General features: G+C 45.9%; 69 protein-coding genes and 1 pseudogene (1 of these 70 running past the window's edge). 26 read left to right on the top strand and 44 right to left on the bottom strand.

The window, feature by feature from the left end:
- The 7 genes and pseudogenes from ACE1CM_RS18595 to ACE1CM_RS18565 all read left to right on the top strand — a co-directional run.
- On the top strand, nucleotides 1-547 hold the 3' portion of the coding sequence (locus tag ACE1CM_RS18595) for a sulfate/molybdate ABC transporter ATP-binding protein (RefSeq protein ID WP_374879173.1). 470 nt of this gene lie to the left of the window's left edge; 547 of the gene's 1,017 nt are visible here — the last part of the coding sequence; its start codon lies beyond the left edge, outside the window; its stop codon occupies nucleotides 545-547.
- A gap of 216 nt (nucleotides 548-763) precedes the next feature.
- Nucleotides 764-913, top strand: a pseudogene (locus tag ACE1CM_RS18590) (serine acetyltransferase); the annotation flags it as partial.
- A 212-nt stretch (nucleotides 914-1,125) separates the two neighbouring features.
- Nucleotides 1,126-2,415: a Glu/Leu/Phe/Val dehydrogenase gene (locus tag ACE1CM_RS18585; RefSeq protein WP_374879171.1), complete on the top strand. Its 1,290-nt coding sequence runs from the start codon at nucleotides 1,126-1,128 to the stop codon at nucleotides 2,413-2,415.
- Nucleotides 2,416-2,990: 575 nt separating this feature from the next.
- Nucleotides 2,991-4,301 (top strand): ABC transporter substrate-binding protein, encoded by a 1,311-nt coding sequence (locus ACE1CM_RS18580; RefSeq protein ID WP_374879170.1) that lies wholly within the window; start codon nucleotides 2,991-2,993, stop codon nucleotides 4,299-4,301.
- Between the two features lie 123 nt (nucleotides 4,302-4,424).
- A complete protein-coding gene (locus ACE1CM_RS18575) occupies nucleotides 4,425-5,324 on the top strand; it encodes a carbohydrate ABC transporter permease (protein WP_374879168.1) in 900 nt (299 codons plus the stop codon).
- Between the two features lie 44 nt (nucleotides 5,325-5,368).
- Nucleotides 5,369-6,235 (top strand): carbohydrate ABC transporter permease, encoded by an 867-nt coding sequence (locus ACE1CM_RS18570; protein WP_374879167.1) that lies wholly within the window; start codon nucleotides 5,369-5,371, stop codon nucleotides 6,233-6,235.
- Between the two features lie 156 nt (nucleotides 6,236-6,391).
- Nucleotides 6,392-7,492, top strand: a complete 1,101-nt coding sequence (locus tag ACE1CM_RS18565) for an ABC transporter ATP-binding protein (RefSeq protein ID WP_374879165.1) — start codon at nucleotides 6,392-6,394, stop codon at nucleotides 7,490-7,492.
- A gap of 514 nt (nucleotides 7,493-8,006) precedes the next feature.
- Here the strand turns inward: ACE1CM_RS18565 and ACE1CM_RS18560 are convergent.
- From ACE1CM_RS18560 to ACE1CM_RS18545, 4 genes are all read right to left on the bottom strand, one after another.
- On the bottom strand, nucleotides 8,007-9,374 hold the full coding sequence (locus tag ACE1CM_RS18560; protein ID WP_374879163.1) for a response regulator: 1,368 nt from the start codon (nucleotides 9,372-9,374) through the stop codon (nucleotides 8,007-8,009).
- A gap of 64 nt (nucleotides 9,375-9,438) precedes the next feature.
- The gene (locus ACE1CM_RS18555; RefSeq protein WP_374879285.1) at nucleotides 9,439-11,991 is read right to left on the bottom strand and encodes an ATP-binding protein; all 2,553 of its coding nucleotides are present in this window, start codon (nucleotides 11,989-11,991) and stop codon (nucleotides 9,439-9,441) included.
- Between the two features lie 140 nt (nucleotides 11,992-12,131).
- Nucleotides 12,132-13,109 carry a BMP family protein gene (locus ACE1CM_RS18550; RefSeq protein WP_374879161.1) on the bottom strand — a complete coding sequence of 326 codons (978 nt, stop codon included), beginning with the start codon at nucleotides 13,107-13,109 and terminating at the stop codon, nucleotides 12,132-12,134.
- A gap of 167 nt (nucleotides 13,110-13,276) precedes the next feature.
- Nucleotides 13,277-14,095 carry a hypothetical protein gene (locus ACE1CM_RS18545; RefSeq protein WP_374879160.1) on the bottom strand — a complete coding sequence of 273 codons (819 nt, stop codon included), beginning with the start codon at nucleotides 14,093-14,095 and terminating at the stop codon, nucleotides 13,277-13,279.
- 240 nt (nucleotides 14,096-14,335) lie between these two features.
- On the opposite strand from ACE1CM_RS18545, the gene rpsD reads away from it, so the two are divergent.
- On the top strand, nucleotides 14,336-14,944 hold the full coding sequence (rpsD, locus tag ACE1CM_RS18540) for a 30S ribosomal protein S4 (RefSeq protein WP_374879158.1): 609 nt from the start codon (nucleotides 14,336-14,338) through the stop codon (nucleotides 14,942-14,944).
- A 164-nt stretch (nucleotides 14,945-15,108) separates the two neighbouring features.
- Here rpsD and moaA read toward each other — a convergent pair whose 3' ends face one another.
- The 5 genes from moaA to ACE1CM_RS18515 form a co-directional block, all read right to left on the bottom strand.
- Nucleotides 15,109-16,098 (bottom strand): GTP 3',8-cyclase MoaA, encoded by a 990-nt coding sequence (gene moaA, locus ACE1CM_RS18535; RefSeq protein ID WP_374879156.1) that lies wholly within the window; start codon nucleotides 16,096-16,098, stop codon nucleotides 15,109-15,111.
- 115 nt (nucleotides 16,099-16,213) lie between these two features.
- Nucleotides 16,214-16,735: an MFS transporter gene (locus tag ACE1CM_RS18530; RefSeq protein WP_374879155.1), complete on the bottom strand. Its 522-nt coding sequence runs from the start codon at nucleotides 16,733-16,735 to the stop codon at nucleotides 16,214-16,216.
- A complete protein-coding gene (locus tag ACE1CM_RS18525; RefSeq protein WP_374879153.1) occupies nucleotides 16,719-16,967 on the bottom strand; it encodes a hypothetical protein in 249 nt (82 codons plus the stop codon). Before ACE1CM_RS18525 ends, ACE1CM_RS18530 begins: the two co-directional genes overlap by 17 nt.
- Before the next feature lie 99 nt (nucleotides 16,968-17,066).
- A complete protein-coding gene (locus tag ACE1CM_RS18520; RefSeq protein ID WP_374879151.1) occupies nucleotides 17,067-18,245 on the bottom strand; it encodes an RNA-guided endonuclease InsQ/TnpB family protein in 1,179 nt (392 codons plus the stop codon).
- Nucleotides 18,246-18,414: 169 nt separating this feature from the next.
- Nucleotides 18,415-19,101 carry an MFS transporter gene (locus ACE1CM_RS18515; protein WP_374879150.1) on the bottom strand — a complete coding sequence of 229 codons (687 nt, stop codon included), beginning with the start codon at nucleotides 19,099-19,101 and terminating at the stop codon, nucleotides 18,415-18,417.
- Between the two features lie 249 nt (nucleotides 19,102-19,350).
- On the opposite strand from ACE1CM_RS18515, the gene ACE1CM_RS18510 reads away from it, so the two are divergent.
- The 3 genes from ACE1CM_RS18510 (at nucleotide 19,351) to ACE1CM_RS18500 (ending at nucleotide 24,636) form a co-directional block, all read left to right on the top strand.
- Nucleotides 19,351-20,907, top strand: coding sequence for a YcjF family protein (locus tag ACE1CM_RS18510; RefSeq protein ID WP_374879148.1), 1,557 nt, complete (start codon nucleotides 19,351-19,353; stop codon nucleotides 20,905-20,907).
- A gap of 780 nt (nucleotides 20,908-21,687) precedes the next feature.
- On the top strand, nucleotides 21,688-23,988 hold the full coding sequence (locus ACE1CM_RS18505; RefSeq protein ID WP_374879146.1) for a putative bifunctional diguanylate cyclase/phosphodiesterase: 2,301 nt from the start codon (nucleotides 21,688-21,690) through the stop codon (nucleotides 23,986-23,988).
- Nucleotides 23,989-24,063: 75 nt separating this feature from the next.
- A complete protein-coding gene (locus tag ACE1CM_RS18500) occupies nucleotides 24,064-24,636 on the top strand; it encodes a YHS domain-containing (seleno)protein (protein WP_374879144.1) in 573 nt (190 codons plus the stop codon).
- A 232-nt stretch (nucleotides 24,637-24,868) separates the two neighbouring features.
- Here ACE1CM_RS18500 and ACE1CM_RS18495 read toward each other — a convergent pair whose 3' ends face one another.
- Entirely contained in the window at nucleotides 24,869-25,687 is an 819-nt protein-coding gene (locus ACE1CM_RS18495; protein WP_374879142.1) for a carbonic anhydrase, read from the bottom strand.
- Nucleotides 25,688-26,093: 406 nt separating this feature from the next.
- On the opposite strand from ACE1CM_RS18495, the gene ACE1CM_RS18490 reads away from it, so the two are divergent.
- Nucleotides 26,094-26,246: a hypothetical protein gene (locus ACE1CM_RS18490; RefSeq protein WP_374879141.1), complete on the top strand. Its 153-nt coding sequence runs from the start codon at nucleotides 26,094-26,096 to the stop codon at nucleotides 26,244-26,246.
- A gap of 491 nt (nucleotides 26,247-26,737) precedes the next feature.
- On the opposite strand, the gene ACE1CM_RS18485 is transcribed toward ACE1CM_RS18490, so the two are convergent.
- Complete coding sequence (locus ACE1CM_RS18485) at nucleotides 26,738-27,073, bottom strand: hypothetical protein (protein ID WP_374879139.1); 336 nt, start codon at nucleotides 27,071-27,073, stop codon at nucleotides 26,738-26,740.
- 487 nt (nucleotides 27,074-27,560) lie between these two features.
- Nucleotides 27,561-30,833, bottom strand: coding sequence for a DUF4347 domain-containing protein (locus ACE1CM_RS18480; RefSeq protein WP_374879137.1), 3,273 nt, complete (start codon nucleotides 30,831-30,833; stop codon nucleotides 27,561-27,563).
- A gap of 1,454 nt (nucleotides 30,834-32,287) precedes the next feature.
- Here ACE1CM_RS18480 and ACE1CM_RS18475 point away from each other — a divergent pair.
- The 8 genes from ACE1CM_RS18475 (at nucleotide 32,288) to ACE1CM_RS18440 (ending at nucleotide 40,490) form a co-directional block, all read left to right on the top strand.
- Complete coding sequence (locus ACE1CM_RS18475) at nucleotides 32,288-34,639, top strand: response regulator (protein WP_374879135.1); 2,352 nt, start codon at nucleotides 32,288-32,290, stop codon at nucleotides 34,637-34,639.
- Nucleotides 34,640-34,724: 85 nt separating this feature from the next.
- Nucleotides 34,725-37,139 carry a PAS domain S-box protein gene (locus ACE1CM_RS18470; protein WP_374879134.1) on the top strand — a complete coding sequence of 805 codons (2,415 nt, stop codon included), beginning with the start codon at nucleotides 34,725-34,727 and terminating at the stop codon, nucleotides 37,137-37,139.
- 220 nt (nucleotides 37,140-37,359) lie between these two features.
- Entirely contained in the window at nucleotides 37,360-37,740 is a 381-nt protein-coding gene (locus tag ACE1CM_RS18465) for a response regulator (RefSeq protein ID WP_374879132.1), read from the top strand.
- Nucleotides 37,741-38,037: 297 nt separating this feature from the next.
- Nucleotides 38,038-38,274, top strand: coding sequence for a hypothetical protein (locus ACE1CM_RS18460; protein WP_374879130.1), 237 nt, complete (start codon nucleotides 38,038-38,040; stop codon nucleotides 38,272-38,274).
- A gap of 131 nt (nucleotides 38,275-38,405) precedes the next feature.
- Nucleotides 38,406-38,591 (top strand): hypothetical protein, encoded by a 186-nt coding sequence (locus ACE1CM_RS18455; RefSeq protein WP_374879128.1) that lies wholly within the window; start codon nucleotides 38,406-38,408, stop codon nucleotides 38,589-38,591.
- Nucleotides 38,592-38,688: 97 nt separating this feature from the next.
- Complete coding sequence (locus ACE1CM_RS18450) at nucleotides 38,689-39,093, top strand: beta-lactamase hydrolase domain-containing protein (protein WP_374879126.1); 405 nt, start codon at nucleotides 38,689-38,691, stop codon at nucleotides 39,091-39,093.
- Between the two features lie 175 nt (nucleotides 39,094-39,268).
- Nucleotides 39,269-39,622: a hypothetical protein gene (locus ACE1CM_RS18445; RefSeq protein WP_374879124.1), complete on the top strand. Its 354-nt coding sequence runs from the start codon at nucleotides 39,269-39,271 to the stop codon at nucleotides 39,620-39,622.
- A 22-nt stretch (nucleotides 39,623-39,644) separates the two neighbouring features.
- Entirely contained in the window at nucleotides 39,645-40,490 is an 846-nt protein-coding gene (locus ACE1CM_RS18440) for a radical SAM protein (protein ID WP_374879122.1), read from the top strand.
- Between the two features lie 348 nt (nucleotides 40,491-40,838).
- Here the strand turns inward: ACE1CM_RS18440 and ACE1CM_RS18435 are convergent, their stop codons facing one another.
- From ACE1CM_RS18435 to ACE1CM_RS18380, 12 genes are all read right to left on the bottom strand, one after another.
- Entirely contained in the window at nucleotides 40,839-42,860 is a 2,022-nt protein-coding gene (locus tag ACE1CM_RS18435; RefSeq protein ID WP_374879120.1) for an adenylate/guanylate cyclase domain-containing protein, read from the bottom strand.
- A gap of 48 nt (nucleotides 42,861-42,908) precedes the next feature.
- Nucleotides 42,909-44,495 (bottom strand): diguanylate cyclase domain-containing protein, encoded by a 1,587-nt coding sequence (locus ACE1CM_RS18430; protein ID WP_374879118.1) that lies wholly within the window; start codon nucleotides 44,493-44,495, stop codon nucleotides 42,909-42,911.
- A complete protein-coding gene (locus ACE1CM_RS18425) occupies nucleotides 44,479-51,489 on the bottom strand; it encodes a PAS domain S-box protein (protein ID WP_374879117.1) in 7,011 nt (2,336 codons plus the stop codon). Before ACE1CM_RS18425 ends, ACE1CM_RS18430 begins: the two co-directional genes overlap by 17 nt.
- A gap of 40 nt (nucleotides 51,490-51,529) precedes the next feature.
- Nucleotides 51,530-53,506: a response regulator gene (locus ACE1CM_RS18420; RefSeq protein ID WP_374879115.1), complete on the bottom strand. Its 1,977-nt coding sequence runs from the start codon at nucleotides 53,504-53,506 to the stop codon at nucleotides 51,530-51,532.
- 42 nt (nucleotides 53,507-53,548) lie between these two features.
- A complete protein-coding gene (locus tag ACE1CM_RS18415) occupies nucleotides 53,549-56,692 on the bottom strand; it encodes a PAS domain S-box protein (RefSeq protein ID WP_374879114.1) in 3,144 nt (1,047 codons plus the stop codon).
- 2 nt (nucleotides 56,693-56,694) lie between these two features.
- Nucleotides 56,695-57,084 carry a response regulator gene (locus ACE1CM_RS18410; protein WP_374879112.1) on the bottom strand — a complete coding sequence of 130 codons (390 nt, stop codon included), beginning with the start codon at nucleotides 57,082-57,084 and terminating at the stop codon, nucleotides 56,695-56,697.
- A 14-nt stretch (nucleotides 57,085-57,098) separates the two neighbouring features.
- On the bottom strand, nucleotides 57,099-59,621 hold the full coding sequence (locus ACE1CM_RS18405; RefSeq protein WP_374879110.1) for a CBS domain-containing protein: 2,523 nt from the start codon (nucleotides 59,619-59,621) through the stop codon (nucleotides 57,099-57,101).
- A gap of 233 nt (nucleotides 59,622-59,854) precedes the next feature.
- Nucleotides 59,855-61,855, bottom strand: coding sequence for a CBS domain-containing protein (locus ACE1CM_RS18400; RefSeq protein WP_374879108.1), 2,001 nt, complete (start codon nucleotides 61,853-61,855; stop codon nucleotides 59,855-59,857).
- 708 nt (nucleotides 61,856-62,563) lie between these two features.
- Nucleotides 62,564-68,584, bottom strand: a complete 6,021-nt coding sequence (locus tag ACE1CM_RS18395; RefSeq protein ID WP_374879106.1) for an AAA family ATPase — start codon at nucleotides 68,582-68,584, stop codon at nucleotides 62,564-62,566.
- 405 nt (nucleotides 68,585-68,989) lie between these two features.
- On the bottom strand, nucleotides 68,990-71,011 hold the full coding sequence (locus tag ACE1CM_RS18390; protein WP_374879104.1) for a pentapeptide repeat-containing protein: 2,022 nt from the start codon (nucleotides 71,009-71,011) through the stop codon (nucleotides 68,990-68,992).
- A 179-nt stretch (nucleotides 71,012-71,190) separates the two neighbouring features.
- A complete protein-coding gene (locus tag ACE1CM_RS18385) occupies nucleotides 71,191-72,417 on the bottom strand; it encodes an RNA-guided endonuclease InsQ/TnpB family protein (protein WP_374879102.1) in 1,227 nt (408 codons plus the stop codon).
- 344 nt (nucleotides 72,418-72,761) lie between these two features.
- Nucleotides 72,762-72,944, bottom strand: a complete 183-nt coding sequence (locus ACE1CM_RS18380; protein ID WP_374879100.1) for a hypothetical protein — start codon at nucleotides 72,942-72,944, stop codon at nucleotides 72,762-72,764.
- Nucleotides 72,945-73,260: 316 nt separating this feature from the next.
- Between ACE1CM_RS18380 and ACE1CM_RS18375 the strand changes: the two genes are divergently transcribed.
- From ACE1CM_RS18375 to ACE1CM_RS18365, 3 genes are all read left to right on the top strand, one after another.
- Nucleotides 73,261-76,971, top strand: coding sequence for a PAS domain S-box protein (locus ACE1CM_RS18375; RefSeq protein ID WP_374879099.1), 3,711 nt, complete (start codon nucleotides 73,261-73,263; stop codon nucleotides 76,969-76,971).
- A 316-nt stretch (nucleotides 76,972-77,287) separates the two neighbouring features.
- On the top strand, nucleotides 77,288-77,713 hold the full coding sequence (locus ACE1CM_RS18370) for a response regulator (RefSeq protein ID WP_226584554.1): 426 nt from the start codon (nucleotides 77,288-77,290) through the stop codon (nucleotides 77,711-77,713).
- Nucleotides 77,714-77,760: 47 nt separating this feature from the next.
- Complete coding sequence (locus ACE1CM_RS18365) at nucleotides 77,761-80,586, top strand: response regulator (protein ID WP_374879097.1); 2,826 nt, start codon at nucleotides 77,761-77,763, stop codon at nucleotides 80,584-80,586.
- A gap of 312 nt (nucleotides 80,587-80,898) precedes the next feature.
- On the opposite strand, the gene ACE1CM_RS18360 is transcribed toward ACE1CM_RS18365, so the two are convergent.
- The 18 genes from ACE1CM_RS18360 to ACE1CM_RS18275 form a co-directional block, all read right to left on the bottom strand.
- On the bottom strand, nucleotides 80,899-84,258 hold the full coding sequence (locus ACE1CM_RS18360) for a PAS domain S-box protein (RefSeq protein ID WP_374879095.1): 3,360 nt from the start codon (nucleotides 84,256-84,258) through the stop codon (nucleotides 80,899-80,901).
- A gap of 298 nt (nucleotides 84,259-84,556) precedes the next feature.
- Nucleotides 84,557-84,898, bottom strand: coding sequence for a hypothetical protein (locus ACE1CM_RS18355; protein WP_374879093.1), 342 nt, complete (start codon nucleotides 84,896-84,898; stop codon nucleotides 84,557-84,559).
- An 82-nt stretch (nucleotides 84,899-84,980) separates the two neighbouring features.
- The gene (locus tag ACE1CM_RS18350) at nucleotides 84,981-85,394 is read right to left on the bottom strand and encodes a transposase (RefSeq protein ID WP_374879091.1); all 414 of its coding nucleotides are present in this window, start codon (nucleotides 85,392-85,394) and stop codon (nucleotides 84,981-84,983) included.
- 447 nt (nucleotides 85,395-85,841) lie between these two features.
- The gene (locus ACE1CM_RS18345; protein ID WP_374879090.1) at nucleotides 85,842-86,924 is read right to left on the bottom strand and encodes an ATP-dependent 6-phosphofructokinase; all 1,083 of its coding nucleotides are present in this window, start codon (nucleotides 86,922-86,924) and stop codon (nucleotides 85,842-85,844) included.
- Between the two features lie 219 nt (nucleotides 86,925-87,143).
- Nucleotides 87,144-88,160: a dihydroorotate dehydrogenase-like protein gene (locus ACE1CM_RS18340; RefSeq protein WP_374879089.1), complete on the bottom strand. Its 1,017-nt coding sequence runs from the start codon at nucleotides 88,158-88,160 to the stop codon at nucleotides 87,144-87,146.
- A 163-nt stretch (nucleotides 88,161-88,323) separates the two neighbouring features.
- Nucleotides 88,324-88,968 carry a methyltransferase family protein gene (locus ACE1CM_RS18335; protein ID WP_374879088.1) on the bottom strand — a complete coding sequence of 215 codons (645 nt, stop codon included), beginning with the start codon at nucleotides 88,966-88,968 and terminating at the stop codon, nucleotides 88,324-88,326.
- A 198-nt stretch (nucleotides 88,969-89,166) separates the two neighbouring features.
- On the bottom strand, nucleotides 89,167-89,766 hold the full coding sequence (locus ACE1CM_RS18330) for a flavodoxin family protein (protein ID WP_374879087.1): 600 nt from the start codon (nucleotides 89,764-89,766) through the stop codon (nucleotides 89,167-89,169).
- 135 nt (nucleotides 89,767-89,901) lie between these two features.
- Nucleotides 89,902-90,522 carry a 4Fe-4S single cluster domain-containing protein gene (locus ACE1CM_RS18325; RefSeq protein ID WP_374879085.1) on the bottom strand — a complete coding sequence of 207 codons (621 nt, stop codon included), beginning with the start codon at nucleotides 90,520-90,522 and terminating at the stop codon, nucleotides 89,902-89,904.
- A gap of 92 nt (nucleotides 90,523-90,614) precedes the next feature.
- Nucleotides 90,615-94,259, bottom strand: a complete 3,645-nt coding sequence (nifJ, locus tag ACE1CM_RS18320) for a pyruvate:ferredoxin (flavodoxin) oxidoreductase (protein WP_374879083.1) — start codon at nucleotides 94,257-94,259, stop codon at nucleotides 90,615-90,617.
- 346 nt (nucleotides 94,260-94,605) lie between these two features.
- Complete coding sequence (locus ACE1CM_RS18315; RefSeq protein WP_374879082.1) at nucleotides 94,606-94,734, bottom strand: hypothetical protein; 129 nt, start codon at nucleotides 94,732-94,734, stop codon at nucleotides 94,606-94,608.
- A 126-nt stretch (nucleotides 94,735-94,860) separates the two neighbouring features.
- Entirely contained in the window at nucleotides 94,861-96,369 is a 1,509-nt protein-coding gene (locus tag ACE1CM_RS18310; protein WP_374879080.1) for a diguanylate cyclase domain-containing protein, read from the bottom strand.
- A 12-nt stretch (nucleotides 96,370-96,381) separates the two neighbouring features.
- Entirely contained in the window at nucleotides 96,382-98,406 is a 2,025-nt protein-coding gene (locus ACE1CM_RS18305; protein WP_374879078.1) for an adenylate/guanylate cyclase domain-containing protein, read from the bottom strand.
- Between the two features lie 112 nt (nucleotides 98,407-98,518).
- On the bottom strand, nucleotides 98,519-102,607 hold the full coding sequence (locus ACE1CM_RS18300) for a PAS domain S-box protein (protein WP_374879076.1): 4,089 nt from the start codon (nucleotides 102,605-102,607) through the stop codon (nucleotides 98,519-98,521).
- Nucleotides 102,608-103,058: 451 nt separating this feature from the next.
- Nucleotides 103,059-106,583, bottom strand: a complete 3,525-nt coding sequence (locus ACE1CM_RS18295) for an endonuclease/exonuclease/phosphatase family protein (RefSeq protein WP_374879074.1) — start codon at nucleotides 106,581-106,583, stop codon at nucleotides 103,059-103,061.
- A 633-nt stretch (nucleotides 106,584-107,216) separates the two neighbouring features.
- Nucleotides 107,217-108,431 (bottom strand): phosphodiester glycosidase family protein, encoded by a 1,215-nt coding sequence (locus ACE1CM_RS18290; RefSeq protein WP_374879072.1) that lies wholly within the window; start codon nucleotides 108,429-108,431, stop codon nucleotides 107,217-107,219.
- 486 nt (nucleotides 108,432-108,917) lie between these two features.
- Nucleotides 108,918-109,376 (bottom strand): hypothetical protein, encoded by a 459-nt coding sequence (locus ACE1CM_RS18285; protein WP_374879070.1) that lies wholly within the window; start codon nucleotides 109,374-109,376, stop codon nucleotides 108,918-108,920.
- Between the two features lie 11 nt (nucleotides 109,377-109,387).
- Nucleotides 109,388-109,696, bottom strand: a complete 309-nt coding sequence (locus ACE1CM_RS18280; protein WP_374879068.1) for a hypothetical protein — start codon at nucleotides 109,694-109,696, stop codon at nucleotides 109,388-109,390.
- Nucleotides 109,697-109,942: 246 nt separating this feature from the next.
- Nucleotides 109,943-110,143: a hypothetical protein gene (locus ACE1CM_RS18275; protein WP_374879066.1), complete on the bottom strand. Its 201-nt coding sequence runs from the start codon at nucleotides 110,141-110,143 to the stop codon at nucleotides 109,943-109,945.
- Nucleotides 110,144-110,294: 151 nt separating this feature from the next.
- On the opposite strand from ACE1CM_RS18275, the gene ACE1CM_RS18270 reads away from it, so the two are divergent.
- Nucleotides 110,295-110,498 (top strand): plasmid partition protein ParG, encoded by a 204-nt coding sequence (locus ACE1CM_RS18270; RefSeq protein WP_374879064.1) that lies wholly within the window; start codon nucleotides 110,295-110,297, stop codon nucleotides 110,496-110,498.
- A 14-nt stretch (nucleotides 110,499-110,512) separates the two neighbouring features.
- On the top strand, nucleotides 110,513-110,695 hold the full coding sequence (locus tag ACE1CM_RS18265) for a hypothetical protein (protein WP_374879062.1): 183 nt from the start codon (nucleotides 110,513-110,515) through the stop codon (nucleotides 110,693-110,695).
- A 342-nt stretch (nucleotides 110,696-111,037) separates the two neighbouring features.
- On the opposite strand, the gene ACE1CM_RS18260 is transcribed toward ACE1CM_RS18265, so the two are convergent.
- Nucleotides 111,038-113,029, bottom strand: a complete 1,992-nt coding sequence (locus ACE1CM_RS18260; RefSeq protein WP_374879060.1) for a S8 family serine peptidase — start codon at nucleotides 113,027-113,029, stop codon at nucleotides 111,038-111,040.
- A 202-nt stretch (nucleotides 113,030-113,231) separates the two neighbouring features.
- Between ACE1CM_RS18260 and ACE1CM_RS18255 the strand changes: the two genes are divergently transcribed.
- The gene (locus ACE1CM_RS18255; RefSeq protein WP_374879058.1) at nucleotides 113,232-113,816 is read left to right on the top strand and encodes a hypothetical protein; all 585 of its coding nucleotides are present in this window, start codon (nucleotides 113,232-113,234) and stop codon (nucleotides 113,814-113,816) included.
- A 54-nt stretch (nucleotides 113,817-113,870) separates the two neighbouring features.
- On the opposite strand, the gene lon is transcribed toward ACE1CM_RS18255, so the two are convergent.
- The coding region (lon, locus tag ACE1CM_RS18250; RefSeq protein WP_374879056.1) for an endopeptidase La at nucleotides 113,871-115,343 on the bottom strand (1,473 nt) is incomplete at its 5' end.

Below are 115,343 nucleotides of genomic sequence, written 5' to 3'. Positions count from 1 at the left end.
TGAACCTTTCGGTGCATTAGATGCCAAAGTCCGCAAAGAATTGCGGCTTTGGTTGCGACAATTGCACCATGAAGTACAGGTAACAACCGTATTTGTTACCCACGATCAAGAAGAAGCAATGGAAGTTGCGGATGAGATTGTGGTGATGAACAACGGTAGAGTCGAACAAGTCGGCACTCCAAAAGAGATTTACGACAATCCGGCAACGCCTTTTGTGATGAGTTTTATTGGACCAGTAAATGTTCTACCCACTAACGCTGGTATTCTCACCAGCAATCGCCCAGTCAAGCCGACGGATCGAGTTTTCTTGCGTCCCCACGATGTTCTAATTCAGCCCAATGCGATCGCGGGTACCGTACCTGCTAAAATTGAGCGAATTATTTACTTGGGTTGGGAAATTAGGGTTGAGTTGGTATTAGAGTCGGGGCAGCAAGTAAATGCATACCTGAGTCGCGAAGCCTTCCAGAAACTCCAGCTAAATCCGGAGCGGCGCGTCTACCTTCAACCCAAGAATGTCAAAATTTTTCCAGCTTATTCCCTGACTTGATATCACAAGCAGAAGCGAGAGGGTGCATCTATTTTTTAAATTCCAGCACCATCGATAAATTCCTGAATCGCGCGATCGCTATTAATCTTGCCATTGTCTTGTCCGTTGATCTGGGTACCCGATCCTTGTAACTGTTCGACCTGCTGTTCTAAAGCCTTCACCCGTTCAAACAAAGCGCGAATCGCTTCTGCTTCTACGTCGGGCAGGTTATTATGCGCCAAAGTATTAGGAAATATCCAAATCGGCGATAATGTCCGGATCGGCGCAGCGTCGGTCGTGTTGCGCGATATACCGAGCAACAGCACGGTAGTAGGCGTTCCGGGGCGCATTATTCGTCGCGACGAGTTGAAGGATAATACTATCCAGGATTTATGCCAGCTGAGGGACGAGCGCAGACAGCAGAATCCGATGTATTATATTTAGCCGCTGGCTTCCAGCAGAGCGGCTAGTCGCCATACCACAACTAAATACAAAAAAATGTAACGAAATTTACCAAATTCCGAATTTCTTCGGGATCGCGGGTTAGGCTACGGATATACATCTAGTTAGTCAAAAGAACGCGATCGCGAGGAGTATCTATGGTTTTATCATCATTGCCATCCCTGGAAACCCCTTCACCTGCCCACATTTGCCCATTCGACCAAGCTTGCAGCTACCTGGAAGCGGCGGCGAAAGAATTACACCTCAGCCAAGGAATAATAGAAATTCTCAGCCACCCGCGCAAAGCTATCACGGTTTCGATTCCGGTGAAACTCGATAACGGCGAAATCCAAGTTTTAGTAGGACACCGAGTACAGCACAGCGACATACTTGGTCCCTACAAAGGTGGAACTCGTTACCATCCATCTGTAACCCTGCGGGAAGTTTCGGCGCTGGCAATGTTAATGACCTGGAAATGTGCATTGCTGGGCATTCCCTACGGCGGTGGCAAAGGCGGCATTGCGATCGATCCGACTCGCTACAGCGTCGGCGAATTAGAGCGAATTACCCGTCGTTACACCAGCGAATTAATTAAAGACATCGGTCCTGAGGTAGATATTCCCGCCCCAGACGTAGGCACATCCGCCCGCGAAATGGCGTGGATGATGGATACTTACTCGATGAACGTCGGTCATGCCGTACCCGGAGTCGTAACGGGTAAACCGCTTTCCATCGGGGGTTCCAGGGGAAGGGAAATGGCAACCGGACGCGGCGTGATGATTATTGTACGCGAGGCGCTGGCAACGCAAGGCAAGTCTGTTAAAGGCGCACAAATCGTTATTCAAGGTTTCGGAAATGTCGGCGGTGCGGCGGCGCTATTGTTACAAGAAGCTGGCGCTAAAATTTTAGCGGTTTCTGATGGACGCGGCGGCATCTTTTCTCCCACAGGTTTGGACATTCCAGCATTAAAAGCCTATTATGCCCAGAATCGCAGGAGCCTTGCTGGTTTTCCTGGCAGCTTACCCGTGACGAATGCCCAATTATTGGCGCTTCCCTGCGATGTTTTGATTCCCGCTGCGTTAGAGAATCAGATTACCGACGAAAATTGCGATCGCGTGCAAGCAGAAATGGTCGTAGAAGCTGCAAATGGTCCGGTAACTTTAGCAGCAGACCTGTCACTAGAGGCGCGAGGCGTTACACTTCTGCCAGATATCTTGGCAAATGCTGGCGGCGTTGTCGTCAGTTATCTCGAATGGGTGCAGGGTCTATCCTATCTATTTTGGGATGAAGAGCGCGTCAACCGCGAAATGGAACAATTGATGGTCAACGCCTATCAAAAAGTTGTCCAGCAATCGAAACAGCGGCAAATATCCCTACGGCTAGCAGCTTACACCATCGGCGTCGGTCGCGTCGCCCAAGCACTCACTGACCGAGGTCTTTATCCTTAATTGGTAATTGCTAATTGCTAATTGCTAATTGCTAATTGGTAATTGCTCGTATATTTCTGTAGGGGCGGGTTTTACCGATCGCCTTTGAGAACAACAAATAACTTAAATAAACCCGCCCCGTCAGATGCTCTAACTAACGCAAGTTGCTAGTTATAAACAAGGGCGTTGCTAATTGCTAATTGCTAATTGCTAATCTAGTATTTTTACTGACATTAGCCATTAGCTATTAGCTATTAGCCGCTCCTAGAGAGATAACTAGCAACTTGCGTTGATTGGTATTTAAAAAAGTTAAAAATTCAGGGTATTTTAACACGGTCTGACTCTAAACCCTACGTCTTAAAGGAGTATTCTTGCAAAGATATGACTATATCTTTGGAGAGTTGCGACGCTAACTATCAGACTACTAGCTTACAGATACCCAGGAATTTTTCCAGAGCCAAATCAGTTCCACTTCTAGAAGAACCAACCCCCAAGTTTGAGTTCCTCTAGGAGAGGGTATGATAGCATTTTCTTTTACTTCAATCCAGGGAGCAACCTGAAACCCCCTTGATTAAGATAATTGAATTTTTTTGACAATGTTGTATCGTCAGCCACAAAACCTACAGAAAATCTTAAAACGATGGAGATTTCCCCGCCTGCTGGGCTTTCTTCTGGCTGTTTTCTTAGGCATTATAGTTTTCGCTGGGAAAGTATACGCCCAGCAGGTAGTCACCCTGAACCTGTTGATGACCGCACCCGATGCCCAACCTTGGAAACAACGTATAGTCAGAGACTTCGAGGCTGAAAATCCAGGCATTCGCATCAATATTATCGAAGGACCAAATGCCACAAATTTGCTCGAAGACCTCTATACCTCGGCTTTTATCTTGGGTGAATCTCCTTATGACCTGATCAATATGGATGTCATCTGGACGCCCAAATTTGCTGCTGCTGGGTGGTTATTAGACCTCACCGACCGAATTTCCCCAGAAGAATTAGCAGCATTTTCGGCTAAAGATGTAGAAGGGGGACGTTACGAAGGCAGACTCTACAGAATTCCCATGCGTTCCGATGTCGGAATGCTCTACTACCGGGAAGACTTGCTCAGACAAGCAAGATTAAATCCTCCAGAAACGTTTGAGGATTTGATGCAAATTTCCCAAGCCTTAAAACAGGCAGGAAAAGCGAATTGGGGCTATGTCTGGCAGGGTCGCCAATATGAAGGATTGGTGGCAATGTTTATCGAAGTTCTTCAAGGTTTTGGTGGCTTTTGGGTCAATCCCAATACCCTGGAAGTGGGATTAGATAGACCAGAAACCTTAAAAGCAATTGAGTTTCTCCGCGACACCGTTGAAGAGGGTGTTTCCCCACCAGGGGTGACAACTTACCAAGAAGAAGAAACCAGACGTTTCTTCCAAAGCGGTCAAGCAGTCTTTTTGCGGAGTTGGCCTTATGTTTGGCCTTTAGCCAATCAAGAATCTTCACCAATTAATGGGAGAATTGCGATTCAACCAATGGTTCACGCACCCGGTCAAAGTGGTGCAGCTTGCTTGGGAGGCTGGGGTTTAGGAATTGCTAAATCTTCTCGCCATCCAGAAGCAGCTTGGAAAGCAATTCAATATTTTACTGGTCGCGAAGCACAGCGTCGATTTATTTTAACCGCTGGTTATGTTCCCAGCAGACGGGAATTATTTACAGACCCGGAAGTTGTTGCCAAATACCCCCACTATCCGCAGCTATTAGAGGTAGTGGATAAAGCAGTTTTACGTCCGCCTATTGCTCAATATGCTCAAACATCCGATATTTTGCAACGCTATCTTAGTGCTGCACTAACAGGCAGAATCAGTCCTGAAAGTGCAATGCAATCTGCTGCAAATGAAACCCGGCGACTTTTAAGGGCTAGCTAGTAGGGTGCTCTCTTCGGTAGCGTAACGCACCACCACACCAACAACGGTGCGTTACGCTGTCGAAGAGAGCACCCTACAATCTACTACAATCTACCATCCAAAATCTAAAATCCAAAATTCAAAATGGTTAACATACATACAATTCGAGGTCGGGAACAACGGACAGCCTGGATATTATTAATACCCGCATTGTTGCTGCTGTTGTTTGTCTTCGCTTATCCAATTGGACGAGCTTTTTGGTTGAGTTTATTTACTCAAAATTTGGGAACGAAGTTACAACCTGTCTTTTCTGGTTTTGATAATTACGCGCGGATGGCGGGGGACGGTCGTTTCTGGCAAACTTTTTGGCAGACAACAATATTCACGTCGGCATCGGTTGTGTTGGAACTATTGTTAGGACTGGGAATTGCCTTAGTCTTAAATCAGAAGTTTTTTGGACGCGGCTTTGTCCGCACGACGGCTATTATACCTTGGGCTTTGCCCACTGCTTTAATTGGTCTAGCTTGGGCTTGGATTTTTAACGACCAATTTGGAGTAGTGAATGATATTTTACTGAGGTTGGGTTTAATTCGCACGGGAATTAACTGGTTAGGCGACCCAACTTTGGCAATGTTGGCTGTAATTTTTGCTGATGTTTGGAAGACTACGCCGTTTATTAGTATTCTGCTGCTAGCTGGGTTGCAATCAATTTCTCCCGACCTCTACGAAGCCCATTCAATTGATGGCGCAACTCCTTGGCAAAACTTTACTCGAATTACCCTGCCATTGCTGATGCCGCAAATATTAATTGCCTTGCTGTTTCGGTTTGCTCAAGCTTTCGGAATTTTCGATTTGATTGCTGTAATGACGGGGGGTGGCCCTGGAGGCGCGACGGAAGTAGTGTCGCTGTATATTTATTCTACAGTGATGCGCTACTTAGATTTTGGCTATGGTGCAGCCCTCGTTGTGGTGACATTTATGTTGCTGGTTGCAGCAGTTGCGTTCGCCAGCTTTTTGCTAAACAAATCTCGCATCAGTTATTAGTCATTTGCTACTAGCTAATTTCCCCCGAATCAACCAAAACAATTATGACTGTAATCCCACAAAAACGCCCAACAAGAGAGTCCAAAATCAACAGGAAAAAAATCTTGAGGTTGTTAGGAATTGCCGTTGTCCTATTCTGTCTAGCGCCGGTTTTATGGCAATTGCTAACTTCATTCAAGGTAAATGAAGATATTGCCGCCGTTCCTACTGTCTATGTTCCGACTCGATACACTTTCAATCATTACATTGAATTATTCACCCGTCGTCCGTTTTGGCGCTATATTTTAAATAGTGCCTTTGTATCGATTACTTCCACTGCCGTTGCTTTAGCAATTGGAGCGCCTGCTGCTTACGCTCTGGCAAGGTTACGCCCTTGGGGTGGAAAAGTTATCCTCGCAGGTGTCCTGATTGTTACTTTATTTCCAGGTATTTTGTTGTTCTTGGGACTGTTGGAAATTATCCAAGCGCTGAGATTGGGCAACAACTATTTGGCGCTGATTATTCCCTACACCGCCATCAATTTACCTCTGACAATTTTGGTGCTGCGGAGCTTTTTCCAGCAATTGCCAAAAGATTTGGAAGATTCGGCTAGAGTAGATGGCTATAATACGTTTCAAATGCTCTGGGAAATCTTACTGCCGATGACAATTCCGGCTTTAGTAACCACCGGGATTCTTACGTTTATTTTTGCCTGGAATGAGTTTATCTTTGCCCTCACGTTTATGACTCGTGAAGAACTGAAAACAATTCCTGTAGGTGCTGCTCAGTTAGGTGGTGCATCAGTATTTGAAATTCCTTATGGTCCGCTCGCCGCTGCGACTGTCTTGGGAACCTTGCCTTTGGTTTTACTGGTTTTGTTCTTCCAACGCAAGATTGTCCAAGGTTTGACCGCTGGCGCTGTCAAAGGATAGAGTTTTGCACTAATGGAGGTGGAACCTCCCAGATTCGTTCCCTGCTTTGACCTGGGAACGAGAAACGAGAAATTCAACCTCCCATGATTCATTCCCTGCTTTGACCTGGGAACGAGAAATCCAAAATCTTTCCATCCAAAATCCTTGCATAGAACAATGGCTAGACTCGAACTCAAAAACTTAAATAAGACTTATACTCCCAAAGTTATTCCGGTTAAAGATGTTAGTTTAACCGTGGATAATGATGAGTTTCTCAGCTTGCTTGGGCCTTCTGGTTGTGGTAAATCTACTATCTTGCGTTTGATTGCAGGTTTGGAGGAACCAACTCGCGGTCGAATCTCGATTGGGGGTGAGGATGTTACTTATAAAAGACCGGGCGATCGCAATATCGCAATGGTATTTCAAAGTTACGCCCTGTATCCTCACATGAGCGTATACGATAACCTCGCCTCTGGACTCAAATTGCAAAAAACTCCACCAGCAGAAATTCAAAGGCGCGTCGCAGATGTGGCACAGGTTCTGGGATTAGAAGAGTTAATGAACCGCAAACCCGGTCAAATGTCTGGGGGACAAAGACAGCGGGTTGCTGTGGGTCGTGCTTTGGTGCGTCGTCCCCAGGTATTCTTGTTGGATGAACCGCTCTCGAACTTGGATGCGTTGCTGCGGGAACGAGTACGCGCCGATCTCAAGGAACTGTTCGCCGCCCAACATGTCCCGGTAGTCTATGTTACCCACGACCAAACCGAAGCAATGACGCTCTCTACCAAAGTGGCGGTGCTGAACAACGGCTTAATTCAACAACTAGATTCACCTGAGCGCATTTACAACCATCCGGCGAATCAATTTGTGGCTGGATTTGTGGGCAGTCCTCAGATGAATTTACTGATGCTGCATTGTCAAGGAAGTTACGCGATGCTAGGTGATTCCCGCATTCCTGTCCCGGATTTATCCACAATTTTGCCGCAAATTGTCTTAGGAATTCGTCCGGAACATGTCCGCATTGCACAACCAGAAGATACCAACACAATTCGCGGTCGAGTGTATCTGGTGGAAAATTTGGGGATGCACTATTTGGTCAGCGTGCGAGTTCCAAATTCACAAGCAGAACCAATTTCAGTGCGTGCTTTATTACCAACAGATCGGAATTGGAGTGACGAGAATATAACTTTGGCATTACGACAAGAGCATATCCACTGGTTTGATGTTCAGACTGGTGATGCTGTTGCTAGAAGGCAAGTGGGGATGGCTAATTGCTAATTGCTAATTGCTAATTGCGGGTTTTACACAGTAGGGACACGGCATAATTAACGTTATCTGTTTTTTTCAGACATCTATAATGCCTTGTCCCTACATATGCGACAGACGTTATCCCTGGGACACGGCATAATTAACGTTATATTTTTTTACCAATCCAGAACACAATGCTGACAATAGCTTGATTTATGTCGGCACGATCCGAACCAGTTTTGCCTTCTAAGCTATGCTTGTAATAACAAATCCTGATTAATTACCCCCAATATTGTATAGACCGCGTAGGCGGTCTTTGAATGCAATAGTCCCACGCTTCAGCGTGAGGGATATTGGGGGTCATCTGATTCTAAGTAGAGCGTTACAGGATTGACACATCAGCTTCATATTAAAGTCATAAAGGCTTGTCATGATTAAATTAATCTCTCTCCTACCCATCCTATAAGGCAAGAGGCTGGGTGTCGCAATTTCCTTTCCTCAAACAGGTTAACATTTATAGCCCGGTTACTCCGGGCTTATTTTTTTAGCTGAAAAGCGGCAGCGAAATCACCAATTCTGTCCCAATTCCTGGAGTAGAAATACAACTCAATTCACCCCCGTGTTTGTCCACAACTATCTGACGACTGATAGATAAACCCAATCCCGTGCCTTTCCCCAATCCTTTCGTTGTAAATAACGGCTCAAACATGCGTTGTTTGACTTCTTCCGACATTCCCAAACCATTATCTTCGATCCTGACGATCGCTCGCCGCGCCGCTGCTGAATATTCGGTGCGGATAGTAATAGTATTGGGATTAGCTGCTATTTCCTCGTAACAATGACTTTCGCTATACTCATCAAACGCATCAATCGCATTGGAAATAATATTCATAAACACTTGGTTGAGTGGTCCGGGATAGCACTCTACCAAGGGCAAATCTCCATATTCTTTGAGCGCTTTAATCTCAGGGCGATTGTCGTTTGCTTTCAGTCGATGCTTTAAAATTAACAGGGTACTATCGATGCCTTCGTGAATGTTAACTGCTACTTTAGCACCAGTATCGGAACGGGAAAAGTTTCTTAAAGAAATACTGATTTGATTAATGCGATCGCTTGCCACTTTCATCGATGAAATTAGACTGGGCAGGTCCTCCAACAAAAATTCTATATCTATCTCTGACCCATGTTCTTCAATTTTATCCCCTGGATTGGGAAACTGCTCCTGATAAAGTTTCAAATGTTCAATTAAGTATTGAATGTATTTTTTAGCGTGGCTAATATTACCAGTGATACAGCCGATAGGATTGTTAATTTCGTGAGCCACACCTGCCACTAACTGACCCAGTGCAGACATTTTTTGTTTTTGAATTAAATTAAATTGGGCTTGTTGCAATTCTTTCGTTCGTTCTTCTACGCGCTTTTCTAACTCTTGATTAAGCTGCTGCAATGCCACTTCTGCATGATGGCGCTCTTTAATTTCTTGTTTAAGCAGCAAGTTTTGTGCGGCGAGTGTTTTAGTTAATTTTTGCAGTTTCAGATGCAGCTTTACCCTAGCTAAAACTTCTTCATTTTGAAACGGTTTTGTGATATAATCCACTGCCCCTAAATTCAAACCTTTAACTTTATCTATCGTTTCAGAAAGCGCGGTCATAAAAATAACGGGAATCTCTTTAGTTAAGGGATTTGACTTGAGGCAGCGGCAAGTTTCAAATCCGTCAATACCGGGCATCATCACATCTAATAAAATTATATCCGGTAGGGCATATTCCACTTTTCGGATTGCACTTTCCCCGTCTCGCGCCACCCAAACTTCAAAACCAGCGTCATCTAGTAGATCGGAGAGCAATCCTAAATTTGCTGGATTATCATCAACAATTAAAATGATATTTCCATCAGCTAATTCACCGTTCATAGACGATTGTACTCCTGACGTTACATAAACCTGGCGTTCGCTTACCATATTTTTGATTAACCCCCTAAACTTTCTCGTCTTTAATATATTGACTAATCAACTCCAATAGTTCTTTTTCCTGAAATTCTTTTGCCAATTGACGCAACTGTTCAGTAAACGGTACAAACCGCTCATCCAACTGTTCCCATTTTGCCGCTTCTCGGATAATTGCTTTCATATTGCCTTTCATCGCCAACTCAAGTAGATGCTTCATTTCTGCTAGCGGCGGAGTGATTAATTGGTGAGTTGGGATTTGGGATTTGGCAGAAACGGTAGTTTGATTTTCCCTTAACTCGGTTATTCCTGGCATCAGGGATTCCTCGTAAATCCATTGCAAGTTTAAATACTTCTGTAGTTTTTGCAGTAAAGCTTCTGCTTGCACTGGTTTAGGAAGAAAATCGTTGCAACCCGCCTCCAAACTCTTATATTGGTCGGTTTCAAACACGCTAGCTGATGAAGCAATAACCACCACTTGTTTAAATTCCGGTATTTGACGCAGGCGTTGCACCATTTCAAAGCCATTTAGCACAGGCATTACCAAGTCGGTAATAATTAGGTCTGGTTTGAAGTTTATAGCTGTTTCCAACCCTGACTCACCGTTTGTTGCTTCTGCCATTTCAAAACCTATTGGTTCTAGCATATTGACTAAAACCGAGCAATTTTCCCACCGATCATCCACTACCAAAATTTTCCGCTTTCTGCCATTAAAGCCGATAATTTTTCCTAGTTCAACAACTGTGGCAGTTTGTCTCCATTCTGCTGCTTCAGGTAAATCCAAATCTATCCAAAAAACGCTACCAACACCGAGTTGGCTGTTTACTTGGATAGTACTGCCCATTAATTGAACAATTTTTTGGCTAATTGGCAATCCCAGTCCGGTTCCTTCTGTCTGTCGCTTGCTATCTCCTACTTGATCGAAGGGTAAAAATATCTTTTCTAATTGCTCTGAACCTATACCGACGCCAGTATCTTCGATTTGGCAGCGAATTTTATTAATTGGTAATTGGTAATTGGTAATGGGTAATTGGCAATAGGTAATTGGTGAATTGTTATGATTATCGATTACCTCTACTTTAAAATTAACGCTACCTTTTTCGGTAAATTTGATGGCATTGCCGAGTAAATTAATTAATACTTGTCGCAGCCTTTTCTCGTCAGCATGTATACCTGTGGGCAGTTTTGAACTGGTTTCGTAAATAAAAGCGATGCCTTTTTGTTCGGCTTTGATGCGGCATATTTCGGCAACACCTTGGAGAAAGGCAGGGAAATGAAAATCTGTCGGATAGAGTTCTAATTTCCTGGCTTCGATTTTAGAAAGGTCTAAGATATCGTTAATTAAGGTGAGCAGGTGCGAACCGCATTGATAAATAATGCCGATGCCGTTGAGTTCTTTTTCGCCTAGAGTTTTTGAGCGTTGTAAGATTTGGGCGTAACCCAAAATGCCGTTGAGCGGTGTTCTTAATTCGTGACTCATGTTGGCTAAAAATTCGCTTTTAGCCTGGTTGGCAGAATCAGCCGCTTCTTTGGCTTCTTTTAGTTCTGCTGTGCGTTGTTCGACGCGAATTTCTAACTCTTCGTTTGTTTTTTCCAGTTGACTGAAAGATTCGCGCAACTGGTGTGCCATTTGGTTAAAAGCTTGAGCTAATACGCCTAGTTCGTTACGGAATTGAATAGTTACCTGGACGTCTAAATTCCCATCGCTAATTTGAGCAGCAGCATCGGTGAGATTTTTTAAGGGTGAAATAATCCGTCGAGAAAATAAGAATCCCAATCCTACTGCTCCCAGCGTTGCTAAAGAAAGCGCGCCTACCATTACTAGGATTTGGTTGCGGATGGGAGCGTAAGCTTCGGCGGTGGGCAATTCTACAACTACGCTCCAGTTTACACTTCTGACTCGAGCGATTGCCCCCAATACTTCCACACCCTTTAGCCCCCGATAAACTAGGAGAGATTTTGTTTCTCTATCCGCGAAATTCCCAATAAACGGACGAGCTGAAATGTCTTCTAGCTTAAAGTCTTCCTCGTGATTATTTTTTTGGGCGATGACAACATTACGACGATCGATAACGTAAGTATATCCCGTTTTTCCTACAGAGGTTTGCGACACAACAAAATCGAGAAATTTTAGATTAATTTTAGCGATTAAAACTCCATCAACTTCATCTTTTTGATTGCGGATTGGCACGGCAATTGTCGTGACTAACTGGTTAATTCTGCGGTCAATTTCTGCGGGAGCGACGTAATCTTCTTTTTGTGTAAAGGAGCGCAAAAACGCGGGAGAATTTGCCAGATTACCCGGTTCATCCAGACCGTAAGGCGAAACAACAGCGACCGGATTGCCCTGACGATTAATAATTGCTACCATTTCGTAGGCGTCATTGTGGCGGGTTAAGCCTTCTAGCAGATTATGCTTGATCTCGTGAGGCAGGTCGGTGAGTCCGCGAATTCTAGCTAAGTAACCAAGTTTCCTGTGTAAATCGTCGATGTAAGCATTGATTGTTTCAGCCGCCGTTTGCGAGCGCGCAATTTGTAGCAATTTTGACTGATTTAATTGCGTTTGCCAGCTCTTGTAAATCAAAATTCCCCCAGCAGTCAACAAGCTGGATACTACCAGAGAGACTAAGCCAAAGCGTACTTGGTTAGCAATTGAAGCCGTTAGGCCCCAACTGGATATACCCTTGCGGCTTAATTCCTCTTGATGCAACTTGCCTCCGGGGTTCAATTTACCCTTGAAACGTCTAGTTTGCCACTCAAAATATCAGCTTGAATCTGATTCACCCTTGCTGCTTGTGCGGGACTTAACAATCCCCGAAAAGGCGCTAACTCATGAACTTTTTCTCCCATCCCAAATCTGTATAGCTTACCCTCCCAACGTCCTTGTTTCACCAGGGTAACACCGTTGAAGATGAGCAACGGTATTCGCTGAATCACGCTGGTTAAAATTTTACCAGGAGCTAGGGCATACTGGTCTTCAACCCATCCAATCCCATACACTCCCGCTGTTTGATCTACGACTTTTATAGCACCATTCCCTGCCTTATCGGCATCAATTGCCAGCACATCTGCGCCAGAAGCAATTTGATTTAGCGCCACTGTTTTTGCTTTGTCCTCGTCTAACCAACTGCCCACCCAATTAATTAATACTTTAACTTTTGGATTAATTGCTTTAGCACCCCGTTCAAAGGCGAGCGCTTCTTCTTCGGTGCTGGTATACTTCTCACCTCCCATGTAAGCAATGCGATTGGTTTTAGTTTTTAGCGCCGCTACAACCCCTGTCAGGTATCCCATTTCGCTGTAACGGAAGGCAATCCCGCCCAAATTTTTATTGTTACCTGCGTAAGGTTCTATAACTGCAAATTTAATCCGGGGAAATTCACTTGCCACTGTTTTGGATGCACTTGTATAACCGCCACTATGGGCGATAATCAGGTTGAAATCGGCTTGAGCAAAGTAGCGCAAGTATTTTTCCGCTTCTGTGCCCTGGCTGTTTTCAACATAAGCAATTTTTGCTCCAAACTCTTTTTCAACTAACGTTAATCCTTCATAGCCTGCCTGACTCCAGCTTTTGTCGTTAATCAAGCCAGGTAAAACCATTGCCACGCTGAAGTCGATCTTGGGTTCTAAATCTTCAGAAGTTGGCGATTTTTCTGTATTTGCGCCTCCACAACTGATGAGAATAAAAGTGAGAAAACTCACGATTACATATTTTGTCAAAGATTTTTTTCGGCGCATTTCGCTGGTTTAATAAAAACCTATAGTTTAATTTAATCCTTGATCGATCGCGAGGATGGCGTTCCTTGCGCGTGCCTTTGGCATATCGCACTCGCCATCCATCAAGCGCACCATCAATGGTAGCCTAGCAACTACTGGCGCAACTGAGGCACGGGGATGTTCACCGGGTCCGACTGACGATTTTGGGGCACTGGAACGGGGGGATAAAATTGGCGCGGGCGATCGCTACCATCAATACAGTAAGCCATTGCTTGATTAGCAGAAAAATCGATACCGCGATTTAATCCCACCACGCACTCAGCATAGCGAACCGGCAACAAGCTGCGGCGACAGCTCTCCAAAACAACTTCACTTGCCGTACCTTGAGTCCGAGTAGTAATATTAACCACGCAGATCGCGAGATCGCGAGGGCGTCGCACAGCAGTACACCAGGGGAGCGCATTATCGGCGGCGATATTCGTTTCCTGGTTAATTCTATAGACGCAGGCGGCTAAATCTTTAGGATACAGTACACCGGAACAAGCATCTGCAGCCGCATCCGGCGAAACGCGAGCCCGCACCAATTCGGAGGTACAAAGTCTAAAGTCATTCTTGGGAGTCGCCGCCATAGAACTGCTGGAAATCCCAACATTCAACAACAGCGTCCCCAAGGGAGCAGAGCAAAAGGCAATTAAACGAAACAGGTTACTGCGCCAGAGCGCTTGAAGAGGACGGGGGGACAAGGGAGAGCGGTGACGGGTCGAGTTTTTGTTGTATTCCCCGCGTCCCCCTATCCCCGTCTCCCCCCGTCCTCTTCTCTTCTCCACGAATAAATGAGAGAGTCTCAGACCAAGTGCTTCGATTTTGAGAAGGGTGCAAGAGAGCGTCTCCCCAACTCCTTGTCTCCCCATCTTCTTGACCAGAGCTTCTTCTTGGTCACTTCGCAACTGAGAGCCAATTGGCATTCCCATGGTAGTTTAATTTCAAAATACGCTCCGAATCATATCATCTCGGTCATTGTTGACAACTCCCCTGCCGTCGATGGCAAGGGATGCTTGGTTCATCAGGATAACTCATGTTACTTGCCCTCCCCCATTACCCATTCCCAATTACCCATTCCCAATTACTCATTACCCATACCGCCAGCTAAGTAAAAGTGCTATAATCGAAATTCTGGCTAATATTTTTAAGAGGATCAGAGAGGAAGCGACATGTCGCGATATAGAGGCCCCCGCCTTAGAGTAGTTCGTCGCCTGGGGGATCTACCCGGTTTAACTCGCAAGTCACCCAGACGGAGTTACCCACCAGGTCAGCACGGTCAGAACCGCAAGAAGCGGTCTGAGTATGCGATTCGTTTAGAAGAAAAGCAAAAGCTGCGCTTTAATTACGGTCTGACAGAAAAGCAGCTATTGCGCTACGTGCGTAAAGCTCGCCGCGTCACCGGCTCCACCGGACAAGTGCTGCTGCAACTGTTGGAAATGCGCCTGGATAACACAGTTTTCCGCATGGGGATGGCTCCCACTATCCCGGCGGCGCGTCAGCTAGTCAATCACGGTCACGTGACGGTGAACGGTCGCCTGGTTAACATTCCCAGCTATCAGTGCAGAGCGGGAGAAGTTATCGCCGTTAGAAACAGGGAAAATTCCCGCAAGTTGGTAGAACAAAATCTGCAATACCCCGGATTGGCAAATCTACCCAGCCATTTAGAGTTTGACAAAAACAAGCTCGTTGGCAAGGTCAACGGCATCATTGAACGCGAATGGGTCGCGTTACAGATTAACGAACTGCTGGTCGTTGAGTACTACTCGCGTCAAGCCTAAGGCAATTGCTAATGGCTAATAGCTAATGGCTAATGGTGAGAAAAAACCAATTAGCCGCCAATTTGCCAGGAGTATTCCTCGCTTCAAGCCTAACAGCATTGCTAATGGCTAATAGCTAATGGCGAATGGTCAGAAAAAAGCAATTAGCAATTAGCAATTAGCAATTAGCCCCCAATTTGCGACATCGTGCGGGTATAAACACCCTTCGTTGTGCCGGAAAATCGCTGTTTGAAGTTAATTTCTGATTTGATGGCTAAAAGCTGACTGACTCTTTCCCGTAATTCGGCTGGGTCAACGCCAGCGCGTAGAGCATTTTTGAGGTCAATTTGACCCGTTTCGTTTAACAGGCAGGGACGCAGCCAGCCATCGGCAGAAAGCCTCATGCGATTGCAGCGATCGCAAAAACACTCGGACATCTGACTGATAAATCCCAATGTCCCTTTGGCTCCCGGAATCTGAAATACATCCGCTGGGCCAGTACCACGAACTTGTGATTCTGTCAAGCCAAAAACATCGCGGATTTGTTGGCGTAACTCTGCCGAGGCCACCCAACCTTTATCGCCGAATAGTTGGTTATTGCCAATCGGCATAAATTCAATAAATCTGACGTGCCAATTGCGGTCAATCGTCAACGCGGCTAAATCCAGCACTTCGCGATCGTTGACCTCTGGAATTACTACCACATTGAGTTTGAGCGGGTCAAAACCGACGCGGTGAGCGGCTAGAATGCCCTCCCAGACTTGCTGCCAGCGCGAACGCCCCCGGTTGCCGATAATTTTGTCAAAAGTTTCTGGGTCGAGGGAATCGAGGCTGATATTAATGCGGCGCAAACCCGCATCGTACAAACCTTGCGCCATTGCAGCGAGGAGAAAGCCATTCGTGGTCATCGAGAGGTCTTGAGTTTGGGGGAGAGATGCGATCGCTCTCACCAACTCCACCACGCGGGGGCGCAATAGCGGTTCCCCTCCCGTCAGGCGAAACCGAGTAAACCCTACCGGAATGAAAACCTCTCGCATTAGGGTCAGCAGTTCCTCATCGGTCAGCAAATTCTGTCGCCAAATATACTCCAGATCCGACCCTTCCGGCATACAGTATTGACATTGAAAATTGCAGCGGTCAATTAAGCTAATTCGGAGATAGTCAACCTGATTCATAGGAAATGGGTAATGGGTAATGGGTAATGGGTAATTTGAGATTGCAGATTGGGCTTTTCCATCTGCAATCTCAAATCTGAAATTTGAAATTAGCTTCCCCAATCACCAATTGCCTTTATTTTGACCGATTTCTCAGATCTGCTGTGGGAACGGGAACGGGTTGCCAGCGGGGAGCGAACAAAGAACGCATTTTTTGATGTAAAAGCTGCATGAGGTGACTAAAAGGCTGACTGCACCGTTCGCGGATAAAAATTAGCGGGATCAAAGCTACCAGTCGCAGCACCCCCGAAAGGACAAATAATCCCGGCAAACCGCCGTAGTCGGCGAATTGAGCCAAAAAGCCAGGGGCGGTAGTCGCGATCGCACCCGCAACACCCGCAACTGCGGCGGCGATCGCAAAATAGCTGGCTTGATGGCGCGCCGGTACCACATCCATCTGGATATTATTGCTGCACAAATCGATCGCCGCCCAAGTACCACCGCCCAGCAAGTGTAACAACGGCAACCATACCCACAGCGAAATGCGATCGCTTGAAGCCAACAACCAGAATACAGGCGTCACCGCCACAACCATACCCACCAATAGCAAAATCAAACGATTGCCAATCCGGTCTGCCAGCTTACCCCACCACAGCAAAAGGAGAGAGCAAGGTATCAGGGGTTAAGCTGTTATAAATGGTTACCCAGCTAACATCGATTCCTAGATTATCCAGCATGTAAAGGTTGAAAAACGGATTGCTGACGTTAACGGCAAAAGTCCACAAGCTAAAATAAAGCAGAAACCAGCAAAAATTACTGGTAATCCGGAATTCTCCGTTCTTTTCCTGCTCCTGCTTGTTTTTGGTTCCCAGTTTCAATTGGGGGTTCACATCAGCCTTAAAAAACTGACAGCCAAGACTCAAGATGCCGAATATTACTCGTGAACTACCACACACTCACCCTATCGGGTAGAGTGTGGGCTTCCCAATTCAAGGGCAACAGCCAAGGACAGCAGTGGACTTGCGCCCATACTGTTTTGGTCTTACATTGCCTCCTTGGGCAGTAACGCTGGTTCCCAACGCCAATATCCGTAAGCCTTCATTTTTGATGTTAATTGCCGCGTTAATGTCCCGGTGGTGTCTCTTGCCACAATGATGGCAGTCAAATTCACCCACAGACAGATCCATTTTTGGCAGTGGCAGTAATGTTTCAGAACACAGGTGGGATGATGGGAAAAATCGACCTACTTCTAGATAGACTTTACCTTCTGCTTCTGCTTTGTACTTGAGCATTGTACAGAACATTCCCCAGCCAGCGTCACTGATGGATTTAGCCAGATTGTGATTCTTTACCATGTTCTTTACTGCCAGATTCTCGACTACAATCACGCTTGTTTCGTTAACTATCTTACGGGATAGTTTGTGTCGGAAATCTTCACGTACTCTAGCTATTTTTCCATGGACGGCTACAGCTAGCTTAGCCTTGCGTCGTTTATTGGTAGTTTTATCTTTCTTCCTAGATAGCTGACGCTGTTTGCGCTTCAGGTTGATATCGTGTTTTTTGAGATGCCGAGGGTTTTGGTATTTTGACCCATCAGAGGTAACAGCAAAATCGAGTAACCCAAGGTCAATACCGATGGCTTTTCCTTCGCTGCTAGTCGTCAGAGATTCAGCAGCATCATCCATCAATAGCGAGGCGTAGTAACGACCATCAGGCATTCTAGATACCGTCACAGTCTTTAACTTACCAACAAGAGCGCGATGAATTTTAGCCTTAACTATTCCAAGATTGCCGGGGAATTTAATCTCACAGTCCCTCAGAATTTTAACGTTCTGAGGGTACTGCATCGATTGTCTGCCCTGCCGCTTTTTGAAGGTTGGATACGCAGCCCGACCATCAAAAAAGTTGATAAAAGCTTGAGACAGATTGAGTATGGACGACTGGAGGCATTGTGAATAGCATTCTTTCAGCCATTCATGCTCGGTCTTCCACACTGGAATCTGTTTCTTCATTGTCAAAGCCGATACGCCCTTCCCAGTCTCTTGGTAAATCTGGGACATGGTAGCCAGAGACTGATTCCACACCCAACGAACACAGCCAAAGGCTTGCGCCAAATGACTCTGCTGCTCGATGCTTGGATAAATTCTGACTTTGACCGCCTTCAGCACAAGAATTTTTATCGCAGTTACTTAACCATGATAACACAAGGTCAGCCAATGGTCGAGCCAAGGAATTTGTTCGCCTTCTCATCCACCCGCCCATCTCCCGCTAGCGGGAGCAAAGCGTCTCGTGGGCGGATGGAATCGGCGGCTCACTCGCATTCATCCCACGCTGACCCTACAGGTACAGACGTGGGGCTTCTGCTGTCTCAGCTAACAACAAGATGCCAGCGTAAGCTGGAATTGGCCCATGACGCCAAGCCGATACAACCAAACCTAGTAGAGGTATAGATAACAAATTCGTTAAACTGGCGGCACTGTTGCGAAAGCCAAAATACCTGCCACGCAAACGACGGGGAACCAAAACCGCCATCCAGGAAACCCAGGCGGGAGATCCTAACGCTCCCATCACGTGGGTAACTAAAACGATCGCTAACGTCGAGTAGATCAGTTGGTGTGATGATAGGTATCCGTTGGTGTTAGCCCAAATTCCCCAGACTAAAATCAACCACAACAGACGAGACGGACTAAAGATCCACAACAGATATCGCAGACGACTGGTAGTTCTGTCCCCCAGATAGGCACCCAGGGGTTGCAGCAAATTCACCAACATGGGAAAAGAAGACAACATGCCAATTTCTACACTGGTAGCACCTAATTCGAGTAAAAAGTTACTCAGCAAGACGCCGGTGGTAATGCTGCCAAAAATTGTCGAAAATACGCCATCAATCGTTGAAGCTTTTAAACTAGAGCGAATCGCCTCTTTGGATAATTTGAAACTAGATGCAGGCATTTCCTGCATCTGGGGAGCGGGGGGAGGGGAAGTTTCTACTGGAGCCAAAGTCATTACTAGGTTAGATGTCATATGGGGTTGCGTTCGCTATATCCTCACACGCAATAAAACCTTCGACCCAAGACATCGAAGGTAAAATTAACAGGACTTACACTTGGGCGACCTATCACCTTAGTTTCTTTGCGTAAGTCCTGATTAAATGTTTATGCAGGATAACTTGAGAAGTCTATGCCTAACAGCTAGCTGGGGGAAGATATAGCAGCAAGTTGTACCCTAGTGATATAACCCTCTAAAAAATAGCAGTTTTGCCTTGCTTCTGCCATGCCCCTATCGCGCATTCTGATATTAATTGTTGGCCTCATCTTAGTTTTGGGGCTACTGCTGTGGCTAGTTGATTCCCTGTATCGGCTTTATTCTTCCTTAGTTTGGACATCGCCTTTTTTGGGTCACCTGCTGCTGCTGTTGCTGATTCTGCTTATAGGTATAGTAATTGCCGCATTCGTTTACTATGTCTTCCTGTTTTGGAAATCGAACCAGAAAACCCGTCGTCGTCAGTTAAAACCTAAAGTCCCGCCAGCAAAAACCGACGCCGCCGCACAAAACCTCCGCGCCGTCAAAAAACAGGTCGCCCAAATACAAGATGAAGTCGCGCGACAAGAATTACTCAGTCGTTCGCGAGAAATTGAAGCCAGCTTGAAGCGCGGCGATTTAAGGGTTGTAGTATTTGGCACTGGTTCCGCTGGTAAGACATCTCTGGTAAATGCGGTAATGGGGCGCGTGGTGGGACAAGTAAGCGCGCCAATGGGAACAACGGAAGTAGGGGAAACCTACGTACTCAAACTGAAAGGAATTGAACGGGAAATTTTGATTACCGATACGCCTGGTATTTTAGAAGCGGGGGTAGCGGGAACCGAAAGGGAACAATTGGCGCGACAATTGGCAACGGAAGCAGATTTATTGTTATTTGTGGTGGATAATGACTTGCGAAGGTCGGAATACGAACCGCTCTTGGGTTTGGCAGAAATAGGCAAGCGATCGCTCCTCATCCTCAACAAAACCGATCTTTACAGCGAACAAGACAAAGAAACGATTCTGGCGCGACTGCGCGAGCGAGTGCGCGGGTTTATCGCCCCGACGGATATTATCGCGATCGCCGCTAACCCCCAACCCGCCCAACTAGACAACGGCGAAATTATCCAACCCGATCCCGATGTCATGCCTTTAATTAAGCGTCTCGCCGTCGTTTTGCGGGCAGAAGGCGACGATTTAATGGCGGATAATATCTTACTGCAATCCCAGCGCTTGGGAGAGGAAGCCCGCAAGCTGATCGATGCCCAGCGACGCCGACAAGCTGATAAATTAGTAGAGCGCTTTCAGTGGATCGGTGCGGGTGTAATAGCCGTAACACCCCTACCTGTAGTGGACTTGCTGGCAACCGCAGCAGTCAATGCACAAATGGTAGTAGAACTTGGCAAAATTTACGGCTGCGAATTGAATCCGGAACGGGGGCGCGAATTAGCACTTTCCTTAGCTAAAACTTTAGCAAGTTTAGGAATTGTTAAAGGCGCGATTGATTTAATTTCCACCGCACTGCGACTCAATCTGGCTACCTATGTAGTTGGTAAGGCAATTCAGGGGGTGACGGCGGCGTATCTTACCCGCATTGCCGGGAAGAGTTTTATCGAATATTTCCGTCAAGATCAAGATTGGGGGGATGGGGGTATTGCCGAAGTCGTACAGCGACAGTTTCAATTAAACCGACGGGATGAGTTTGTCAAGGCATTTATTGCCGAAGCGATCGCCAAAATCGTCAAACCCCTCACCGATAACCAACCAGCGCCACCACCCGTCGAGGAGTTGGATGAACCAAGACGTTAGCGAACCTAGAAACCGGGTTTCTAGCGATTTTTCATAGAAACCCGGTTTCTTTGCCTAAGTCCGATGAAAGCTTGGTAACAAAACCTGTGTTTCATTCGTCACCAAGTTATTACCTGTACCCGATGCCTGTAGTTGGGGTCAATTTTTATACTGGCACAGAGAAGCTTGACTTCAGGGTATTTGTGCTTATGATTCTGGCAGAAACGCCCTTTTCGCTCAAAATTTGATACCTCGCCGCAGGTGCTGACTTTTGACGGTTCGGCTCAAAACTCAGTAGATGAGGGAGATAAAGGTATGGTATGGAAATCGAGCAGAATTATTGCCAACATTTAAAGAGGCTGTGAAAAATCAGATGCTGGTGACCCCTGCTATAGAAAAATCATTTAAAACAGATTAAAATCGAAATAACCCATATAAATCCAGTATCTGTTACTTGGCTGCTGGCAAAAAAAACACCTTAAGTCAATTCGGGAAACTGCGGAACATGAAGCATAAATTAAAAGTAAAAAATTTAATAAAACAGTTTTATAAGATTAAAAAGCCTAAGTAAAAACTCGGAGAAGTGGCAAATATTACGATGGGCTGACCCAAGTATTAAAATAGGTTGAGAAACTGATTAAAAATAATATTGCTTGCAGATGGTGAAAACCTCGATGTAATAAATTAAGCTCGTGTTTTCCCCTAGATGTGTCAGTCAATCGGGAGAAAAAAGTTGAATAGTAAAAATATAACAACTTGCGATCGCCGCATCACTCCACCGTCCACTCAGACAAAACAGTGATGACTAAGTTACCCCTGCACCCCCAAGAAAGCACTAAAATCGATACTCCAAACCAACAGCCCCAGGCAAGCTCGAAAGCTGTTCAACAGGAATTCGACGATATTACCCGCTTGGCAGCATATATCTGTCAGGCGCCCTTCGCCATGATTTACCTGACCGATGGTACCTGGCAATGGTACGTATCGGAAAGGCGGAAAGGAACGGGAAAATGGGGCATCGGGAATTTTCCCCATCCCCAAACCTTAATACCCAATCTGCATTTGGAGTCGGATCTACTGATCGTTCGGGATACTTGGCAAGAAGTCAGTTTAATCGGGACGGCAATCGGGACTTTTGCCCCATCGGTCCGGTTTTATGCGTGTATGCCCTTAATCTCAACAAAAGGCGACTCAATTGGTTGGTTGTGCGTGATGGATAACCTGCCACGGGAGTTAAGCGATGAGCAGATATCATCATTGCGGATTTTGGCAAATCGGGCGAGCGCTCAAATCGAGTCAAAGCAAAATGCCGCTCGCGCCTTGCAGGAAAGCGAAGCTCGCTATGAAATGTTAATTGGGAGCGTCAAAGACTATGCCATCTGCACCCTCGACCCCAACGGGTACGTGATTAGCTGGAACGAAGGTGCAGAAAAAATTAACGGGTATCAAACCGATGAAATTATCGGTCATCATTTCTCCCGCTTCTATGCAGCTGAAGATATCCAGCGCGGCAAGCCGAATCGCGTTTTAAAATTAGCAGCAGCAGCTGGTCGGTTTGAAGACGAAGCATGGCGAGTGCGTAAAGATGGGTCGCGGTTTTGGGCGAATTCGGTGGTCACTGCACTCAGAGACGAAACCGGACAGCTCAAAGGCTTCGTCAAGGTGACGCAAGACATTACCGCAGCTAAGCAAACCGAAGAACAACTGATCCACAATGCGTGGCACGATACCCTAACGGGATTGCCCAATCGAGCGTTATTTATGGAACGCTTGGGGCGCGAAGTCAGGCACGCAGGACGCCGCCAGGATCATATGTTCGCCGTACTGTTTCTCGACATCGACCGTTTCCAGGTGGTGAACGAAAGTCTGGGACACAAGGTAGGCGATCAACTGCTCAAGAGCATGGCGCGTCGCGTTGCAGGCTGTCTAGATTGTACCGATACCCTAGCCCGGTTTGGCGGCGATGAATTCACGATCCTGCTAGAAGATATCAAAGACATTAGCGACGCCACCCGCCTCGCGAGTAGGATTATCAAGGCAGTCACCGGGCCGTTTCAACTCAGCGGCTACGAAGTATTTACCAGTCTCAGCATCGGAATTGCCTTGAATTCTACCGGGTGTCCCAAACCGGAAGACTTGCTGCGGGACGCAGAAATTGCCATGTTTCGCGCCAAGACCCAGGGCAAAGCGCGTTATCAAGTGTTCGACACTACGATGCACACCCGCGCCGTGACGCGCTTGCAGTTGGAAAACGATTTGCGACGCGCCATCGAACACCAAGAGTTTCGGCTTTACTACCAGCCAATTGTATCCCTATCAACGGGCAAGATTACGGGATTTGAGGCTTTGGTACGCTGGCAACATCCCCATCGGGGATTGGTTTCCCCAGCAGAATTCATCCCTCTGGCAGAAGAAACCGGCTTGATTTTGCCGATAGACTGGTGGGTATTGCGGGAAGCATGTCGGCAATTGCGCGATTGGCAGGTGCAGTGGGAAAGTGCGATCGCCAATAGAACGCCGGGAATTGGGGAACACTGGGGTAACGGCAGCAGGGCCCAATACTCATTCCCCACCTGCTGGCCCAAATTACCCTTGACAATGAGCGTCAATCTTTCTGGGCAACAGTTTTCCCAGCCAGATCTGCTCGATCAGCTCGACATGGTGCTTCAGGAAACAGGTTTAGATGGTCGCTATTTAAAGCTGGAAATCACCGAGGGAGTCCTCATCAGTAACCCTGAAGCAGCCACCGCCATGCTGGAGCAACTGCGAGAACGACACATAAAATTATGCATGGATGACTTCGGTACGGGCTATTGCGGTTTGAGTTATCTGCACCGCTTTCCCCTCGACGTACTCAAAATCGACCGCTCTTTCATCGTTCGCCTCGGCGCCGAAAAGGCACAATCAGCGATCGTGCAAGCAATTGTATCGATGGCGCACAATCTGGGAATGGAAGCCCTCGCCGAAGGCATCGAGACACCCGATCAGCACGCCCAACTGCAAGCCCTAGATTGCGAATACGGACAGGGATATTTGTTTTCCAAACCCGTCGATCGCAATACGGCACGCGCTTTGATCTGGAATGGGGGCAATTGCACTTGAGAGCGGGTGTGCAGGTGTGGAGGTGTGGAGGTGATATCTTGTATCCCAAAAGGTGCTGTAGGGATATGAGGGGTTATGAAAGACAAACGGGTCACAATTGCTTCTGTTTTGCTGTTGATCGGACTGGCAATGGGTTGTTCGAGTCAACCCAAGACTGAAGTAGTCAGTCTGGAAACTCCCGCGACAAAGTCCACCACTACGCCTGCTGCGAGTAAACCTGAAGCGAAAACTGCTGAATCGGTCAGTCAAGTTAAATCGCCTACAGTTAGTTTTTATACAGATAATGGGGTGGCAATTAAAGGTGCAGATCCGGTGGCTTATTTCCAGGAAGGAAAGCCAGTTAAGGGTAACAGCCAATTCGCTTACCAGTGGATGAACGCTACCTGGTATTTTTCTAGTGCCCAAAATCGCGATTTGTTTGTCAAAAATCCGCAGAAATACGCACCTCAATACGGCGGTTTTTGTGCTTGGGCTGTGAGTCGGGGCTATACGGCGCAGATTGACCCGGATGCCTGGAAAATTGTGGATGGCAAACTTTATTTGAACTACAACCGAGGCGTTCAGCGAAGTTGGGAGCGAGATATCCCTGGCAATATTTCTAGGGGCGATCGCAACTGGCCTTCCCTGAACGATCGCCTCAAAAAGTAACGACTCATATCATGTCCGCGAGAGATCGGTAGTGTATCGATGGCTAATTGTTAATTGCTAATTGGTAATATAGTATTTTTCCTGATTGAGCCATTAGCGATTAGCTATTAGCAGTTACACAAACGTTGCCCAGGGACATGATATCATCTATCACCAAAGTTTCTTGCTGCGATCTCTGGTTCCTTGCTCTAGGATGTGGCACAGAAACTTTGGTGTTTGCCTAAGTCCTGCCCTACTTGGTATGGGTCCCACCCCGGTAGATTCGTTGTGCTTGTTCCGGTGAAACCCACGATACTGCCGGTATTTTTTCGGGCAAACCATTTCCTGCCTCCGTACCATTACTGTGACGCTGGGGTAGGTCGCAAGCCACTGGCGGCGCAGTTGTATTAGTATATATACCTGGAACTAACCCTTCTTCCGACTCGTTTAGCTGACTTTGAGGAGGTGCGTAGGTATGGGTGTTGGCGTCGTAAGCTAGCACTTCACCCGTCTCGATATGATAAACCCATCCGTAGATTTTCAGTTTTCCTTGATACAATCTAGAGTGGACAACTGGGTAAGTTTTGAGATTTTCGATCTGCGTCAGTACATTTTCCGCGATCGCTATCTCCAACAGTTCCTCGCCCTGGTATGCGCCGTAGTTCTCTTTTACCAGTCTGCGCGTTGCTTCGGCGTGTCTCAGCCACTCGTATACCAAGGGCATTTCTTCTCTGAGTTTTTCCAGTTTCAGCAACCCCTTCATTGCACCGCAGTGAGAATGACCGCAAACAACGATCTGCTGAATGTCCAAGGCGTGTATGGCGTATTCCAACGATGCCCCTTCACCCCCATTGGCGGCTCCGTAGGGCGGAATAATGTTACCTGCATTACGGATAACAAACAATTCCCCTACTTCTGTCTGGGTAATCAAATTCGGGTCGATGCGCGAGTCGGAGCAGGTTATAAAAAGCACTCTGGGCTTCTGACCGTGGGCAAGTTGCTCAAACAATTCCTGGTGGGTCGAAAAATAACTGGCCTTAAATTCCCGCAAGCCTGTAATTAATTTCCTCATAGAGCGAACCTTATCCCATCGGCGATGATTTTCAATCTATCTTGATTTTCTCAGATCGGGGGCTGTTTATTCATCTGATTTTTTACGGGAAGTCCGCCCGATCGCACGAGGGGTAAGCGCCACAGAAGAGGAAGACCAAAAGCACATATCATAGTTCCTCCCTCTCCTTGTCGGTTTTGACGAAAGGTAGGACAAGCGTGCAGTTATGAAGCCAAATACGTATAAAATTTTTTTATTTTTTAATATATTTTTTTTTTAAAAGTGATAGTAAAATAATAAAAATTTGGTTATACTTACGTATGTAAGTTTTTGATTGAGAAGGGTGAGCAAGTCACCGTTACTCTGTCAGGGAAAAAAACTTCATAGATTATGCAAAAATCAAGGGTGCTAAATCGGAGATAGTTTTATGAAACGAGAGGACTTTTTGCTGCTTTTTTTACTTCTGTATTTTTTAAAGTCGGGGTTAGGATATAACCTGATGGGGAAATATCATCTGGAGGATATTATATTTAAGCCAGACGAGATGATTGTGGATGCGGTTAGGGAGTTTTTCTATTAGCTAATGAAGCAGGCAGGCGACTCCCTAAGCTTTGGGCGATCGCTTACTCCCGCTAGTAATCCCTAGGTTTCCACAAGCAAGAACTACCTGTTGTGTTACTCAGCAAGGAGTATGGACTGTTGCCAAATAAATTTATACAGCACTTACGCTCATATTCCCGGTTTCTAAGAAAAATCTTTGGTTTGGAAACGAGAGATAAAGGTCGAAACAGGGTTTCTGGCAACGCGCTTGCGTCAGTCCTGTTTATAACCATTTTGGCTAAATCAATGCTCCTGAATGTTAGGATTTACGGACGCGGCTATTGAGTGACAACGCTCTCGGTTATACCAATTGTTATAGGTGCAGTTAACAAGATGGGGCTACCTAATTTTTGCATAGACTCTAAAAGCGTGGATCGGCTCAAAAGAAAACCAACCTAAATTCGGTAACAAGTTGGCTTGGCAACTTGGTTTAGGTTGAGAGAAGGATGAGAGAAAAATGTTTCCTTCTTGCTAAAGTTTAGATTGATTGTTGTAGAAATATCTGGCAGAAAATTTTGGCGACGCGAGTGCCTCTCCTTTGGAGAATCGCCAATATTTCCTCACTAGACCAATCCCATACCAAACAGGGATCGGGGATACTCCTAAAGTGGGATAAAAATTAAAAGGAACCGCAGCGCTTGCGGTTGGTGCGTTGAAGTTGCTGATGGTTAATCGTCCGGAGTCAGAGTTATTATCAAGGGTAAAAACCCGATAGCCAATTAGGTCATCCTGATTCACAAAAATACTTCTGGAACCAGAAAGGATTGGACTATTATTTTGAGCTAGCTGGTTGTAGATGCCGTTCAATAAGTATCCGCCGCTGTCAGCATTACCAAAGTTGTCAAATCAATCGTATTCCCAATCAAAACTCCAAGTTCCAGATGCCTCTACTCGGATGGTAAAATCAGTGCTGCCAGGACTGTCGCTTTGGTTTGCACCCCCTTCAATCTGAATAAAATCGGGAGCTTAGTTATTAACTAACTAATGACTATGGAATAAAGGACTTACGCAAGGGCGTTCGTATCACCTTTGTTTCTGCGTAGATCTCTCGTTGTCCAACCTACGATTTTTCACAGAAACCCGGAATATGAGTGTAAGTCCTGTATGGAATACAGGACTTACACTTGGGCGGCAAATCACCAAAGTTTCTTGCTTTTTGAGAGAAACTTTGGTGATTTGCGTAAGTCCTGGCATAGAAACTAACAAGAACAAGAGAAAAAGAGAAACCTGAGGCAGAACCTCTTGGTTTCGTTCCCAGGCGGGATCCTGGGAACGATTGGAGATCTAGGGATCTTTAGCTGAAGACAAAATTGTTGGGGTTATTCAGGTCGGCGACGCTCACATTTATGAAGGTAATGTAAGAGCTAGCAAGTGCAGATCCATCTGTACCATCTGGGTCAAGTAACAGTATGGTGTTACTGCCTTGGCTAGAAAAGCTAACGATTCCGTCAGCAATTGGATTTGAACCGCTGTAGTTAAAACTTGCCAACAGGTTTGTCATTACAATCTTGTCGATGCCGACTTGAAAATCGGTGATGGTGTCAAACCGATCTTGAATGCGGTTGTAGACAAATTCGTCAGCGCCTCCTCCACCAGTAAGCGTATCGTTACTCTGTTCTCCAATCAAGCGATCGCTAAGAGCGGTCCCCGTTAAATTATCGCGTCGGTTCGTGCCAGCGATGATTTTAAAAGCGGGGATTTCGATCGCTTTATTTGCACTCAAAGAACCAGGGGTTCCCGGTGTAGGTAATGTGAGAACGGCATTATTACCATCAGCATCTTCAATGGCGCCGTTATTGAGCTTTAAAGCACCCCGAGAAAGATAGTCTAAGTCGGGGGTGGTATCCTTAACTCCAACTTTGTAGTTAAACGTCAAAGTGTTAGTACCGCTACCACTGCTCAAGTTAACAACGGCATCCAATACACCAGTTTCTAGAACCAATTGGGGAGTGCCATTGACGAAGACATTCTCGCTGAAGGTCACGTTAATGGGAATTACTTGACCGACGGTGTATTTGCCATTTGGTGCTGTTGAGGTGACGTTAGTAATGGTGGGTATTAAGTTTGCAACTGGGTTGACAGTACCTGCGATCGCAAAGTCAAATGGGTTTTCATCGCTGTCGTTATTGCCAAAGGAAATCGTTCCCAAGGGATTACCCGTCGCCGTGGCATTGAGTTGCAGTTGGAAATCGGCAGTACTGCCAGGAGCAATTGAGCTGGGGAAAATGCCTAAAACCGTGAAACCAGTTGGTAAAGTTGGGGTACTTAAAGATAGGGAGGAAGTGCCGGTATTGTTGATGGTGAAGGTTTTTGTTACCGCACTGCCAACGGTTGTAGAACCAAAGTCAATTGCTGTGGTAGTACCATCCAGGATAGAAGTTGTACCATTTTTGACTTCGATTTCTGGTGCTAGGGTAGCAACATTACCATTAAACTCGTAAGATCCACTATCAACAATTGCGCTGCCATTGCCATCGCCATCAATAGGACGAGTCACGCCACGTTGATCTGTATTGGGTGCGCCTGCGCCAGTGCCAAAGTCAATTGCTGGACTTCCTGGCAGTAGGGGTAGGACTAGCTTGCCATTAATTTCTTGCAACGTGCCGAGTTTAGGATCGGCGATGGTGATGCTTGCCGTCGCATTGTTATCGCCTGCGGGACGTGATTGAATATTACCCCCCAAATCAGTTAATTCCCGGCTAGTTTCTTGCTTAATTTGGAAAGGATTCGCTGCTGTGTTGTCGGCGAAAATGGTATTTTTGACGGTGACTGCTTGGTTGGTAGAAGCCAACACAGCTCCAGCAACCCATCCAGCATAATTGTTCGCGATCGTTGTGTTGACAATGTCTGCGGGGGAGTAAAACGCGATCGCTCCACCGTTGCCAGTAGTGGTATCAGGAGGAACGCTCGATTCTGCTCGGTTACCAAAGAAGGTGCTGTTGGTAATCGTAGCAGGCCGATTAAAAATCCACGCACCACCCCCCTGAGACATCGCTGTATTGTTGGCGAAGGTGGTGTTGCGAATGGTCAGTCCCCCGTTTTGCGAATCGCTGAGTTGATAGAGTGCGCCTCCATTTCCACCTTCTCCGCCAGGGAGTGCGAAAGCTTTGTTGTTGGTGTAGGTGGTGTCTTCAATAATTACCTGGTCTGCGGGGGCGGTGAACAGATAGGTGGCTCCCCCTCCAGCCTTAGACCTGTTCTTGTCAAATACACTACCAGTAATGCGTATTGTACCGCCAATACCACGGCTTTCTTCGCCAGTAGAGCTGGCGCGATCGGTATAAATTGCTCCACCGTAGCCCCTTAAGAAAGGATCGATGGGGTCGTTGTTGTCGAAAAATGCTGATTCGGTGTCGTTGTTGATGAAGCGCGAGTTTTCGACAGTTAACTTACCGTTGAGGCTGTTAATTGCACCGCCGACAATGCCGCGATTGTTGGTAAAATCGCTGTTGCGGACGGTAAAATTGCCGGGACTGAGGAAAGCGATCGCACCTGCACCGCGTTCGTCGTTTCCAGCGATCGCTTTATTGGCGTTGAATTTACTATTGTTAACCGATAGGTTGCTGTTCCACGCCATGTAGATGGCACCGCCACCTAGATCGGCAACGTTGTTATTGAATTCAACGTTTTCGACGGTTAGGGTTGCTTCGTCCGCCCCGGCGATCGCTCCGCCGCGTCCCTTCGTGCTATCATTCATCGGAGCAGCCCCAGCATTGGGATTAACGTAGCCATTGACCAATTTAAGATTCTTGATCGTTGCATTCGTGCTGGTAGCCACATTCGCATCAATCAAGAAGATGCGAGAGGCATTATTTCCACTAATGGTCAAATTGGCAGCGTTAGCACCATCAATTGTGATGTTTTTGCCAGGGTTAATCCGAATCTCACCTTGTGTCAAGGTAATTGTTTGACCCGCTAAGCTGCTGTCAAAAACAATCGTATCGCCACTATTTGCCGCTGCGATCGCATTCCTTAACGAACCGGGATTATTATCATCTGCGGCACTCGTTACCGTGCGGATTGCTAAAACCCCTTCGTAACTTGCCATCACTTCAGGTTTCAACACAGCAGTTGCTTTAATTTCACCCATTTTGACTTCTAACTCCCAGTTACCGCCTTTAGCGCTATTGCCTGTCAAATCAACCGAAGCAGCTACATTCGCCCCAGTTAATTCGCTCAATTGCTGCACAAAATCTACCCCGTCACCAGAGGCGACATTGCACCCGTAAATCAGTAAATCTGCATCATCGCTGAGTAAAGATTGCCACTGCTGCAAACAGTTTTTGTATTGTTCTAAAGTCTGGGAATTCAGGATACTAGAACCAAGTTGCACCTCTCCCGGACTTCCATGAGAAAAGATGTGAACCGCATCAATTGCGCCAGAAAAAGCCGCAAATTTTTGCAATTCTGTGGTAACTGCAAGGATGCCATTTTGTTCTGGATCGAGAATCCTTACTTCTACTTGGTCTAAAACTCCCGATGCTAGATATTGGTAACCTTCCAGGTTCGCGTCGATAAAAACGAGAGTTTTAGCGGAAAAATTGGTCGCATTGTCAGAAAAAGACATGTAAGATTCTCCAGGTGAATATTGACTGGTAGATTCACCCCAGGAGTGAGGTTAACAGATGAGTTTGCTTCAGGGGAAGCAGACCCAAACCCCTCTTTTGGTAAACATACAATCCTTGACATTCTTGGGTAAGGTACTTTCCCAAGTTGCTTGTGCAATGTCAAAAATCAAGTCTGTTGTTTCATAGTTGCTGCACTTGCTACGGTTGCAAGTGGGTTTTTGCCACTATCTGGCGGGTTTTACCCACCCAACTCACCGGATTTGTGGAAACAGACGAATTGCTAGAACGACTCATTGACATGTAACAAATCCAGTTTGGAGTATAAGTGCCGTTTGGTGGGAACTAGATCGGGTAGGCAAAACGCTTAGGCTAAATTGCTTACCTGCGCTGTTAACGAGAAGGATAGTACCGGACATGATGTTATGACCTGTAACCCGGTTAACTACACAACTTTGATTACTATAGCTCAAACTTTGCCAAAGTATCACTAAGTATAAGTAAAGCCAAACTCAATGCCAGTCGCACTTGACTTCGCTAAGAAAGGACTCCAAAGCGCTTTTTCTCTGGGTGATGAGTCGGATTTGATCGTTTTTTTTTCCCCATCGCTGCATTTGCGATCCAAATGTTTTAAAAAATATATCCTCCTTCAGACAGATGATTATTTTTAAGCTATTAAAATTTTAAGTTTTATGAACTCACAGCACCAGGGTGAGAAACCGGGTTTCTGGCAACCTGAGGCAAAAAAACAAAGGTGATAGGAAAAATCGTGGGTTTAGACTCGCGACATGGACGCAGTGGGTTTTTGGCCCCGCGTGGGTAAGTCCTGCCGGTTTCTCAAGTCTGATTGAGAAAGGTGCAAGATGTGAGATGAAGAGAGTTTTGCACATTTGGGCAGGGAGAGGGAGAGGAGGCGGTGTAAACTTATGGATAGCTTGGCGATATACCTCGAAGGAATAAAATATTAAAATAAGCGATTAAACAAATTTTTATCAGTTTGGCTTGCATGATTTAATTGGCAATTTGAGAATCGTTAAAAAAACTGAATAAATATCAAGAGGCTGCTGAATCATCACTAGCGATCGCTTATAATTATTTAAAGATTAAGCGCGGGATAATTAATAGATGAACGCCGATTTAAACCAGCCAATAAAACTGAAATAAATGCTGAAAATATGAGATAAGTTGAACAAATAAAGTGGCTAGTTACATCGCTTAGTAAATAAAAATATTGCTCAAAAAAATAGTAAGTTTTACAGGAATAAATTTAGGAATAAACCTGTTTGATGACAGGGAAAATAGGTAATTTAAAAGATTAGACTGAGCCCTGAAAAAATTAGCAATTAGCAATTAGCAATTAGCAAGCTCGCCAGCTCGCAAAGACTAACTAGGAACTTGCGTTAATATATAAATATAAATCGTTCAATTGCAAGAGAAGTGGGCGGGCGTGTATAGCATGAGAATTCTAGTAGTAGAAGATGACAAAATGGTTTCTGAAGCACTCACCAACGTACTGGGAGACCAAAACTATGCCGTAGAAGTGGCGAAGGATGGGGAAGCGGGATGGGAGCTAGTAGAAGCGTTTGCTTATGACTTAATATTGTTGGATGTAATATTACCCAAGTTGGATGGGATTAGCCTTTGTCAGCGGCTGCGATCGCAAGGTTATAACATGCCAGTCTTGCTGTTGACGGGGAAAGACAGCAGTCACGATAAGGCGACGGGGTTAAATGCAGGCGCGGATGATTACCTTGTTAAACCTTTCGATCCGGAAGAGTTAGTGGCGCGGGTACGCGCATTACTGCGTCGAGGCAATTCGATCTCCCTGCCGATTCTAGAATGGGGTAGTCTCAAACTCGATCCGACAACCCACGAGGCGACTTACGATGTGCATCCGCTGCATTTAACGCCGAAAGAATACGCAATGCTCGAACTTTTTTTGCGGAACAGTCGCCGGGTATTTAGTTGCGGTGGAATCTTAGAACATATTTGGTCTTATGAGGAAACACCGGGAGAAGAAGCGGTTAGAACTCACATCAAAGGTTTGCGACAAAAATTAAAAGCCGCAGGCGCTCCTACCGATTTAATTGAAACAGTTTACGGGATTGGTTATCGCCTGAAACCACTCGATGCCCTCGGGGTGCCAAATTCCCCTTTGGAGACGAACGAACAACCAACAAAAGCACAAACGACTGCTGCGATCGCCGGAGTGTGGAACCGATTTAAAGACCGGATCGGCGAGCAGGTGGAAGTTTTAGCACAAACAGCCGCCGCACTATCAGAAGGAAAAATAACACCAGAACTGCACGCACAAGCAGAGCGAGAAGCTCACACTTTAGCAGGTTCTTTAGGCACTTTTGGCTTTAGCGAAGGTTCTCAGGTAGCGCGGAAAATAGAACGCCTGCTGCAAGCAACAAATTTGGGGCGCAAAGATGCCGTGCGGCTGGGTAAATTGGTAAAATCCTTACGCACAGAAATCAATCGACCCTTGCAAGAAACCGCAAAAGAACCAGCAATAGAAAAAGACGAACGCCCCTTATTATTAATTGTCGCGCCGGACAGCAAAGCTGCCAAGCCATTAGTCACCGAGGCGGCTAATTGGGAAATTCGAGCCGAAATTGCGACAAATTTACCAACGGCTAGAGAGAAAATAGAGCGGGAACATCCCAATGCGGTGTTGCTGGAACTCGATCTAGAGCAAGTCAACTCTGGCAGTTTAAGCTTGTTAGCAGAGTTAAGCCAGCGAACCCCACCTGTCCCGGTGTTAGTTTTAACCGAGCAAAATGGTTTAGAAAGGCGAGCTGGCTCTACACTACAAGAGCGCCTGGAAGTCGCTCGCTTGGGGGGACGTGCCTTTTTGCAAAAGCCAGTCTCTCCCTCACAGGTGATAGAAGCAGTTACCCAGGTACTGCAACGCGCCGATGCGGGTGCGGCGCGGATTGTAGTCGTAGATGACGATGCTCAAATTTTAGCTACCTTGCGGAACTTGCTCGAACCTTGGGGAATGAAAGTACGCACCTTGGAAGATCCGCGCCGATTTTGGGAAACTTTAGAAGCAACTATGCCAGATCTGCTAATTTTGGACATCAAAATGCCCCACATCAACGGCATTGAATTGTGTCAGGTGGTGCGTAACGATGCGCGGTGGAGTGGATTGCCAATCTTATTTTTGACCGCCTACACTGATGCGAATACGGTCAATCAAGTATTTGCAGCTGGAGCCGATGATTTTGTTAGCAAACCGATTGTAGGGCCAGAACTGGTGACGCGGATCGTTAACCGTCTAGAGCGAATTAAACTGTTGCGAAGTTTGGCGGAAACCGATCCGCTGACTAGAGTATGCAATCGCTATAAATCAACAACCGACTTGAATCGCTTCTTGAGCTTAGCCAAGCGCTACAATCAACCTTTATCTCTGGCTATTGTAGATTTAGACCGCTTTAAGCAAGTCAACGATCGCTACGGACACGATGTGGGAGATTCTGTATTGCGCCAAATCGGACAAATTCTGCTGCGCTCGTTTCGCTCTGAAGATGTAGTCGCTCGCTGGGGTGGCGAAGAATTTATTGTGGGAATGTACGGGATGACCAAAAGCGATGGAGTCCAAAGGCTGAGAGAACTGCTAGAAATTGTCCGACAGCAAAAGTTTGCTGCCCATGGCGGGATCGAGTTTCAGGTAACGATGAGTGGGGGTATCGCTGAGTATCCAAAAGATGGCACCGATTTGCAATCTTTGTATCGGTCTGCGGATGCAGCACTTTATCAAGCTAAGTTAGCCGGACGCGATCGCATCATGGGAAATGAGTAATTTTAGATTTTAGATTTTAGATTTTGTAGCAATCTGAAATCACCAATTACCCATTACCAATTAGCAATTAGCAATTAGCAATTTTATGAATCCTCCTATCCCTGAAAATGAAGCCGCGCGACTAGCGGCACTTTATGAGTATCAAATTCTAGATACCGACCCCGAACCTGCGTTTGACGATCTGGCGAATTTAGCTGCTTATATTTGCTCGACGCCAATGGCATCGATCAGCTTAGTTGATGCGGATCGCCAATGGTTTAAAGCCAAAGTAGGTTTGGAAATAACAGAAACGCCGCGCCAAATTGCTTTCTGCGCCCATACTATCCTCGAACCCGAAGTGTTGATCGTTCCCGATGCCAAACTCGACTCCCGGTTTGCTAACAACCCCCTCGTCACTTCTGACCCTGGGATGCGATTTTATGCCGGGATTCCCTTGACAACATCAAATGGATATGCTATAGGAGCGGTCTGCGTGATGGATCGGCAACCGCGCCAAATGACAACGCAACAGGTGGAGGCATTAAAGGCATTAGGACGCCAAGCAATCGCCCAGTTAGACCTGCGACAGCAAAACGCGCTGCTGGCTAAAAGTGCCGCAGAGCGCCAACAGACACAAGCAGCACTGCGAAAAGCGAAAGATGAATTGGAGTTAAGGGTAGCAGAACGCACCGCCGAATTAGTCAGCGTCAACGAACAGCTGTCTGTAGAACTACTCGAACGCAAGCATGTAGAGGAAGCGCTGCGAGTATCCCAAGCACGCTTTGCTGGCATTTTAGAAATTGCCGACGATGCGATTATTTCGGTGGATGCCAATCAACGAATTATTTTATTTAACCAAGGGGCGGAAAAGATTTTTGGCTATAGCGCGGCGGAAGTCCTCAACGAACCCCTGGGAAAGCTGTTACCCCAGCAGTTTGAGGAAATACATCGCCAGCACGTGGATAAATTTAGCAAATCTGCCGGGAAAGCGCGGAAAATGGGAGAACGCAGCGAAATTTATGGTCGCCGCTCCGATGGGAGCGAATTTCCCGCGGAAGCGTCTATTTCCAAGCTGGAAGTGGGAGGCGAAACGATTTTTACGACGATATTGCGGGATATAAGCGATCGCAAACGCAACCAAGCAGCGCTCGAACGACTCAGTCATCAAAACGAACTGATATTGAATTCGGTCGGTGAAGGACTCTGCGGCTTGGATTTACAAGGAAAAATCACTTTTGTCAACCCAGCAGCCGCAAAATTGCTCGGCTACAAAATAGAAGAACTGATCGGTCAATCGATCAATACCATCTTGCAGCAAGACGTGGAGACAGGGAGAAGGGGAGACGCAAAGACGCGGAGACGGGGAGACGCGGAGAGTGACGCTGACCAAGATCTCTGCACCTGGTCTGAGTCTGGCGAATTTATTCGTGGAGAAGAAGAAGAGGAGGCGGGGAGGCGGGGACAAGGGAGAGCGGGGAGTTCTTTAACAACACTCGACCCTCTCCCTTGTCTCCCCTTCGACCCGTCCTCTTCAAAGCTGGAATCCCCTGGCTCCTACCATGGGGTGTCGCCGCGTCACCCTGTCCCCGCGTCACCGCATCCTATTCAAGAATCCCTCAGAGATGGAACCGTTCATCAAGTGAGAAAGGCGATATTTTGGCGTCGAGATGGTTGCAACTTCCCGGTGGAGTACGTATCAACGCCAATTCTGCGTTCGCCAACCGCAGTGGCATTTTCCGGCAGCAAATCGCCAACTCAAACCGAAATTCTGGGTGCAGTTATTGCCTTTAGGGATATCACCGAACGCCAAATAGTGGAACGAATGAAAGATGAATTTATTTCGGTAGTTAGCCACGAACTCCGCACCCCTTTAACTTCAATTCACGGTTCATTAGGGATCCTAGCCAGCGGTTTGCTCAGCACCCAACCGGAAAAAAGCCAGCGTCTGCTAGAAATTGCCGTAGACAGCACCGAGCGTTTGGTAAGACTGATCAACGACATCCTCGACGTTGAGCGCATCGAGTCGGGAAAAGTCACGATGGCGAAACTTTCTTGCAACGCTGCCGATTTGATGGCGCAAGCAGCAGATACAATGCAGGCGATGGCGGATAAAGCTGGAGTTACCCTGTCAGTTTCCACCGTATCGGCGCAATTGTGGGCAGATCCAGATCGAATTATCCAAACTTTAACCAACTTACTCAGCAATGGGATTAAATTCTCGTCCCGTGGGGATACTGTATGGCTGAGTGCGGAACTCTCCCCGTCTTCCCAATCCCCTACTATATTGTTCAAAGTTCAAGATCGAGGCCGGGGGATTCCCGCTGATAAACTGGAAACCATCTTTGAACGCTTTCAACAGGTGGATGTTTCCGACTCGCGCAATAGCGAAGGTACTGGCTTGGGTCTGGCGATTTGTCGTAGTATTGTCCAACAGCACGGCGGTAGAATCTGGGTCGAGAGTACCCTGGGTGAAGGTAGTACTTTCTACTTCACCCTACCGCTTGAGGGGGAAAAACAGTAGTAGGGGCAAGGCGACATCAAGCGATCGCGCCGTTCGTAGTAGGCGCAAGAGCGCCTAGGTTCCTAGTTCGTAGTAGGCGCAAGAGCGCCTAGGTTCATAGTAGTAGCTCAAGCGGCGTCTGGCGCGGGAGACAACCTCTTTCATGCCGTGCCCCTACTTTGATTGGACAATGGTATCAGTAACCAATCACCCATGACCAATTACCAATTACCAATGACCAATGACTAACAAGCGAATTCTGGTAATCGATAACGAGGAATATATTCGGGAAGTCGCCCAGATTTGCTTAGAAACGGTGGCTTCTTGGACGGTGCTAACGGCGGGTTCGGGTAGCGAAGGCTTATTATTAGCCGAGACAGAGCAACCCGACGCCATCCTGCTAGACGTAATGATGCCCGATATGGACGGAATTACCACATTTGAAAAGTTAAAGGCGAATCCAGTCACACAGAACATTCCGGTGATTTTGCTCACGGCTAAGGTACAAGCTTCTGACCGTCGCCGGTATGCTGAAATGGGGTTGAAGGCGGCGATTGCTAAACCATTCAATCCGCTACAGTTAGCTTCCCAGGTCGCCGAAGCTCTAGGCTGGGACCTGTGACCCTAACATGGCGAATCTCAAGGGAAAACTACAGTAAACCTTCATTTTCACAGCGGGGATCGCATATCTGCTCTGGGGCTTAGGTAAAAATATCTAACTTTGAACAGGTATAAAATTGTTGTAGCATTCTCCTTTATAGGCACTACACGTAAGTTCCTGCCGCGAAAGTGCCGGTTAAAAATTTTTGGAAGTCCTCACAATTTCCTCAACTTTTTTTCCTAACCTCAAAGTAGAGCCGATCCAGTTATCGACTTAACTGTAGTTAGACTCGGTTCCAGTTGATTGTAGAGGTTCGGAATGAGTACTGAAAAAGAAGCTCGCTCTGCAATGAACCAGCAGCGTCAGCAAGAAAAACACCTTCTTGAGTCTATGCTAAGCCGCGCCGAGGCTCTTGTAGAAACACCTACCTCAGACGGCATCGAGGCAGAAGCTAGGGAGTTAATGGCACAGCAACGTCAGCAGGAAGAGTCCTTGCAGCAGTCGATGCTCAAGCGTGCAGAAAGCGAGGTTGGTTTGCCGGAGGATGCAAAGTAGCAAACCGCAGCATCTTTAACCGGCAGCGTGGCGCGCAACGACGCCGGTGTCAAAAGTCAAAAGTCAAAAGTTCTTTGCCATTTAACGAGCGCGAATAATAACCAGGTGATAAATAAAAGGAGAACAAAACTATGTCTATTTTGAACAAAATCGGTTCAGCAATTCAATCGGTTTTAACTGGGATCAAAAACCTGATTAAATTCGTTTCGGGAGCGATCGCGCGGATTTTTGGCCCAACTGACGATGAATATCCGCCAACAGGAGTTCAGCCTTTTGAAGGAGAATTACCTGATAAAAAGAACAAACAAGCTTGGTAAGCTGCCCAAAAGGCTAACGGCTAATCGCTAATCGCTCGTAAAAGCAGCTGGCAATTAGCAATTAGCCATTAGCAATTAGCAATTCAAGGAAAAGTCGATGAAAATTATCAGGAAGATCAACGACGAATTGGCGATCGCAGGACAGATTAACCGTGAACAGTTACAACAGATTGCTCAAGAGGGATTTAAGTCGGTACTCAACCTGCGCGCGCCTGACGAAGAAGGCTTCCTGAGCAGCGAACAGGAACAAGCTGAAGCCTTGGGACTTTACTACGCGAACATTCCCATTAAAGTTGAGGCAATTAACGATGAAATAGCCACGCGGGTATTCCGCGTCATTAACGAATCCTTACCCAAACCAATTCTCATACATTGCAGCAGTGCCAAGCGAGCTGCTGCTTTGGTACTGATGTATATCGCAATGCGCCAAGGAGCGACTTTTAAGCAAGCTTTTAACCAAGCTGAACAACTTGGCTTATTTGCCATACTTACCTACTCCTGAATCATCCGATCAGTAGATGCCGGTCATCAGTCTTAGGTCATAGGCTAGTAGGGACTGGGTAGGGGAAAATTATTCCAGCCGGAATACTCATAGATAGTTTCCCATTACCAATTACCAATTACCAATTCCCAATTCCCAATTACCTCTAGGTTTAAACAAAAGCGAGGTGATAAATATGACCAAAACAATTGTCAATTTAACAAGGGAAGCGCTGGTTCAAGCGATTGAAAGTGTTTTGGAGACTTATCCCCATCATCCTTATCAAAAAGCTTTTTCCCTCGATGACTTGCGTCAAGAGTTAATTGCTTACGTCCTGAGTCGCATCCCTAATTTCTACGTAGTTGAAGAGTATCCCGACCAATCGGTACACTCGACGGGTTTTTATCACTCTCCAGAAGAAAGGTGGCATCTGGAAGCTGCGATCCACCAGGGTATTGAATACGTACTCTGTAAAAATACAGAACAGGTTTGTCACCACATTCCGGAAGAAGTTGACCCCGGTTTATGTGCGTCCAATTGGTTTGGCTAAATAAGAGAGAGGAGTAAGGGAGATGACTCAGACAAAGGAGACAAGGGAGATCGAGAATAATTGGGCCCCACCTTTGCCATGCCCGATGCCCTATACTTCTGTCTACGGCCCGGTAATATCTTGGCGGTACGGGCGATCGCTCGGTATCGACCCCATCGGCGCCGTGTCTACCTGTTCGTTTAACTGCGTCTACTGCCAGCTGGGGGAAATTCAGCACCACACCACCGCTCGTCAAATTTTTATACCCAAAGAAAAAATAATACGGGATTTACAAGCGGTTAATCTAGCGGATGTGGATGTCATCACCCTCAGCGGCAGTGGAGAACCCACCCAAGCGTTGAATTTAGGAGAAATTTTAACTGCCGCCAAGCAAATGGCGGGACTACCGATGGTAGTCTTGACCAACAGTACCTTTCTCGGCGAGCCAGAGGTACGCAACGCCTTAAAATTGGCAGATATCGTCGCGGCGAAACTCGATGCGGTGTCGCCGGATCAACTGCGGCGGGTTAACCGTCCCGCAAGCGGAATAGAGTGGATAGAGATTATAGCAGTAATAAAGCAATTTCGTCAAGAGTATGCAGGTAATTTGGCGATCCAGACGATGATTTTATCGCGTTGGTCTGATGAGGCGCAAGGCGAGTATATCCGCGTGATGCAGGAGTTGAAGCCGGATGAAATTCAACTCAACACGCCGACGCGGGGGCGATCGCTCACCCGCCAACTGGAAACGCGAGGCAATCACCCCCAAGTCCCTGGCGATTCCATCCAGGTTCTCAAACCAGTGAGTGTGGATTTCCTGCAAGCATTTGCGGCAAAAATTCACAGCAGTACGGGTATTGCGGTGCGGCATAGAGATTTTAGATTGTAGATTGTAGATTTTAGATTTATAGCAACTGCCAAGGCATTTAGGACGTTCTTAATTGGTTAGGACTTAGGCAAATAATATCATGTCCGCGAGAGATCGGTAGTGTATGAATGGCTAATTGCTAATTGCTCGCTTGTCAATTGCCAGAAAGCAGCCATTAGGGATTAGCTATTAGCAGTTACACAACCGTTGCCTAAGGACATGATATAAACCGGGTTTCTATCTACATAGAAACCCGGTTTCTCGGATCGTCGTGCGTAAGTCCTGTTGGTGAAACCATTGATACAACGCCCTTCTTCCCCTAGCTGCTAGGTATAAATCTGCAAGTCTGTTATCTAAAATCTAAAATACCTACTTTCTCCCCGTGAGTAAATAAGTTGTCATGTCTCCTTTACCTTTGATGGAAATACAACCCCGCTCCACAAATTGATATCGATCTTGTAATAGCTCATAGGTAGCGGGACTGACCTGAATTGCACCGGGGACGCCGTTTGTTTCCATGCGACTGGCAATATTAACCGTATCGCCCCACAAGTCGTAGCTAAACTTTTTAATGCCAATCACGCCAGCAACAACGGGTCCCGTATTCATGCCAATTCTGACATTAAAACTTTTACCAGTTCTTTGATTAAATTCCTCAATTCCTGCCAGCATATCCAGGGACATTTCTGCGGCAAGGCAAGCATGATCGGGGTGGGGAAACGGCAATCCTGCTACTGCCATATAGGCATCGCCAATGGTTTTAATTTTCTCCAAACCGTGGCGTTGTGCCAAGCGGTCAAACTCGGAAAACACCACGTTGAGAATATGCACCAATTCCCCTGGTGATGTGTAAGTGGAAAATTGAGTAAAGCCAACCAAGTCCGCAAACAGAACCGTTACTTCTTCAAAATGGTCGGCGATCGCGCTGGGGTCTTGTTTTAACCGCTGGGCGACGGGTTCTGGGATGATATTCAGCAATAATTGCTCGGTTTTTTGCTGCTGTTCGCGCAAAGCTTCTTGAGCGAATTTACGCGCCGTGATATCGGAAATCGTGCCTTCATAGTACAGCAACTTTCCCGTAGAGTCGCGAACGGCACGGGCATTTTCGCTGACCCAAATTTTGCTGCCATCTTTACGACGTACCAGGGATTCAAAATCGTGTACCGCATTATTTTGTTCGATGGCAGCGATGAATTCCTGGCGCCTCTGGGGGTCAATATAAACTTCTTTAGCGATATCGCAAACGCTCGATATTAGTTCTTCGGGCGACTCGAAACCGTATATTCTTGCTAAAGCCGCATTGGCACTTACATAACGTCCAGCGGGGGTGGTTTGAAAAATTCCCTCGACGGCGTTATCTACGATGCTGTGATACCTTTCTTCCGAAAGACGCAACGCTTCTTCAGCTTGCTTGCGCTGGATCAGGGAACCTAATTGAGTGGCAACGGCATTAACGAGTTGTACCAAATGAGGCTGTTCTGGGATACTTTCTTTTTTGAAGAAAACCAAAACTGCTAACACTTGATCGTTGGCGAGAATGGGAATGGCAAAACCAGCTTTTAATCCCACTTTAGCGGCGAGTTGGGCACGCAGAAAAGATTGGGTTTGCTCAAGGGAAACATCTTCTATCCATTCGGGTTCCTTGTTTGCCCAAACTCGTCCCGGTAGTCCGATATGGGGAGCAAAGGTAAATTTCAAGCTTTTCTGTTTGAATTCTTCTAAATTTAGGTCGCTGATATACCAACCCTGAGCGTATTCTAAAACGGTGGCATCATCGGCGGGAACCCAAGCTTCGCCAAAATCCCAACCGATAGTTTCACAGACTAAACTAATGGTGACTTTGAGAGCTGAGTGAAAATCTGCGGCGCGACTAATCGCTTGGGTAGTGACTAGTAAGAGGCGTATTTCTACTTCGGCTTTTTCGCGATCGCGTATTTCTTGTTCTAGCTGTTTATTTTTTATTTTCAGTTCCTCGTTCAGCCTTGTTTGCGCGAGTTGATTTTCTATTCTGGCTAAAAATTCTGGCACTTGGAATGGTTTTGTGATATAATCCACTCCCCCTACTTCAAAAGCTTTAACTTTATCTAATGCTTCGTCCAGGGCGCTAATAAAAATGATGGGGATTTTGCTGGTTTCCGGTAGAGATTTTAACTTTTGACACACCTCATAGCCGTTCATTTCCGGCATATTGATATCGAGCAAGATTAGGTCTGGTGGTGACATCTGCGCTCCTTTTAAGGCAATTTTTCCGTTAATTGCCTTTCTGACTTGATACCCTTGCTGAGCTAGCATGGCGGATAACAGCCGTAAGTTATTCGGCGTGTCGTCAACAATCAGAATATCGCCTTTTAATCCTGGTTCTTGCTCTTGACTCATCAAAATTTCTTCCATTTCTTTTATCCTTTTACTGTATTTTATACCAAGTTTGTTGCTATGGTTTCATTGTATAGAGTGTACTGGGGACTCTGGCAGGGATATATCCGGATGGCATTTTCTCTGAAAACTAACCAAGTCTTCAACTACGATGCAGTTTCGTCCTTGGTGTTTGGCGGCATAAAGTGCTTTATCAGCAATGGTAATTAAGGTATCGGGGCACGTCTCTGCATTGGGAATAATACTGGCAACTCCTAAACTTAGGGTGACATATTTACTCACTTCAGATTTAGCATGAACCAGTTTAATCCTTTGAACTTGCTTTCGGATTGTTTCAGCTACGTAGAAAGCTCCCTTCGCAGTTGTATTGGGGAGAATGACTGCAAATTCTTCCCCGCCGTAACGAGCAACTAAATCTGAATGACGCTTGACACTCTGACGAATTGCTGCGGCTACATGCTGCAAGCAAAAGTCTCCGGCGAGGTGTCCGTATGTATCATTATAAAGTTTAAAAAAATCCACATCGCATAAAATTAAAGACATCGGTAATTTTTCTCTAAAAAGTCGCAGCCATTCAAAGTAAAAATATTCATCAAACCGCCGCCGATTGGCAATTCCGGTCAACCCATCTAATGTGGCGAGTCTTTCTAGCTCCTGATTGGCTTTTACCAAAGCGGCTTCTATTTTCTTCTGGTGAATGAAACAAGCTAATTGAGTGGCAACAGCTTTAACTAATTCAATTATTCTGGGAGCTGGTTTGAGTTGATTTTTATTCAAGAAAACTAGAATTGCTAAAACTTGGTCATTCACAATAATAGGAATGCTTAAAGCCGTTTTAATTCCTACTTCTTTGGCAATTTCGCTGCGGATGAAGCAGGCTTCTTGAGCCAAGGATATATCTTCGATCCACTCTAATTGCTTGGAGAGCCAAACCTGACCAGCTATTCCAATATTAGGAGGCAATATTAAATTTTTACTTTTTTCGATAATTTTTTCAAATTTTGGTTCGCTCACATACCAACCGCGACTATATTCGAGGGTGGCGGTTTCGTTGTTGGGAATCCAAGCTTCTCCTAAATCCCAACCAATTGTTTGACCTACTTGACGGAGAGTGATTTCCAAAGCATCGTGAAAATCTAGGGATGCATTAATCAGTTTAGTAGTAGTTAATAAAAACCGGACTTCTTCTTCGGATCGTTGGCGTTCAATTATCTCTAGTTGCATTCTGGCATTTTGTTCGCACAGTTGTTTCTGCATCTGATGAATGGTTAATTGATTTTCCACCCTAGCCAATACTTCTTCTATTTGAAACGGTTTAGCGATATAATCGACGCCGCCTACTTTAAAGGCTTTGACTTTATCTATTGTTTCGCTATAAGCGCTCAAGAAAATCACTGGAATATTGCGGGTTATGTCTATTTTTTTTAATTCTTGACAAACTTCATAGCCGTTCATTTCCGGCATATTAATATCGAGCAAGATGAGATCTGGTTTGACTATCTGTGCCCCTTGCAACGCTAATTTTCCATTGATGGCTTGCCGGACTTGGTACCCTCGCGAAGTCAGCATGTTGGTTAAGAGTCGCAGGTGTTCCGGTGCATCATCTACGATGAGAATATTGGCTTTGAATGGCGGTTTAGTTAGGTGGATCATCGCTGTAAGGTTGAGTTAATTCGATGATTATATCCATACGAAAGTTATCGACTAAATAGGTTAAAGCTTTAGTAATATTTGACAGGGTGGCGGGAATCTGCTGGAGCAACTCTATAATTTGCTGGTCGTCGATTTCCAAGGCGGCTTGGTGCAGTGCGACGATCCAGTTTCTGGGCATACAGCTCAAGTCTTCGCTGGTGAGTGATTGAGACTGTGCTGAAAAACGACCGTTTGAGGCCAAGGAACGATTTTCTTGGTAGACATATAACACTCCTAAATGTTGAGCCATTTTTTCAAACAGAATTTCTTCTTGAAAAGGTTTGCAGATAAAGTCATCGCAGCCTGCATTTAAGATAGCCAATCGCTGCTCTTCAAAGGCGCTGGCGGTGAGGGCGATGATTTTAGTATTTTTTGCTTTGGGATGGCGTTTAATTTCCCCCGTTGCCGTATACCCGTCCATCACGGGCATTTCCATATCCATCAAGATGAGATTGGGTTGCCAATTTTCCCAGACTGCGAGTCCTTGTTGTCCATTTTCGGCTTCTCTGACTTCAAATCCCAAGGGGGCGAGCAGTTCCAGAAGCAGTTGGCGATTTGCTAAGACATCTTCGACGACGAGGATGCGATATTTTGGCTGATTTGGTTCTAACCCAATTACCCGTCGCGGGTCAGAGAGGGTGCTTTCCGGTGCTTCGGATAGCACAGTTGCTTGGATATTAAATGTAAAGGTGCTGCCAATGCCTTGTTGACTCGTGACGCCAATCTCTCCTCCCATCAATTTGACAAATTGCTGGCTAATGGGTAAACCTAAGCCGGTGCCTTCCATCGACTGGCGTCCGATTTGGCTTTGCACGAAGGGTTTAAAGATGGTGGAGAGTTCTTCTGGTGCTATGCCGGGACCTGTGTCTTCGACGTTAAACCAAAGCGTCACGCGATCTGAGTGTAGAGGGGCATTTGAATCTATATTCTCCTCTGGTACCGGAGTCACCTGCTCCTGTGCTGTTTTGAGCAGCAGTTTTACGCTGCCAGAGGTGGTAAATTTGATGGCGTTGCCGAGCAGGTTAATTAAAACTTGACGCAGTTTGCTTTCGTCGGTTTTTACGTACTGTGGGACTTGAGTGGCGCGTTCAAATTTCAATTCTAAGCCTTTGGATTTGGCTTTGAGTTGGAACATGTCTTCGATGGCGGTGAGTAGGCGATATAAATCGAAGCAATTTTCATTGAGTGCAATTTGACCGGCTTCTATTTTAGACATTGATAAAATGTCGTTGATCAGGTCTAGCAAATGCTCGCCGCTGCGATTGATGATTGCCAGATGTTCGCGCTCACCCTGTTCTAGGGAGTCGCTGCGGGCGAGCAGCTGGCTGAAGCCCAGGATGGCGTTGAGTGGGGTTCTGAGTTCGTGGCTCATGCGGGCGAGGAATTGGCTTTTAGCTTTGTTGGCGGCGTCGGCGGCTTCTTTGGCGAGTTTTAATTGGGTGAGTAATTCTGCTTGCTGCAAGGCGACTCCCAACTGGTTGCCTATTTGGACGACGATGTTGATTTCTGCGGCTGACCACAGGCGGGGGCCGGTATTTTGATAGGTTGCTAAGAGTCCCCAAAGTTTATTACCGCAGAAAATGGGGACGGTGATGTAGGCTTTGGCTTGAAATGTTTCTAACAGTTCGATGTAACAATTACTGAATCCGGCTTGATAAATATCTGAAACGCAGAGGTATTTTTCCCCTTGGTTGTAGATGCCGCCTCCTGTGCGCTGTAGGTAGGTATCTTCTACCAAGTTATCGGGGCTGTCCCATAGTTTGACGATGCATCTGGGGGATTCTAAAACTGCTTGTGTAAAATCGGGGTGTTCTGGGTCTAGCTGGACTACGGGAACCCAGCCGCTGCCGATGGACTCGGCGACGAAGTTGCCGCTCCAGTCGTTGTTGAAGCGATAGATGATGACACGATCGCTCCCCACCACCTGTCTTAATTCTTCCGTCGTGGCGCGGAAAATTGTTTCTATATCTAAACTTTGGCGCATTCGTTCGATCGCTTTGGCGATCGCTCGTTCCCGTTCCGCACTTTCTCGCAATGCCTCTTGCGCTTGTTGCCGTTCTGTGATATCTACTGCCATCGATGCGCCGCCGATGGCGTTGCCGCTTTCATCGATCAATGCCGTGTTATACCATTCGCAGATCGCGATTCTGCCATCTTTGGTAATGTTCTCGCTGATACTGCAAGTTGCGCCCCGTTGATACAGTAGGTCTGGCGTTGCTAAGTTGATTTGCTGTTGGAGGCTAGAGGGGGTGAGTAGGTCAATCAAATTCTGACCGATGGCTTCAGTCTGAGAGTAGCCAAAAATCTCAGCTGCGGCGGAATTCCAGGCAATAATTTTACCGTCGTTATTCCATTCGATCACGGCGATGGGGGTTTGCTGGACTAAAAATGCGATTCTTTGTTGGGATTCCAAGAGAAGTGCTTCGTTGAATTTGCGATCGCTCACATCGATCATCACCCCATGCCAAATTATCCCTCCCTCGTTCCCAGACTGAGCCTGGGAACCAGGCTCAGTCTGGGAACCAGGCAGGCGTTCGGGGCGAGAAGTTGCTTGCACCCACTTGATTTGACCTGATGGGTAAATCAGCCGTCCTTCCCAGGTAAAAGGGGCTAAGGTTTGGGCGCTATAAGCGATCGCATCGATCAAGCTTTGTCTGTCATTTGGATGAACTTGCTCGAAGCCTAGCGCTACATTTTCTAATAGCTGTTGGGGTTCTAATTCGTAAATTTCTCGGCATCCGGAACTGACATAAGTAAAACAATAAGAGCCATCGGGATGGAGCATAAATTCATAAATCAGTCCCGGTACGCTGGCGGTTAATTTTTGCAATCTGGCTTCGCTTTGCCGTAAGGCTTCGTCTGCGGCTTTGCGATCGCTGGTGTCTATTAGCACCCCATGCCAGAGGATATCGCCGTTATCGCAGGGTTCTGGTTTGGCAGCACCTTGAATCCATTTTTGTTTTCCGGATGGGGTAGAAATCAGCCCTTCCCAAAACCAAGGTTCTAAAGTTCGGGCGCTAGTGGCGATAGATTCGTGGAGTTTTTGTCGGTCATCGGGATGAGAGAGTTGAAAGGCTAATTCTGGATTTTCTATTAGCTGTTGTGGTTCTAATTCGTTAATTTCTTTGCACCCAGAACTGACATAGGCAAAATTATAAGACCCATCGGGATGGAGCAGAAATTCATAAAGCATTCCCGGTACGTTATCTGCTAATTTTTGCAACCGGGCTTCGCTTTGCTGTAAAGCAATTTCTGCTTGTTTGCGGGCGGTGATATCTCTGAGGGTGATCAGATAGGCTGCTTTATGATCCCAGGTAATTCTTAACGCTCGCATTTCAGCGACAATTATTTCAGAGCAAGGCCGAATAATTTCTATTTCGGTTAATTCGTCGAGCGTTATTGGTAGACCTAACGATGTGTGCAAAACTTCTTCGTAGGATCTGCCGAACAAAGTGAGGCCGGCGCCATTGACAAACAGGATGCGATCGTTGTCGTCTTGAACGATTAATCCTTCGGATATTGTGGTGACAATTTGGGATAACCGCGCTTCGCTTTGTTCCAGACAGTTAATTAATGCGGTTTTGACTCGTTCGTCGCGTTTTTTGTCGCTGATATCCCGTCCTTCGGGAATTAGCAGCACGACGTTACCCGCGTCATCTAAAACGGGTTTTAAAGAAAAGTCAATCGTGGCGATTGTCTTTCCCGCACCCCGGATATCGACTTCGTACCGCACGAACTCACCGTTAGCTGCTAGTGCAATCGCATCCCGCAGCTGCTGTTGAGTCGGGGTGAGGGAAGAAGACGCGGGGACGGGGGGACGGGGGGACGCGGGGACATTTTCACTCGACCCTCTCGCTTGTCTCCCCCTCTTTGCGTCTTCTCTAATCTCCGCGTCACCGCGTCCCCCAATCTGTTTGTCATCTCTAATCTCCGCGTCACCGCGTCCCCCACTCTCTTTGTCTTCTCTACTCTCCGCGTCACCGCGTCCCCCACTCTCTTTGTCTTCCTTACCTACCGTCCACCAGCGAGTTTCCCAATACGGGCGTCCTACAGCGTCCCTAGACTCAATGCCGCAAAAATCTAACGCTGTCTGGTTGGCTTCTATGAGTGTGCCATCGGGGGTCAGCAGTCCGGTAAATTGAAACGTATTGTTAAAGATGGCGCGGAATTTCCGTTCGCTTTCTTGCAGGGCTGACTGGATCTGCTTGCGATCGCTGATATCTTTATGAGTTCCCGTCATCCGCACTGGATTGCCCATTTCATCCCGTTCGGTTACCCTGCCGCGGGATATAATCCACTTCCATTCGCCTTCCTTGCTGGTCATGCGAAATTCTACTTCATAGCAGAGACTACGCCTTTGCCAGTTCGCCTCCAACGCAGCTAGTGCGGTTGGCAAATCTTCTGGATGTACGAGTCTTTCCCAAGATTGATACCGATCTTCGATTTCCTCGACTGCATAACCCAGCATGGTTTTCCACTCCGGGCTGTAATAAACTATTCCCGTATTAATATGCCAATCCCACAATCCTAAACCGCTGGCTTCGATGGCAAGTTGAAAGCGTTCTTCGCTGATGCGTAACGCTTCTTCTGCTTGTTTCCGCTCGGTAATATCCTGCCCAATCCCGATACAATTACCATCGGATAGCATAATATTCGCCCAGCAAGTATCGATAACCCTCCCGTCGCGGGTTGTGGTTTTGAAGTCCTGCCATTTCCCAGTTGCTGCCTCCATGAATTCTACAACTCTGGCGCGGTATTCCCGGTTTTGGTAGCATTCTACTAATAGATTGCGGTTGGCTAACTCTGCCCAAGACCAACCGAGAACAAGTTCTAAATGCCGGTTGGTTAGTAACATATTGCCCGCGGGATCGTAAAGCATCAGCATCACGGGGATGTTGTCAAAAATTGTTTGCAAAAGTTCTTTTTGCTGGCGCAATTCGGCTTCGGCTTGCTTGCGTTGGGTAATATTCGTCGCCGCACCAAGAATTTGCTTTGGTTTCCCGTCTGCGGTTCTGGCGAATAAGGTATCCCGGCTGAAAAACCAAAAATACTCGCCATTTTTGTGCCGCATCCGATATTCAAATTCAAAAATATCGCCATCTTTGCCGGTTTCAAATTGTTTGAGATATTCCCGGAAGCGTGCCAAATCTTCGGGGTGCATTAAGGTTTGCACTACATCCGTTCCCATCTGCTTTAACTCTTCCAGGGTGTAGTCAAGAGTTTCATCGATCTCGCGGTTGATATAGACATTTTGCTGCTCTATCAAGTCATAAACGTACAAAATATTGGGATTGGCTTCGGATAATTTTTGAATAAACCGCTGGCTTTCTTGCAAGGCTTGTTCTATCTGCTTGCGCTCGGTAATATCGCTGAGGGAGCCAATAATTTCGATGGGGTTTCCCGCTGCATCCCGCACTAACTTAATCGCATCGTATATCCAGCGATAAGTCCCGTCTTTGTGTAAAAAGCGGTATTCGCCAGCATGATAACCCTGTGCCATTAGTTGCGGCATCTCTGCCCAGACGCGCTCTTTATCTTCCGGGTGCATATGGCTAGCCCAGAAATTATCTGACTCTAAAATTTCTCCCGGTTCGTAACCTAAAAGGGCGGTGACGTTTTTGCTGACAAATGTAGCCCCGTAGTAGTCGGTTGTCTTGCAGCTATAAATAACCGATGGGTTCGAGGAAAGTAAATATTCCAGCCGTTCTCTGGCGATTAAAAGTTCTTGTTGATCCTGCTTTTTCTGGGTTATATCGCAGAATGTCACCGCCAAACCATCCCCTAATTTTACCGCGACAACGTGAAACCAAGCCAGTCTTCCATCAAAGTTGTAGTGAACTTCTCGGCTGAAAATTTCTCCTGTTTCAACCACCCGGACATAGTCGTCAAATAGTCCGGTTTCCTCGGTCCACGGCAGTTTTTCTAATAAATATCGCTGGATTAACTTTTCGGCTTTGATTCGGACTATTTTTTCGGCTGACGGATTGACTAAAAGAAATTTAAAGTCTACTATATTTCCTTGGTTATTTCTCACCGATGCCAACGCTACAATCCCGTCTTGAGAACTATCTAATACGCTCGCCAGTAAAGATTTTGATTGCGCCAGTGCTTCGCTTGTTTTCACCAACTCGCTGACATCGGTATGGGAGAAAATCATCCGCACCACCCGCCCGCTTTCATCTTTGAGATGAATGGCTCGCACGAGAATATGCACCGTTGAACCGTTTTTATGATAAAATTTTTGTGTCGTCGTAAATTCTTTCACTCCACCGGAATTATAAGCCTCGATCAGGTTTAAGGCGGCAATTTTATCTTCAGCAAATATTAATTGTTCCCAAGAGGAAAATTGATCGTAAATTTCATCTTCCTCGTAGCCGAGCATTTCTTTCCAGCGGGGGGAGAAGTAAACTTCCCCTGTCTGTAAATTCCATTCCCAAAAGCCGTCGTTGGAGGCGCACAAAACTAATTCCAAACTGTCTTTAGTTTCTTGCAGTTCTGCTTGTGCAGCGTTGCGAATCAGAATTTCTTCTTGGAGTACTTGATTTTTTAGTTCTAGTTGCTTTTGCAGGATTTGGATTTCGAGATGATTTTCGATGCGGGCTAAAACTTCTTCGACTTGAAAGGGTTTGGTAATATAATCGACGCCGCCGACTTTAAAGGCTTTAACTTTGTCGGTGGCTTCATCTAACACGCTCAAGAAAATGACTGGAATATCCCTGGTTTGCTCGTTGGCTTTGAGCCTTTTACAGACTTCAAATCCGGTCATTTCTGGCATGATAATATCGAGCAAAATCAAGTCTGGAGGGGAAGATTTGGCTGCATTCAATGCCAATTGTCCAGAGATAGCCCGCTGGACTTTATACCCGCGCTGAGTCAGAATATTGGACAAACACCGCAGGTTGCTGGGTTGGTCGTCAACCACTAAAATTTTGAAGGTTTGATTATCCATTGTCATGGGTTTAACTGCGAGTTTGGATTTGACATTAAATGCTGAATTATTTTATAATTGAGTGAGTGAGTCTCACTATTATATCGAGGCGAAAATCATCAAGTAAATCGCTTAAAGCCTTGGCTAGAGGGGTATAAGATTCGGGTATTTGCTCGATCAGCTGAGCCACCAACTCTTCATCGACTTCGTTAGCAGCCTGATAGAGCTGTGCGAGCCAAGTTTGTGGCATTTGAGCGAGTTGCTGAAGCAAAAGCTTGACGGGTTTTTCACTAGCATAATAACGTTTGCGAGAATAAGCGAGGGTTGATTGAGGTAAATCTTCGTAAACATAGCGCACCCCCAAGTATTCAGCCATCTTGGCAAAAATTAACTGTTCGGGAAAAGGTTTGCGGACAAAATCATCGCAACCTGCTGCCAGGATTTCCCCTCGTCGCTCTTCAAAGGCACTGGCAGTCAGGGCAATAATGATGGTTTGGGAAGGGGAAGAGGACGCGGCGACGGGGAGAGGGGGAGACGGGGAGAAAGTCGCCGTGTCCTCTGCTCGTTTATCGCTCTGCCGCAATCTAATTTGTTTGCTTGCTTCGATGCCATCCATCACTGGCATCCGGGTATCGAGCCAAATCAGGTGCGGTTGCCACTTTTCCCACAGTTCGAGAGCTTGCTCGCCATTTTCAGCTTCTTTGACCTCAAAACCAATCGGTTCGAGCAATTTAACCATCAGCAGGCGGTTTTCTTTCGTATCGTCAACCACGAGAATTCGGTAATTTATTTGATTGGGTTGTAAACCAATCACCCGTTGCAGGGGTTCGGTGATAATTTCAGCGGGTTTTGCTGGCTGAGCTTGGATATTAAATTTAAAAATTGTTCCCTGACCAAAAACGCTGCTGACTGTAATTTTTCCTCCCATTAATTCCACGTAACTGCGGGTAATAGTTAAACCAAGACCCGTGCCTTCAACAGCTTTTTTCCCGGCTTCTGCTTGGACGAAGGCATCAAACAAGCTATCGAGTTCTGCCCTGGCAATACCGCAGCCTGTGTCTTCTACTTCAAATATTAATTGGTCATTGGTAATTGGTGGGTCTTGGCGAGCGGGTGACCGATCGCCCAATACGGCTTGCACGCGCAAGGTGACGCTGCCATAGGATGTAAATTTAATTGCGTTTCCCAGCAGGTTGGTTAAACAAACGCGCAATTTTTTTTCATCTGTTTTGACGAATTGGGGAACGTCTGGACTGACTAAAAAATTTAAAATCAAGTTTTTTTGTTCGCATTTAATTTGAAACATTTCTTCCAGGGTATCGAGCAGGCGATACAGGTCAAAGCTGGTTTCGTAAAGACCGATAATCCCGGCTTCGATTTTGGAAAAATCCAAAACATCGTTAATTAAGTCGAGTAAATGTTCGCCGCTGCGGCTAATAATTCGCAGATTTTCTACTTGTTCGGAACTGAGGTGACGATCGCGCAACAAAACTTGAGTAAATCCCAGGATAGCATTGAGCGGGGTTCTGAGTTCGTGACTCATGTTGGCGACGAATTGACTTTTTGCTTTGGAGGCAGCTGCGGCGGCTGCTTCGGCTTTTCTGCGATCTACAATTTCTTGTTGTAGTTGTTCATTTTGGGTTAGGAGTTGTTTTTGCAGCCGTTTAATTGTGAGTTGATGTTCAACTCTCGCCAAAACTTCTTCTACTTGAAACGGTTTTGTGATATAATCTACTCCCCCAATTTCAAAAGCTTTGACTTTATCCAAAACTTCATCTAAGGCGCTAATAAAAATGACTGGAATTTCCTTGGTTTGGGGGTCGGCTTTTAATTGCTGGCAGACTTCATAGCCGGATAGGTCGGGCATTTTAATATCGAGTAATATTAAATCGGGGGGAGCCGATTTGGCGGCGCGGATTGCCATTGTTCCCTTAATAACGCCTCGGACTTTATAGCCGCGATCGCTTAAAGTCGCTGATAACACTTGCAGGTTTTCTGGGGTGTCATCAACGATTAATATATTGCCTTTGTTATCTTCGGTCATGGGGAATTGCTAATTGCTAATTAGTAATGGGGATTTGCTGTTTTATTGGCTTTGAAAAACATCAATTAAATCGATGATTTGATCGCAGCGGAAGTTGTTGACTAAGTCGGCGATCGCATGTTTTAAAGGTGCGATTTCGCTCGGTATTTGCTCTATTAAAGAGAAAATTAACTCGTTATCGATGGAGCAAGCGGCGTCGTATAATTCCTGCACCCATTCAGGTGGCATTAATTGGAAAGATTCTGGTTGCAGAACGAAAGATGAATGAGTATCTCCCCCTGGGGTAGTGGAGGAGAGTTCCCCATTGGACGGGGTGGATGAATGTTGCTGTTCATAAACGTAACGCACTCCCAAGTATTGAGTCATTTTATCCAAAATAACCTGCTCGCGAAATGGCTTGGCGACAAAGTCATCGCACCCGGCGGATAAAATGACAGATCGTTCTTCATCAAAGGCACTGGCGGTGAGGGCAATAATCACAGTTGCCTGACCTTTTAAATGGGTTTTAATGCGTTTGGTAGCTTCGTAGCCATCCATCACCGGCATCCGCATATCCATCAAGATTAAATGGGGTTCCCACATCGACCAAATATCGACAGCTTGCAGACCATTTTCGGCTTCGCAGACGGAAAAACCGATGGATGTTAGCATTTTTACCAAGAAAAGGCGGCTTTCCATCCGGTCATCAACGACGAGGATGCGATATTCGGGTTGGTTGGGTTCTAAACTGATGACTCGCTTGGTTTCTTGGGTGGCTTGAATTTCAGATGAAGTGGCGAGATCGACTGCAATATCAAATTTAAAAATGGTTCCTTCTCCGACTTTGCTGTTGACAGTAATATCCCCGTGCATCAGTTGGATAAATTGTCGGCTAATGGGTAACCCCAGTCCGGTTCCTTCTTGACTCCGCCGTCCCGTTTCAGTTTGGGCAAAAGGTTTAAATAAGTTGTCCATTTCTGCTTCTGCAATGCCGGGACCCGTGTCTTCAATTTCAAAATATAAGCGGTAATTGGTAATTGGTAATTGGTAATTGGTAATTGATACATTCTCAAGAGATCCCACAGGCGAGACGCCTGTGCTACTCTGCTCAGATTTGACGCGCAAGGTGACGCCGCCTTCTTTGGTAAATTTAATTGCGTTTCCCAACAGGTTAAGTAAAACTTGGCGCAATTTGCTTTCGTCGGTTTTTACATAACGGGGCAGGTTTGGGTCTTGGTCAAAAATTAACTGCAAGCCTTTTTTTTGGGCTTGGAGTTGCAACATGTCTTCGATGGTTTCTATTAGGTGGTGCAGGTCAAAGGGATTGGGTTCGAGGCTGACTCGTCCGACCTCGATTTTTGACATTTGCAGAATGCTGTTGATTAAGTTGAGTAAATGCTCGCCGCTTTTAGTAATAATGTTGATTTGTTCTTTTTGTTCGCTGCCGAGGGATGGATCGCGGGAGAGCAATTGGGTAAATCCTAAGATAGCGTTGAGTGGGGTTCTCAATTCGTGGCTCATGTTAGCGAGAAATTCGCTTTTGGCACGGTTGGCTTTATCGGCGGCTTCTTTGGCTTGTTTGAGGGCAATTTCGGCTTGTTTGCGCGTGGTAATATCGCTGGCGGTGCCGGTGGTGCCGATGATGTTTCCTTCTGCATCTTTTACAGCGATCGCATTCGTGAGAATGTTAACTTCTTTGCCATCTTTGGTGATGATGGTGCTTTCCGCTTGGAAAATTGATTCGCCATTCAGCAGGCGTTGATGCCATTCAAGAGAAGCCGCAACAGCTTCGGGTGCGAGAAAATCAGAAAAATAACGACCCAACATTTGGCTGGGTTCGTAACCGTAAATTTGTTTGGCGGCTTGGTTGATAAAATTAATCCGTCCGGTGCGATCGCATGCCCAGATCGCATCCTGGGATGTTTCCACCAAGCTGCGATATTTTTGTTCGCTTTCGGCGAGGTTGATTTCTGCCTGTTTGCGATAGTTAATATCTGATTGGGAACCCAACATTCGCACGGGTTTTCCACTTTCGTCCCACACTGCTTGTCCCCGGTCTTGAATCCATTTGTAGCTGCCGTCTTTGCACCGCAGGCGATATTCGGCAGTATAAAAGTGGGTAATCCCATCTAGATGTTGTTTCATCGCTGCGGTTACCCGGTTTAAATCTTCGGGATGGATGCGGGTTTTCCATTCATCTACACTGTTGCCGATTTCGCTTTCTTCATACCCCAGCATTTCTTTCCAGCGGCGCGATCTGAACACTTCACCCGTGACGAGGTTGGCGTCCCAAATCGCATCGTTGTTGGCTTTTAATACTAACTGCCAGCGTTCTTCGCTCTTTCTTAATTCTTCGCTTGCTCGCTTGCGTTCCGTAATATCCTGACTCACAGAAATCAGACAATTTTCTCCGCCAATTTCTATCATTTCTGACGAGAGCAACGCAGTTCTTATTTCCCCCGATTTGGTGCGAGATTCAAATTCATAGTTGCGGACAAATCCTTGGGAAGATAATAGTTCAAATAGGCGCTTACGGTCTGATAAATTGACCCAAATATTCAAGTCAACTGCCGTGCGACCAATGATTTCGTCAGCCGCGTAACCCGTCATCTCGCAAAAGGCATCGTTAACTTCAATATGCCTACCATCGCTGAGTTGGGTAATTGTAATTGCGTGAGGCGTGGACTGAAAAGCTTTGGCAAATTTTTCTTGTTCTTGGCGTAGTTGGGCGGTTCTTCGATCGACTAACGCTTCTAGTTCTTCATTTAACTGCTGAAGTTTGGCATTCTTTTCTGCCAGTTCTTTTTCCAGTAAATAGCTGTTGATAGCTTCTTTTACCGTTAATTTTAAATCTTCTGGCTGCCATGGTTTAGCGATATAACGATATAATTTGGCATATTTAATTGCATTGCCTACTGCTTTAACATCCGCTTGTCCCGTCAGCATTATTTTAATAGTTTTTGACGAGAGTTGATGGACTTGCCGTAACAATTCATCCCCTTTGATATCGGGCATGAGATAATCGGAAATTACCAAGGGAATTTCACAATCATCTTCTAGCAATTCGATTAGCAAGTCTAAAGCATCTTCACCTCCTTCTGCGGTTTCGATGGCATAATCTTCGCCTAAAGTTGCCTTCAGCTCGATTTTCAAACTGTCCAGGATTGTGGGGTGGTCGTCAACGCAAATAATAACGGGTTTTTTCATAACTATTGGTTTAAGCCGGATTTAATCGTTTCAATCAGTTCTTTTACATCCCAAGGTTTGGACAAACAGCTATGCAAATTCGCTTCTTTTATAGCCCGATCTATGGCAAAGCTATCCGCTTGTCCAGTCAACATCACTTTGACAATATTTGGATACTTTTGGTGAACGCGAATTAAAAATTCATCTCCTTTAAGACCGGGCATTAACCAATCAGATACGATGACGAGAATCGGGATATCTCCTTCAATCTCTTCAATAATTTCTAGGGCTTCATCGGCACTTTCTGCCACTTCATATAAGTAAGCATCCCCGAACTCATTTTTTAATTGAATTTTCAAACTATCCAAAACAACTACTTCATCATCAACGCATAAAATTGCTGGCTTTCCCATAACACTTTCCTCAACTACAAAGGTAAAAATACGGTAAAGGTTGTTTGACCGGGAACGGTTTCTACTTTGATTTCCCCGCCATGTTTTTCGACTATTTTTTTCACAATATCCAATCCCAAACCGCTGCCAACACCAGCGGGTTTGGTGGTGAAAAATGGCTCGAATATTTTTGGCATAATCTCCTCTGGAATGCCTATGCCGCTATCGGTAAAGCTGACTAGGATTTGATTGTCTTGCTGTCCAATGTCTATTTTTAAAGTCCCTTTATAGTTCATGGCTTGTAGAGCGTTGTGAATCAGGTTTGTCCAAACTTGGTTGAGTTCATCAGCATAGCATAAAATATAAGGTAAGTTCTGTTCGTAGTTCCTCACAATTTCCACGCTTTGTTTGATTTGGTTAGAATACAAAATTAAAACGGTTTCAATGCCTTGAGTAATATTGGCTAGCACCTTTTCACCCCCAGGGTTGTCATGGGTGTAGGTTTTTAAGGCAAATACTACTTTAGCCGCCCGTTCGGCGGCGGTGACGATGGTTTGGGCGCTTGTTTGTAAGGTGGAAATTTGATAGGCGGTTCTTAAAACATTTCTGTCTTGAATTAAAGGCAAAAAAGCTTCAATTTGATCGTAAATGCCCATGTCAACTAAAGTATCGGCTACGGTGTCGGGATTTTCAATGGCGCGGTCTTCCAGTTGCTGGCGCAAGGCTTTTTTAAGTTGACGCCTTTGTTTGGAAGACAATAAAGTTGATTGTTGGCTTGATTTCGTCAAGAGGGCAAAAAATTCCTCGCCGCGTTCTTGGGAAAGGTTTTGGAAAAATTGGGGTAACTTTTCTAGATTGTGAGTCAAGAAATCAACAATATTCTGCACGGAGGAGCGAATCGCACCCAGGGGGGTATTAATTTCGTGAGCGACTCCAGCTACTAATTGTCCCAATACTGCCATTTTTTCCGATTGGATTAGTTCTTGTTGCGCCATTTGTAGCTTTTCCAGGGTATGGGCTAATTCTTCATTTTTGTGACTTAGGGCGATCTCTGTTTGTTTGCGTTTGCTAATATCCCGCGCTACCCAAATGGCCCAATTGCTAGACAGGGGCGACATGTTTGCAGTAAACCATATCTCGCCCTCTCCAACGGATAATTTGTAATCAAAGTTAATCGTTTGTTGCGTCTCTAAAACCTTTTCAACTTGCTGCCACCAGACTGAACCATTCTGATGTTGAAACAGTTGCGCCATCGTCTCTGAAATGATATCCCACTCGGATGGGTAAGCGGAAGATGTATTTGTCGGCATCGCCTCGATATTTCTTTGCCTGTCGAGGACGAGGATAATATCGTTCATCCCGGCAAAGACGGCACGCATTCTATTTTTAGAAGCTTCCAGGTCTTCGTTGAGGAGTTGGCGCGCGCCTATTTCTTGTACTAATTTTTGGTTCGTCTCCTGCAGTTGCGCGGTGCGTTGTTCGACTCGTTGTTCCAGGATAGCGTTGAGGCGGCGCACTTCGGTTTCGGCAGCGGTGCGTTCTTGCAGCGCCTGCATTAGTTGTGCGTTCGTTTCCATCAGTTCTTTTGTTCTCGCTTGCACTTGCGCTTCTAAATTCTCGTTAACCTGCCGCAGTTGTGCTTCTGCCTGTTGCATTTGTTCGTTCATTTGTTGCAAGGTGCGGGTTTTTTCCGCAATCGTTTGCTGCAACAGTTCCACGGTAGCGTACATTTGGGCTGGGTCTAATGCTTGCAACAGGTTGGTTTGAGTCACAATCCCCGCTAAGTATCCCGCCTCATCAACCACCACCAACCGCCGGATGCGGTGCTGTTGCATCTTTTGATCAGCTTCCCATAAAGTGGCATCGCTTCCCACTGGCAGCAAAGGGGAAGTCATAACGGTTTCTGCCTTTGTCTGGGCGAGGTCGATATTTTGGGCGGCGAATTTAACGATATCTCGTTCGGTGATAATGCCTACGGGTATCTTCAGAAACCCGGTTTCTCGAAGAAACCGGGTTTCTTGGGTGCAGATCGCTACGCAGCTTCTGCGTTCCCTTGCCATTAATTGGGCAACATCGAAGACTGAAGTTTCTGGCGTTGCAGTTGTCACGGTTTTGGTCATGATATCGGCAACGCGCCCCATTTGCAGCAAGTCGGTGGGTTTGAGGACGGCGCGTAAACTTTCTCCCGTCAGCACGCCGAGCAATTTACCATCAGCGTCTGTAATCGGCAGGTGACGAATTTGAGCTGAATGCAACAGTGTCAGCAAGTCAAAGATATTATCTGCGCGATCGCGCGGGCAAGTAATCAAATTCTGCGTCATCACTTCCGATACAGTCATTTCCTCCAGTGGTTTATCACTAATCGCCAGTCGAACGACATCGCGTTCGGTAAGAATACCGAGTAATTTTTCTTGTTGGGTAATTAAAGTATAGCTAGCGCCAGTTCTGTTCATAGTTGCGATCGCCTCGCTTAATCGAGTCGTAGGCGGCATCATCAAAGGATGACGCTCAAGTGCTTGCTCGATTAAGGTTTGGTTATCGGAAAGGTTAGGGGACATAAATATAAAGCAACCATTTTTAAACATTTTAAAGTTTAAAACATTTTTTTGAGCCTGTAGGGGCGGGTTTTACCAGTAACTCACTCAAGTTGATTAATTGGTAATTGGTGAAGTGTGATTCTACATTTCAGATATATTTAAAATCTTAAATTACCCATTCCCAGCCACCTTGGATATAACTAGCAACTTACATTATATTACTAATCCAAACAATTAGCCATTAGCAATTAGCATTAAATCGGTAGGAAAACGATAATTTTTGTTTGTCCTGTCTGGGATATTACTTCTATTTTCCCTTGATGTTTTTCGATAATTTTTTGCACGATTCCCAATCCCAATCCGCTGCCAATACCGGCGGGTTTGGTGGTAAAAAATGGCTCTAATATTCTTGGTAAAACTTCGGGTTGAATCCCTTTTCCAGTATCTGTAAAGCTGACGCAGATGCTGCCATCTTGCTGGGTTACGTCAATCGTTAAAGTTCCTTTGTTTTCCATTGCCTGCAAAGCATTCTGAAGCAGATTCGTCCATACTTGAAGTTCATCAGCATAACAGGGAATTTCCGGCAACGAAAGGTCATAATTCTTGACAACTTCTACACCTTGTTTTAGTTGGTTATTAAAGATAATTAATACTGGATCAATTCCCTCAGTAATATTCGCCAACTTTTTTTCATCCCCATGGTCATAATGAGCATAGCGTTTGAGTGAAATGACTAATTTAGCGGCGCTGTCTGTAGCCGTTTTAATTGTATGGGAACTTTTGAACAAGTAGGAAATTTTATCAGCAATATTTAAATTTTCAGCGCTGTTAGGTTGTTTTAATAAGCCTAAAAACGGCGTGATGTTATCATAAATTCCCAAATCGATCATGGGAGAGGCGAGAATTTGAGCGTTTGAGATTCCTGGAGCTTCCAACTGGAGAATTAAAGCTTTTTTAATTTGGCGTCTTTCTCTGCTAGATAAGATCGCCCTTTGGGAAATTGACCGTTGCAGCAAAGCCAAAAAATCCGAGCAAAGTTCCGGAGAAAGTTGTTGCCAGACAGAGGGTAACTGTTCTAAAAGTTCAGTTAAATAATTATTCAGATTATTCGCTGATGAGGAAATCGCACTCAGGGGATTATTAATTTCATGAGTCACTCCGGCAATCAGTTGTCCCAATGCTGCCATTTTTTCCGAGTGAATCAGTTCAGTTTGAGTTGCTTTTAACTCGCCCAATGCTTGTTGCAATTCGCGATTTTTTGCTGCCAATTCCTCGTAAGCTGTTGTTAGTTCCAGGGTTCTCGCTTGCACTTGCGCTGACAAATTTTCATTCACTTCTCCCAGGTGAGCTTCTGCCTGCTGCATTTGCTCGTTCATTTGTTGCAACTGTTGCGTTTTTTCGGCAATGATATGCTCTAAAAGTTCAACATTGGCATACATTTGGGCGGGTTCTAAAAGTTGCAACAAGCTGCTTTGGGTAACAATACCTGCTAAATATCCTGCTTCATCTACGACTACCAAACGCCGAATCCCATACTGTTGCATCAACTGATGAACTTGCCACAGGGTGAAATTGATTTGCGTTGGGTGCAGCGGGTAACTCATAACAGTTGCAACTGAAGTTTGAACGAGATCCAGTCCTTGAATTTTGAATTTGACGATATCCCGTTCGGTAATAATTCCCACAGGTTTGAGAAACCGGGTTTCTTGGGTTTCTCGATCGCAAATTACAACGCAACTTTTGCCATGGGTTGCCATCAGTTGGGCAACTTGAAAAACTGAAACATTAGGCAAAGCAGTCAGTACATTAGTAACCATGACATCAGCAACTTGCCGCATTTTCAGCAAATCCGAGGGTTGGAGAATTCCCCTTAAACTTTCCGCCGTGACAACACCGAGTAAGTTACCCCCCTCATCCGTAACGGGTAGGTGACGAATTTTGGCAGATCGCAGCAAAGCGAGTACAGAGAAGATATTGCCAGCTTCTGCAAGGGAGATGGGAATCAAATTCTGCGTCATCACCTGAGAAATGGTTATCCCCTCCAGAGGCGTCTCGTTGGCAATCAGGCGGACGATATCGCGTTCGGTGAAAATACTTAGTAATTTTTGCTGCCAGACGATCGGGGTATAACTAGAGCGAGTGGCGTTGATTTGTGCGATCGCTTCCACAACCAAAGTATCTGGTGCGATAGTTAAAGGATTTCTGTCAAGTGCTTGCAAGAGTAAAGCTTGACCTTCGGAAAGACTGGACGACATGGCGTATCAACTGCGACGCATCTACTTTGTTAGCTAACATAACAAGATTGCAGGCAAATTGGTATAGAAACCGCTAGATATCCGACTTCTTTAAGAAGTCGGGTATCTGGGGTTTCTAGATACCCGACTTCTTAAAGAAGTCGGGTATCTGGGGTTTCTAAAGTTTCTCAACTCAGATCTTGCATCTGTTGCATCACCCGCCAGGGAATAAATTCCAAGGGCTTTTAGCGAAAGTCCTCTCAAGAGGACTTATATTAAGTTCGGTAGTAGGGGCGGGTTTTACCAACCATTTAGTGGAACCACGAGATATTTCGTTAAACCCGCCCCTACTTTGATTTTAAGCGAATTGTCTTTATAAACCCGCCCCTAAGGTGCGATGCCTTAGCCGAGGGGACATGATATAAATTCCAAAGCTGATAGGGAAAGTCATCTCAAGAAAACTTAAAAATTGTTCAGCAAAGATGCCACTGGATTTGATATCAGTCCATTAAAATGGACGCAAGGCTATCAGCTAGGGAATTTATGATGCTGTTGGTAAAGTCACTGGGCGATCTGACCCCTCCCCAACCCCTCCCCGCTTCTCTTAGGGGCCCAAAAGCTCCCCCTTCCCTCGCAGGGAAGGGGGTTGGGGGGTTAGGTTTTTCGACTTTACCAACAGCATCATTTATTCCCTGGCGGGTCGGTGGAAAGGTGCAAGATCTCAGTGCATCAACCAGAAATGGGAATCGATACGGTAAAAGTCGTTTTACCAGGCACTGACTCCACCTCAATTTTCCCTTGATGTTTATCAACAATTTTCCGCACAATATCCAATCCCAAACCGCTGCCTTCTCCTGGGGGTTTCGTGGTAAAAAATGGCTCGAATATCCGCGACATAATTTCTGGAGGAATTCCCTTACCGCTATCGGTAATGCTAACCCGCATCCAATTATCTTGCTGGTTGGCATTAATGGTTAAAATTCCCTTGTTGCCCATAGCTTGTAAACTATTGTGGATTAAATTCGTCCAAACTTGATTCAGTTCATCGGCATAGCATAAGATTTCCGGCAAATCGTTTTCGTAATTTCTGATGACTTCCACACCCTGTTTTAATTGGTTGTAATAAAGCGTTAATATCGTTTCAATTCCATCAGTGAGTTTAGCTAGCACCTTTTCTCCAGAAGCGTCCCAATGGGTATAGCTTTTCAATGCAAACACGACTTTTGCCGCTCGGTCTGTGGCTGTTTTGATAGTATTGGTGCTTTTTTGTAAACTCCCCAATTGATAAGCTTTGTTTAAAATTTTGCCACTTTCTGGGTTTTGCAGCAAGGGCAAAAAAGGTTCAATATTGTCATAAATGCCCAGGTCAACCAAAGTATCCGCAACCGTCTCTGGATCGGCAATAGCGAAAGATTCCAGTTGCCGATTTAACGCCCGTTTGGCAAGGCGTTTTTCTTTAGTAGATAACTGGGTAGTTTGAGGATTGGAATGTTGCAGTAATAGCAATAAATCCTGCTGCCGTTCTGGAGATAAAGATTGGAAAAATTGCGGTAACTCCAAAAAATTTTGACCCAAGAAATTAGCAATATTCTCCACTGATGAGCGAATCGCCCCCAAGGGGGTATTAATTTCATGGGCAACTCCGGCAACGAGTTGTCCCAACGCTGCCATTTTTTCTGATTGAATCAGTTCTTGTTGAGTGAGTTTTAATTCTTGCAGCGTCTTGACTAACTCGTCATTTTTGTTAAGCAAAGCTGTCTCTGCTTGCTGGCGTAGGTGAAGCTCTTGGTAGACATCGCTGATATCGTGGGCAACCCAGATCGCCAAATCGTTTGAAACCGGCGAAATACAAGCTGTAAACCAAACTTGGCGCTCGTTAATCCCTAGGTAGTAATTCAAATTAATCGTCTGCTGTGTCTCTAAAACCCGTCGGACTGGCTGCCACCAATTCTCCGTATTTTCATCGAGAAAAAATGGTTCGATTGTATGACTGATAATGTCAATGTCGGGTGGATACAAAGAACTCGTATTCGTCGGCACAACTTCTACATTTCCTTGGGCATCTAGGATCAGTACAATATCGGTCATGGCTTCAAACACGGCTCGCATTTTACTTTCAGAGGCTTGCAGCTTTTGTTCCAGCAATTTGCGTTCAATAATTTCTTGTTGCAATTCCTCAGTTCTCTCTTCGACTTTCGCCTCCAGGGTTTGGGAATAGTTTTCTAACTCCTCGTAGAGTCGGGCATTTTCCAGGGAAATCGCCGCTTGAGAGCATAATAATTGGATAACCGATAAGCGCTCGCGGGTAAATGCCCCTGTCGTGAGATTATTTTCTAGGTAAAGAATGCCGATGAGTTGACCTTGATTTTGGATCGTCGTACACAGAATTGATTTAGGTTGATTGGCAATAATGTAGCTATCTTGAGTAAAGGCAATTTCCTCAACCGCATCGTTTAAAACAACATCTTCTTTAGTCCGCGCTACATAGTTAATAATCGAGTTGGGCAGGTAAGTACACTCGCCAGCTTCTGAATCTGACCCGTGAGCGCATACGGGAATAGAGCGTCTGACGATGACTTCCTTGTGCGCCAACTGTCCGGCAATTTCAACCACCCATTCCCCCGCTTGTTCCCTTAAAATAAAGCCCCTTTCCGCTCCGGCATTTTCCATAACGATCTTGATCATTTTGGCTAACAAGCTATCGAGGACAATTTCACTAGCTATGGCGTGAGAAGCTTTCATCACAGCGCCTAAATCCAAGATTTCGCTCGAATTACTGCTGGTTGAAACAATAGTAGCGCTCCTGGGATTTTCCACCCTGATGCGCGGGAGCAATTCGGGATAGCGTTCTGACAATTCCTCAACTTTGGCTTGACATCCCCAGAGGGTATAGCAGTAGCGCGCATCGTTCATGTAAACCGAGGCAATTTTATCTTTGCCCCAAGCTTGATAGAATTTAGCTGCCAGCTCATTGCTAAGTGCTTCTTCATTAATGTAATCGTTTTGTTTAGCGAGGGAAATCGCGCGATCGTAATTTTCCATCGCCTCAACATTTTGCTTTAAAACTCGATGCCGTTCCGCTTCAACCAGATAAAATTTATGCAAAAAATTCATTGGGGCGTGCTGCGCCCATTTTTGCATCTTTGTCTGGTTTTCTGCCACTTGTTTAAGCAGGGTATCTGGCTGGGATTTATCTCCATCGGCATACACCGCTAGTCTCGCCAGAGAATCGTAGAAATAAAACGCGGCTACGACCATATTGCCCGTAACTCCGTCTAAATATGGTTGAGCTAGTTCGGCATTTTCTAATGCTTGCTCCTGTTCGTCAAACAGATAGCAGAGGATGAGTTTATTTAAATAAAAGTTGTAAATTGCGGTGCGGTAATTAGATTGAATCAGCAGCGGTAGGGATGCGTCTTCATTGAAAGCTTCCCCCAATAACCGACAAGGATTTTCAGCTTTTCCAAGCAAGTTAAGAACGGCTTGATGAAAGATTTGCAGGCTCTGCAAAGGAATGCCTTGCTTGAAATTATCTAGAACCTGGCTATAAGTTGCCATTTCTGCTTCTAATTCTGTCAAGGGCTGCCCCATCCAATAGCCATACTGACATTTTTCTTTGGCACTGTAGCTGGCAAAATCGAAATTCCCGGTTTCGATTCCGAGACAGTAAGCTTCCAATAATAACGATGCGGCTTCTCTGATATGTTTTTTTAAATATAAAATGAAAGTAGCGACGATGAATAATGTTTTAGTCTTAATCGTTTTATTATTGAAATTTGAGGCTAAATTTAAAGCTAAATCGCCCAACTGAGAAGCCGATTCAATTTCTTGAAAAATGCCGTTTAAAATTTGCCCGTAACTGGCATAAGCAATGGCTGATTCAGGGGCATTGCCACGTTGAATAGATAAATTGACCTGTGCTAGGACAACTAGCAAAAATAAGGGTTGAGAGGTGATATAGGTAACCGGATTGATTTTTGATAGAATACCCAAAGCTGCCCGCACAGAAATATCCGTCATTTCGGGCAAGTTCATTAAGTCATTTATACCAGTTTTAGGAATTAGGGCAGCAGTTTGCGCCAGGAATTTTTGCAGATCTTTAGGTGTGGGCGACTTTGGCAAGCTTACCCCTAACTGTTCAGACACTTGCAGTCCAATTTTGATGGCTTCAAGGAGTTGGTTTTGCGCCTTATAGGCTTGGATTTTAATTTCATAAACCTTGACTTTGTCGAGCAGGGTTTTAGCTTGTTGCAGCACGGTTTCCCCTAATGATTCCATCTGCTGAAAATCCCCGCTGAGGTAGGCTGCTTCTGCGGCTTCTAGATGAATATTTAAGGTTAAATTGTATTGGGTTTCCCAAGCATTTTCTGCTAAAGATCGCGCTAAGGTTAGATAAGCGATCGCTGCCCTATAAGCCGTCGCTGACTTGGCTCTTTTTCCGGCAATTAAATTTAGTTGGGCGAGTTCATCCAACTCTTTTCTACAAGCGGCTTCAGCATTTTCATTTAACATATATAAAAATCCACTATTTAAATAATCGACAATCTTAAATATCTCCTCAACTAACTGTTCTGGCTGAGTCTTTTGCAACAACAGGCGACCAATTTTTAAGTTAACTGCTTGTCTTTCCTCGTAACCGATCAAATCGTAAGCTGCTTGTTGCACCCGGTCGTGGGAAAATGCATATTCCAGAATTAATAGGTCAGCGTTTAACTCGGACCTAGGCAGAATTAACCCTGCCTGAATCGCTACTTTTAAATCCTCAAAAACTATCCTTGGCGATTGTTCGCATATAATACAAAGAGTGTCTAAATCGAAATTAGCACCCACACAAGCTGCTAACTGTAAAACCCCCTGAGTTGATGGGGGAAGTTGCTTCAATTTGTCGATGGTTAATTCTACCACATTGTCCGTACTAGCCATCGCTTCAATCCCCTCTAGATCCCATTGCCAGCTTAAACAATCGAAATCAAAAAATATCAATTTATTTGCATATAGAGTAGGCAAAAATTCCTTCACAAAAAAAGTATTGCCCCCGGTTTTTTGCCTCACCAATTCTGCTAAAGGTTTTACCGAGTTAACATCGCTGCGTAACGTGTCGGCAATCAGTTGAGCGAGCGCATCTATTTCTAAGGGTGCTAAACTAATTTGGCTAACAGTTACTCCTTGTTTCTGGATCGCCTCTATCGTCGTCATCAAACGATGATTCGATTTAACTTCGTTATCCCGATATGCCCCAATCAACAATAGATGTTGAGGGGGGGCAAAGGCTGATGAACTGCCGACTTCACCTGTCATTATCAGTCGAATTAATTTGAGGGAAGCGGGGTCTGCCCATTGCAAATCATCTAGAAATATAACTAAAAAATGGTTGTGTGACTCAAACAAACGGATAAAATTTTGAAAAATTAAATAAAACCGATTTTGGGACTCGATTGATTCTAATTCCGGCAAGGGTGGCTGCTTGCCAATAATCAATTCTATTTCGGGAATGACATTAATTATTACTTGACCGCTGTTGCCCAAAACTGCTAAAAATTTTTCGCGCCATTGCTGAAGTGAAGCTGCACTTTCAGTTAGCAGTTGTCGCACCAATTCCTGAAAAGCGCTGATGATAGCAGTGTAAGGAATATTCCGCTGCAATTGGTCAAATTTACCACTAATAAAATAACCGCAACCTTGGGTAACAGATTTACAAATTTCTTGCACCAGTGCTGACTTACCAACGCCAGCAGCACCCGTGACTAAAATCATCTCTATTTGAGATTTTGTCTGGGAACTTTTGGATTGTAGAGACGTTGATACTCTTTCAAATGCTGCCATTAACGTTTGCAGTTCTCCCTCTCTGCCGTAAAGTTTTTGGCTGATTTGAAACTTATCAGAAATGTCATGTTGGCCGGGAAAGATGCATTCGATCGTGCCAATCGATTCTAACTGCATCAACGCCAGCACTAAATCGGCTTTAATTCCCCAGGCACTTTGATATCGATCTTCGGCATTCTTCGCTAATAATTTCATGATGATACCCGCAAGAGGTGGAGGAATTTCTGGATTAATTTTATCGAGGGGTAAAGGCTGTCTAGCAATGTGACAGTGTACCAACTCGATTGGATCTAAAGTCTCAAACGGCAAAGCGCCGCCAAACATTTCATAAAAAGTGACCCCAAGCGAGTAAAAATCAGTGCGATAATCCACAGAACGGTTCATTCTCCCTGTTTGCTCTGGCGATATATAAGCGAGAGTGCCTTCTAAAACCGTAGGATTTTTGAGGGTAGTTTGAGAGTAGGTTAAAACTGTCGCAATGCCAAAGTCGATGATTTTCAGTTCTTCGGTTGTGGGATGATAAACGATATTCGACGGGTTAATATCTTTGTGAATAATATTAGCCGCGTGGATCTGCTCTAAACTCTCGACGATTTTAATGGCAATGTTGAGCAATTCAGACAGGGTAAACTTGCGATCCCGCATCAAGGTTTTTAAGGAGGAGCCGCCGAAATCCTCTAAAATAATCGCTAACGTTCTCTGATAGCTTTCTAAGCTATAAGCCTTGATAACGCCGTCCGACTTCATCTGGCGGAGGATTTCATATTCCTGCTTATAGCGAGTCAGTTCCGCTACTGTGGGATAATCTTGCTTAAGTATCTTGACAATTACCGCACGATTGTCTGTCTCGCGGATGCCGCGATAAACTTGCGAGTTGGCACTTTCGTAAATTTGGCAGAGAACCTGATAGCCGGGAATTTCAATCATAATAGGTTTAACTATAGAAAAATATTTAACCAATTAGTCTTGTTGTACATCATCGGTAATGGGGTTTTTGGCATTGTACATGACCAGGACTCTAGCACGCGGGGCCAAAAACAAAGGTGATGCGTCAATCTCGCGAGTCGAAACCCACGATTTTTGGGATCGCCCTTTGTTTTTTTGCCTAAGTCCTGATGAGCAAAAATCCCATTTATGTCCAACTGACCAGTTATATCATGTCCAATAGCAACGGTTGTGTAACTGCTAATAGCTAATCGCTAATGGCTGCTCTTGGAGGCAATTGACAAGCGAGCAATTAGCAATTAGCAATTAGCCATCCATACACTACCGATCTCTCGCGGACATGATATTATTCATTTCTAGCAATTCAACATCAAATTTGGTCAGGACTTAGATCTCCAAGTCGCTTATGCTTAACCCATCTTCCCAAGATGACTCGCTTCTGGGCAAATCATCCTCAATCACAGCTCTGCGCTGCTTCAAGCTCTGCTTTGTTTGCTCAGAAAGTCCTAAATTGCGATGAAATCGCGCATATTCCACTCTGACGCGGCTGAGGTCGGTTTCGCTCAAATCCGCATTGGTCAAGTCAACGCGCCCCATGTCCGCACCGTTCAAGTTAGCATTGCGGAAGTTAGCGTTCATCAAGGTAGCATGGCGCAGGTTTGCATTGCTCAAGTCGGCATTGCTCAAGTTCGCTCCGCTTAAGTCGGCATTGCTCAAGTCGGCATTGCTCAAGTTCGCTCCGCTCAAGTCTGCACCGCTCAAGTCGGCATGGCGGAGGTGAGTTAAATTCAGATAAGCCTCGCTTAAGTTAGCACCGTTCAAGTTAGCCGCACCCAGATTAGCACCCTTAAGGTTCGCACGGCGTAAGTCAGCCATACGCAATTTCACCACAATTAAGTTTGTATTGCTCAAGTTAGCATCGTTCAGGTTAGTCCGGCGCAGATCGGCTCCGCGCAGACTCGCACCGCTGAGATTAGCATGGTTTAAATCTGCTGCGATCAATTCTGCACTGTTGAGCGTCGCTTTGCTTAGATCCGCACTACTGAGCTTGGCATTGCTTAAATCGGCATGGGTCAGGTTAGCACCGCTGAGGTTAGCACCGCTGAGGTTAACACCGCTCAAGTCAGCACCGTGTAAGTCTGTGCCGCTGAGGTTAGCACCCTTGAGGTTTAAATCGCATTTAAGTTGCGAAAACACTCGATAACCATCCAAATCCTGACTCGCTGACTCGCTGTTGGAATTATTTTTTATATTGACTAAATTGTATTCAACATCTTCGGTATAAACTGTAAAAACCAGATTTAACACTTCCAAAAAATGAATGACGCCCCAGCAGTCTTCTTCGGGCAACTTTTCATAATATTGAATTAAATTAGCAATCCGCGCTTCTAAATTGACGCGAACATTTTGGCAAAAAAGCACAATTTTGAGCAGAATAATCGCTAAAGTCAGCGTCTCGTTTTGAGATATGAGTAAAACAAACAACAACGAAGGTTCCTGCTGATTTTCTGTGGTTAAGCATTCAATCACCTGGTTACAAGTTCTCAGGGTTAGTTCGTTGGTGACAGTGTCTTCTTCCCGATCTTTATAGAGATGTTCTAGTTTTTTAGCTAACTCAGATTTCAAAGTTTTGATAAATCCTTTGTTGTTTATATAAAGCGAATATAAAATATATTTTTGCAGGTTTTGTTTAAACATCTGATAACTGACCTGCTGATTTTGATTGGTGAAAATATTTGCCAAGTTAGAATAGCTGAACAACCCGCGTTTGGCGACAATTTTTTTGATCAGACGCAACGCTTCATCTCCCAATCGCGTCGGGTTTTTGAGTTCGCTATCCTTGACAGTAGCAGACTGAGAGTGAGCCGTGTACATCGCCAGAGCGTGCTTAAACTTTTCTTTCAGATGCTTGGATAATTCCTTAGCAGCTTCCCGCTGTTCGATGGGATTTTTTAGATCGACATATTGCGCCGCCAATAAATAAGAAGTATAGCGATGGCTCCAATAGCCTTTTTGACGATTTTCAAACGCCGAAGCAAATAATTTCAGTTCTTCGTAATCTTTACTGTTAATAAAATTTTGAATCCAGCTATTGAGATGGGTGAGGGGTAGAGATGCAATAATTTCGGTGGGTTTGGTTTCTGGAAATAGGCGAATTAACTTTTGGATGGTATGGTACTGTCTCGCCGCCCACCAGTTATTGATTAAAATATAACAAGTTCTTTTTATCGTGTTTCTAAATTCTTGCTCTTCCTCAAAAAAAATGATTTCGTAAAGCCCATGAAGCACTGAGGAAGAAACTGCTTTAACCGGAGCCAAAAATAAATGTTTAAATTCTAATAAAACCGTTTCTGGTTCCCAGCTATGAACAATTTCCAAGAAAAAGCTATAAATTTTTTCTTGAGCCAACTGCAGATTTTGTCTTGACTTGTTTAACTTGTTACTTGGAGCCGTTCTATTAGGATCTTGGAAAGCATCCATAGTGGTTTTATTTATCAGGTCACTTAGCTGCTCCACAGAACTTGGCTAAACTTGCTTAAAGTTCACCATTCAACCAGAAATAATATCTGGAGGGTCTGCTTCCTGTTTCAACCAAGGGAGTCGGCTCCTTCTTGTCCACAGGCGTTAAGTTCCGACTCAGCCAGCCGTACTTTATCTTTAGGAGCGCGTTCAAGATTGATTGCGGCGTTTTCGTCGCGGCATTGAACATGCCCACAATCAGGACAGCGAAACAAGCGGTCTGATAGTTTCATCGGTTGGACGTAATGGCACTTTGAGCAAGTTTTAGAACTCGGATACCATCGGTCAACCAATTCGACCCGCGTACCGTAATGAGACTGTTTGTAAGTTAATTGACGACGGATTTCGTAAAAACAATTGTCGCTGATGGCGCCAGCTAACTTATGGTTGGCAAGCATACCAGCGACGTTCAGATCTTCGAGCCGAATTCTTTTGGCTTTGCGACTTAAATCCGTCGTCATTTTCTGGGTTGTATCCCGGCGAATGTTGGCGATTCGCGCATGTAATATGGCAACGCGCGTGTAAAACTTTCGCGCGTTACCGGATGCTTTTACCTTCAGCCTTTTACTTCCAAGAACCTTGTTACGATTGCGCCATTGCAGCGATCTTCGCTTGGTTTTCGCCCATCTTGTCGCAGCTGGCATATCGTATCGTGTGCCGTCGGAACAAGAGAATAAAGTTTTTACGCCCAAGTCCACGCCAACCGTTGCAATTGGATGAATCAATGTCGGAATTTTCTCGACATCCAGAGGGAATGATACGAACCACTTATCGGCGGTTCTAGAAACAGTAAATGTTTGAGAACTGCAAGTAAAATCGATTCGTTCCTTCAATCGAAATTCCTTCAACCCTGGAAGCACGATCCTTTTGCCAGGTTTGATTACTACCCTATTGGTTAATGGCAGCGCCGGCTTGCCTTTTTCTCGGTAAACGCCCGATGTTTTGTAGACTGTGAACGAGTCGCCTTTCTTTTTAGACTTCTTTTTTGTCAACTCAGCTAAACCTTGACGCCATCTCGAAAAAGCCTCCTTTAGATCGATGAACGCAGATTGGTAAACCGTGGATGGATATTGTTTCATCCATGGGTTTTCTGGTGCTTTCATCACCACCATTGTGAATACTTTTTTGATGGCATCAATACCGCGGGAGTCCGACGCCTTTATGCCATCAAACTCCCAGCAAGCTTGAAGCATGTACAACCCAAAGTTGTAGACCAAGCGTTTGAAGCCAGCTAGTTTGCGCCAAAGCGAAACTTCTCTGTTATTTAGTTTTAGTTCTAGCTTCAGTGCGTACATACTGGATACTCCGATTTGTTTACCAGACTCTGCGGTTTTTGAAACTTATTGGCGTTAGCAAGCTTCTCGTCGTGTTTAGCTAAGTATTTGGCTATTTAGTCATGCTCTTTTCTTGAGGCGTGACCGCAGAAAAGCTGATGCAGCCTGGGTCAATCTACCTAAATCTTAGCCTGAGTACTTTTAATCACCCATGAATTTTTACAAAAAGTCTGCCGGTAGTCTATGCCGCTTGGCGGTAATTGCCGCCGTTTTTCCATGTCAATAATTTGACATTCTCTCAGGAGCATTTATCTTCCTGCACCGGAAGTTTACTTCGAGTATATCTGTTCATCCCTCCCGGATTGCTACATTTTCTCGACCCGTTCAATTAAACTTTGAGCCATCTCAATTGCTACCACAATCAGATCCTGCTCTTGCCGTCCCTTGCCTTTCTCATCGCTGACGCTGGCATAAATGTGGGGATTGGCAAGCATTCCAGCTAAAATTTGGGTCGCAATTTGTTTGAGTTCGCTGTTTTGTGTGTCCATTTTTACTTCCTCTCTCAAACCGATTTCTAGCAAAATAGTTGCAGGAGGGGGGTTTTACGACGCCATCACCTTTGTTTCTTCGTAGTTTCACAGAAACCCGGTTTTTTTCCACAGATTGGTTGGTAAAACCCGCCCCTACTGTTGCTGCCATTCTTCAAGAAAGATTGCAACTGCCTGCGGTATGAAAAGTGATTGATACAATCGGGCTAGCCGTTTTATATAACTGTCGCGGTTTTGCTCCCGTGTCGAGGTTTGTTTCCCAAATCCTTGAATGGGGTAATTTGTCCCAATTTTAACCAAGAGCCAGTCGTTTAAGATGTTCCCTGTTCCTGAGCTTGAGCTTGTTGACTTACTCATTTTAGATCGATTTATCGATCGCTCTCCTTTGACTGTGGCGCCGGATACCCCGCTGATTGATGCGATCGCTTTAATCAACCAAACCAGTGCTGCCTGCGTTCTGGTGGTAGAAGCGGGGCGCTGTATCGGGATATTTACTGATCAAGATGTAGTAAAAATAACTAATAAATCCCTGGAACTATCCAGGGTCAAAATCGAGGAGGTGATGGCGCAACCCGTTATTACGTTGACCCTAACCGGGTCGGAGACGGTATTGACAGTTTTAGCGCTGTTGCGGCGGCATCGAATTCGCCACCTACCCGTTGTAGACGAACAAGGGCAATTGGTGGGGTTAGTAACTCAAACCAATTTGCTGCAAGTATTTAACTCAAAAGAAACTGCCCTTAGCGATATTAGCCAGTGCCAGCAAGTAAAGGAAGCGCTGCAAGCCACCATAGCATCTTTAAGGTTTCAAAAATTTGCCTTATATCAGTCAGCGATTGTAGCGATGACCGACCAAAAAGGCACGCTCACCTATGTCAACGATAAATTTTGTCAAATTTCCCAATATTCCAGAGAAGAACTGATGGGGAAAACCCATCGCCTGATTAATTCTGGTTACCATACCCCGGAATTTTTCCGGGAACTTTGGTCAAGGATTTCTAGCGGTCAGGTGTGGCAGGGAGAGATTAAAAATCAAGCCAAAGATGGCAGCTATTACTGGGTTGATACGACGATTGTTCCCTGTCTCGATCGCGAGGGGAAACCGATGCAATATTTGGCAATCAGGTTTGATATTACCCAACACAAACAGGTAGAAGAAGCGCTGCGGGAAAGCGAAGAACGCTTCCGCCAAGCATTTGAACATGCAGCGATTGGCATGGCGTTAGTATCTTTGTCGGGACGCTGGTTGCAAGTGAACCCTTCGTTGTGCGAAATGTTGGGCTATTCAGAACGGGAATTATTGGATAAAACCTCTCAATCTGTTACCCATCCAGACGACTTAGATACCAGCATAGATCGACGGCGTCAATTGCTAGCAGGTGAAATTCGATCTTATCAATTGGAAAAGCGCTACCTGCACAAACAAGGGAAAGTGGTGTGGGTACAATTGAGCGTGGGGTTAGTGAGAACTTCTTTGGGTGAGCCGTTGTATTTTGTGGTGCAGATTCAGGATATCAGCGATCGCAAACAGGCAGAGCAAGAACGCCTGCAACTATTGCAGCAAGAACAAGCAGCAAAAAACCAAATCTCCAACATCCTAGAAAGTATCACCGATGCCTTTTTGACCCTGGATAGCGAGTGGCGATTGACCTATGTTAACCGGCAAGCGGCGCGGCTGTTGCAGAAGCACCCAAATGAGTTAATTGGCAACAATCTTTGGCAAGTCTTTCCAGATGCAATCAGGACGAAATTCTACCAGGAGTATCATCGAGCTGTTTCAGAACAAGTGAGCGTGGAATTTGAGGAGTATTATCCACCCCTTGCCACTTGGTTTGCAGTCCACGCCTATCCCTCAAAAGATGGGTTGTCGGTTTATTTCCAAGATATTACCAAGCGCAAGCACACTGAGGAAGCTTTGCGAGAAAGCGAAGAACGCTGGCACTTAGCTTTACGGGGTAATAACGATGGGATTTGGGACTGGAATGTCCGCACAAACGAAGTTTTCTTTTCACCGCGATGGAAAGAAATGCTGGGGTATGAAGACCACGAAATTAGCAACCATTTGGATGAATGGGCAAAAAGAGTGCATCCCGATGACTTGGGCTGGGTAACCCAAGCGATCAAAGACCATTTTGCCAAGAAAACCCCGTTTTACGTCACCGAACATCGCGTGCAGTGCAAAGACGGCACGTATAAATGGATACTGGATCGGGGACAAGCCCTGTGGGACTCACAAGGCAAGGTGGTGCGGATGGCGGGTTCCCATACTGATGTTACTGAGCGCCAGCGAGCCTCTGAAGCGCTGAGGGAAAGCGAAGAACGGCTGCGGGTGGCGCTAGAAGCTGCTTGCATGGGGACTTGGGACTGGAATATTCAAACGAACCAAATTAGCTGGTCCCAAAACCTAGAATGCTTGATGGGGTTGACGCCGGGGGGTTTCGACGGTCGTTACGAAACGTTTATTAACTTGGTGTACCCGGAAGATCGAGAGCGAGTGGTGAGAGCGATCGCCCATGCTGTTAAACAAGGAGAAAGCTATGAGATTGAATTTCGGTTTGTCTTACCTGATGGTACAATTCGCTGGGCTGCGAGTAAGGGACAGGTGTTTTACGATGAAACGGGTAAACCCGTTCGGATGGCAGGGGTAGATCGAGACATCACCGCAGCTAAGCAAGCTGAAGAGGAATTAAGGCGTCAAGGGCAGCGATCGCAACTATTTGCCGAAATTACCCTCAAAATTCGCCAATCTTTGCAACCAGACGAAATTCTGCAAACTGCCGTCACCGAGGTGCAAAAACTGCTCGATACCAACCGAGTGCTGATCTTTCGACTGTGGGGCGACGGATCGGGAACGGTGGTGCAAGAAGCTGTGGAACCGGGTTTTACGGCTATTTTGGCTCAAAAAATCACCGATCCCTGCCTGGGACAAGAACACCTAGAGCCATATTGTCAAGGTAGAGTGGCGGCGATCGCCGATGTCGAAACCGCCGATATCGCACTGTGCCATAAGGAATTACTCCGGCAGTTTGGTATCAAAGCCAACCTCGTCGTACCGATTTTAATGCGGGAAAACTGCTGGGGTTTGCTGATTGCCCATCAGTGTTCTAGTCCCCGAAATTGGACTCATTTTGAAATCGATTTACTGCAACAACTCGCCAACCAAATTGGCATAGCCTTATCGCAAGCACAACTATTAGAACAACAAACCCGCTACGCAGAAGAACTCGCTCGTTCCAATGCAGAATTAGAACAATTTGCTTACGTTGCTTCCCACGACTTGCAAGAACCCCTGCGAATGGTGACGAGTTACTTGCAGTTAATCGAACGCAGGTACAAAGACAAATTAGATTACAAGGGAAATGAATTTATTGCCTATGCTGTAGACGGCGCGCGGCGGATGCAAACTTTGATTAACGATTTATTGGCTTATTCGCGGGTTAGCACTCGCGGACAGCCTTTTGTACCAGTTGATTGTAATGAGGTGTTGGAGAATGCCCTAGGGAATCTCAAAATTGCCATCCAAGAAAGCGGCGCAGTTATTACCCACGATGCTTTACCCACCGTCATGGGTGACGCCACCCAACTGACTCAATTATGCCAAAATCTGATCGGCAACGCGATCAAATTCCGCAGCGAACTTTCCCCCCAGGTTCATATTGGAGTAGTTAGGAATGACGCGGAGACTCCGAGACAAGGGAGAGCGGAGAAATTATCAAAAATTATCCCCGCGTCCCCCCTCTCCCTTGTCCCCGCGTCTAGTGAACATGCTCTATCCGAAAGTGAATGGCTTTTCTACGTGCGCGATAATGGAATAGGAATCGAATCCCAGTATGCCGAACGCATCTTTGTCATCTTTCAGCGCTTGCACGCTAGGGGGAAATATCCCGGCACTGGGATTGGTTTGGCAATCTGCAAGAAAATTGTAGAACGCCACTCAGGACGGATCTGGGTCGAGTCCGAACCTGGTAAGGGTGCGATTTTCTACTTTACGATTCCAGATAAAGCGGCTAATAACGTAAGTTGCTAGTTACATCCAAGGACGCTGGTAATGGGTAATCGGTAATCGGTAATTGTCAGGATTCCAGCACCAATGAATCCAATTACCAATTACCCCAGTCAGCAACCTGGTTTCTGCGTCGATTTCTCGCTGTCAAACCCAAGATTTTTCAGAGAAACCGGGTTGAAGTTGCTAGTTATCTCTCTCACAGCGGTTAATGGCTAATGGCTAATGGCGAGATTGCTAAAAATCCTATATTAGCAAGCTTGCAATTAGCCAGCTGGCAACGCCAAAGCTTATAACTAGCAACTTGAGTTAATACTTAATAAATTTTCCACCGATCATCATGGCAATTGAAGTTTTGTTAGTTGAAGATAACCCAGGCGATGCTCAGTTAACCCAGATAGCCCTGGAAGATAGCAAAATAGCTGTTAACTTGAGTATCGTTGAGGATGGCGTCGAAGCAATGGCTTTCTTAAAAAAAGAGGGAAAATTTAGCGAAGCGTCCCATCCTGACTTAGTATTGCTCGATTTGAATTTGCCAAAAAAAGACGGGCGGCAGGTTTTGTTGGAAATGAAAGCCGATGAAGCTCTCAAGCGAATTCCCGTAGTTGTGCTGACGACTTCCCAGGCGGAAGAAGATATCCTGAAAGCCTACGATCTATGTGCAAATTGTTACATTACTAAACCCGTTGACTTCGAGCAGTTCGTTAAAATTGTGCAATCGATAGAAAACTTTTGGTTCACTATCGTCAAACTACCCCCAGAATGAGCTCTTGTGCGCGTGTGCAGGTGTGCCCAATAGATTCCCAAGTAGCAATGAGCAATGAGCAATTAGCAATTCCTATGGCAAAGCAATCGATCAAAGTTTTGTTAGTCGAAGATAACCCCCCAGATGCGCGTCTGTTGGAGGAGTACTTAGACGAGGTTACCACGGCCCAGTTCGACATCAAGCAGGTAGAGTTGCTAGAGGAGGCACTAAAATGTCTCGACGTAGAAAGCTTTGATATTATTCTTTTAGACCTTTCGCTGCCAGATAGCCAGGGGTTCGATACTTTTGTCAAGATTCGCCGTTACGCTCCCAACATTCCGATTGTCGTGCTGACGAGTTTAGATGATGAAACCCTGGCAATGCGGGCGATGCAGGAGGGAGCGCAGGATTATCTGGTAAAAGGGCAGGTGTATGGCAATTTGTTGGCGCGTGCCATGCGCTACGCCATCGAGCGCAAGCGGATCGAGCTGCAATTGCGCCAAAGCGAGGCTAAGTTTAGATCTTTGGCAGAAAATCTCCAGGCAGCCGTCTGGATGGGAAACCCAAATTCAAGTAATAATTTTTACACTAGCCCTGCGTATGAAAAAATCTGGGGTCGAGGGGTAGAGAGTCTGGGCGATCGCCCTGATGCTTGGATCGATGCAGTTTATCCAGAAGATCGGGAGGTTGTACGGTGGAAGCTAGAGCAACAAATCCAGGGCAAACCCACCAATGTAGAATATCGCATCTTGCAGCCGGATGGGTCGGTGCGCTGGATTTGGGATCGCAGTTTTGCCATTCCGGATGAACGGGGAGAAATTTGGTACTTGGGGGGGATTGCAGAAGATATTAGCGAACGCAAGCAGTCAGAAGAATCTTTACTGCGGCGCACGCACCAGTTGGAAGTCCTCTCCCGCGCCACTCGCAAGATTAATACGGTGCTGAAAATACCGGCAGTGCTGGGAACTTTAATCGCGGCGGCAATGGAATTAGTGGGAGCAAGCGCCGGGGTTGCCGGATTGGTAATCGAAGGGAAAATGACCTTCACAGAATACCATCAAAAGGGACAAATACGCCCGCTCAATTTCACTTTCGAGCCGGGAAAAGGAGGTATTGCGGGTTGGTTGATGCTGACAAAGATGCCTTATTATACCAACGATACGGCGCTGGACTCCTATGTTGGGGAAATGCAACGATCTTTGGGGGTGAAAAATCTGGCGATCGTGCCGATTTTTAGCCGCAAAGATGAGTTGATCGGCTGTTTGGAGTTGCACAACAAAGAGTATGACCGATTTAGCGATCGCGACATCACTCTGTTGGAAGGTTTGGCTGCTAGCGCTGCGGTTGCTTTAGAGAACGCAAAAATGATTCTAGAATACAAGCAAGCCGAACAGAAAATCCGCGAACAAGCGGCTTTGCTAGATGTAGCAACCGATGCCATTTTTGTCAGAGATTTAGACAACCAAATTCTATTCTGGAATAAAGGTGCAGAACGCTTATACGGTTGGAAGCCAGAAGAAGTACTGCTAAAAAATACCCAAGATTTTTTGTCCAAGAAAGATCCAACTCAACAGGAAGTAGCATTAAAAGCTACTATCGAGTCGGGGGCGTGGCAAGGCGAGTTGCATAAAGTCAAAAAAGATGGTAAAGAAATCCTGGTAGAAAGCCATTGGACGCTGGTGCGGGATGAAGCGGGAAATCCCAAATCTATTTTGATCGTCGATACAGATATCACCGAAAAAAAACAACTGGAAACGAAATTTTTACGCGCTCAACGGTTAGAAAGTCTGGGGACTCTGGCGAGCGGAATTGCCCACGACCTCAACAATATTTTGACGCCGGTTCTCGCCGTGGCGCAACTGCTACCCCTCAAACTTCCCCACCTCGACGAACAAAGTCAGCGGATGCTTTTGATGCTAGAAACGAATGCCAAACGAGGCGCGGATTTGGTGAAGCAAATTCTATCATTTGCGCGGGGAGCGGAAGGAAAGCGCACGAGCGTGCAACTGAAGCACTTGCTTTTAGATATCGAACAAATTGCCAAACGCACGTTTCCCAAAACGATTGAAATTGAATCCGATATCCCCTCAGAATTATGGACTGTTTCTGCGGATGCAACGCAACTGCATCAGGTGTTTATGAACCTAGTCGTGAATGGACGCGATGCCATGCCGCACGGGGGGACTTTGAGCATTAGCGGCGCCAATATTAACATCGATGAAAGCTATGCCAGGATGAACGTTGAAGCTACAGTGGGTGCGAAGGTTGTCATTACAGTCAGCGATACGGGTGTTGGCATCCCTCCAGAAATTATCGATCGCATTTTTGACCCGTTTTTTACCACCAAAGAAGTAGGTAAAGGCACGGGGTTGGGTTTATCTACGGTACTGGGTATTGTTAAAACTCACGGCGGTTTTGTAGAAGTATCGAGTCAGGTAGGCGCGGGGAGTGAATTTAAGGTGTACTTGCCTGCTAGCGAGGGCACCTTGATGCAAGCAGCAATCGAGTTGGAATTATTCTCAGGTAATGGGGAATTAATATTAGTTGTAGATGATGAAGCGGCGATTCGCGAGATTACTAAAGCTACTCTAGAAAGCTACAATTATAGAGTTTTGACTGCCAGCGATGGGATTGAAGCGATCGCAGAATACGCCGAACACATGAATGAAATTTCTCTGGTGTTGATGGATATGATGATGCCGACGATGGATGGTGCGATCGCCAGCCGCACGTTAAGAAAAATGAACCCCCAAGTTGAGATTATCGCCATGAGTGGGTTGACTTCTAGCGATGCGATCGCAAATACCACAAGCATCGACATCAAACAGTTTTTACCCAAACCCTTCACCGCCAAAGAATTGATCGCCGCTTTACAGCGATCGTTCAAAGGGTAATTGGTAATTGCTAATTGCTAATTGCTAATTGTTAATTGGTGACAGGACTTATATCATGTCCGCGAGAGATCGGTAGTGTATAGATGGCTAATGGCTAATTGCTAATTGCTCGCTTGTCAATTGCCTCCAAGAGCAGCGATTAGCGATTAGCTATTAGCAGTTACACAACCGTTGCAAGAGGAAATGATATTACGCAACATCTCTATATGTATGATGCCTTAACGCAGTGTAATATCGTTGACGGTGGCATCGGAATTACGACCTGTAGGGGCAATTAGCAATTAGCCATTAGCCATTAGCAATTACCTAATTTTATTGCGATTTAACCGCCAAGTTTTTAGTCAATTGGATAATTTTTTTAAACTGGAAGTTTTCGATTAAATCCGTCAGAGCATTTGCTAAAGCTGCCTGTTCGGCTGGGATTTCCTCAATCAACTCCAAAATAACATCGTCGCAGCATTCAGATGCAGCCTCATAAACTTTTTTGACCCATGCGGGTGGCATTTGAGATAAGCGACCCTGATAATCCGCTTCGGATAAAAATTTGCCTACTTTCTTAGTTTGAGCTTCTGTGCCGCTGGTTTGTTGTTCGTAATCATATTTAACGTTGAGATATTGTCTAATTTTTTCAAGGAAGATTTCCGTTTGCAGTGGCTTGCCAATAAAATCATCGCACCCCGCTAATAAAATTTTTTGTCGCTGTTCCTCAAAAGCACTAGCCGTTAAAGCAAAAATTATAGTTGGTTGGTCATTGGTAATTGACGAGCCTTCCTGTCGTTTTTGCTCCTGATTTCTAATTTGTCTAGTTGCTTCGTAACCATCTATTACCGGCATCCGTATATCCATTAAGATTAAATGAGGTTGCCAATTTTCCCAGGTTTCTATTGCCTCTTGACCGTTTTCGGCTTCGCACACAGAAAAGCCGATTGATGTTAGTAATTTTACTAACAAAATCCGGCTTTCCCAAACATCATCAACGACTAAAATGCGATATTCTGGTTGGTTGTTGGATAAACGAAGGACTTTTTGTTGTGACCGATTTTTTTGCACAAGCGCCGTGTCAGCTAAACTGATTGTAATATCAAAGGCGAATAAGCTTCCTTTGCCTGGGGTACTGCTGACTTTAATGTTTCCCCCCATTAAGTGTACGTATTTTTGGCTAATTGGTAAACCTAAACCCGTTCCTTGCCCAGATTTTCTCCCCGTTGCTGTTTGTCCGAATGGTTCAAATAACAGGTGAATTTCTTCAGCAGCAATGCCGGAGCCAGTGTCTTCAACTTCAAAACATAAGCGGTAATTGGTAATTGGTAATTGGTAATTGGTAATTGGTGATTCTTGTACATTTTCGTTCCCTGGCAGATCCTGGGAACGAGGGTCATGGGTAATGGGTGATTCTTGTCCATTTTCCATTACCAATGACCGATTACCCAATTCTGATTTGACGCGCAATGTCACGCCGCCATAAGATGTAAATTTGATGGCATTTCCCAGAAGGTTGAGCAAAACTTGACGTAATTTTCCTTCATCAGTTCGCACATACCTAGGAATGTTGGAGCTATATTCAAAAAGCAGTTGCAAGCCTTTGGAATCAGCTCTTATTTGCAACATTTTATATAAATTATCTAGCAGTTGGAACAAGTCAAAGCTGGTTTCATTGAAGGTGACTCGGCCTGCTTCGATTTTGGAAACTTCTAAAATATCGTCGATTAATCCAAGTAAATGTTCGCCAGCGCGATTGATAATAGCTAAGTTTTTCTGATTTTCTAAAGATAGAGATTTATCCCGATTCATTATTTGGCTAAAGCCGAGAATAGCATTGAGCGGGGTTCTCAATTCGTGACTCATATTGGCGAGAAATTCGCTTTTAGAACGATTGGCGGTATCGGCGGCTAATACAGCTTGTTGTAAGGCTTCTGATTGCTGTCTGGTTTTGGCGAGTAATTCTGCCTGCTGCAGGGCCACTCCTAGTTGATTGCCGAAGTGGACGACCACATTAATTTCTGTTTCTTTCCATTGACGGGGCTTTTGATTTTGATAAGTTGCGAGCAATCCCCAAAGTTTATCGCCACAAAAGATGGGAACCGTGATGTAGGATCTGGCTTGCAATCGCTCTAAAAGTTGGACATAACAAGGTTTGAATCCTGCTTGATAAATATCTGGAACTGCCAGGTAATGAATTCCTTGACTGTAGGCTCCTCCTTGAGTTTTTTGCAAATAAGTATCCTGGAGCGAATTCGTATTACTTAAGTTTTTGACGACGCAATCTTTGTGTGATATAGCATTATTTAAGCTCGCCCGGTTAGAGCGCTGCAACAGCGAAGGCCATTTCTGACTAACCGACTCGGCGACAAACTCACCGCTCCAGTCTGGATTGAATCGATAGAGTAAGACGCGATCGCATTTAATCGCTTGACGCAATTCTTCCGTTGTGGTGGCAAATATTGTTTCGATGTCCAAGGTTTGGCGCATTTTTTCGATCGCGGTGGAAAGCGCTTTTTCCCGTTGCAAGCTTTCTTGCAAAGCTTCCTCTGCGTGTTTGCGCTCGGTGATATCGATCAAGCAACCAATACATTCAATCGGTGACCCATCAGCGTCGCGGATTAACCTAATGCGATCGCTCATCCAGTGGTAAGTTCCGTTTTGGTGTCGAAATCGATATTCGCCGGTGTGAAAACCTTGTGAAAATAGTTGCGTTGTTAATTCTTCTTTAATGCGCTCCACATCTTCCGGGTGAATCTGGCGATACCAGAAGCCAGAATCTGCGATTAATTCGCGCGCCTCGTAACCCACCAATTGGCTGACATTCTGGCTGATAAAAGTCGTGCCGAAATCTGGGGTCGCTTTGCAGCAATAAATCACCGCCGCACTCGATGAGAGGAGATATTCGAGTCGTTCGGTAGCAGAACGCAACTCGGCGGTGCGGTGTTCTACCTGGCGTTCTAATTCCTGAGTGTATCCGGTGAGAATTTCTTGTGCTTGCTTGCGATCGCTGATATCGTATAACGTCGTTAACAGCGTATGGCGCCCATCGAGGGGCAATGGATGAATCGAAGCGGAAACCCAGATCTTCCTACCCGAAGCGCAATTTATCTGAAGTTCGTAGTCTCGCACGTATCCCTGCTGTTCTAACAGGCGCAACAAGTTCTCCTCTTCGGCGGGATTGGCGTAGAATTCTCGCAGATAGTGACCAAGTATCCCACTGGCTTCAATGCCGAGTTGCTGGCTCGCGGTTGAGTTGGCGTAGGTTATAACACCATCTTGCCGTTGTGTCAAGAACATCAGCACCGGAGTTGATTCGGCGATCGCTCGCAGCAAGTCCTCGCTCTGGCGCACCGACTCGACTGCTTGGGTGTAAAGCTCGTACTCGATAAAATCGCCGTGCTGGGTGGTCGTTTGCAAGATTAGTTCCAAGTCTGCCTTGTCTCTGGAAACTGTTTCCAGAATCTGCTGCAACGCTGCCTGAGCTAGCTGGCGTTGGGCGATTTCTGCGCGCAGTTTCTCGTTGGCGTCGAACAACTGCGCTTCGATCGCATCTCCATGTTCTGCGGTGGTTAACAGCGTCATCTGAAGATCGCTGTTTTCCCGCAAGAAGCGCGCATTTTCCAGTCGCAGACGCGCGATCTCTGCTAGAAGTTGTTGCCGCTCATCGGTGTTCCAGTTAGTGTCCGCCATGCTTTAATTATCAACCATGACCAGAAGCGCAAAACCCCCGTCGTTTACGCGCCCGATGTACCGCTTGCCGGACTTTTAAGTCCAGTCAAAGCGCAACTGTGCTAAAAAAGGTTTCGTCAGTACAAGACGTTAAAACCTACCCCTGGACTGGGGGAAAGTTGACGACCGAGGATCCCGTTGCCAGATTAGGATAGCAGACTGCCTTTAGGTATAAGGATGGCGCTAAGGTTTCCTGAGTTCTCAGGATATTAAGACCGCAATGTCTTAAGAATCCCCGTACCAATAGGCGCGGGGAGTGTCAAGCAAACTCTAACTGCAAACTCGGCATTAGTCGCTGTAGATTCCTGAGACTTCGCATCTGCCAAGAAATTCTGCTCGCTCCTAGCAAGGTCAGCTGCACGTTCGGTTTCTGACGCATTTGGATCGCAAACATCGACAGCATACTGATACCGGAACTGTTGAGAAATTCTAGTTGCCGCAGATCCAGGGTAAATGCTGAGGTCTGTTCCGCAATCTTATTCAGCAGATCTATGACTGGCTGGTATTCTTCTATACCGTTTAACCGCAGCATCCCTCGAAAGAAAACGGTTGCAGTTTCTGGATCGTAGTAGATGCTGTATTCGCCGGTTGTGATTTCCACAAATTAATTCCCCGAGTAATATGGTATGTTTAGAGTCTCACATAATTACAGGTTTGATAGACATTTATTCGATTAGCCTAATCTAACCATTTTGTAAGGAGTAACCCTGACTGGACGTACTACAACGCCCTGTATCCCCTCTGTAAAAGCGTTGGGGAATACTTTGCGGATAATATTGGCGCAGTTTCGGGGGAGCAAAAAACTTTTCTTTTTGCTCGTTGTATGCTGTAGTTGCTGCCAAGAACGATTTCCAGCTTTCCTGTAGTCTTAATAAAGTTTGCTGACTCACTAGAGCTGGCAGTGCGGCATAATCCGGTGTGCCTTGGCAAAGTTTTTGAACTTGATAATAATCTAGGTATTCTCCTGAATTAATAAACTTTTGTCTAATTAAATAATTAGCGTAATTGAATAGATTTTTGGAGATAAAGCATAAATTGTCTAGCTGTTGATAAAGCCAGTGGTGACTAGAGATAATATGCTTTTCGACTAGCTGCATTACCAACACCGACAACTTGTGAATAATTTACCACAATTGGCTAGCAATGGTTATAATAAGTTGAGTGAAGTTTTATCATACCAGATAGAAAGGGTACAGCTATCAACCAAACCATGGACAAAAGGGGACAACTAGCGCATCCACCCGACAGATAGCCAGTCTGAGCGAAAGCTAAGTTTTGAGGGTCATGACACCAAAAGGTGCTTTCGGTGATTGTAGCATTGTCGTCAATCGTTAAACATCTGTCACGACTGACGCACGACGAGAAAATCAACCGGGTTTCTGCGTCGATCTATGATTGCCTTGCCCAAGGATTTCTCGGATCGCCCTTTGTTTCTTTGCGTAAGTGTTGTTTGTTAAAAAAACCCGGTTTCTTAAACGTTTCAATTCAAAAAAACTCTTGTGGGGTGGGACGTATTGCCCGCCCCAGGTATTGTTGCCAGAGGTCTATTGACTATCGCCCAAATAGACACCCAAAGAGCGAGCGGTTTGAACTAAATACCCGTTAGGATCTACACCTGACGGACTGTGTTGCAATACTTCTTCGATCGGCATTGGCACGACTTGTCCATTTTGCCAAGTAACAATGCAGTTGTATTTTTCTTGCGCCACCATGTCCACGGCAACTTTGCCAAAAGTTGTCGCCAACAAGCGGTCTAAAGCAGAGGGAAGACCGCCCCGTTGGATATGCCCCAAAACGGAAGTTCGCACGTCAATTTGATTGTTAGTGCAGCGAATAATTTGATCGGCGATATATTGTCCCATGCCGCAGGTTGGCTTTTGATTGGGTTGGCAAACGTTTTCGCAATCCTTGGTATCGATTGCTACTTTAGCGCCTTCCGCAACGACAACGATCGCAAAACGGTGTCCCCAGCGATTGCGTAGTTCCGCCAGATGGTTGCAAATCCCTTGAATCGAATAGGGAATTTCGGGAAGGATAATACAATCTGCACCCCCCGCAATGCCAGAATGAAGCGCCAAATGTCCCGCCGTGCGTCCCATCACTTCTACAATCATCACGCGATCGTGACTGGCAGCGGTATAAATTAGGCGGTTAAGCGCATCAACAACCGTATTTACCGCGCTATCAAACCCGACCGACCAAACAGTTTGTGCCACGTCGTTATCAATTGTCTTGGGAATTGCGACCAAATTCCAATTGCCCTGCAAAGCTAACTCGTGAAGAATCATCAAGCTACCATCGCCACCCACCGCAATCAAGGCATCTAATCCTAACTTCTCGTAACTAGCAAGAATTTGGCTCGCTTGCGCTAACGTATCTCCTTTATTGATACTGCCCAAAATAGTGCCGCCCAGACTCAGCAAAGGATCGATACCGTGCAGATCTAAACCGTGGCAATTCAACAGCATCGTCTTGCCTTCCAGGAGTCCTTGCGTAGCGTAAGGAATGCCCACAACTTCCCAATCATAGGTCAGCGTCGCGTGTCTAACCACAGCACGAATCACAAAGTTGAGTCCGGGACAGTCCCCGCCGCTAGTGAGAATGCCAATCCGTTTTTGCGGTTTCATATGTTTAGGTGATTGGTGATTGATGATTGGTAATTGGTAATTGCTAATTGGTAATTGCTAATTGCTAATTGCTGATTTCAGATCTGCTATGTAAAATCTAAAATTAGCCATTAGCCATTAGCCATTAGCCATTAGCCATTAACCATTAGCCATTAGCCATTAGCCATTAGCTATTAGCCATTAGCCATTAGCTATTAGCCAGCCATTAACCATTAGCCATTAGCCATTAACCATTACCGATTCGGGTTTATAACTTTGAATCGCTCGCATGTACTGCACCCGTTCAAAAGCACTCTTGTCGGGGCAGTTTTGCTGACTCATGCTACCCTGCATTTGCTTGACAGATTCGTATTCGTGTTTTTCCATCCATTCGCGCATTTCTTGCTCGATAACTCGCATGTGTTCGATACCGTGGCGCAGCAGGACGGAACAAAGCATGGTAACGCTCGCACCTGCCATCAGCATTTTCAGCACATCCGGTGCTTTGTGGATGCCGCTAGTAGCCGCTAAGCTAACATTAATGCGACCGTAGAGAATTGCAATCCAGCGCATTGGGAGGCGCATTGCTTGAGGAGTACTTAACAAAACATTGGGTTCAACCTCCAGCATTTCTAGATTGATATCTGGTTGATAGAACCGATTAAATAGTACCAGCCCATTCGCCCCAGCTTCTGTCAATCTTTTAGCCATATTTGCCATATTGCTGAAGAAAGGGCTAAGCTTCACCGCCACTGGAATTTTCACCGCCGTCTTAACAGCACGAAGGATATCGATATAGTTTTGTTCGACCTCGTAGCCGGTCATTGACATGTCAGTGGGGACATAATAAATATTTAATTCCAGTGCATCTGCGCCTGCTTGTTCGATTTGTTGGGCGTAGTCGATCCAGCCGCCGACGGTGGAACCGTTGAGGCTAGCAATGATAGGAATATCTACCATTTGTTTAGCCATGCGGATGTGATTGAGGTATTCTTCTACGCCCACGTGAAAGATTTCTGGTTCGGGAAAATAAGTGAGGGCTTCGGCAAAACTTTCGGTGCCGTAAGTTAAATGATGGTGCAATTCGTAGCGTTCTTGCCGGATTTGTTCCTCAAATAAGGAATGCAAAACAATTGCCCCTGCACCCGCATCTTCCATCCGCTTGACATTAGCAACATTTTCTGTTAAAGGTGCTGCGGCGGAGGGGACTAGAGGCGATCGCAGCGTCAATCCCATGTAAGTAGTCGTTAAATCCATATTCGTTTCTCCTTCGTTCTACATTAATATCCTGTACTGCAAAGGTTGTGTATAGTAGGGGCGGGTTTTACCAACCATTCTGTGGAGGGCACGAGATATTTCGTTAAACCCGCCCCGACGTGCAGCTACCGATGTAACCAAACTTGATATAACTCGTATCTTGCTATGGATGAACTCGCGTTCTTTTGTGGTTTTTCCACCGCAATGGTAGGAACATGGAGGTTCTTCTTTTGTACTCGATATATTCGCGTCCAAATTCTTTCTCCATATCCCGCTCTTCTTTCTTAGCAAGACGATAGTATATAGCCGCTAGAATGGGCCACATAATTAACAAAGGAATCGTTGCCCATTCAAAAATCATTCCCAAGGTAATCAGCAGGAAACCTGTATATTGCGGATGACGAATATATGAGTAGATTCCCTTGGTTACCAGCTTGCCTTTTCCTTCCTCCTTACTCCAATAATGTTTGTAAATCTCCTTCCATCCCAGAATTACTAAAAGCGCGCCAATTAAGGATATAGCAACTCCGATGTACATGCCCCAAAAGCCGATTTGGTTAATCAAAGTATGTCCCCACAGGAACCCTTCAGGAAGTGTAAAACCAAATAGCCATGTCACGACATACAAGCTGAACGGTATGCCAAACATTTCCAAAGCAAAAGCGACGACAAATGCTAAGTAAACGCTGGTCGGATGTTTCTGACTCTTTTTGTAAAAAGGTATAAAAGCTACAAACAAACCGTAGAGAATTATCCACAAAATTACGGCTTCCCATCGTCCGTAATGACTCCAAACTGCTTCTTTCATAAATCCTCCTTGTAAAAATAGTCAAACATTCAGCAAAAAAGAAATAAAAAATCAGACATTTTTTTCTGGCTTCTGACGGGCAGGATGCCCATCCCACAAGAGTTAATTTTTGCTTGTTTGGTAGGCGTCCTGCCTGCCCCAAAATTCACTGAAAATACCTCACACCTACTCATCTCCTCACCTGCTTCTCATCATTAGCTAGCACGCTGTTGATAGCATTTTACTCTCAACTTCGACTCCGGCAATCTCTCGCGCCATTTGCTTGGCAAAAGTTTCTCCTTTTTCGCCTAATTCGTCGGGAGTAGTGCAGAAGGGAACGACGTATTTGCCAATTACGTGAGAACTACAATACGCCATCATGCGGTCAAATATCTCTTGAATCAGGTCGGCATTTTGTTCCACTGGACCGGCACAAGTTACCAAGAGTGCTGTTTGCTTCCCCGCACCTAGTGTATGGATGATTTGATGATCTTTCGATTTAACCAAACAGTAATGCCGGTCAAGTAAGGTTTTCATTTGAGCCGAAAAAGACCAGGCATATAACGGTGTGGCGTAAACAACAACATCCGCAGCTAGTATGCGATTGAGAATCTCTAGCGCATCATCTTTTTGCACGCATCCCGGTTCATCAATGTTGTCCTGACAAACATTACATCCCAAGCAACCATTGATCTTGTAATCTGTAACGTTAATCCGTTCCACTTGATGCACGGGGGCAACTAAATCTTCAAATTGTTTCAACACTGTAGCAGTGTTACCATGTTTTTTTGGGCTTCCTAAAATTGTTAAGATTTTCATAAAATACGCTCCTTTGAGATTCGATTTAAAATTTCCAGGACTTACGCAAAGCCTCTATCTGTAGGGGGCGTTAGCGAAGCGCGTAACGCACCATATTTGGTGTCGCTGCGTAAGTCCAGATCTCAACTCTCTCGTTCATTCACTCAAACCCATTTGTCCTCGAAAACCAGTAATCAGACGGGTTCCATCTTTGAAAATGTGAATTTCTACTTGGTCGCTTGCCCAGGTGATTTTATCTTCAAAAGCTGGATTCAATACCCGCACCCGTTGATTGCGGGAAGAGACGGGCGAATCAGGAGAATTAATCGCTAAAGATTCCACGTAAGGGCCATCGACTAAAATGTCTAATTGTTCGAGTAATTCGCTTGCGCCTGCGGGTGCATTTTCCCCTTGCAATTCTGGCAAAGTATAGCCGCTAAAAGACATGACGTTTAAACCGGCTACTTTTAATTTTCGGGCTAATTGAGCGAGGGCGGGTGCTTGCAGGAAAGGTTCTCCTCCGGAAAAAGTAACGCCTTCGTTGCGGGGATTGTTTAAAATTTGCGCTGCCAATTCATCTACCGCAATTAATTGGTTAATTTCAAACGACCAAGAAGCGGGATTAAAACATGCAGCACATTCTCGCTTGCAACCTTGTACCCACACCACGGCGCGGCAGCCTGGGCCATTGACTTCTGATTCGTCAACGTAACCCATAATGTTGAGGTAACCGGGGGGAATTTCTACTTCTGATACCGATTGGGTTGTGGAGTTCATGGCTGTTTCTCGGTAATTGGTAATTGGTAATTGGTAATTGCTAATTGCTAATTGGGGTTTTCGATTACCAATTAGCAATTAACTATTAGCTATTAGCCTTCAGTCGTTTTCACAACTTCCTTGGGTGGTTTTGATTCACCGTTTGAGCCATTACCGTTGCCGTTGCCGTTGGCGGGTTTTTCTAACTGCCTTGCAGCTAGATATTGATACATTTGCCAACGGGTATTTACATCTGACTGCGCTGCTTCTAGTAACCGTTTCGCATCTTCTGGTTTGCTGCGCCTTAACATGTTGAAACGGTTCTCGTTGTACATCGATTGTTCGACTGGAAAACGAGGAGAACGGCTGTCTAATTGCAGCGGATTTTCGTGTAGTTTGACCCGTTCTGGATTGTACCGATAAAGCAACCAACGACCGGATTCTACTGCTGCTTTTTGTTGTTGCATTCCGGTCATCATGTTGATGCCGTGGGCGATGCAATGGGAATAAGCAATAATCAGCGATGGGCCATCATATGCTTCGGCTTCTAGGAACGCTTTCAAAGTGTGTTCGTCCCTCGCACCCATGGCGACGCTGGCGACGTAAACGTTGCCATATGTCATGGCAATTAAACCCAAATCTTTCTTAGCTGCGGGTTTTCCTCCGGCGGCAAATTTAGCCACTGCTGCCCGGGGAGTAGATTTGGACATTTGTCCGCCAGTATTGGAATAAACTTCGGTATCCAATACGAGGATATTGACGTTACGTCCGCTGGCTAAAACGTGGTCTAAACCGCCGTAACCAATATCATACGCCCAACCGTCACCGCCTATAATCCAGACGCTCTTCTTGACTAGATAATCCGCGAGGGATTTCAGATTTTGGAGTTTGTATTTTAGATTTGCTTCTGGTTCGGAATTCAGCAGTTGATCTAGGCGTTGTTTCAACTGGGCAACTCGTTCCCTTTGTTCCCAAATATCCGCTTCGTCTTTTTGTTCGGCGTTTAAGATATCTGTGGCGAGGGATTCGCCGATTTCTGTTGCCAATTTTTTGAGCAATTCGGCGGCAAATTCGGTATGTTTGTCGATCGAGACGCGGAAACCTAATCCGAATTCGGCGTTATCTTCAAATAAACTGTTCGACCAAGCGGGTCCGCGTCCTTCGGCGTTGTGGGTCCAAGGCGTTGTTGGCAGGTTACCGCCGTAGATGGAAGAACACCCGGTGGCGTTGGCGACTAACATGCGATCGCCAAACAATTGACTCACTAATTTCAGATATGGTGTCTCGCCGCATCCGCCACAAGCACCGGAAAATTCAAACAGCGGTTCTTGCATTTGTTGCTGACCAATTTTCGTCAGCTTCAATTCGCGCCGATCCGGATTGGGAAGACTTAAGAAGTAATCCCAATTCTGCCGTTCTTGTTCCCGCAATGGCAATTGCGGTTCCATATTAATCGCCTTCAGTTTCGGTTCAGATTTATTCTTCGCCGGACAAACATCGACGCAGACGCCGCATCCGGTACAATCTTCTGCCGCAACTTGAATGGTGAATTTTAACCCTTTCCAATCCTGGTCTTTCGCGTTAGTACTCTTGAAAGTTTCCGGTGCATTTTCCAGTTCTTCTGGTTCGTAAACTTTGCTGCGAATTACACTATGGGGACACACCATAACGCACTTACCGCATTGCACGCAAACATTCGGGTCCCAAACGGGAATTTCTTCGGCAATATTGCGTTTTTCCCATTTAGTAGTACCGCTGGGGAAAGTACCATCGCAAGGTAATGCGCTAACGGGCAGTTCATCCCCTTCCCGCGCAATCATCTTGCCTAAAACTTCGCGGACAAATGCGGGTGCGGTATCGGGAATTGGGGATTTATTTTCTTCTTCCCCTTCGTTTAATCCACCATAGGATACTTCGTACAGATTTTCCAGGGTTTGATCCACGGCTTTGATATTCATCTGCACGATTTCTTCGCCTTTCTTGCCGTAAGTCTTGCGAATTGATTTCTTAATTTGCTCAATCGCTTCTGATCGCGGCAGCACTCCCGAAACTGCGAAGAAACAAACTTGCATCACCGTGTTAATGCGTCCCCCCATCCCCGCTTCGCGGGCGACTTTAGAGCCGTCGATCGCATAAAATTTGAGTTGTTTCTCGATTATTTGCTCTTGTACCGATTTGGGCAGTTTGTGCCAAACTTCATCGGCAGCGTAAGGAGAATTCAGTAGGAATGTTCCCCCCGGCACGATTTCTTTGAGAATCGGGAATTTTTCCACAAATTCCCATTGGTGACAGGCGACAAAGTTGGCTTTATCTACCAAGTAGGTCGATCGAATTAATTCCGGACCAAATCGCAGGTGGGAAACGGTGACCGACCCGGATTTCTTCGAGTCGTAGACGAAGTAACCTTGGGCATAATTATCGGTTTCTTCGCCGATAATTTTGATCGAGTTTTTGTTCGCGCCGACGGTGCCATCCGAACCCAAACCGTAGAAAATAGCTCTAACAACGCTATCGGGTTCGATAGAAAATTCCCGGTCGTAGTCTAAGCTGGTGTGGGTAATGTCATCGTTAATTCCCACGGTAAAGTGATTTTTGGGTGCGGCGGCGGCGAGGTTATCGAAAACGGCTTTAACCATTGCTGGGTTAAATTCTTTAGAAGATAACCCATAACGTCCACCGATGACTTTAATCGATGTGCGACCTTGTTCGATGAGAGCGGTAATTACATCCACATACAAGGGTTCGCCAGCACTGCCGGGTTCTTTAGTCCGGTCTAAAACGGCGATACTCTTGATAGTTTCTGGCAAGGCTTCTACAAACCGTTTCGCATCAAAGGGACGATACAACCGTACTTTGAGAACGCCGACTTTTTCGCCTTTATTGTTGAGGTAATCTACGGTTTCGTGAACGGTTTCGCAACCGGAACCCATCAATATAATGACTCGTTCTGCTTCTGGATCTCCGTGGTATTCAAATAATTGATATTGCCGCCCGGTGAGTGTGGCAAATTCATCCATTACTTTTTGAACTATATCCGGGCAGGCGAGATAGAAAGGATTGACGGTTTCTCTGGCTTGGAAGTAAACATCCGGGTTTTGTGCCGTGCCGCGAATGACGGGACGATCTGGAGTGAGGGCGCGATCGCGCATCGCCAATACTAATTCTGCCGGTATTTGCGAACTCAAGTCGTCATCGGTCAAAATTTCTACTTTCTGCACTTCATGGGATGTCCTGAACCCATCAAAGAAATGCACGAAAGGAATCCGCGATTCTAACGATGCTCGCGTAGCAATTAATGCAAAATCATGCGCTTCTTGCACGGAAGCAGAACACAGCATCGCCCATCCAGTGGCACGCGCTGCCATCACGTCGCTGTGATCGCCGAAAATCGAAAGCCCTTGGGCGGCGAGACTGCGCGCGGCGATGTGGAAGACGCAAGGCGTGAGTTCTCCGGCAATTTTATACATGTTTGGGATCATCAACAATAATCCCTGGGACGCCGTGAACGTGGTGGCGAGGGAACCCGTCTGTAGCGCGCCGTGGATTGCACCCGCTACGCCCCCTTCACTCTGCATCTCGATGATGGAGGGAACGGTACCCCAGAGATTCGGTTTGCCTTCAGATGCCCACGCATCCGCCCATTCGCCCATCGGAGTTGAAGGGGTGATCGGGTAGATTGCGATCGCTTCATTGAGTCGGTAAGCGACTTGGGCAACTGCTTCGTTGCCATCTATGGTTGCAAATGTTCTCTTGTTCATTGTTATACCTCGTCATTTGCCTTTAGTCAGTTGTCAGTTGACCCCTGAGTGCTGACCCATGACCGATCTGGCTCACTCTCAAGGTAGACAACAAATTTGAGGAACTTGTGAAGCTGTCGGATTTGAGCGATTAAAACCCGCTCTTTTGTCAGGCGCTGGTGACTTTCCAGCATTTTTGGCGCGGATAATTTTACCAACGACGGTAATTTTCACAAAACCGCGTTTTTGGCAAGGATATTAAAATATTTATTCAGCTAATGTTGCAAAACTTTGCATCCAGAAGCTAACAGTGGACAGTGGACAGTTGACAGTTGGCAGTTAGTCACCGTCCTAGAATCACCTGGCTCTAAACCGAGTTTTTCATTGATAATTGTCGGTTGTCGGTTGTCCACTGAAAGGTAATGTTATCAATTGCGTACAGGACTAAAGCTGCGGATCGCAATTGCTGGCTGGTGCGTGACGTTACCAGTCTCATTGCTACGTTGAAATATGCTCACAACGTCACGCACCCTACAGAAAAAATATGCCTATTAGCAATTAGCGTTGATGGTGCGTTACGCTTCTGTCAACTGTCAACTGTCAACTGTCAACTGAAATTTTCTCAATCCAGGACAGCTTGACGAGCAACCGCAATATTTCGCCCTTGTCTTTTTGCTGCATAAAGTGCCTCATCTGCCATTTTGATTAACACTTCTGGCGACTCTTTCAAACTGGGTACTAAACTACTAATTCCTAAACTCAAAGTCACATAATCGCTGACTAAAGATTGGGCATGGGGAATTTTGAGTTGTTGCACTTGTTGTCGGATTAATTCCCCAACTTGCACCGCTCCTGCCATCGATGTGTTCGGCAGCAGGATGACAAATTCTTCGCCGCCGTAACGCGCCACCAAATCTGCTGGACGCTTGAGAACTTTTCTAATTGCTTGTGCCACCTGCTTTAAAGTGACATCCCCAGCTAAATGTCCGTAGTAGTCGTTATAGCGTTTGAAATAATCAATATCGCACAGAATCAACGACAGGGGTATTTGCTCTCGTTTTAATCTGCTCCATTCTCGTGCCAGGTGTTCGTTAAAATAACGGCGGTTGGCAACACCTGTTAACTCATCCAAAGTAGCGAGTAACGCTAGTTTTTGGTTCGCGGCAAAAAGTGCGGTTTCCGCTTGTTTTCGCTCCACGAACGACCCCAACTGAGTGGCGATCGCATTCACCAATTCCAGGGAACGATCTTCAGGTGTGGAATTTTTTTTGCTAAAAAATATTAGAATGGCAAGAACTTGGTTATCGAAGAGAATGGGAACTCCGAATGCTGCTTTTAGTCCCACAGCGGCAGCTAAATGGCAACGGGGAAAAACTTGCACTTCTTGTTGGGAAATATCCTGTACCCATTCAGGTTGTTTGGTTGCCCAAATTCGCCCCGGCATCCCCTCGTTACGGCGAAATATCAACGTTTTGCTGAACAGATGAAATTCTTCGAGCTTCCCCTCGTTGGCATACCAACCCCAACTGCGTTCGAGGACAAATCTATCTGAATTGACCACCCAAGCTTCGCCCAAATCCCATCCGATGGTTTGGCACACTAAAGCGAGAATTTTTTCTAAAGCGGCGTCAAGGTTGGGGGCAGAATTAATTGCTTGTGTTGCTTTTAGTAAGAGTTGCAACTGAGCGTTTTGTTGACTCAACAGTTGGTTTTTTTGTTGCAGTTGGACTTGCAGCGATCGCCGGGTGAGTTGAAGAGCTACCCTCGCCAATACTTCCTCGACTTGAAATGGTTTGGTAATGTAATCTTCCCCGCCGATTTGAAATGCTTTGCTTTTGTCTAACCCCTCAGAAAGTCCACTCAAGAAAATCACGGGAATTTCTCTGGTTTTCGGGTTAGCTTTCAAGGTTTGGCAAATTTCGTATCCAGACAAATCCGGCATGATAATATCCAGCAAGATTAAGTCGGGATGCTTTTCTTGAATCGCCTCTAACGCCAAGTTGCCATCGGTAACTGGTCGAACTTTATAGCCATTTTCCCGCAAGAGATTGACTAATAAGCGTAAGTTCGCTATTGTATCGTCAACGATTAAGATATTTCCCTTATAATTGTTGCTGGATGTTAAGTTCATAGAGTTTTTTTTTCAATGCCTTCCTTTCAACCAGTAGGTGAGCATTTCTCCTTTACCTTTAACCTCTATTATCCCCCGTTCTTCAAATTCAAACCGATCTTTTAAGCATTCGTAGGTGGCAGCGCTGACTTGAATTTTTCCCGGCATTCCGCTAGACTCCATGCGCGAGGCAACGTTGACGGTATCGCCCCAAAGGTCGTAGATAAACTTGCTTTTGCCGATGACTCCGGCGATGACGGTACCGATGTTGATGCCGATCCGCACTTGAAATGCTTGGTTTGTCTTGGCGTTGAGTCGGTTAATTCCACCCAGCATGTCGAGTGCCATTTGAGCGATCGCTTCATCATAATTGGGACGCGGTACGGGCAATCCTCCCACTACCATATAAGCATCCCCAATCGTTTTAATCTTTTCCAACCGATGCTTTTCTGCTAAGCGATCGAATTCGGAAAAAATTGCATTCAGTATTTCTACCAATTCTGCTGGTGTCTGTTGCGCGGAAAAGTTGGTAAATCCCACTAGATCGGCAAACAATACGCTCACTGCTTCAAATTGGTCGGCAATCGGTGTTTCCCCAGCTTTCAGGCGCGTGGCGATGGATTGGGGCAAAATATTCAGCAGCAATCGTTCGGTCTGGGCTTTTTGCAATTCCAAAGCTTGCTGTGCCAGCTTGCGTTCGGTAATATCAGATACCGTGCCTTCATAGTATAGTAACCTGCCGGTAGAATCTCTCACCGCGCGAGCATTTTCCGAGATCCAAATTTGCGTTCCATCTTGACGATAAATTAGCGATTCAAACCCAGATACAGCGCCATCAACTTCGATGGCGGCGATAAATTCGTTGCGTCGCTTGGGGTCAACATATAATTGCTCGTTAATGTTTTTCATGGCAAGCATTAACTCTTCTGGAGAAGCGTAACCATAAATCCTTGCTAAGGCAGGATTAACGCTCAAATACCGTCCTTCTGGCGTTGATTGAAATATACCATCAATCGCGTTTTCAACGATGCTGTGATATCGTTGTTCGGCAATGCGTAAGGCATCTTCTGCTTGCTTGCGCTGGACGATCGCTCCTAATTGGGTGGCAACTGCTTGCACTAATTCCACCATCCGGGATTGATAAGCACTGATTTGTTTTTGATAGAAAATCCAAATCGCTAAAACTTTATCTTGCGCCAATATCGGCACGCCAAAAGCTGCTTTTAATCCCGCGCTTGCTGCAATTTCAACTCGGATGAAAGCTGACCCATCTACTTCAGAAATATTTTCAATCCATTCGGGACGCTTGGATAGCCAAATTCGACCGGGAATTCCTTCTCCGGGTGCAAAGGTTAATCGCTTGCTTTTTTGTCGATAGTCTGAAAGACTGGCATCTTTTAAATAGCAACCTTCACTGCATTCTAAGATTGTGCCATCGCCGTTGGGAATCCACGTCTCTGCTAAATCCCATTGCAAACTTTGACAGATCATTTTGAGGATATCGTTAAAGGCGGCGTGCAAGTCGGGGGCGCGATGGATGGCGTGGGAGGTTGCCAAAAGCAGGCGAATTTCCATCTCCGCTTGTCTGCGATCGCGTATTTCTTTTTTCAGTCGGGAATTCTGTTCGGTTAATTGTTGATTTTTTTCCTGTAGTTGCGCTTGTAAAGACTTCAGGGTGAGTTGATGGTTCACCCGCGCTAATGCTTCCTCAACTTGAAAGGGTTTGGTAATGTAGTCTGCCCCGCCTACTTGAAACGCTGATGCTTTATCTAACCCTTCAGAAAGCGCGCTTAAAAAAATGACCGGAATCTTTTCTGTTTCCGGGTCTGATTTGAGTTGTTTACACACTTCATACCCGTCTATATTGGGCATGAGAATATCGAGCAATATCAAATCTGGCTTGCTTTTTTTTACCGCTTCTATTGCTAAAATACCATCTGTAACAGGTCTAACTTTGTACCCATTTTTTCGTAAAATATTGATTAACAATTTTAAGTTGGCAGGGCAATCGTCAACAACTAATATTTCTGCCTTACAGCGGTGGTGATTCAGCGACATATTATTTTTATGCTAAGGGTTCTTGCGGTGATATCTCGGCAATTATTGCCAAAATATTCTTGTAATCAAACTCATCGAGATGCCCCTGAATAATTTGAGCAATTCCCGGATTTTATCCCTGAATTCGGTTAATTAGATCTTCGATTAAATTCAAATCGGCAAGACTAATTGCTTGTTTCATTTCCCCGGTCCAACCATCCGGAAGTTTTAGGGTCGATTGCCATTCGTTGTTTGTGGGAGCGCTCGACAGGTTTGCTTGAGTTTCCTTGCCTCCTTTGGCGTTTTCAATAGCGTTTAAAATCTTTGAGTATTCCAAGTTTTCAATTATCTTTTTGATCGCCTCTGCCAGTGCTGTTTCTTGCGGCTGTATCCTGAAAATCAATTGCTCTAACGCTTCTTGCTCTTGCGTTAAACTTGCCTGTTCTAATTCAATCAACCATGACTTTGGCAATGCTTGCATAGAAGCTAAATTTAGATTATAATTGGACTCACCCGACGCAATAGTTGTGTTGGATTCTTCAATAAAGCTCGCTCCTAAATATTCGGCTAGCTTTTCAAAGATAACCTTTTCTGACACGGGCTTACAAATAATATCATCGCATCCTGCCGATAGCATAGCGAGTTTTTCTGACTCAAAAGCACTGGCGGTGATGGCAATAATTGTTGTGGCAAAACCTTTGGTTGTAGCTTTAATTCTTTGGGTAGCTTGATAACCGTCGAGAACGGGCATTTTCATATCCATCCAAATCAGATGGGGTTGAAAGGTTTCCCACATTTTAATCGCTTCTTCACCGTTTGTCGCTTCTAGAACTGCAAAACCAACGGGGGCAAGTAACTGTACCAGCAGTTGACGGTTGCGCTCGCTATCATCAACGACTAAAATTCTATATTCCGGTTGGTTTGGGGCTAGAGCGATAACGCGGCGGCTGATTTGTCGATTCCCGATGGCTGTGGGGTTAATCGCGATAACTTTAATCTCAAATTGGAAGGTTGCTCCCTGTCCGATTTGAGATTGGACGGCGATATCTCCGCCTAAAAGTTGGATGTATTTGCGACTAATAGTTAAACCCAAACCCGTGCCTTTAGCTGTAGCAATTCCAGCAGTAGTTTGTACAAAGGGGGTGAATAGATGTTGCATTTCATTCTCGCGAATTCCGACTCCGGTATCCCTGAGAGAAAATTGCAGATTTAACTGATTTTCTGGTTTGTCAATCCGAGTCACGTTCAGCGAAACTTTCCCCTGATTGGTAAATTTAATGCCCTTGTCCAGTAGGTTGATTAAAACTTGGCGGAGTTTGAGGCGATCGCTTCTGATAAACTGAGGAACTTGGGGAGCAAAGTTAAACTCTAACTGCAAGCTTTTTGCCTTAACTTTAACTTGAAACATTTCCTTTAACTCAGACAGCATATCGATAAGATCGAAGTCGCTTTCGTTCAATACTATAGATCCAGCTTCGATTTTCGATAAGTCGAGAACGTCGTTGATTAAACCCAGCAAGTGTTCGCCGCTGCGACTGATAATGCGGATATTTTCTTGTTGTTGCGGATTGAGGTTTGAGTCATGCTTTAGCAGTTGTGCAAATCCTAAAATGGCGTTTAGTGGCGTCCTGAGTTCGTGACTCATATTAGCTAAGAACGTACTTTTAGCATGGTTTGCTGCTTCCGCTGCTTCTTTTGCTTGTCGCAGTTCTTCTTCTGCCTTTTTCAGATCTGTGATGTCCCGTCCGACTGCTTGCAATTCAACAATACATCCAGCGTCATCAAATATAGCCCGGTTAATCCACTGAGTCCAACGCAATTGCTCCTGACTAATTACCCGAGTTTCAATCGTGACGACAGGATTTTTTCTGCTGATGGAATTGACCTGACGCGCCACATATTCCCGGTCTTGTTCAAAAACAACGGGTTCGTAATGATACCCGATCAATTCTTCCCGCGTTAGTCCAAAATATCGACAGAAAGCTTCATTAACAAAAGTTAGAGTGCCATCTAGCTTACATCGGGCAATCAGTTCGGTCTGATCTTCAAGGATGGCACGATATCGCGCTTCGCTTTTTACCAGTGCAGCTGCGATTTGTTTGCGTTCGGTAATTTCTTGAGCGAGTGAGGCGGTGCGTTGTTGTACTTGAGTTTCCAGGGTGCGCTGATATTCTTCTATGAGTTGTTCTGCCTGTTTGCGTTCTGTAATATCGATGATGACGCCATCCCAGATGATATCGCCATTGGGCTGTTTTTGCGGGCGGGAGATTCCTTGTACCCATTTAGTGCGACCAGAAGGCGGAATAATTCGACCTTCCCATTTCCAAGGTTGTAAAGTTTGTGCCGAAATTAGAACGGTTTCGTTGAGGGAAGCTACATCTTCGGGATGGGTAACTTGCCAAGGCAAATGGGGATTTTTGGCAATGATTTCGGGTTCATATTCGTAAACTTCTTGCACCCCTGGACTGATATAAATGAATTCTTGAGTGCCATCGGGATGCAGTAGGAAGCGATAGACAAAGGAAGGCACGTTTTCTGCTAGATGGCGGTACTTGGTTTCGCTTTCTAGCAGTGCAATTTCTGCTAGTTTGCGATCGGTGATATCGTGAAATGCAGTAATGGCAAAGGTAACGTTTCCCTGACTATCCAAAACGGGAATCGTTCGCATTTCCAGAGCGATCGCCTTTCCGTCTCGACGTATTTCTATATCGTCAACTACGACTGTTTCTCCATTAAGCGCTCGGACTATGGGTAGGCGATCGATCTCATAAAGTTGGTCGGTTCCAGCGCGATAAATTTGATATATCAACCCTGGATTTTCCACAGCGGTTCCAAATAGATGTTTTGCCATTTGATTGGTATAGACAACTTCCCCATGCGGATAGATAACTGCCACCCCAACGGGTAAAGCTTCTAAAAATTGATTTAATCGCTGTTCGCTCTCTGCCAGTGCTGCGTTGAGATACTTCATCTCCCCAAAAGACACTTGCAGTTGTTGCGCCATTTCATTAAATGATTTAGCTAGTGACCCAACTGCATCATCTCGCTCAATTTTAACCGTTTTTTCCCAATTTCCTTGGGCAATTTCCTTCGCGGCAATATTGAGTTGCGCCATCGGTTTGGTCACCCATTCCGCCGCGAGCATTCCAATTGCTGTAGAGCCAAACAAAGCTACAATCGATAATAAAATCGTTCGCTTTATATTGGCGTTAATTTGCTCGATAAAATCGGTTTCTGGAACAACGGTCACTATTAACCAATTCAAGCCAAATTCATCTGACCAGGGAGTACCGCGAACAAATTGGCGTTGTCCCTCTTGTTTAAATTCAACCTGCTTACTTGTCCTAATTTTGTCTAAACTACCAAATTTATCGATTAAATATGCAACGGTTTTCCCCATAAGCGAATTGTGACTTGCGGCTCCGCTAATTCGTTGAATTTTTCGATTAATTATGGTATAATTTGGCTGCTGACTCGAACTAGCTACCAATAACCCATTCGGTTCTAAAATAAATATTTCGCCTGCTCGACTCAAGGAGAATTTTTGCAAAAACCTATTGATATCGTTCAAGTACAAATCAACCGCCGTGACCCCACCGATCAGGCCAGATTGCTGATAATATGGTTTCACTGCTTCTATCTTCAGCCCTATGTTAGCTTCTCTAATAAACGGATCAATTTCGCTCCAAGTTGCCCTACCTTTTTTAACGGCAGCTTGATACCAAGGGCGACGGCGCGGATCGTAGTTGGAAACGCTATTTAATTTTTGGATACGCTTGCCTTTTTTGTCTGTGGCGTAAGAAACATAATTTTTATTGGTTGTGCCGTCTGCGACTTCTATAATGTAGGAGAGTTGACCATCTTTCCTCACCGAACCCGCACCGATAAACTTGCCTTGTTCGTTACCGGCATAAATAAAACTAACGGAATTAAACACTTGAATGCGCTTGAGAAAATAAACATCTAAATTCTGCAAGTTTGGCGAATCTAGATGAATTTTTCCTAATTCCAAGTCATCGGCAACGAGTTGGACAATTTGTTGGGGAAGAGCAGTGTAAGATTTGAGGTGTTGGTCGATGCGATCGTGAGCATGAATCATCAACTCATGCGCCCGGTTATTCACCGTCTGCTGCCCATTTTTGCAGGAAAGATAACCCACCAGCCCCACGGTTATGGTAGTCTGTACAACGAAGGGAAAAATTAAAACAGTTTTTAGGGGCACACCTCCTGTAACTCTAGCAAAAATTTGTTTTAGCGCTCCGCTCAACATCGTGGTAGCTTACTCCTTCAGGTTTTCCATCCCTCGCTCAGGTCTGCGACAGGTATTGTTTACGTTATAAATAAAAATTTTATTAAGGTCAAGTCGTAATCTATGGGGAAGAGGCAGAGGGAAATTTTTTGTAGGAAGTTATACGGAATCCGTTTTTTTAACGAACCGCCAAGACGCCATAGACGCGATAGCGGCTTCTCGAAGAGTAGGACGCCAAGAAAAGGAGAAGGAGGGAGAAGGAGGGAGAAGGAGGGAGAAGCGGGGAGAAGCAGAGTGTACGCAGTCGTGCCTCAAAAAAATTGCTGCTAGCTTTAAAATCAGCAGCAATTCTCAGAGCGCGCTAATCGCTAATTGCTAATCGCAAAAAGCTGATTAGCAATTAGCAATTAGCAATTAGCAATCTTCAAACAGAAACAAAGTCAGCGGCGGTGATATTGCTAGAATTTACCCCGCGCAAAATTGCCAGCAATTCATGATTGGCGATTAGCTTAATTAAAGTATCGCTGGTGTTGACACCCGTACCTTGAGTGACGTCGATCTGTGCCAAGGATAAACCGGCGGATAATCCGATGCGGTCTTCATTATCGGTGAAATCGGTGATTGCGTCGGTGCCTTTGCCAGTTGCTAGGACGAAGCAATCGCTACCAGCACCCCCATTGATGATATCGTCACCGCCGCTACCGGAAACATTATCGTTGCCATTCCCACCATTAAAGCGATCGTTTCCACCGCCTAAATCAACGACCGAATTCCCATAACTTCCCAGCAAGGTAATAACATCATTACCATCGCGGGGGTCGTTGCCGATCGGATTGACTGGTTCGTCACCCTTTAAATTAATAAAGAAGCGGGGATGATTCATCGTGACGGTAATATCATCATTCCCGTAACCGCCGGTAATTTTGCCATCAGAACGCGGCGCATCGTTAGGGTTGGTATTGTTATCCCAAGAAGGGGCAAAAGTGACGTTAATTGTATCGTTACCCGTTCCACCATGAGCGCCTAAAATCCCATCCGGATCGGCAATCGTATCGTTGCCATCTCCGCCAAACATCCGGTCGTTGTTGCCTGCACCGCCGTTAATAGAATCGTTACCGCCTTGACCAGAAATGAAGTCATCGCTGCCTTGACCATTGATAATTTCATTTTGGTTAGTACCGACCAAATTATCGGCGTTGGGCGTACCGTTAATCAAAGTCGGCAGGTTAAAGCGAGCAACCAAGGGGTCGTGGTCGCTTACTTGATCGGCAAATTCCGAGTTGATGTGAACCACATCAAAACCATCGATCCGATTGAATAGATTGTTGCTCGATAGAATATAATCCAGCGTCTGAGCATTGCCATCAAAATTGTAGGTGTAGCGCTCATTAGCAGGCAGGGTTTCGCTCGGGTTATTCAGTTTGGCACTTTTAAGAATATTCAGGGGATTCGAGAATTCAAAATCATTCAAGTCACCCGCTACGATAACGTTGGCATTCGGGTCAACCGCCAGAATATTCTGCACAAAGTCTTTGACAATTGTCGCTTGTTGATTGCGCTGGACTTCGGTGGTCAGGGTTGGTGGTTGGAAGCGTCCAAATAATGGTTGGTCGCCGCCTTTGGAGTTAAAGTGGTTGCCGATAACAAATACCCGATTCCCATTAAACAGAAATTCCCCCACTAGCGGTTTGCGACTGGCGTTGAAAGCTGAATTTGTTGGGTCGATGCGACCGGGACTAGCAGAGAGTTGGGGGTCGCCACCGACATTATTAACGGTGGTGCTTGAAGTAGGAGTGCCGCTGGGACGATCTACAAAGCTAACGCGGTTGGGATTGAATAGAAAACCGACGCGGATATTGCCCCCCGGTTCACCACCATCTTGGTCATCTACAGGGTTAATTTGGCGGTATTGATAGGTTGGTCCTCCAGCGGTTGCGATTGCATTAATCAAAGTTTGATAGGTAACGCTAGCATCGACAACCGAGTCGTTAGTAGCGCCGTTGTTATCTTGTACTTCCTCTAAGCTAATAACGTCGGGAGATTTGAGATTATTAACGATAGCATTGGCGAGGCGGTTAAACTTAACGCTACCATCGCTGGGGTCGAGGTTTTCCACGTTGAAGGTAGCAACGGTTAGCTGGTCTTGCGTACCTATCAGTGCGGTTGTTTCTGGGGTCAAACCACGGTCGGTTACCGTTGGCAAGGCGGCGGTGTTGAGTAGCTTGAAGTTGCCAAAACTATAATCGATTACACCTGCAATTAAATTGTTGAAAGTATCTCCCACATTTACTTGCGGCGGGTTGGAAACGAGCGCATCGTCAATAATAATCCGTTCTGGATTAAAGTCCCCCGGTTGAACGCGAATGCCACCCCGCGCCGTGCGCTCTCCCGCATTTACCCCATTGTCTGCCAGAACCGGAATTTCGCCAAAATCGTTAGTCGGACCAACAACAACGGCATTATTTACCCCTACCAACATCCCTTCCAAACTTTCGTAGAAGTCGATGCCATCTTGCGCGGGGTCAAACAAGGTGGCGGCATTTTCCACACTGCCACCCACCGCATCGTTATCGATAATTTGGTTAGGAATCGGGCGACCGTTGATGCCGATACTAGTAACAGCAGGCAAGGGATTGCCGCTAGAAAGCTTTTCGATAGTCGGGTTGGTAATTTGAGTAATGGATAGATTGTTGATGCCGCCAGTACCACCCGGACGGAACTCGCTAACCCTACCGCTGACGCGAACCGAGTCGCCCACGCTAACAGTAGGTGCTGAGGAAGTGAAGACGAAAATCCCTTCCGAGGTGGCATCATTATTATCTGGATTGGGGTCTTGCAAGTAAAAACCATTCGAGCGCAACGCCGTGACTATACCCCCAACATTGCTAACAGTTTGACCTTCCAGGGGAGAACGATGGGCAGTTCCTTGAATATCGCGGATGCGAATAGCTGGGGCGGTATCGTTGTCAGTAATGTTAACGCTGAGATTGGGTATTGAGATATTGGCATAAGCGGGGTCAGCACTACTAATAATAGTGTGAGTGATGACGCCCGCGTGAGGAGAACTTTCTATCGCGGTATCGTTAACAGCTTTAACGGTAATTGTTTGCGGCGCGGTATCAGTAAAGCTGAGATTGATGGAATTGGAAAAGTTCACCCCATCGGTGCTGATTACGGTTTGTGAGTCTGATGCGATTGCCATATTAACTGCACCCGCAGGTACGGTATTGAGAGCGATAGTATAATTATCGCTCGTTTCCCCTTGTTCGTTCACATCGGTGCTACCGCCAGATTGGGTAATTGTTATCCCCGCCCGAGTCGCAAAACCTGCCGAAATACCAAAGTCATCAATTGCTAAACCGTGGTCGTTATTGGCATCGTTACTATCCGACCAACGCAACCAAATTTCTTGTCCCGGCGCCATCGATAAACCGCTTAAACTTGCCGATAAATTCGTGCGGTTCGCTGCGGCATTTCCATCTAACGCACTCGCAGAAGTTGTGCCAAAAGTCGGACTGGTAAAATCCAAAGGAGCGAAATCAATCCAGGTTCCACTTGTTAAGCTACTCGCGCCAATTTGATATTGAAAGTCTAACTTTTGGGCGACGCTGGGACTCGTAGTGCTGCTACCGCCATTCCGCCACTGTTCGCCTACATAACCGATATTGAGCGCGGAAATAGTATTCGCTGTATTGTTAACAAAACGAACGCCCCACAAAACAGTACCCGTCCCGCCGGATGCTACAGAACCTAATCCGCGATCGCTAGAAACACTCCCAAAACTGTAGAGTGCGCCTGTATTGCTAGAACCAGTTCCAGCAGCATAAGTCGTTCTGTTTGCATACCAACCCCCGATTGTAGAATCATCAATCCAAGAATTGCTATTCCCTGAACTAGCTAACAAGTTAAATTCTTGAGCATAGGGGTTACTCAGGTTAATTGCTGGCATTGCGAAAACCTCACTTGTGGTAAAAAACAAAAAAGGTAAAAGGCAAAAATGCAGCAGAATTTGAACTCCAACCAGGTGCCAAGGAACCATAGGTATTCACCAAAAGACTATGGTTTAAATTTCCCATACTCATGGAAAAAATTCCGGAACAATGGGAAATTTCTCTGTATTCTTAACCTGGTTTTTACCTAAAGTTAAACTAATTCCACTGAAATTTGCTTTGGTTAAAAAGTTACCACTAATACAAAATCAATGCATGTAATGCCGAAAACACTGTATGTGAAGTTTCTGTAAAGAAAGGATCTAAATGTAGGGTGCGTAAGCGTTGCGCGTAACGCACCGCTTACGCTATTAAATTTATCCAAAAACTCTTGTGGGGTGGGCATTCTGCCTGCCATTTTATGGAGATATCTATTTAACAAACCACAGAGGCACAGAGAACGCAGAGATCAGAGAAAAGAAGAGATAGGTAATTTTAGATCCTTCGGGAACTTAGTAGTAAATGTAGGGTGCGTAAGCGTTGCGCGTAACGCACCGCTCCAGGCGCAGTAAATGTAGCGCGTAACCCACCGCTCCAGGCGCACGAACCGGGATGAAAAGAAGAGATAGGTAATATTGGAGTCGTCAGGGAACTCAGTCATAAAAATCAGCTGGGACGGGTGAGGGACGCTCGCCATTTTGGAAGCGTTTCCAAGATATTTTCAACTCTTCTGGGGCGGGATAGTTGGTGTCGTAAACCACAAGCACGTTCGTCAAATTCCGTCCTGGCGACATCAAAATTCGTCCTTGATGTGCCAAAGCGACTGAAGCACCTCCGTCTAAATTCATCGCTTCCACACAACCAATTTCCTGCATGATTTTTGCTTCTTGTTCTAAAGACAAACTGCGGAGAAAAGTAACCAGAAATAACTTATCTCTAGATTCAGGAAATCCAATCGCCGTCCGCGCACCCACGCCCAAAACGTGAGAATCTTTAAATCCTTCTGATAAGGGCGATAGCCAAATTTTTCCCTGCTTAACTAATCTTGGACCGCAAGTAAGAGAAAACCAATATTGAGTCCAATCAGGTTGACCTGAAAAGCGGGCGGTAATCATCTCTAGTTGATTTCCCGCTTTGATTCCCAAAGTCGTCCCATAGTTTTCCCAACGACTGTATTTGAGAAACCTTCCCCCTGCCACCATATTTCCCAGCACCGATTTTTGAGCATCTTTGCCAAAAAATGTACCGTTGGCAATAACGGCGGCGCGGTATCGTGCTACAATATTCTCAAAAGGTTCATCGCCTTTTGTAACTTTGGGATTGTTGGCTAAATTGGCATTATTTGCTAAACCGATGGTGAGAAAAACTTCCGGATCGGTTAGGTCAATTGTGGTTTGATAAAAACTGACTCCAGCAATAGTATTTCGGGTTACTGGTACGGGTTGTGCTTTCTTAGCAGCACGTTTGGTAAAGAAACGCGGTGTTTGCCGTTCTAATGGGGATGAAGTTGGAGTGGGTGTGATGCTAGGTTGAGGAGTTTCCCTGGGTTTTATAACTGGTGTGCTAGGACTGGGTGTAACGCTAGCGACGGGAGTTTCGCTCGGTTGTATAACTGGCGTGCTGGGGGTGGGTGTAACGCTGACAACAGGAGTGCTAGGCAGCGGTTGAGGTGTTTGATTCTCTCGGAGAGTGGATGCATAAGCGAGTACCTTCTGCCATAATTGACCCACGAGTTTGAAAAAATTTTCGCGGTTTTTTTGAATCGAGAAAAAGTCGCCTAAAATTTGAGCGATCGCTATACCGAGCAAAAATAAAAAAGTGCGCCGCAGCATCCCGCGACACCCCTGAGATTGTTTGGGTTTTGGCATAAAAATCAGTCTGACCTTTTGGCAGCACCAATATTAACAACAAATTGCGCGATCGCAATTCCCGAATACCAACAACCTGTAGGGACACGGCACCAGCAGATCTTCTGCCTTTCGGGAAAGAATGTCATTGCCGTGCCCCTACCGCCAACACCCACAATCTGTAGGGGCACGGCAGCAGCAGATCTTCTGCCTTTCGGGAAAGAATGTCTATGCCGTGCCCCTACCGCCAACACCCACCGCCTTTTGGGGCACGGCACCAGCACATCTTCTTTTCGCCAAAGATCTTAATTGCCGTGCTACTACCGCCAACACCCACAATCTGTAGTAGCACGGCAGCAGCACATCTTCTGCCTTTCGGAAAAGAATGTCATTGCCGTGCCCCTACCGCCAACACCCACCACCTTTTTGGGCACGGCAGCAGCACATCTTCTGCCTTTCGGAAAAGAACCTCATTGCCGTACCCCTACCGCCTGCTTTGCATAATTTTCAGCCCGAAAGATTAGCCATTTCTAAAGATTTATCAAGTGCGGTTAACATGGGGTCTGGAGATAAAGCTTCTGCATCTATCAATTCTTTTAATATCTCAAAAATTAAAACTTCTTCTTCTTTTTGGTCGGTTAGTTTATCGTAAAAATAAGGATCGGAAAACCATCGATCAAAGGCAACTTCTAACAAACCGTTTGGATAAATTTTCAACCTCCAATAGGCAGACATTCTGTTATCAACTACCTCAAATAATGGCGCAGGACTCCGCATCGGATAATACATATAGTTATCCTCGCAGATATAGTACCAAACCTGTCCTTGCTTGACAGAGAAGGCGTAAACAGTATAGTCTTTGCCAACTGTGAGGGGAAATTCCATTTCTTTTTTGTAACCTCCTCTTGGAGCGAGGTAACTTTCAGGAAGAGATGCTCCGCTATTGGCGATACAATGAATTTTCATAATTAGATTCTCTACAGGTTTTTAGGGGCTGTTTTGGGATACTGGCGTTTGAACTTAAATTCGACATCTTGAAGAGTTTGACTGTTACGAAACCAATGAACTTGTACAGATGCTCCATTAATTTCAAAGGCTTGGTTACTTGTCATTTTATCCCAATCTTCAGGATTACCGCCATAAATAGCTGCCAGTCTTGGTGCATCTCCCAGTAGTTTATCTCCACCAACTTGAATAGGTCTGCAATTACCAGCTTGAGCGTCTTGCAGGAGGAGTTGCTCTTGTAAATTGCTGGGGATTTCATCGGGAATTGCACCTGTCGTCACGATAGATTTAGTTTAGGAAAAGGCAGGAGATATGAATGATATGGCAAGCGATCGCGCTCATCAACAAATTGCACAGTTTTATCATCATCTGTAGGGGCACGGCAGCAACAGATCTTCTGCCTTTCGCCAAAGATCTTAATTGCCGCGCCCCTACTGCCAATACCCACCACCTGTAGGGGCACGGCATCAGTAGATCTTCTGCCTTTCGGGAAAGAACGTCTATGCCGTGCCCCTACTGTCACAGGTTTACGATCTGGCAAGAAGCGTTCGCTCACTCACCGCAATATCAAACACAATCTTGAATTGCACATTGGGCATCCTCCGGCAAACAAAGTGAAGGTGTCCCTCTGCATCCGACCGACTGCGGTATCGCGCCACGATGACCCATTGCTGACTCGGCAATAAACGAGCGATCGCCCAATTGTTGAGACGAGTTTTGTAAGACATAATGAAATTTGCTCCTATTTGTGGGAGTAGAGCCAGTCCAGTGCTTACCAGGCTTAGGGACTGGCTTTTTTATTTTATTTTAGTATTAAGGTATTATAGTACTATAGTTAACTATGACATGTCAATGCTTTATGGTTGTCAGGTAGTGATAATGCCTGTAACCGTGCCACGCGACCAATTTAAAGCTTATGTAGAACGACAACTACAGCGACGTTTTAAAGCGATCGTTGCCTATCAAGGCAAAGATATAAGTCAAGTGATATCAGAGCTAATCGAGGAGTGGGTTAAGGAGAACGAGCCTCAAATGATAGAAGAATTGCTACAGCAGCAACAGCAATCGGACAAAGAACCTTAAATTTGATCAATACGATGAGTAAACGACTGAATCTAACCTTGCCTGATGCCGTTTTTGACGCACTGGAGCGATGGGCTGATGCTGAAGGACGACCTACCGCTAATCTGGCTGCATTTATCGTAGAGACGGCAGTGAAGCAAGCTGAGGCACAAAACAAAATACCCCCACCACCCCAGAAAAAAACTGACGGGAGGTAGGGGGTTTGAGGTGGGCGATCGCTTGAAATACGCGATCGCTCTATCGATCTACTAACTCAAGCTGCTAGTTACAAACACTAAGGCGATCCCCCCTAGCCCCCCTTGCCAAGGGGGGAACCGGATTCAAAGTCCCCCTTATTAAGGGGGGAACCGGATTCAAAGTCCCCCTTATTAAGGGGGAAACCGGATTCAAAGTCCCCCTTATTAAGGGGGGAACCGGATTCAAAGTCGCGCTTATTAAGGGGGGAACCGGATTCAAATTCAAAGTCCCCCTTATTAAGGGGGAAACCGGATTCAAAGTCCCCCTTATTAAGGGGGATTTAGGGGGATCTCAAAAGGTTACTACTTAAAACCGATCTCCAGAGTCAAGCTGCGAATCTTGCCGGTATCCGCAGCTGCCTTATCTGCAACTTCCAGAGTCCAGGTTCCTTTTGGACTTTTACCGATAAAACCAGCAAGTCCAGATGCGTTCACCTCGTCATAGGTTTGTTTGATATTATCGGTTCCTCCGCCAGTGCGATCGTGCAAAATGACTGGAGTGACGCCCATTTCCGCAGGAGGGAGAAGGGTAACTACCAAGTCACCAATGTAGGTATGCTCGATGTCAACATCAACTTTAATCGACTTGATGGGGTCGGTATTAGCGATCGCTAAAGTCAAAGTAGATGTCTGGAGGTCATTAATAGGCACATCCTGGACTGCTTTAAAGATCGTGACGGGGGAAGGTTGATCTGGTTTAGCCAATTCAACAGCTTTGCGAGCATTAATCCGACCGTAGCCATACAATGGGCTACGACCGTTGGCATCATACTTTCCTCCAGCTTGATCGATGCGATCGCAGGATTGTTTAATAATGTCTCGTACTTGATCCCAACGCAGATCCGGATTGCGCGCAACGATCAGCGCGGCTACACCCGCTGCACCCGGACAGGCGCTGGAAGTACCGCCGAAACTATTCGTATAGTTTCCAGCTGCGTCACCCAGACTCGCATTACCCGAATTGTAGCCAAGCCTACCAGAACGATCTGTCGTCCAAATCCCAGGAGTCAGAGAGGGATAGTAATTATTGCTGGGAAAAGCGCACCAGACGGCATTGCCAAAGTCACTGTAGGGACTTTTCTGACTGCGGTCATTACACGCCGCCACGGCAATCACTTTTGAGTAGCTGGCATAACCGTCATTATCTACGCTCTCGTTACCATTGCCAGCAGCAAATAATATTACGCATCCCTTACCGTTGCGACCCTGATTAATCGCAAAGTCCATCGCCAGTCGCGTCGAGTCGGGAAGCGGCACCACCTGATTGTGCAGAGGATCTTTGGGGTCGGTAAAATCGCCATCTGCTGGTCCCCAGCTACAGGAGATGACATCAGCACCATTTTGAGCCGCCCAGACGAAGGAATCGGCTTCCCCCTGGGAACCCAACGCAGAAGCGAAACGAATCGGCATCAGCTTGGCACCCGGTGCTACCCCAGACGCACCAAAGTTGCCGTTGGCACATGCCACCCCCGCACAGGCGGTACCGTGGTTATCCCCGTTTCCCGGTTTCGCATCGTTAGTTTTGCGCGTCACATCGCGAGGCGCGACAATCTTCCCAGAGGTACGGAACTCTTCGTGATCGATATCTACACCGTCGTCAATAATAGCGATAATTGTCCCCGTTCCATCGCTCAACTGCCAAGCTGCCTCAACGTTGGCATGGGCATCGACAGTTTTACCGTTAATCGTTGTTGGCTTCAAGTGCCACTGCTGAGGAAAAACTCGACGACGGCGCAACTCGCGCACTAATTCGGGATGACACAGGTCAACAGATTCCTCATTCAGCAACCTGGAGGCGATGTCAAACACTGCTAGACCAGTACCTGTGGAAGTACTGACAAAGTAAGCATTTCGTGCATACTCAAGTTGGCGTTTAATCGTTAAACTGTAACGGTCTAAGACCTCTTGACAAACCCTTGACTCTTCTTCATCATCGAACTTAACGAAGAGGTTTTCGGTGTAAATTACCGGCTCCATCGACTCTGGCTCCACCAGAACACGTCCGGCAAATTGGATCTCAGGTTCTTCCTTCAAAATTGTCCGCGCCCTGTCACGCAAAGCAGCGCCCTGACTTGAGTCTTTAGCGCGCAAAATTTCTACACCCGCTGCGCGAAAACGTGTTTGCAAATTGAATTGATTGAGGATGCTGCGGGATTGAGGCGATACGGGTGCAACTTCAAACGGTGTGTCACCCATAAGAGCGGCGTGGCTCTGGGTGCGAACTACAATATGCTCGTCACTGATAGCAAGTTGATACTCTCCGCCGTTTTTACCGCCATAGCGAACGGTAACCATATGTTAATCTCCCTGTGTTATACCTAAATTTAGATTCGCAGAAAACTAAGCTTTGTCAGAATTAATTTCAATAACTTAATACAAGTCTTCGGTCGGTGTTTCCAGAATAGAGACAAACCACCCAGGCTGGAAGACTACGGTAGGCATATTTTACCATCGGGGTGGACAAAATTAAGTTGCACGTTATTACTACTTCAGAAAGATGATTTATTTTCCGATTGAGTTATTCCTGATAGTAGAACCCTGGCAAATTTACTCTCTACCTCCCATTGCTGAAGTGAGATACCAGACAGACTACTTTTCCGAATATCCCCAACAAGTCCGTGCTGGGACAGATCGGTCTGCGGTTTTATACCGGCGTCAGCCGGGATATTACGCAGTACACTATAACGAACCCAGAAAGGTTGCACCCGGAGCGGTTTTACAATTGAACGATGGCGCGATCGCTGTTTTTTCAGGCGAACCGGACACCACCCAATTAACTTCCACTCAAGCCACAATCGGGCCAATTTACACATTACAACCCGATGGTTCCCCAGCAGTTCCAACCGGAATGGTTTTCATCCGCTTTGCTGAGAAAGTTGACGTTGAATCCCACCGCGAAGCAATTAAGCAAGCTGGTTATGAAATCGCTCAAAGTCTCTCCTACGCCCCTCACGCCGCTTGGTTGCGCGCCCAATCGGGCAAAATTTCCGACGCCCTCATGGGAATTTCTAAGTTGGAAGCAATTCCTGATGTTGAAAACGTCGAACCTCAGATGTTAATGGCAAGAGTTTTACGCCAGTAATAGTTAATCGCTAATAGCTAATGGCTAATGGCAGGAAAATTTCTATATTAGCAATTAGAAATTAGCAATCAGCAATTGGTGAGGTTGAACATCGGGTTTATTTATTAGGGCATTTTCTAGCACTTGCTGGATGCGATCGCATAAAACCAATTCGATTTCTTTGCGGACATCTTCTGGCACATCTACCAAATCTTTGCCATTCTGCTGCGGTAATAAAACCCGCTTAATCCCCGCGCGGTGCGCTGCTAACACTTTTTCCCGCACGCCGCCGATGGGGAGGACTTCGCCGCTGAGGTTAATTTCTCCCGTCATGGCGGTATCGGTTCGCACGGGTTGGTTGGTTAATAAGGATGCGATCGCTGTAACCATTGTCACTCCTGCGGAGGGTCCATCTTTGGGAATCGCACCCGCCGGGACGTGGATGTGTAAGCCATTATCTTTAAATAAACTCAAGTCTATTCCCAACGCCGCCGCACTCGACCACACGTAAGACCGGGCAATTCTGGCTGATTCTTGCATCACTTCGCCGAGTTGTCCTGTCAGGGTCAAGTCTTTACCTTCAGGTAACAACACCGCCTCGACAAATAAAACTTCCCCACCTTGCAGCGTCCAAGCAAGACCAGTAGCGACGCCTGGTTGTGTAACTTTTCGCACCTCATCCCGCAAAAAGCGCCTGGGCCCTAAGAATTCTTCCAGGTGTTCTGGATGGATAACCACTGGATTGGTTTCGCCGTTGGCATAGCGGACGGCAACCTTGCGACAAATCGCACCGAGTTGTTGTTCTAGTTTGCGGACTCCGGCTTCCCGCGTGTAATATTCTATACTATTTTGTAAAGCTAACCTCAGTATTTCCACTGCATCGGCGGGCAGTCCGGCTTTTTCGATTTGACGGGGTAGCAGGTATTTTTGGGCGATCGCTAGTTTCTCTTGGTCGGAATATCCCGATAGTTCGATAATTTCTAATCGGTCTAGCAGGGGTGCGGGAATTTTGGATAAGTCATTCGCGGTGCCGATAAAGAAAATCTGCGATAAGTCAAAATCCAGATCCAGGTATAAATCCCGGAAGCAATAGTTTTGTTGCGGATCGAGGATTTCCAGCAACGCCGATGCCGGATCGCCGCGATAGTCCATGCCGATTTTATCGAGTTCATCGAGCATAATTACCGGGTTTTTCACTCCGGCGCGGTGCAGTGCTTGCACGATGCGACCGGGCATCGCACCGATGTAAGTGCGGCGGTGTCCTCGCAGTTCGGCTTCATCGCGCAATCCACCCAGACTAATGCGCTCGAAGGGACGCCCCAAGGCGCGAGCAATCGAACGACCGAGGCTGGTTTTACCCACTCCTGGCGGCCCTGCGAAACAGATGACCGTACCGATGATCCCCGCTTGAGTTCCCCCCTGATTAAGGGGGGGTAGGGGGGATGGGGGAGTTCCCCCCTGATTAAGGGGGGGTAGGGGGGATGGGGGAGTTCCCCCCTGATTAAGGGGGGGTAGGGGGGATGGGGGAGTTCCCCCCTGATTAAGGGG

This window comes from Microseira sp. BLCC-F43 (assembly GCF_041929235.1).
Lineage (GTDB): Bacteria > Cyanobacteriota > Cyanobacteriia > Cyanobacteriales > Aerosakkonemataceae > Microseira.
The sequence above is the reverse complement of the archived record's forward strand: the minus strand, read 5'-3'. Positions and strand labels throughout refer to the sequence as shown.

What these genes read in the sequence shown, in the direction of transcription:
- ACE1CM_RS18270 (WP_374879064.1), top strand. Translation starts at nt 110,295, where the DNA reads ATGCCTGTAACCGTGCCACGCGACCAATTTAAAGCTTATGTAGAACGA.
- ACE1CM_RS18255 (WP_374879058.1), top strand. Translation starts at nt 113,232, where the DNA reads ATGATTTATTTTCCGATTGAGTTATTCCTGATAGTAGAACCCTGGCAA.
- ACE1CM_RS18395 (WP_374879106.1), bottom strand. Translation starts at nt 68,584, where the DNA reads ATGATTGAAATTCCCGGCTATCAGGTTCTCTGCCAAATTTACGAAAGT.
- ACE1CM_RS18565 (WP_374879165.1), top strand. Translation starts at nt 6,392, where the DNA reads ATGGCTAGACTCGAACTCAAAAACTTAAATAAGACTTATACTCCCAAA.
- rpsD (WP_374879158.1), top strand. Translation starts at nt 14,336, where the DNA reads ATGTCGCGATATAGAGGCCCCCGCCTTAGAGTAGTTCGTCGCCTGGGG.
- ACE1CM_RS18325 (WP_374879085.1), bottom strand. Translation starts at nt 90,522, where the DNA reads ATGAACTCCACAACCCAATCGGTATCAGAAGTAGAAATTCCCCCCGGT.
- ACE1CM_RS18465 (WP_374879132.1), top strand. Translation starts at nt 37,360, where the DNA reads ATGACTAACAAGCGAATTCTGGTAATCGATAACGAGGAATATATTCGG.
- ACE1CM_RS18480 (WP_374879137.1), bottom strand. Translation starts at nt 30,833, where the DNA reads ATGTCTTTTTCTGACAATGCGACCAATTTTTCCGCTAAAACTCTCGTT.
- moaA (WP_374879156.1), bottom strand. Translation starts at nt 16,098, where the DNA reads ATGAATCAGGTTGACTATCTCCGAATTAGCTTAATTGACCGCTGCAAT.
- ACE1CM_RS18415 (WP_374879114.1), bottom strand. Translation starts at nt 56,692, where the DNA reads ATGAAAAAACCCGTTATTATTTGCGTTGACGACCACCCCACAATCCTG.
- ACE1CM_RS18470 (WP_374879134.1), top strand. Translation starts at nt 34,725, where the DNA reads ATGAATCCTCCTATCCCTGAAAATGAAGCCGCGCGACTAGCGGCACTT.
- ACE1CM_RS18445 (WP_374879124.1), top strand. Translation starts at nt 39,269, where the DNA reads ATGACCAAAACAATTGTCAATTTAACAAGGGAAGCGCTGGTTCAAGCG.
- ACE1CM_RS18515 (WP_374879150.1), bottom strand. Translation starts at nt 19,101, where the DNA reads ATGACATCTAACCTAGTAATGACTTTGGCTCCAGTAGAAACTTCCCCT.
- ACE1CM_RS18570 (WP_374879167.1), top strand. Translation starts at nt 5,369, where the DNA reads ATGACTGTAATCCCACAAAAACGCCCAACAAGAGAGTCCAAAATCAAC.
- ACE1CM_RS18505 (WP_374879146.1), top strand. Translation starts at nt 21,688, where the DNA reads ATGACTAAGTTACCCCTGCACCCCCAAGAAAGCACTAAAATCGATACT.
- ACE1CM_RS18400 (WP_374879108.1), bottom strand. Translation starts at nt 61,855, where the DNA reads ATGTCGTCCAGTCTTTCCGAAGGTCAAGCTTTACTCTTGCAAGCACTT.
- ACE1CM_RS18405 (WP_374879110.1), bottom strand. Translation starts at nt 59,621, where the DNA reads ATGTCCCCTAACCTTTCCGATAACCAAACCTTAATCGAGCAAGCACTT.
- nifJ (WP_374879083.1), bottom strand. Translation starts at nt 94,259, where the DNA reads ATGAACAAGAGAACATTTGCAACCATAGATGGCAACGAAGCAGTTGCC.
- ACE1CM_RS18260 (WP_374879060.1), bottom strand. Translation starts at nt 113,029, where the DNA reads ATGGTTACCGTTCGCTATGGCGGTAAAAACGGCGGAGAGTATCAACTT.
- ACE1CM_RS18440 (WP_374879122.1), top strand. Translation starts at nt 39,645, where the DNA reads ATGACTCAGACAAAGGAGACAAGGGAGATCGAGAATAATTGGGCCCCA.
- ACE1CM_RS18475 (WP_374879135.1), top strand. Translation starts at nt 32,288, where the DNA reads ATGAGAATTCTAGTAGTAGAAGATGACAAAATGGTTTCTGAAGCACTC.
- ACE1CM_RS18490 (WP_374879141.1), top strand. Translation starts at nt 26,094, where the DNA reads ATGAAACGAGAGGACTTTTTGCTGCTTTTTTTACTTCTGTATTTTTTA.
- ACE1CM_RS18285 (WP_374879070.1), bottom strand. Translation starts at nt 109,376, where the DNA reads ATGAAAATTCATTGTATCGCCAATAGCGGAGCATCTCTTCCTGAAAGT.
- ACE1CM_RS18295 (WP_374879074.1), bottom strand. Translation starts at nt 106,583, where the DNA reads ATGCCAGCAATTAACCTGAGTAACCCCTATGCTCAAGAATTTAACTTG.
- ACE1CM_RS18425 (WP_374879117.1), bottom strand. Translation starts at nt 51,489, where the DNA reads ATGACAATGGATAATCAAACCTTCAAAATTTTAGTGGTTGACGACCAA.
- ACE1CM_RS18510 (WP_374879148.1), top strand. Translation starts at nt 19,351, where the DNA reads ATGCCCCTATCGCGCATTCTGATATTAATTGTTGGCCTCATCTTAGTT.
- ACE1CM_RS18365 (WP_374879097.1), top strand. Translation starts at nt 77,761, where the DNA reads ATGAGCAATGAGCAATTAGCAATTCCTATGGCAAAGCAATCGATCAAA.
- ACE1CM_RS18460 (WP_374879130.1), top strand. Translation starts at nt 38,038, where the DNA reads ATGAGTACTGAAAAAGAAGCTCGCTCTGCAATGAACCAGCAGCGTCAG.
- ACE1CM_RS18370 (WP_226584554.1), top strand. Translation starts at nt 77,288, where the DNA reads ATGGCAATTGAAGTTTTGTTAGTTGAAGATAACCCAGGCGATGCTCAG.
- ACE1CM_RS18330 (WP_374879087.1), bottom strand. Translation starts at nt 89,766, where the DNA reads ATGAAAATCTTAACAATTTTAGGAAGCCCAAAAAAACATGGTAACACT.
- ACE1CM_RS18500 (WP_374879144.1), top strand. Translation starts at nt 24,064, where the DNA reads ATGAAAGACAAACGGGTCACAATTGCTTCTGTTTTGCTGTTGATCGGA.
- ACE1CM_RS18375 (WP_374879099.1), top strand. Translation starts at nt 73,261, where the DNA reads ATGTTCCCTGTTCCTGAGCTTGAGCTTGTTGACTTACTCATTTTAGAT.
- ACE1CM_RS18335 (WP_374879088.1), bottom strand. Translation starts at nt 88,968, where the DNA reads ATGAAAGAAGCAGTTTGGAGTCATTACGGACGATGGGAAGCCGTAATT.
- ACE1CM_RS18315 (WP_374879082.1), bottom strand. Translation starts at nt 94,734, where the DNA reads ATGAGACTGGTAACGTCACGCACCAGCCAGCAATTGCGATCCGCAGCT.
- ACE1CM_RS18430 (WP_374879118.1), bottom strand. Translation starts at nt 44,495, where the DNA reads ATGATCCACCTAACTAAACCGCCATTCAAAGCCAATATTCTCATCGTA.
- ACE1CM_RS18410 (WP_374879112.1), bottom strand. Translation starts at nt 57,084, where the DNA reads ATGGGAAAGCCAGCAATTTTATGCGTTGATGATGAAGTAGTTGTTTTG.
- ACE1CM_RS18420 (WP_374879115.1), bottom strand. Translation starts at nt 53,506, where the DNA reads ATGACCGAAGATAACAAAGGCAATATATTAATCGTTGATGACACCCCA.
- ACE1CM_RS18310 (WP_374879080.1), bottom strand. Translation starts at nt 96,369, where the DNA reads ATGAACTTAACATCCAGCAACAATTATAAGGGAAATATCTTAATCGTT.
- ACE1CM_RS18435 (WP_374879120.1), bottom strand. Translation starts at nt 42,860, where the DNA reads ATGGAAGAAATTTTGATGAGTCAAGAGCAAGAACCAGGATTAAAAGGC.
- ACE1CM_RS18450 (WP_374879126.1), top strand. Translation starts at nt 38,689, where the DNA reads ATGAAAATTATCAGGAAGATCAACGACGAATTGGCGATCGCAGGACAG.
- ACE1CM_RS18360 (WP_374879095.1), bottom strand. Translation starts at nt 84,258, where the DNA reads ATGGCGGACACTAACTGGAACACCGATGAGCGGCAACAACTTCTAGCA.
- ACE1CM_RS18545 (WP_374879160.1), bottom strand. Translation starts at nt 14,095, where the DNA reads ATGGGAATGCCAATTGGCTCTCAGTTGCGAAGTGACCAAGAAGAAGCT.
- ACE1CM_RS18340 (WP_374879089.1), bottom strand. Translation starts at nt 88,160, where the DNA reads ATGGATTTAACGACTACTTACATGGGATTGACGCTGCGATCGCCTCTA.
- ACE1CM_RS18350 (WP_374879091.1), bottom strand. Translation starts at nt 85,394, where the DNA reads ATGCAGCTAGTCGAAAAGCATATTATCTCTAGTCACCACTGGCTTTAT.
- ACE1CM_RS18495 (WP_374879142.1), bottom strand. Translation starts at nt 25,687, where the DNA reads ATGAGGAAATTAATTACAGGCTTGCGGGAATTTAAGGCCAGTTATTTT.
- ACE1CM_RS18345 (WP_374879090.1), bottom strand. Translation starts at nt 86,924, where the DNA reads ATGAAACCGCAAAAACGGATTGGCATTCTCACTAGCGGCGGGGACTGT.
- ACE1CM_RS18265 (WP_374879062.1), top strand. Translation starts at nt 110,513, where the DNA reads ATGAGTAAACGACTGAATCTAACCTTGCCTGATGCCGTTTTTGACGCA.
- ACE1CM_RS18575 (WP_374879168.1), top strand. Translation starts at nt 4,425, where the DNA reads ATGGTTAACATACATACAATTCGAGGTCGGGAACAACGGACAGCCTGG.
- ACE1CM_RS18305 (WP_374879078.1), bottom strand. Translation starts at nt 98,406, where the DNA reads ATGTCGCTGAATCACCACCGCTGTAAGGCAGAAATATTAGTTGTTGAC.
- ACE1CM_RS18275 (WP_374879066.1), bottom strand. Translation starts at nt 110,143, where the DNA reads ATGTCTTACAAAACTCGTCTCAACAATTGGGCGATCGCTCGTTTATTG.
- ACE1CM_RS18455 (WP_374879128.1), top strand. Translation starts at nt 38,406, where the DNA reads ATGTCTATTTTGAACAAAATCGGTTCAGCAATTCAATCGGTTTTAACT.
- ACE1CM_RS18560 (WP_374879163.1), bottom strand. Translation starts at nt 9,374, where the DNA reads ATGAACGGTGAATTAGCTGATGGAAATATCATTTTAATTGTTGATGAT.
- ACE1CM_RS18290 (WP_374879072.1), bottom strand. Translation starts at nt 108,431, where the DNA reads ATGCCAAAACCCAAACAATCTCAGGGGTGTCGCGGGATGCTGCGGCGC.
- ACE1CM_RS18385 (WP_374879102.1), bottom strand. Translation starts at nt 72,417, where the DNA reads ATGTACGCACTGAAGCTAGAACTAAAACTAAATAACAGAGAAGTTTCG.
- ACE1CM_RS18380 (WP_374879100.1), bottom strand. Translation starts at nt 72,944, where the DNA reads ATGGACACACAAAACAGCGAACTCAAACAAATTGCGACCCAAATTTTA.
- ACE1CM_RS18580 (WP_374879170.1), top strand. Translation starts at nt 2,991, where the DNA reads ATGTTGTATCGTCAGCCACAAAACCTACAGAAAATCTTAAAACGATGG.
- ACE1CM_RS18585 (WP_374879171.1), top strand. Translation starts at nt 1,126, where the DNA reads ATGGTTTTATCATCATTGCCATCCCTGGAAACCCCTTCACCTGCCCAC.